Annotated in this window: 109 protein-coding genes and 4 pseudogenes (2 of these 113 cut by a window edge); 77 read left to right on the top strand and 36 right to left on the bottom strand. The window is 66.2% G+C overall.

Features of this window, described 5'->3' with window-relative positions; genetic code table 11:
* A protein-coding gene (locus APZ15_RS37050; RefSeq protein WP_027792438.1) for an NAD(P)/FAD-dependent oxidoreductase crosses the window boundary here: on the bottom strand, positions 1-17 show its start. It extends 1,213 nt beyond the left edge of the window; only the first 17 of its 1,230 coding nucleotides appear in the window; its start codon is at positions 15-17; its stop codon lies beyond the left edge, outside the window.
* Positions 18-248: 231 nt separating this feature from the next.
* Between APZ15_RS37050 and APZ15_RS37045 the strand changes: the two genes are divergently transcribed.
* Complete coding sequence (locus APZ15_RS37045; RefSeq protein WP_027792439.1) at positions 249-1,661, top strand: aminotransferase-like domain-containing protein; 1,413 nt, start codon at positions 249-251, stop codon at positions 1,659-1,661.
* 10 nt (positions 1,662-1,671) lie between these two features.
* Here APZ15_RS37045 and APZ15_RS37040 read toward each other — a convergent pair whose 3' ends face one another.
* Positions 1,672-3,849 (bottom strand): DUF4132 domain-containing protein, encoded by a 2,178-nt coding sequence (locus tag APZ15_RS37040; protein WP_027792440.1) that lies wholly within the window; start codon positions 3,847-3,849, stop codon positions 1,672-1,674.
* A 553-nt stretch (positions 3,850-4,402) separates the two neighbouring features.
* Here APZ15_RS37040 and APZ15_RS37035 point away from each other — a divergent pair.
* Together APZ15_RS37035 and APZ15_RS37030 are read left to right on the top strand one after the other, a co-directional pair.
* A complete protein-coding gene (locus APZ15_RS37035; protein ID WP_027792441.1) occupies positions 4,403-5,827 on the top strand; it encodes an aminotransferase-like domain-containing protein in 1,425 nt (474 codons plus the stop codon).
* Positions 5,828-6,113: 286 nt separating this feature from the next.
* Positions 6,114-7,373 carry an IS256 family transposase gene (locus tag APZ15_RS37030; RefSeq protein WP_027787261.1) on the top strand — a complete coding sequence of 420 codons (1,260 nt, stop codon included), beginning with the start codon at positions 6,114-6,116 and terminating at the stop codon, positions 7,371-7,373.
* A gap of 110 nt (positions 7,374-7,483) precedes the next feature.
* Here APZ15_RS37030 and APZ15_RS37025 read toward each other — a convergent pair whose 3' ends face one another.
* From APZ15_RS37025 to APZ15_RS36995, 7 genes are all read right to left on the bottom strand, one after another.
* Positions 7,484-8,452: a quinone oxidoreductase family protein gene (locus APZ15_RS37025; RefSeq protein WP_027792442.1), complete on the bottom strand. Its 969-nt coding sequence runs from the start codon at positions 8,450-8,452 to the stop codon at positions 7,484-7,486.
* Between the two features lie 49 nt (positions 8,453-8,501).
* Positions 8,502-9,068 (bottom strand): TetR/AcrR family transcriptional regulator, encoded by a 567-nt coding sequence (locus APZ15_RS37020; RefSeq protein ID WP_027792443.1) that lies wholly within the window; start codon positions 9,066-9,068, stop codon positions 8,502-8,504.
* 535 nt (positions 9,069-9,603) lie between these two features.
* On the bottom strand, positions 9,604-11,109 hold the full coding sequence (locus APZ15_RS37015) for a cytochrome c (RefSeq protein ID WP_080982167.1): 1,506 nt from the start codon (positions 11,107-11,109) through the stop codon (positions 9,604-9,606).
* Positions 11,110-11,113: 4 nt separating this feature from the next.
* Entirely contained in the window at positions 11,114-12,766 is a 1,653-nt protein-coding gene (locus APZ15_RS37010; RefSeq protein WP_027792444.1) for a GMC family oxidoreductase, read from the bottom strand.
* 5 nt (positions 12,767-12,771) lie between these two features.
* A complete protein-coding gene (locus tag APZ15_RS37005) occupies positions 12,772-13,398 on the bottom strand; it encodes a sugar dehydrogenase complex small subunit (RefSeq protein WP_226153372.1) in 627 nt (208 codons plus the stop codon).
* 444 nt (positions 13,399-13,842) lie between these two features.
* The gene (locus tag APZ15_RS37000) at positions 13,843-14,355 is read right to left on the bottom strand and encodes a GlcG/HbpS family heme-binding protein (protein WP_027792446.1); all 513 of its coding nucleotides are present in this window, start codon (positions 14,353-14,355) and stop codon (positions 13,843-13,845) included.
* Between the two features lie 325 nt (positions 14,356-14,680).
* Positions 14,681-17,488, bottom strand: coding sequence for a TonB-dependent receptor domain-containing protein (locus APZ15_RS36995; protein ID WP_049098456.1), 2,808 nt, complete (start codon positions 17,486-17,488; stop codon positions 14,681-14,683).
* 1,090 nt (positions 17,489-18,578) lie between these two features.
* On the opposite strand from APZ15_RS36995, the gene APZ15_RS36990 reads away from it, so the two are divergent.
* The 10 genes and pseudogenes from APZ15_RS36990 (at position 18,579) to APZ15_RS36945 (ending at position 30,821) form a co-directional block, all read left to right on the top strand.
* Complete coding sequence (locus APZ15_RS36990) at positions 18,579-19,283, top strand: energy transducer TonB (protein WP_027792447.1); 705 nt, start codon at positions 18,579-18,581, stop codon at positions 19,281-19,283.
* Positions 19,284-19,354: 71 nt separating this feature from the next.
* Positions 19,355-20,248 (top strand): MotA/TolQ/ExbB proton channel family protein, encoded by an 894-nt coding sequence (locus APZ15_RS36985; protein WP_027792448.1) that lies wholly within the window; start codon positions 19,355-19,357, stop codon positions 20,246-20,248.
* 18 nt (positions 20,249-20,266) lie between these two features.
* Positions 20,267-20,689: an ExbD/TolR family protein gene (locus APZ15_RS36980; protein WP_027792449.1), complete on the top strand. Its 423-nt coding sequence runs from the start codon at positions 20,267-20,269 to the stop codon at positions 20,687-20,689.
* Between the two features lie 9 nt (positions 20,690-20,698).
* On the top strand, positions 20,699-21,124 hold the full coding sequence (locus APZ15_RS36975) for an ExbD/TolR family protein (RefSeq protein ID WP_027792450.1): 426 nt from the start codon (positions 20,699-20,701) through the stop codon (positions 21,122-21,124).
* Positions 21,125-21,394: 270 nt separating this feature from the next.
* The gene (locus APZ15_RS36970; RefSeq protein ID WP_027792451.1) at positions 21,395-21,970 is read left to right on the top strand and encodes a helix-turn-helix domain-containing protein; all 576 of its coding nucleotides are present in this window, start codon (positions 21,395-21,397) and stop codon (positions 21,968-21,970) included.
* A gap of 272 nt (positions 21,971-22,242) precedes the next feature.
* Positions 22,243-25,018 (top strand): annotated as a pseudogene (locus tag APZ15_RS36965) (TonB-dependent receptor).
* A gap of 114 nt (positions 25,019-25,132) precedes the next feature.
* Positions 25,133-27,019, top strand: coding sequence for an extracellular solute-binding protein (locus APZ15_RS36960; RefSeq protein ID WP_051363327.1), 1,887 nt, complete (start codon positions 25,133-25,135; stop codon positions 27,017-27,019).
* 19 nt (positions 27,020-27,038) lie between these two features.
* On the top strand, positions 27,039-28,091 hold the full coding sequence (locus APZ15_RS36955; RefSeq protein ID WP_027792453.1) for a microcin C ABC transporter permease YejB: 1,053 nt from the start codon (positions 27,039-27,041) through the stop codon (positions 28,089-28,091).
* Entirely contained in the window at positions 28,045-29,151 is a 1,107-nt protein-coding gene (locus APZ15_RS36950) for an ABC transporter permease (protein ID WP_027792454.1), read from the top strand. Before APZ15_RS36955 ends, APZ15_RS36950 begins: the two co-directional genes overlap by 47 nt.
* Positions 29,151-30,821, top strand: a complete 1,671-nt coding sequence (locus tag APZ15_RS36945; RefSeq protein WP_226153373.1) for an ABC transporter ATP-binding protein — start codon at positions 29,151-29,153, stop codon at positions 30,819-30,821. Before APZ15_RS36950 ends, APZ15_RS36945 begins: the two co-directional genes overlap by 1 nt.
* Positions 30,822-30,926: 105 nt before the next feature.
* Here APZ15_RS36945 and APZ15_RS36940 read toward each other — a convergent pair whose 3' ends face one another.
* Positions 30,927-31,850 carry a recombination-associated protein RdgC gene (locus APZ15_RS36940; protein ID WP_027792455.1) on the bottom strand — a complete coding sequence of 308 codons (924 nt, stop codon included), beginning with the start codon at positions 31,848-31,850 and terminating at the stop codon, positions 30,927-30,929.
* A 374-nt stretch (positions 31,851-32,224) separates the two neighbouring features.
* Here APZ15_RS36940 and APZ15_RS36935 point away from each other — a divergent pair, with 374 nt between their 5' ends.
* Complete coding sequence (locus APZ15_RS36935) at positions 32,225-32,626, top strand: hypothetical protein (RefSeq protein ID WP_021157904.1); 402 nt, start codon at positions 32,225-32,227, stop codon at positions 32,624-32,626.
* Between the two features lie 90 nt (positions 32,627-32,716).
* Here APZ15_RS36935 and APZ15_RS42465 read toward each other — a convergent pair whose 3' ends face one another.
* Positions 32,717-32,947, bottom strand: a complete 231-nt coding sequence (locus tag APZ15_RS42465; RefSeq protein WP_027792456.1) for a DUF2147 domain-containing protein — start codon at positions 32,945-32,947, stop codon at positions 32,717-32,719.
* Positions 32,948-33,099: 152 nt separating this feature from the next.
* Between APZ15_RS42465 and APZ15_RS36925 the strand changes: the two genes are divergently transcribed.
* Together APZ15_RS36925 and APZ15_RS36920 are read left to right on the top strand one after the other, a co-directional pair.
* Positions 33,100-33,930 (top strand): oxidoreductase, encoded by an 831-nt coding sequence (locus APZ15_RS36925; protein ID WP_027792457.1) that lies wholly within the window; start codon positions 33,100-33,102, stop codon positions 33,928-33,930.
* A gap of 79 nt (positions 33,931-34,009) precedes the next feature.
* Entirely contained in the window at positions 34,010-35,026 is a 1,017-nt protein-coding gene (locus APZ15_RS36920; protein WP_226153374.1) for an AraC family transcriptional regulator, read from the top strand.
* A 308-nt stretch (positions 35,027-35,334) separates the two neighbouring features.
* On the opposite strand, the gene APZ15_RS36915 is transcribed toward APZ15_RS36920, so the two are convergent.
* A complete protein-coding gene (locus APZ15_RS36915; RefSeq protein WP_027792459.1) occupies positions 35,335-36,354 on the bottom strand; it encodes an AraC family transcriptional regulator in 1,020 nt (339 codons plus the stop codon).
* A 15-nt stretch (positions 36,355-36,369) separates the two neighbouring features.
* The gene (locus APZ15_RS36910) at positions 36,370-36,822 is read right to left on the bottom strand and encodes a GNAT family N-acetyltransferase (RefSeq protein WP_027792460.1); all 453 of its coding nucleotides are present in this window, start codon (positions 36,820-36,822) and stop codon (positions 36,370-36,372) included.
* A 638-nt stretch (positions 36,823-37,460) separates the two neighbouring features.
* On the opposite strand from APZ15_RS36910, the gene APZ15_RS36905 reads away from it, so the two are divergent.
* The 5 genes from APZ15_RS36905 (at position 37,461) to APZ15_RS41560 (ending at position 41,527) form a co-directional block, all read left to right on the top strand.
* Positions 37,461-38,330 (top strand): ABC transporter permease, encoded by an 870-nt coding sequence (locus APZ15_RS36905; protein WP_049097966.1) that lies wholly within the window; start codon positions 37,461-37,463, stop codon positions 38,328-38,330.
* The gene (locus APZ15_RS36900; RefSeq protein ID WP_027792462.1) at positions 38,317-39,168 is read left to right on the top strand and encodes an ABC transporter permease; all 852 of its coding nucleotides are present in this window, start codon (positions 38,317-38,319) and stop codon (positions 39,166-39,168) included. The genes APZ15_RS36905 and APZ15_RS36900 overlap by 14 nt, the downstream gene beginning before the upstream one ends.
* Positions 39,165-40,196, top strand: a complete 1,032-nt coding sequence (locus APZ15_RS36895; RefSeq protein ID WP_027792463.1) for an extracellular solute-binding protein — start codon at positions 39,165-39,167, stop codon at positions 40,194-40,196. Before APZ15_RS36900 ends, APZ15_RS36895 begins: the two co-directional genes overlap by 4 nt.
* Before the next feature lie 375 nt (positions 40,197-40,571).
* Positions 40,572-40,922: an H-NS histone family protein gene (locus APZ15_RS40460; RefSeq protein ID WP_049097964.1), complete on the top strand. Its 351-nt coding sequence runs from the start codon at positions 40,572-40,574 to the stop codon at positions 40,920-40,922.
* Positions 40,923-41,017: 95 nt separating this feature from the next.
* The gene (locus tag APZ15_RS41560; protein ID WP_138143361.1) at positions 41,018-41,527 is read left to right on the top strand and encodes a hypothetical protein; all 510 of its coding nucleotides are present in this window, start codon (positions 41,018-41,020) and stop codon (positions 41,525-41,527) included.
* A 469-nt stretch (positions 41,528-41,996) separates the two neighbouring features.
* Here the strand turns inward: APZ15_RS41560 and APZ15_RS36890 are convergent, their stop codons facing one another.
* Positions 41,997-42,407 (bottom strand): fatty acid desaturase, encoded by a 411-nt coding sequence (locus tag APZ15_RS36890; protein WP_027792464.1) that lies wholly within the window; start codon positions 42,405-42,407, stop codon positions 41,997-41,999.
* On the opposite strand from APZ15_RS36890, the gene APZ15_RS36885 reads away from it, so the two are divergent.
* Positions 42,406-42,753, top strand: a complete 348-nt coding sequence (locus APZ15_RS36885) for a helix-turn-helix transcriptional regulator (RefSeq protein ID WP_236849600.1) — start codon at positions 42,406-42,408, stop codon at positions 42,751-42,753. The genes APZ15_RS36890 and APZ15_RS36885 overlap by 2 nt on opposite strands.
* Before the next feature lie 187 nt (positions 42,754-42,940).
* Here the strand turns inward: APZ15_RS36885 and moaD are convergent, their stop codons facing one another.
* From moaD to fdhD, 5 genes are all read right to left on the bottom strand, one after another.
* The gene (gene moaD / locus APZ15_RS36880) at positions 42,941-43,198 is read right to left on the bottom strand and encodes a molybdopterin converting factor subunit 1 (protein ID WP_027792466.1); all 258 of its coding nucleotides are present in this window, start codon (positions 43,196-43,198) and stop codon (positions 42,941-42,943) included.
* 52 nt (positions 43,199-43,250) lie between these two features.
* Positions 43,251-43,823, bottom strand: coding sequence for a molybdenum cofactor biosynthesis protein MoaE (locus APZ15_RS36875; protein ID WP_027792467.1), 573 nt, complete (start codon positions 43,821-43,823; stop codon positions 43,251-43,253).
* A 46-nt stretch (positions 43,824-43,869) separates the two neighbouring features.
* The gene (gene moaA / locus APZ15_RS36870; RefSeq protein ID WP_027792468.1) at positions 43,870-44,994 is read right to left on the bottom strand and encodes a GTP 3',8-cyclase MoaA; all 1,125 of its coding nucleotides are present in this window, start codon (positions 44,992-44,994) and stop codon (positions 43,870-43,872) included.
* Positions 44,995-45,199: 205 nt separating this feature from the next.
* The gene (locus tag APZ15_RS36865; protein ID WP_057056496.1) at positions 45,200-46,414 is read right to left on the bottom strand and encodes a molybdopterin molybdotransferase MoeA; all 1,215 of its coding nucleotides are present in this window, start codon (positions 46,412-46,414) and stop codon (positions 45,200-45,202) included.
* Positions 46,414-47,283 (bottom strand): formate dehydrogenase accessory sulfurtransferase FdhD, encoded by an 870-nt coding sequence (gene fdhD / locus APZ15_RS36860; RefSeq protein WP_027792470.1) that lies wholly within the window; start codon positions 47,281-47,283, stop codon positions 46,414-46,416. Before fdhD ends, APZ15_RS36865 begins: the two co-directional genes overlap by 1 nt.
* A 425-nt stretch (positions 47,284-47,708) precedes the next feature.
* Between fdhD and APZ15_RS36855 the strand changes: the two genes are divergently transcribed.
* The 7 genes and pseudogenes from APZ15_RS36855 to APZ15_RS40440 form a co-directional block, all read left to right on the top strand.
* Positions 47,709-49,109, top strand: a complete 1,401-nt coding sequence (locus APZ15_RS36855) for a cytochrome ubiquinol oxidase subunit I (RefSeq protein ID WP_027792471.1) — start codon at positions 47,709-47,711, stop codon at positions 49,107-49,109.
* Between the two features lie 3 nt (positions 49,110-49,112).
* Positions 49,113-50,120, top strand: a complete 1,008-nt coding sequence (gene cydB, locus APZ15_RS36850; protein ID WP_027792472.1) for a cytochrome d ubiquinol oxidase subunit II — start codon at positions 49,113-49,115, stop codon at positions 50,118-50,120.
* 163 nt (positions 50,121-50,283) lie between these two features.
* Entirely contained in the window at positions 50,284-51,204 is a 921-nt protein-coding gene (locus tag APZ15_RS36845) for a bestrophin family protein (RefSeq protein WP_027792473.1), read from the top strand.
* 71 nt (positions 51,205-51,275) lie between these two features.
* Positions 51,276-51,869 carry an SMI1/KNR4 family protein gene (locus APZ15_RS36840; RefSeq protein WP_027792474.1) on the top strand — a complete coding sequence of 198 codons (594 nt, stop codon included), beginning with the start codon at positions 51,276-51,278 and terminating at the stop codon, positions 51,867-51,869.
* A 35-nt stretch (positions 51,870-51,904) separates the two neighbouring features.
* Positions 51,905-52,090: pseudogene (locus APZ15_RS42460) on the top strand (VOC family protein); the annotation flags it as partial.
* 121 nt (positions 52,091-52,211) lie between these two features.
* Positions 52,212-53,471, top strand: a complete 1,260-nt coding sequence (locus tag APZ15_RS36835; RefSeq protein ID WP_027787261.1) for an IS256 family transposase — start codon at positions 52,212-52,214, stop codon at positions 53,469-53,471.
* Between the two features lie 28 nt (positions 53,472-53,499).
* Positions 53,500-53,655 (top strand): annotated as a pseudogene (locus tag APZ15_RS40440) (VOC family protein); the annotation flags it as partial.
* Between the two features lie 22 nt (positions 53,656-53,677).
* On the opposite strand, the gene APZ15_RS36830 reads toward APZ15_RS40440, so the two are convergent.
* A complete protein-coding gene (locus APZ15_RS36830; protein WP_027792475.1) occupies positions 53,678-54,010 on the bottom strand; it encodes a hypothetical protein in 333 nt (110 codons plus the stop codon).
* A 491-nt stretch (positions 54,011-54,501) separates the two neighbouring features.
* On the opposite strand from APZ15_RS36830, the gene APZ15_RS36825 reads away from it, so the two are divergent.
* Entirely contained in the window at positions 54,502-54,912 is a 411-nt protein-coding gene (locus APZ15_RS36825) for a VOC family protein (protein ID WP_021157925.1), read from the top strand.
* A 113-nt stretch (positions 54,913-55,025) separates the two neighbouring features.
* Here APZ15_RS36825 and trpS read toward each other — a convergent pair whose 3' ends face one another.
* Positions 55,026-56,039, bottom strand: a complete 1,014-nt coding sequence (gene trpS, locus APZ15_RS36820) for a tryptophan--tRNA ligase (RefSeq protein ID WP_027792476.1) — start codon at positions 56,037-56,039, stop codon at positions 55,026-55,028.
* 209 nt (positions 56,040-56,248) lie between these two features.
* Positions 56,249-56,404, bottom strand: a complete 156-nt coding sequence (locus tag APZ15_RS41970; RefSeq protein WP_021157927.1) for a hypothetical protein — start codon at positions 56,402-56,404, stop codon at positions 56,249-56,251.
* Between the two features lie 931 nt (positions 56,405-57,335).
* On the opposite strand from APZ15_RS41970, the gene APZ15_RS36815 reads away from it, so the two are divergent.
* From APZ15_RS36815 to APZ15_RS36785, 7 genes are all read left to right on the top strand, one after another.
* The gene (locus APZ15_RS36815) at positions 57,336-58,964 is read left to right on the top strand and encodes a tyrosinase family protein (RefSeq protein WP_027792477.1); all 1,629 of its coding nucleotides are present in this window, start codon (positions 57,336-57,338) and stop codon (positions 58,962-58,964) included.
* An 87-nt stretch (positions 58,965-59,051) separates the two neighbouring features.
* Positions 59,052-59,483: a hypothetical protein gene (locus APZ15_RS36810; RefSeq protein ID WP_027792478.1), complete on the top strand. Its 432-nt coding sequence runs from the start codon at positions 59,052-59,054 to the stop codon at positions 59,481-59,483.
* 6 nt (positions 59,484-59,489) lie between these two features.
* A complete protein-coding gene (locus APZ15_RS36805; RefSeq protein ID WP_138143360.1) occupies positions 59,490-60,254 on the top strand; it encodes a hypothetical protein in 765 nt (254 codons plus the stop codon).
* Positions 60,255-60,639: 385 nt separating this feature from the next.
* Entirely contained in the window at positions 60,640-61,287 is a 648-nt protein-coding gene (locus APZ15_RS36800; protein WP_027792480.1) for a hypothetical protein, read from the top strand.
* A 108-nt stretch (positions 61,288-61,395) separates the two neighbouring features.
* On the top strand, positions 61,396-61,728 hold the full coding sequence (locus APZ15_RS36795; protein ID WP_021157934.1) for a RebB family R body protein: 333 nt from the start codon (positions 61,396-61,398) through the stop codon (positions 61,726-61,728).
* Positions 61,729-61,918: 190 nt separating this feature from the next.
* Positions 61,919-62,293 carry a RebB family R body protein gene (locus APZ15_RS36790; RefSeq protein ID WP_034196216.1) on the top strand — a complete coding sequence of 125 codons (375 nt, stop codon included), beginning with the start codon at positions 61,919-61,921 and terminating at the stop codon, positions 62,291-62,293.
* 196 nt (positions 62,294-62,489) lie between these two features.
* Positions 62,490-62,813, top strand: a complete 324-nt coding sequence (locus APZ15_RS36785) for a RebB family R body protein (protein ID WP_027792482.1) — start codon at positions 62,490-62,492, stop codon at positions 62,811-62,813.
* A 76-nt stretch (positions 62,814-62,889) separates the two neighbouring features.
* Here APZ15_RS36785 and APZ15_RS36780 read toward each other — a convergent pair whose 3' ends face one another.
* Positions 62,890-63,720 (bottom strand): Crp/Fnr family transcriptional regulator, encoded by an 831-nt coding sequence (locus tag APZ15_RS36780; protein ID WP_226129033.1) that lies wholly within the window; start codon positions 63,718-63,720, stop codon positions 62,890-62,892.
* Between the two features lie 250 nt (positions 63,721-63,970).
* Here APZ15_RS36780 and APZ15_RS36775 point away from each other — a divergent pair, with 250 nt between their 5' ends.
* From APZ15_RS36775 to argE, 8 genes are all read left to right on the top strand, one after another.
* Positions 63,971-64,528 (top strand): RNA polymerase sigma factor, encoded by a 558-nt coding sequence (locus APZ15_RS36775; RefSeq protein WP_027792484.1) that lies wholly within the window; start codon positions 63,971-63,973, stop codon positions 64,526-64,528.
* Between the two features lie 105 nt (positions 64,529-64,633).
* Positions 64,634-64,927: a RebB family R body protein gene (locus APZ15_RS36770; RefSeq protein WP_027792485.1), complete on the top strand. Its 294-nt coding sequence runs from the start codon at positions 64,634-64,636 to the stop codon at positions 64,925-64,927.
* A gap of 29 nt (positions 64,928-64,956) precedes the next feature.
* The gene (locus APZ15_RS36765; protein WP_226153342.1) at positions 64,957-65,580 is read left to right on the top strand and encodes a hypothetical protein; all 624 of its coding nucleotides are present in this window, start codon (positions 64,957-64,959) and stop codon (positions 65,578-65,580) included.
* Positions 65,581-65,737: 157 nt separating this feature from the next.
* Positions 65,738-66,184: a hypothetical protein gene (locus tag APZ15_RS36760; protein ID WP_027792487.1), complete on the top strand. Its 447-nt coding sequence runs from the start codon at positions 65,738-65,740 to the stop codon at positions 66,182-66,184.
* 227 nt (positions 66,185-66,411) lie between these two features.
* Positions 66,412-67,752 carry a flavin-containing monooxygenase gene (locus APZ15_RS36755; protein ID WP_027792488.1) on the top strand — a complete coding sequence of 447 codons (1,341 nt, stop codon included), beginning with the start codon at positions 66,412-66,414 and terminating at the stop codon, positions 67,750-67,752.
* 85 nt (positions 67,753-67,837) lie between these two features.
* Positions 67,838-68,287 carry a RidA family protein gene (locus tag APZ15_RS36750; protein ID WP_027792489.1) on the top strand — a complete coding sequence of 150 codons (450 nt, stop codon included), beginning with the start codon at positions 67,838-67,840 and terminating at the stop codon, positions 68,285-68,287.
* Entirely contained in the window at positions 68,284-68,961 is a 678-nt protein-coding gene (locus APZ15_RS36745) for a DUF1028 domain-containing protein (RefSeq protein ID WP_027792490.1), read from the top strand. The genes APZ15_RS36750 and APZ15_RS36745 overlap by 4 nt, the downstream gene beginning before the upstream one ends.
* On the top strand, positions 68,954-70,117 hold the full coding sequence (gene argE / locus APZ15_RS36740) for an acetylornithine deacetylase (protein WP_027792491.1): 1,164 nt from the start codon (positions 68,954-68,956) through the stop codon (positions 70,115-70,117). The genes APZ15_RS36745 and argE overlap by 8 nt, the downstream gene beginning before the upstream one ends.
* Before the next feature lie 57 nt (positions 70,118-70,174).
* On the opposite strand, the gene APZ15_RS36735 is transcribed toward argE, so the two are convergent.
* Positions 70,175-71,098, bottom strand: a complete 924-nt coding sequence (locus APZ15_RS36735; RefSeq protein WP_027792492.1) for a LysR substrate-binding domain-containing protein — start codon at positions 71,096-71,098, stop codon at positions 70,175-70,177.
* A gap of 388 nt (positions 71,099-71,486) precedes the next feature.
* Here APZ15_RS36735 and APZ15_RS36730 point away from each other — a divergent pair, with 388 nt between their 5' ends.
* Positions 71,487-72,908 carry a purine-cytosine permease family protein gene (locus tag APZ15_RS36730; RefSeq protein ID WP_027792493.1) on the top strand — a complete coding sequence of 474 codons (1,422 nt, stop codon included), beginning with the start codon at positions 71,487-71,489 and terminating at the stop codon, positions 72,906-72,908.
* A gap of 132 nt (positions 72,909-73,040) precedes the next feature.
* On the opposite strand, the gene APZ15_RS36725 is transcribed toward APZ15_RS36730, so the two are convergent.
* From APZ15_RS36725 to APZ15_RS36710, 4 genes are all read right to left on the bottom strand, one after another.
* Positions 73,041-75,320, bottom strand: a complete 2,280-nt coding sequence (locus APZ15_RS36725; RefSeq protein ID WP_027792494.1) for an FdhF/YdeP family oxidoreductase — start codon at positions 75,318-75,320, stop codon at positions 73,041-73,043.
* A gap of 124 nt (positions 75,321-75,444) precedes the next feature.
* Positions 75,445-78,270, bottom strand: coding sequence for an ATP-dependent Clp protease ATP-binding subunit (locus tag APZ15_RS36720; RefSeq protein ID WP_027792495.1), 2,826 nt, complete (start codon positions 78,268-78,270; stop codon positions 75,445-75,447).
* 628 nt (positions 78,271-78,898) lie between these two features.
* Complete coding sequence (locus APZ15_RS36715) at positions 78,899-79,168, bottom strand: hypothetical protein (RefSeq protein WP_027792496.1); 270 nt, start codon at positions 79,166-79,168, stop codon at positions 78,899-78,901.
* A gap of 102 nt (positions 79,169-79,270) precedes the next feature.
* A complete protein-coding gene (locus tag APZ15_RS36710; RefSeq protein WP_021157952.1) occupies positions 79,271-80,086 on the bottom strand; it encodes a family 1 encapsulin nanocompartment shell protein in 816 nt (271 codons plus the stop codon).
* A gap of 439 nt (positions 80,087-80,525) precedes the next feature.
* Here APZ15_RS36710 and APZ15_RS36705 point away from each other — a divergent pair, with 439 nt between their 5' ends.
* Complete coding sequence (locus APZ15_RS36705; protein ID WP_021157953.1) at positions 80,526-80,915, top strand: GIY-YIG nuclease family protein; 390 nt, start codon at positions 80,526-80,528, stop codon at positions 80,913-80,915.
* Positions 80,916-81,091: 176 nt separating this feature from the next.
* On the opposite strand, the gene APZ15_RS36700 is transcribed toward APZ15_RS36705, so the two are convergent.
* Positions 81,092-82,153: a Dyp-type peroxidase gene (locus tag APZ15_RS36700; RefSeq protein WP_027792497.1), complete on the bottom strand. Its 1,062-nt coding sequence runs from the start codon at positions 82,151-82,153 to the stop codon at positions 81,092-81,094.
* A 368-nt stretch (positions 82,154-82,521) separates the two neighbouring features.
* Between APZ15_RS36700 and APZ15_RS36695 the strand changes: the two genes are divergently transcribed.
* From APZ15_RS36695 to APZ15_RS36675, 5 genes and pseudogenes are all read left to right on the top strand, one after another.
* Complete coding sequence (locus tag APZ15_RS36695; RefSeq protein ID WP_034196217.1) at positions 82,522-82,923, top strand: LysR family transcriptional regulator; 402 nt, start codon at positions 82,522-82,524, stop codon at positions 82,921-82,923.
* Positions 82,920-83,369 (top strand): phosphate-starvation-inducible protein PsiE, encoded by a 450-nt coding sequence (locus tag APZ15_RS36690; RefSeq protein ID WP_027792498.1) that lies wholly within the window; start codon positions 82,920-82,922, stop codon positions 83,367-83,369. The genes APZ15_RS36695 and APZ15_RS36690 overlap by 4 nt, the downstream gene beginning before the upstream one ends.
* Positions 83,370-83,449: 80 nt before the next feature.
* Positions 83,450-83,905 carry a DUF1269 domain-containing protein gene (locus APZ15_RS36685; protein WP_027792499.1) on the top strand — a complete coding sequence of 152 codons (456 nt, stop codon included), beginning with the start codon at positions 83,450-83,452 and terminating at the stop codon, positions 83,903-83,905.
* A gap of 34 nt (positions 83,906-83,939) precedes the next feature.
* Positions 83,940-84,194, top strand: a complete 255-nt coding sequence (locus APZ15_RS36680) for a hypothetical protein (RefSeq protein ID WP_027792500.1) — start codon at positions 83,940-83,942, stop codon at positions 84,192-84,194.
* Between the two features lie 381 nt (positions 84,195-84,575).
* A pseudogene (locus APZ15_RS36675) lies at positions 84,576-86,000 on the top strand (aminotransferase-like domain-containing protein).
* 34 nt (positions 86,001-86,034) lie between these two features.
* Here the strand turns inward: APZ15_RS36675 and APZ15_RS36670 are convergent.
* The gene (locus APZ15_RS36670) at positions 86,035-87,195 is read right to left on the bottom strand and encodes an NAD-dependent formate dehydrogenase (RefSeq protein WP_027792501.1); all 1,161 of its coding nucleotides are present in this window, start codon (positions 87,193-87,195) and stop codon (positions 86,035-86,037) included.
* A gap of 235 nt (positions 87,196-87,430) precedes the next feature.
* On the opposite strand from APZ15_RS36670, the gene APZ15_RS36665 reads away from it, so the two are divergent.
* Both APZ15_RS36665 and APZ15_RS36660 read left to right on the top strand, forming a co-directional pair.
* Positions 87,431-89,011: an FAD-dependent oxidoreductase gene (locus APZ15_RS36665; RefSeq protein WP_049096615.1), complete on the top strand. Its 1,581-nt coding sequence runs from the start codon at positions 87,431-87,433 to the stop codon at positions 89,009-89,011.
* The gene (locus APZ15_RS36660) at positions 89,001-89,378 is read left to right on the top strand and encodes a DUF5594 family protein (RefSeq protein ID WP_027792502.1); all 378 of its coding nucleotides are present in this window, start codon (positions 89,001-89,003) and stop codon (positions 89,376-89,378) included. The genes APZ15_RS36665 and APZ15_RS36660 overlap by 11 nt, the downstream gene beginning before the upstream one ends.
* A gap of 49 nt (positions 89,379-89,427) precedes the next feature.
* Here the strand turns inward: APZ15_RS36660 and APZ15_RS36655 are convergent, their stop codons facing one another.
* Entirely contained in the window at positions 89,428-89,646 is a 219-nt protein-coding gene (locus APZ15_RS36655; RefSeq protein WP_027792503.1) for a DUF6566 family protein, read from the bottom strand.
* A 131-nt stretch (positions 89,647-89,777) separates the two neighbouring features.
* Between APZ15_RS36655 and APZ15_RS36650 the strand changes: the two genes are divergently transcribed.
* Positions 89,778-90,416 carry a MarC family protein gene (locus tag APZ15_RS36650; protein ID WP_027792504.1) on the top strand — a complete coding sequence of 213 codons (639 nt, stop codon included), beginning with the start codon at positions 89,778-89,780 and terminating at the stop codon, positions 90,414-90,416.
* Positions 90,417-90,464: 48 nt separating this feature from the next.
* On the opposite strand, the gene APZ15_RS36645 is transcribed toward APZ15_RS36650, so the two are convergent.
* Positions 90,465-92,054 (bottom strand): PAS domain-containing hybrid sensor histidine kinase/response regulator, encoded by a 1,590-nt coding sequence (locus APZ15_RS36645; RefSeq protein WP_027792505.1) that lies wholly within the window; start codon positions 92,052-92,054, stop codon positions 90,465-90,467.
* Positions 92,055-92,274: 220 nt separating this feature from the next.
* Between APZ15_RS36645 and APZ15_RS41965 the strand changes: the two genes are divergently transcribed.
* Complete coding sequence (locus APZ15_RS41965) at positions 92,275-92,652, top strand: hypothetical protein (protein ID WP_027792506.1); 378 nt, start codon at positions 92,275-92,277, stop codon at positions 92,650-92,652.
* 192 nt (positions 92,653-92,844) lie between these two features.
* A complete protein-coding gene (locus APZ15_RS36635; RefSeq protein WP_027792507.1) occupies positions 92,845-93,648 on the top strand; it encodes a BON domain-containing protein in 804 nt (267 codons plus the stop codon).
* A gap of 150 nt (positions 93,649-93,798) precedes the next feature.
* Here the strand turns inward: APZ15_RS36635 and APZ15_RS36630 are convergent, their stop codons facing one another.
* On the bottom strand, positions 93,799-94,857 hold the full coding sequence (locus APZ15_RS36630) for a sigma-54 interaction domain-containing protein (RefSeq protein WP_027792508.1): 1,059 nt from the start codon (positions 94,855-94,857) through the stop codon (positions 93,799-93,801).
* A gap of 350 nt (positions 94,858-95,207) precedes the next feature.
* On the opposite strand from APZ15_RS36630, the gene APZ15_RS36625 reads away from it, so the two are divergent.
* The 8 genes from APZ15_RS36625 to APZ15_RS36590 all read left to right on the top strand — a co-directional run bounded on the left by APZ15_RS36625 (position 95,208) and on the right by APZ15_RS36590 (position 103,493).
* Entirely contained in the window at positions 95,208-96,575 is a 1,368-nt protein-coding gene (locus APZ15_RS36625) for a sigma-54-dependent transcriptional regulator (protein WP_027792509.1), read from the top strand.
* Positions 96,576-96,800: 225 nt separating this feature from the next.
* Positions 96,801-99,110 (top strand): hybrid sensor histidine kinase/response regulator, encoded by a 2,310-nt coding sequence (locus APZ15_RS36620; protein WP_027792510.1) that lies wholly within the window; start codon positions 96,801-96,803, stop codon positions 99,108-99,110.
* A 535-nt stretch (positions 99,111-99,645) separates the two neighbouring features.
* Positions 99,646-100,065: a BON domain-containing protein gene (locus APZ15_RS36615; RefSeq protein WP_027792511.1), complete on the top strand. Its 420-nt coding sequence runs from the start codon at positions 99,646-99,648 to the stop codon at positions 100,063-100,065.
* Between the two features lie 24 nt (positions 100,066-100,089).
* Entirely contained in the window at positions 100,090-101,118 is a 1,029-nt protein-coding gene (locus APZ15_RS36610) for an SDR family oxidoreductase (RefSeq protein ID WP_027792512.1), read from the top strand.
* Between the two features lie 34 nt (positions 101,119-101,152).
* A complete protein-coding gene (locus APZ15_RS36605; protein ID WP_027792513.1) occupies positions 101,153-101,452 on the top strand; it encodes a DUF2795 domain-containing protein in 300 nt (99 codons plus the stop codon).
* A gap of 61 nt (positions 101,453-101,513) precedes the next feature.
* Complete coding sequence (locus APZ15_RS36600) at positions 101,514-102,080, top strand: hypothetical protein (protein WP_027792514.1); 567 nt, start codon at positions 101,514-101,516, stop codon at positions 102,078-102,080.
* A gap of 136 nt (positions 102,081-102,216) precedes the next feature.
* Complete coding sequence (locus APZ15_RS36595; RefSeq protein ID WP_027792515.1) at positions 102,217-102,828, top strand: DUF4142 domain-containing protein; 612 nt, start codon at positions 102,217-102,219, stop codon at positions 102,826-102,828.
* Positions 102,829-102,884: 56 nt separating this feature from the next.
* Positions 102,885-103,493 carry a DUF892 family protein gene (locus APZ15_RS36590; protein WP_027792516.1) on the top strand — a complete coding sequence of 203 codons (609 nt, stop codon included), beginning with the start codon at positions 102,885-102,887 and terminating at the stop codon, positions 103,491-103,493.
* A 320-nt stretch (positions 103,494-103,813) separates the two neighbouring features.
* On the opposite strand, the gene APZ15_RS36585 is transcribed toward APZ15_RS36590, so the two are convergent.
* The 3 genes from APZ15_RS36585 to APZ15_RS36575 all read right to left on the bottom strand — a co-directional run bounded on the left by APZ15_RS36585 (position 103,814) and on the right by APZ15_RS36575 (position 105,162).
* Positions 103,814-104,296, bottom strand: a complete 483-nt coding sequence (locus APZ15_RS36585; protein WP_027792517.1) for a PRC-barrel domain-containing protein — start codon at positions 104,294-104,296, stop codon at positions 103,814-103,816.
* A gap of 88 nt (positions 104,297-104,384) precedes the next feature.
* On the bottom strand, positions 104,385-104,816 hold the full coding sequence (locus APZ15_RS36580) for a CBS domain-containing protein (protein ID WP_027792518.1): 432 nt from the start codon (positions 104,814-104,816) through the stop codon (positions 104,385-104,387).
* Positions 104,817-104,904: 88 nt separating this feature from the next.
* A complete protein-coding gene (locus APZ15_RS36575; protein ID WP_027792519.1) occupies positions 104,905-105,162 on the bottom strand; it encodes a hypothetical protein in 258 nt (85 codons plus the stop codon).
* A 149-nt stretch (positions 105,163-105,311) separates the two neighbouring features.
* Between APZ15_RS36575 and APZ15_RS36570 the strand changes: the two genes are divergently transcribed.
* The 12 genes from APZ15_RS36570 to ligD form a co-directional block, all read left to right on the top strand.
* Positions 105,312-105,617 carry a hypothetical protein gene (locus APZ15_RS36570; RefSeq protein ID WP_027792520.1) on the top strand — a complete coding sequence of 102 codons (306 nt, stop codon included), beginning with the start codon at positions 105,312-105,314 and terminating at the stop codon, positions 105,615-105,617.
* 189 nt (positions 105,618-105,806) lie between these two features.
* Positions 105,807-106,049, top strand: coding sequence for a hypothetical protein (locus tag APZ15_RS36565; RefSeq protein WP_034196272.1), 243 nt, complete (start codon positions 105,807-105,809; stop codon positions 106,047-106,049).
* Positions 106,046-106,357, top strand: coding sequence for a hypothetical protein (locus tag APZ15_RS36560; RefSeq protein WP_027792521.1), 312 nt, complete (start codon positions 106,046-106,048; stop codon positions 106,355-106,357). Before APZ15_RS36565 ends, APZ15_RS36560 begins: the two co-directional genes overlap by 4 nt.
* Positions 106,358-106,382: 25 nt before the next feature.
* On the top strand, positions 106,383-106,697 hold the full coding sequence (locus APZ15_RS36555) for a hypothetical protein (RefSeq protein ID WP_027792522.1): 315 nt from the start codon (positions 106,383-106,385) through the stop codon (positions 106,695-106,697).
* A gap of 250 nt (positions 106,698-106,947) precedes the next feature.
* On the top strand, positions 106,948-108,381 hold the full coding sequence (gene rpoN, locus APZ15_RS36550; protein WP_027792523.1) for an RNA polymerase factor sigma-54: 1,434 nt from the start codon (positions 106,948-106,950) through the stop codon (positions 108,379-108,381).
* A 92-nt stretch (positions 108,382-108,473) separates the two neighbouring features.
* Positions 108,474-108,662, top strand: a complete 189-nt coding sequence (locus APZ15_RS36545; protein WP_027792524.1) for a DUF3008 family protein — start codon at positions 108,474-108,476, stop codon at positions 108,660-108,662.
* Positions 108,663-108,708: 46 nt separating this feature from the next.
* Complete coding sequence (locus tag APZ15_RS40430) at positions 108,709-108,870, top strand: DUF1328 family protein (RefSeq protein WP_027792525.1); 162 nt, start codon at positions 108,709-108,711, stop codon at positions 108,868-108,870.
* Complete coding sequence (locus APZ15_RS36540) at positions 108,867-109,253, top strand: DUF3022 domain-containing protein (RefSeq protein ID WP_027792526.1); 387 nt, start codon at positions 108,867-108,869, stop codon at positions 109,251-109,253. Before APZ15_RS40430 ends, APZ15_RS36540 begins: the two co-directional genes overlap by 4 nt.
* Positions 109,254-109,390: 137 nt before the next feature.
* Positions 109,391-109,597, top strand: a complete 207-nt coding sequence (locus APZ15_RS36535) for a hypothetical protein (RefSeq protein ID WP_057056495.1) — start codon at positions 109,391-109,393, stop codon at positions 109,595-109,597.
* Between the two features lie 12 nt (positions 109,598-109,609).
* Positions 109,610-110,113, top strand: a complete 504-nt coding sequence (locus APZ15_RS36530) for a DUF421 domain-containing protein (protein ID WP_027792528.1) — start codon at positions 109,610-109,612, stop codon at positions 110,111-110,113.
* Positions 110,114-110,150: 37 nt separating this feature from the next.
* Complete coding sequence (gene ku, locus APZ15_RS36525; RefSeq protein ID WP_027792529.1) at positions 110,151-111,197, top strand: non-homologous end joining protein Ku; 1,047 nt, start codon at positions 110,151-110,153, stop codon at positions 111,195-111,197.
* Between the two features lie 24 nt (positions 111,198-111,221).
* Positions 111,222-112,475, top strand: the start of a protein-coding gene (ligD, locus tag APZ15_RS36520; RefSeq protein ID WP_027792530.1) for a DNA ligase D. The gene runs 1,527 nt beyond the window's last position; the window shows 1,254 of its 2,781 coding nt (coding positions 1-1,254); its start codon is at positions 111,222-111,224; its stop codon lies off the right edge, out of view.

Raw genomic sequence — 112,475 nt, 5'->3', positions numbered from 1 at the left:
ATGGCGACATTCGCCATGACGCGTTCCCTCCGGTCCACATGATTCACACAAAGTTGCGATCAAGAATCACACAGTAATTTTTTGTGTGCAATCAAAATGAGATTGTGTGGCGCTAGTGTTTGCCCGATTCCAACTGACTGATTCGACAGACTTTTCAACTGACGTTTGACGGGAAGGGGATGTCGGATACAATCGCTGGGTAGGTCAAAATGGCAGACAAACGCTTTTTGTGTGGTCACGGGCGATAAATGGCATCAGACAAACTTTCCGGCGAGCGCGACGGCGGCGCGCCGGCGCAGGCGAAGCGGCCGACCTATGTCGAGGTATCGAGCTCGATCGAGGAGGAAATCCGCAGCGGCATGTATCCGCCGGGCAGCCGCCTGCCGCCGCAGCGCCAGCTCGCGACCGAGCTCGGCATCAACGTATCGACCGTGTCCCGGGCGTACAAGGAATTGCAGCTGCGCGGCCTCGTGATCGGCAGCAAACGGCGCGGCTCGCTCGTCACCGGCGGTGCGATGCCGAGCATCGAGCCGGCCCGCGCGTCGCTCGCGGCGGGCAACGGCGTGATCGACCTGACGGTGAACCGCCCGGCCACCGGCGAGTTTCTCGCGAGCCTCGCGCAGACGTTCGGCACGCTGCCGAACGACCCGCGTTTCGCCGCCCTCCAGGAATACCAGCCACCGCAGGGCCCCGACTGGGCGCGTGCCGCCGGCGCGCAGTGGCTCGCCGCGCCGGGCTTCGCGCCGTCGCGCGACCAGGTGGTCGTCACGAGCGGCGCGCAGCACGGGCTGTACGCGGTGCTGAACAGCCTGATCGGCACCGACGGCGTGATCGTGGCCGACCGCCTCACGTATTACGGGCTCAAGGCGCTAGCGCCGGTGTTCCAGTTCGAGATCGTCAGCGCGCCCGCCGACGACGACGGCCTGCTGCCCGACGAGATCGAGCGGATCTGCCAGCGCATGCCGGTCAAGGCGATCTTCGTCGTGCCGAACCTGCAGAACCCGACCGTCACGACGATGAGCCTCGCGCGCCGGATGGCGCTCGTCGACATCGCGCGCCGCCATCACGTGACGATCATCGAGGACGACGTGTACGGCCCGCTCGTGCGCGACCGGCTGCCGGCGATCGCGGGGCTGTGCCCCGAGCTGACGTTTCATATCGGCGCGACGTCGAAGATCCTCGCGCCGGGGCTGCGCCTCGGTTACCTGAGCTGCCCGCGCGACAGCGTCGCACTGTGCGCGGAGGCGGTGCGCACGACCGCATGGATGCCGGCCCCCACGTCGATGCTGATCGCGACCGTGTGGATCGAGGACGGCACCGCCGAGCGGATCATGGACGCGCAACTCGCGGAGATCCGCGCGCGCGTCGATCTCGCGCGGGAGCTGCTGCCGGCCGGGCAGCTGAAATCCGACCCGGCGTGCATGTTCGTGTGGCTGCGCCTGCCGCAGCCGTGGCGCGCCGACGACTTCGCCGCGAACGCGAAGGCGCGCGGCGTGATCGTGATGCCGTCGTCGACGTTCGCGGTCGATCGCGCGGAGATCGAGCACGGCGTGCGCATCAACCTCGCGTGCCCGGCCTCGCGCGACGAACTCGTCAACGGGCTGCGGATTCTCGCCGGCACGTTGAAGGACCGGCCGCGCGCGCTGTTCGGTTCGATCTGACGGCGGCCGCTCAATCGAGCAACCCCGCGACGACGTCGACGATCCGCTGCAGCAGCGCTTCGTCGTAAGGCAGCCACGGCACCGCGCGCAGCGGCGACGGCGGCGGCTCGATCGCGGCATCGACGGGTTCGCCGTCGCGCATCACACGCCCGGTCGCGCAATGCACCGACCACGCGCCGACGCGCACATGCCGTTCATCGATCGTCATCTTCCCTTGCGCCACCGGCCCGGCGAACACGAGCGACAGCACGTGCCGGCGATGCCGCGCCATCGTGCCCAGCGGCACGTCCGACAACCGGTTCAGGCGCTGCCAGCGTTGTGCTTCGCGCTCGCGTTGGCGCACCGGATCGACCGTGAGCGCGGCCGTCGCCGCGCGTGTTGTGTCGTCGTCGAGCGCGAACGCGGCGACACTGACGAGCAGATCGACCGCGCGCGCCACCTCCGAGAACACCACACGATCGATTTCGCCGATCGGCAGCGGTATCCAGTGCCGGTCGTGCCGGCGTTCGAAGTGCAGCCGGCGCGACGTGCCGTGGCTTTCCGAGCCCGGATAGAGCCGCGCATCGACGAAGAAGGTCGCGCGCACGTCGCCGAATTCGCGGACGAGCCCGTCGTCGTACGCGCGGATCGACCAGCCTTCGCGACGCGCGACGCCGACCAGCTGCCGGCTCGACAGCACGTGGCCTTCGAACATTGCGGAATCGCTGGCGGACGCGTCGCCGTCGGCCGGTACGTAGTATTCGCGGAAGGCCTGCCTGACCGGCTGCCGCAGCGTGCGGCCGACGATCGCGCGTTGCCACGCGAGCCGCTCGTCCGCATCGGCCAGCAGCGGATGCCATAACCGGATGTCGCTGTCGCCGGCGATGTCGATCGCGTGCCCGGCCGCGTCGCGCAGCACGACCTTGCCCTTTGCGATCTCGGGCATGAACGACTGCGTCGACCCATCGCGGCCGCGCGCGTGCCAGATCGTGCGTGCCGCGAACGCGGCGCCGGCCGGCGCATCGACGAGGCGCTCGCGCCATTCGGCGTGGCCGAGCGTCATCGACTGCCAGAAGCCGGCTTCCATGCAGGTCGCGAGCATCGCGAGCTGCTTCTTGTCGGGCTTTGCGTCGAGCGTCATGCGCAGCGCGGTGTGCGGCCGCTCGCCGAGCGCGCGTTCGGCCGGCTTCAGGTTGCGTGCCAGCTTCTTCTGCACGCCGGCGTGACGCACGGCGGCGAGTGCGTCGCGCAACGCGCGCACGCCCTCGGGGGTCGGGATCGTCTCGACCGCGTGGCCGAGCGCGATCGCGAGCGACTGGGACGGCGCGGTCTTCGCGGCCGTCGGCGCGACGCACACGCCGGTCAGCAGCGGCCCGATCAGCGGGCGCAGCCACGCTTCGTCGCGATAGGCGGCCACGCGGGCGGCGCGGGCGACGACCTGCGCGTCGTCGGTCGTGAATGCACGATCGGCCTCGTACGGGACGGCGCCCGCATGGAGCGCCGCCACGTGTTGCGCGGCTTCCGTCAGCGCATCGCGCGCGAACGCGACATACGCGGCGTCTTCCGCGAGCGTGACGGCCGGATCGCTCAAGTCGAGCCACAACCGCCTCGGCGCGAAATAACCGTTGTTCGTCGCGGCCAGCGCGAGCAGCCCGGCCAGCCCGAGTTCGGGCAGCACGTCGAGTTCGCGCACGCGAAACGGCGAATCCGCCAGCGCCCGCGCATACGCGTCGCGTCGCGCCGAGAAGTCGCGGCGGCCGGCGAACCGGTCGAGCGTATACACGCCATACGTGCTGGACTCGGTGCGCACGTCGCCTTCCTCCGGCTCGCCCGCGATGCGCGCGAGTTCGGCCTGCAGCGCGGGCGACGGCGGCGCGTCGAGGCAGGGCAATTCCTCCAGCGCGCGTTTCCAGCCGCCGGCCGGGATGTCGCGGAACAGTTCGAGCGCGGCATCGGCGTCGACGAGCGGCACGAGTCCGAGCGCATCGATCTGCCGGTGCAGCCAGCGCGCGAAATCGGCGCGCGGATCCTCGAATGCCTGGTCGCGCACCATGATCTCGTACTCGACACGGCGCAGGGCCGGCCAGACCGCGCCGAGCGCGTGCGCGTCGAGCGTCGACAGGTCGATCGGCGCGCCGGTGAAGTGCGGATGGTCGGTGCGGCTGGTCAACCGCGCGACGAGCTGGTCGACGAGGGCGCGATCAGTCATCCGTGGGCCTCGGTGCCGGCCGCGTCGTTCCTGCGCCATTTCTGTACGTTCCGGGCGGTGCGGATCACGCCGCCGAGGTCGGATGCCTGTTCGATCGTGTACTGCATGGTCTGACTCCGGGAATGAAAACCGAGCGGACGCACAGTATTGCACCCCAATTGATGCGGTCGGGCGGAAGGCCGTGCGGCGGGCGTTCCGGGCCGATCCGGCCACGCTGTGTGCCGCTTCCGGCGGCCCGGCCATTTCATAAGACGTACAGTTCTCCCGCGATGCGCGATTCGCGCCGAACTGTACTCTTGTTCGCGTGGACGATGTGTGTACTCGTCGCCAACTGTTCTGCTCTTAAGATTCCACCATCAAGGGCACAGTGCCGCAGATCCAGTCGTACCGGAACCCTGTTGGCGCATCTTCAAGAGCGAGCCAGTGCGATGGAAAAGGCAAAACCGGAGGGAAAGATCAGGAACCACGATGGCCCGGTCGACGGGCGGAACACGTGCGTATCGGATGTGCGCAGCGGGGCGGGGCGGCTGCGCAGGCCGGCGGGAGGCACGCGATGAAACTCTATGAAAAGCTCGCGGACGACATCGAGCGCCTGATCCGCCAGGGCGTGTACCGGCACGGCGACCGGATTCCGTCGGTGCGGCAGGCAAGCCAGCAGCACCGGATCAGCATCACGACCGTGCTGCACGCGTATCTGCTGCTGGAAAGCCGCGGGCTGCTCGAAAGCCGCCCGCAGTCCGGCTATTTCGTGAACCTGCGGCGCGACGACGGCCATGCGCCGGTGCGCGAGCTGCGGCCGTCGAAGCCGATCGCGATCTCGTCGTCGGTCGACGTGAGCCGGCTCGTGCTGTCGACGCTGCGCTCGATCGGCACCGACGACGCAGTGCCGCTCGGCTCGCCGTACCCGGACCCGAGCCTGTTCCCGTTCGAGAAGCTGAACCGCTATGCGTACGCGGCCGGCCGCGACAAGTCGTTGTGGGGCGTGACGGACGGATTGCCGCCCGGGCATCCGCGGCTGATCCGTCAGATCGCTCGGCGCTACCTGGAAAACGGGATGTCGGTGGACCCGAACGAGATCATCGTGACGGTCGGTGCGACGGAGGCGATCAACCTGTGCCTGCAGGCGGTGGCGAAGCCGGGCGACACGATCGCGGTGGAGTCGCCGACGTTCTACGCGATGCTGCACGCGATCGAGCGGATGGGGATGAAGGCGATCGAGGTGGCGACGCATCCGGAATACGGGATCGACATCGCCGCGCTGGCCGCGATCGCGAAGTCGCAGCCGATCGCCGCGTGCATGGTGATGCCGAACTTCCAGAACCCGCTCGGCTTCCAGATGCCCGACGAGCGCAAGCGCGAACTGGTCGAGTTCGCGACGAAGGCCGGGATGCCGCTGATCGAGAACGGTGTGTATAACGAACTGTATTTCGGCGATGCACATCCGAGTTCGTTGAAGTCGTATGACCGCAACGGGATCGTGCTGCATTGCTCGTCGTTCTCGAAGAGCCTGACGGCCGCGTACCGGATCGGCTGGGCGCTGCCGGGCCGTTATCGCGATCAGGTCGAGAAGCTGAAATTCCTGAACACGCTCGCGACGCCGTCGTTGCCGCAGCTCGCGATCGCGGAGTTTCTCGAACGCGACGGTTACGAGCATCACCTGCGGCGCTTGCGCAAGGCGTATGCGCAGCAGGCGAATCTGATGCGGGCGATGGTGTCGCGGTTTTTCCCGGAGGGCACGCGCATCTCGAGCCCGGCGGGGGGGTATGTGCTGTGGGTCGAATTGCCCGCGCAGGTCGATGCGATGCGGCTGTACCAGCTCGCGCTGGAGCAGGGCATCACGATCGGGCCCGGCTACATGTTCTCGATCACGGACAACTACCGGAACTTCATCCGGCTGAACTACAGCAGCCCGTGGTCGCCGGAGATCGAGCAGGCGGTGATTGCCGTGGGGAAGCTCGCTTCGGCTTGCATGAAGTGACGGGGCGTGTTGTCGCTCGAGGGGGGCATGACGAAGCCGGCTTGGGGCCGGCTTTGTTTTTGGTTTGGCTGGGGGGAGTGCGATGAGCTTTGCCGCGTTGGCGTTGGCAGGACAACGCCACACTGTTGAAGCTGCCATGCAGGCGTCGCTGCGCGGATTTGGGGTAATACCGGTGAAGCCTCGAGTGTCAGATACCGTTGCGAGTGAACGAGTTGTACGTTTTGCATAAGAGCCTATCCGAAACTTTGTGTGCGAGGCATAAACTGGCGACCAAGGAGCCACTTTTATGCCACGCAAACGCAAGGAAGAAGTGACGATCGAACCGGGCAAGGGCTTGAACCTGGACCCGGAACTGATCAAGCAACTGGTGCCCGGAACGCTGGACCGGGCGACGATCAACGAGCAGCTTGCCGCACTCAAGAAGGCGATCTTCGAGCGGGCGCTGGGCGGCGAACTGACCCACCATCTCGGCTACGAGAAGGGCGAGGCCAAGCCGTCGGACAGCACGAACCACCGCAACGGCACCAGTCGCAAGCGCATCACGACCGACGACGACCTGCTCGACGTCGAGATTCCGCGTGACCGCGAAGGGACGTTCGATCCGGTGCTCATTGCCAAGGGCGAGCGACGTTTTACCGGCTTCGACGACAAGATCATCGCGATGTACGCGCGCGGCATGAGCGTGCGGGAGATTCAGGGGTTCCTGCTGGAGATGTACGGCATCGAGGTATCGCCGGACTTCATCAGTACAGTGACCGATGCGGTGATCGACGAAGTGCGTGAATGGCAGCAGCGGCCGCTCGAGCCGATGTATCCGGTCGTGTTCTTTGACGCCTTGCGCGTCAAGATTCGCGACGAAGGCGTGGTCCGCAACAAGGCGATCTACTTGGCGCTCGGCGTGCGCCGCGACGGCACACGTGACGTGCTCGGCCTCTGGATCGAGCAGACCGAGGGCGCTAAGTTCTGGCTGCGGGTCGTCAACGACCTGAAACTGCGTGGCGTGCAGGACATCCTGATCGCCGTGGTTGACGGCCTGAAGGGCTTCCCGGAAGCGATCAACACCGTGTTCCCGGAAACGACGGTTCAGACATGCATCGTGCATCTGATCCGTAACTCGCTGGACTTTGCGAGCTGGAAAGATCGCAAGTCGGCTGCCGCCGCGCTCAAGGAGATCTACCGAGCACCGACGGCCGAGGCGGCCGCCGTGGCGCTGGACGCGTTCGACGCTGGACCGTGGGGCACGAAATACCCGCCAATTGCCGCACTCTGGCGGCGAGCCTGGGAGCAGGTGATTCCCTTCTACGCGTTCGCGCCGGACATACGGAAGATCATTTACACCACGAACGCCATTGAGTCGCTGCACATGCAGCTTCGCAAGATCATCAAGGCACGCGGCCACTTCCCGTCGGACGAGGCCGCGCTGAAGCTGATCTGGCTGGCACTGCGCAACGTCGTTGCCAAGTGGACCGGCTCCCGGCACGATTGGAAGAGCGCGATGACCCAGTTCGCGCTGCTTTACCCAGAGCGCTTTAGTATCGGAATCTGAGTTTTAACCTGCCTCACACACGAAATTCCGGATACCTCCGTTGCATAACGAAACAGCAAATTCAGACCCCGGTCAGTATGCTCGCTGCTCGGTGTCTCCTGCCGGTCAAATCATGGAATAAGCAGCAACTTGCCAGACGTCTTACGGCTCCACATATCGGCTTGAGCTTTCGCCGCATCTGCCAACGCGTATACGCCGCCATTGTGTACCTTGAGAACCCCTTCACGCACCCAACTGAACAGCTGCGCTGCATGCGAGCGCAGCAACTCCGGGGTCCGAATATGGTTCGCGAAAGAGGCATAACCGATCTTGATGCTCCTGGGTAGCCGGAACAGCTCTATCGTCGCATCTGCTCCTAGAACCGGTCCGTACCAGCAAAAGGTACCTGAATAACGCAACACATCAAGCGACGCCTGGAATGTCGTCGGTCCCGAGCCGTCGTACACCACATGCACGCCGTCTCCTCCCGTCATGTCCATCACGGCATCAACGAAATTGCCCTCGCGATCCACAATTACATGATCCGCACCGGCTGCTTTAGCTAACGCAGCCTTAGATTCCGACGAAACACGGCCAATGACTGTACCGCCACGCAACTTGATGATTTGAGCCAATAACGAACCTACGCCCCCGGCGGCGGCATGCACCAGTGCGATATCGCCCTGCTGGATCGGATAGAAGTCGGTGGCGAAATGACTGGCAGTGAAGCCATTCATCATGAGCGACGCCGCGACACGGTCGTCAATGTCGTCTGGCACCTGCGCTAGCGCAGCCGCCGGCAGCACGACCTTTTCCGCATAGCTGCCTGGCGCATATGCCCAAGCCACACGCTGACCGACCTCAAGATCGGACACGCCCTCACCCAGTGCCAGCACACGTCCCGCACCCTCCACGCCAATTATTTTAGGATTGGGCATGTTGGTCCAGGCCATTCCTTGGCGAACTCCAATATCCATGAAATTCACGCCAGCCACAGCGATGCCGACCAGCACTTCATCCGGACCAGGAACCGGATCATTTCGCTCGACATACTCAAGCATGTCTACATCGCCAACGCCGTTCATCACCACTGCTCTCATCACACCCTCCAATACTGGAATGATTGTTCCATTAAAAGGCAAAAAATTTTCACATCAAGACTCGCATCGCCAACCGGCCTAGGGATGCCAATTCCGGATCGCTGGCACCTCCGCGTGCCGACAACCGAATAGCAGCAATATTTGCAACCAGAAAGCTTGCAGCCTGTTCGGCGTCAACTTCCCGTGAAACGTCACCTTGTGCCTGGGCCTCCTGCACCCTTTTTGTCAGCGCCTTGAGCAAGAATTTACCGATCCCTTCGCGCAATTTCGTCAGTTCCGGCTCCGAGTCTCCGAACTCGCTGATTGAACCCACACCCAAACAGGGCCGACGGGCCTCATGCACGACGCGATTCATCATCGCGCGCAAACCGTCGATGGCCTTGTGACCTTGATTCAGCGCGTCAAGGTGCGCCTGACGTTCGGTGTCACCGTATCGCTTTACTGCTGCGCAATAGAGCCCCCACTTGTCGCCAAATGTGTCGTACAAGCTTTGTCGACCGATCCGCATTGCTTCGACCAGCATGCCGGCCGAGGTGCCTGCATAGCCATGCGAGCGAAAGACGTCGATTGCGGCGTCTAGGACCTGGTCAATATCGAACTCTTTGTTTCTAGCCATGAGGCCATTCTATCGATACTGGAACAAACAGTCAAAATAAGGTGATGTTCCGGGCTGGCCATAGATTCAACTACGCAGGTTCGCGAATGTCGGCAATGGGAGGTGCATCTGCTCCACAGTCCCACATCACCGAATGCTGGCTTTGGCCGACGTCCCTCCATCCCGCATCCGGCAGGTTCCGAAGTAAACTGACCATCGGAATGGCGTCTTTCTGTGTTGCGTGAATGGCAACTATTCGCCGAACTGAGTCAGCCGATCTGGCGCCGTCTGTTTGATCTAGTCCATCCTTGTACAAATTCTTCGATCTCGTGCAGGCTCAGTGCGAACCGGACAGACCGCCGAACCGCCAGACTCATAACCGATGAAGGGGACCGATGCAGATACTGCCTGCATGTATTGGATGGCGGCGAGAACGCGAGCGCCGTACTTCGCGCGAGCGCCTCGCCTGCATCCATGTCCGTTGACTGAACGACCAACGTCTCTTCCGAAGGTCAGAAGACCGCCAGTCCGCCAACGGCATGGCTGACATCCTCAATCATCCGACCTCACCGGACGTCATCGCCGAGCGTACCGTACGACGTGCCCGCCGTCGGCGGAGCACGAATGCGAAGACACCGAGCAGCACGACAACCACCGGCGCCACGAGCATCAGCGGCCGGGCCCGCACGAGCAGCGGAACCGGGCCGCCGTTGCGTGCGACGGCCACGTCGTCGGGCGTCACGGTCACGTTCGCGTTGCCATACTGCGCGAGCACGTAGTTCGCGATCGCGGCGACCTGATCGTCCTTCAACGGCTGGACGTAGGAATCCTCACCGAACGACGGCATCAGCACGTGCTGGCCGCCCGCGTCTCGATCGACACCGTACAGGATCGCCGCGATCAGGTTCGACGGATTGCGCGAGCCCGTGGCGGTATTGTTCGACAGCGACGGATAGGCCTGACTCGGGCTGCCCTTGCCGTTGGCCTGGTGACAGCTCGCGCAGTAACCGCTGAACAGCGCTTCACCCGTCGTCAGCGTACCGTTCGCATTCAACGCGGTCGTGCCGCGCAACGTCGCTTCGCTGCTGACCGCGCGGCCGTGCGCGAATGCCGGTTCGGACTCGTGCTCGTCGCGGATCGGCTTCGTGCTGCGCAGATACGTGACGATCGATTTCAGGTCCGCGTCCGACAGATACTGCAGGCTGTTCTGCACGGCCTCCGCCATCGGTCCGGCCGCCTGGTTCTTGCCGGGTGCGCGGCCGGTCTTCAGGTACGACACCAGCTCGTCGTCGGTCCATGCGCCGATGCCGCTCACCGGATCCGACGTGATGTTCGGCGCATACCACGCGCCGAGCTGTGCACCGCCCAGGTTGCGGCTGAAGTCTTCGGCCATCAGCTCATTGCGCGGCGTATGGCACGCACTGCAGTGCGCGAGCACATTGGTCAGGTACGCGCCGCGATTCCACTGCGCGTCGTGCGCCGGATCGGCTTCGAAACGCTTGTCCGACAGGAACAGCATGTTCCAGCCCGTCATCGCGACGCGCATGCCGAACGGGAACGGCAGGTTCGTCGCGGGTGCGGGCTCGTCGACCGGCTTCACGGCGTGCATGAAGTAGCTGTAGAGCGCGTGCACGTCGTTGTCGCTGAGGCCGCTGTACGACGTATACGGCATGGCCGGATACAGGCGCGCGCCGTCCGCGCGCACGCCTCCGCGCAGCGCGCGTGCGAACTGCACCTCGGTGTAGTTGCCGATGCCGGCCGTTTTCGACGGCGTGATGTTGCTCGAATAGATCTGCCCCATCGGCGACGCGATACCGTACCCGCCCGCGAACGGCTTGCCGCCGTCGAGCGCCGTATGGCACGCCATGCAGTCCGCCGCGATCGCGAGTTGATGGCCTTTTTCGATCAGCGCGGCGTCGGCCGACGTCGACGCCGCGCCGGTCGCTTTTTCCTGCGCGAACGCGGGCGTGCTGCCGACGCTGCCGAACAGCGCGAGTGCGATGGCCGCGCGGTAGCCGGCGCCGCGCAGCGTGCGAAGTTGTCGTTGGATCGTATGTGTCATCGAATCAACCCTTCGCGAGGCTCGCGGAAATCGAATCCGCGGCCTTCAGGCCGAGGGCCGCCATCGACAGCGTCGTATTGACGACGGACGCCGACGGCATCGCGCCGCCGCCCGGCAACCACAGGTTCGCGTGATCGTGCGTGCGGCAGTCGCCGTCGACGACCGAGTTCTTCGGATCGGAGCCCATGATGGTGCCGCCCATGATGTGATTGTTCGCGTTCAGCGTCTTCGTGATGTTGAACTCGACCGCGTCGAACAGGCTGCCGATATGCGTGAGCTGCCTGCATGCCGCGTCGTAACCGCGCCGCACATAGTCGCCGACGTCGTAGTGGATGTCGGGGCACGCGAGGCCGAGCGGATCGAAGCGTGTCTTGCTGAGCGTCAGGCGGTTGTTCGGGTCCGGCAGCGGTTCGAGGCTGATCGACAGGTCGACGCCGTAGATCGCGCGGCGCCGGATTTCCTCGTCGAGCGCCTTGCCGACCAGGCCGAGCTTCAGCGCCTGCTGCGTGGCCGGCCCGACGCGCGAGATGTTGTTCAGGATCATCTTGTTCGCCGAATACTGCCCGCGGAAATCGCCGTCGCGCGGGCCGACGATACAGCTGCTCTGCGCGGGGCCACGGCCGAGCCACATCGGCTCGTTCGCGAGGAACGTGCAGTGGAAGCCCGAGTGATCCATCATGTTGCGCCCGACCTGGTCCGAGCCGTTCGCGATGCCGTGCGGATTGCGTTCGTTCGCGGCCAGCAGCAGCAGGCGCGGCGTCTCGATGCCGTTGCACGCGAGCACGAACATCTTGCCGCTGGCCTTGTGCGACTTGTGCGACGCGTCGTACCAGTGCACGGCCGTCACGCGATTGTTCGCATCGGTGTCGATCTTGTAGACGACCGATTCGGCGAGCACTTTCGCACCCTTGTGCTCCGCGCGCTCGATGTGGTGGATACCGCTGTACATCGCGCCGATCGGGCAGATCGGCTGGCAATTGTTGTTGCCGCAGCAGACCGGACGGCCGTGCCAAGGCCGCGTGCTGCGCGCCTGCGGAATCGGGATCGACCGGTAGCCATGCGCATTGACGATTTCGGCGAAGCGCCGGTCGCCATGGCCCCACGGCACCATGTCCATCGGATACGGGCGGCTGCGCTGCGCCGGCGACTGCATCGCCGGATCGCTCGGCCCGGCGACGCCCATTTCCTCTTCCGCGCGGCAATAGTACGGCTCGAGGTCGTCATAGGAGATCGGCCAGTCGCGGCCGACACCGTAAGTCGACTTCATCCGGAAATCGACCGGGAGGTGCCGCCAGCTCGACGCGGCCCAGTGCCACGTCGTGCCGCCGACGGTGCGCAGATAGCCCTGCTGGAAACTCTGGCCATCCCGCCCGCTCAGTCCGACGTAGTTGTTCTTCGGAAAATACAGCGGGGCGGGCGCATTCGGCGCCTGCGGGTAGAGGCCCTGGAAGTCGGAGCCCACGCGATTGTCGAAGGGCATGTTGCGCCAGTTCTCGACCGCCTGACCACGCTCGATGCGCAAGCCGGATTCGATGACCAGCACCGAATGCCCCTGGCTGACCAACTGGTCGGCGATCAGGCCGCCAACCACGCCGGAGCCCACGATCACGACATCGGCCGATACGTCGCCGTTCGATTCAAATACAGGAGTTCTCATGAGGTTCAGGCGTGCGGTTGCGGGTACGGGGTAGTTGCTGACGCAACCGTTTTGCGGGGCGGCGCGACATCGGCCGGTGGCGGTTCGGCGGTCCACCATAGCGGGCCGTTCGAACAATAGGTCGGTGCGCTCATGCCGTCGTGGACGGTGTCGTACATCAGCGCATCGGCATAGGCGACCATCACGGCCTTCTGGCCGTGGCCGACGGTGCCCGTGTACCACGCGGCGACGATCGCGAGCGCCGTGTCGTGCAGGCCTGCGCTGTCGGCATCGGCCAGCAGTTGCGCGGGTGTCTGGCCGGCGCGGACGCGGTGCGCCAGCGCGGCTGCACGCGTGGAAAAGCCGGGGTCCGTGCGACGGAATGCGTCGACGAGGCGAGCAGCCGTCGTCGGGTCGAGATTCGCGTGGCCGGTGAGCGCTTTCGACAGCGCGAGAAAGGTCCGGGCGTCGAACGACGGCTGCTGCGCGAATGCATGTCCGGGTGCGGCGGTGAGCAATCCGACTTGCGTCAGCGCCGCGGCCATCATTTTCAGCACCGCTCTACGGGTCATGCCGGCGCGCGCATAAATGCGCGATTCATTTTTGTGTGGGGCCATGTCGTTTTCGTCTTTTTCGCGAGTCGTTGCTCGCATGTTTTCTTTCTTCCGAATATTCCGCGTCGGGAGCCGCTCCGGGCCGAAACGACCCGAATACGTCCCCCGCGGCGCTGCGTTACCTGTCCGAGCGCATCGGCAAACGACCATTGCCGGCTGGACGAGGAATTGCACGCGCCGCATGCGAAGATTTTTATCTGTTCACGCGAGACAGCGTTCGGGCACGAGATTATGGAACCGGTTCCATTCGTGCGTCCAGTGTCTCGTTCAAATTTCATCGCAACGGCGGAGTGTATCGATATCGGTCGATTCGCGTATTTTCAACACGGTATCGGCCCGCTGCGACCGATTTAGAACGAAATCGAAAGCTTGAAGTAATTAAAACGTCGGGATTCAACTGCTGTATTGCCGAAGTGAGCAGTGCGACGGCAGCGCGAGCGTCGTCGACGATACGGTTTTGCGACAGGCGCGAGGGAGTGCGACTTACTTGATTGCCGCGGCACCGGCTGCCGCGATGACACTATCCTGTACACCCGCGCCACCGCTGGCCCCGATCGCGCCGATCAGGTGCCCGTCGATCACGATCGGGATGCCGCCTTCGCCCGCGAGAATCCCCGGGATGCTGAGATTGGCGGTCGCGCCGTTGTTGATGGCGTTTTGCAGATCCCGGGTCTGTCTGCGGAATCGAGCCGACGCGAGCGCCTTGGCCTCCGCGATTTCAACCGATGCGAGTTGCGTCCCGTCCATTTTGTCGCACGAAACCAGGTTCCCGCCGCTGTCGACCACGGCAATCGCGTATTTCCAGTTTCGGCGTCGCGCCTCTGTTTCGGCGGCGGCCATGGCGGTACGCGCCTGCGTCAGCGTGATGGGCGGGCCGTAAGGGATGTCGTATGGCAGTTGTTCGGGGACGGGCGCGGACGCGGTGGTTTGTGCTGATGCATGGGCCGCGAATATTGCGCTGGCTGCGATGAGAATCGGGAATTTATTCGAAAACATGGAGTGCCGATACGGATGCCCCTGATTACTTCAGGTGCCGGTGAATGAGAAAGAACAGGATGCGATTCCGCGACGATGCATTTCCCGGCTCGATTGCCGGGGCATGTCGCGATCGCGGGGAAAATATATTGCATCCTGGGTTAGCGTGCAGTGAAGCGGGGCGGTGCGTGTCGCCACGAGGTTTCCGGCGGCCAGCAGACGAACCTGCGCGGGTAGGTCCGCCCCGAGATCGATCATCGCCGGCAGGGGCGTTGCGCGCACATGCGGGTAGCAGAACGCTGGCCGGTCCGGCCAGCGATACCGCGGCGGGCATGTGTCGTCCGGATCAACTGAAGTGATGGCTGAACTCGAGCCACAGCGTGCGGCCGTACGGCATGTAGTAGCCCACGGTGTAGTACGGCCAGCCGGAGGAATCGTCGTGCTTGATCGTATTGAACACGTTGTTCATCACGAAGGTCAGTGACGTATCCCGCGAGAACTGGTGCGAGATGCTCAGGTTCGCGAGTGTGGTCGGCGTCAGATACGCGGTCTGGGCGGCGTTCGGTACCTTGCCGTAGCGCTCGAGCTGCACCGTCGACGTCCACTTCGGGATCGACCAGGTCAAGCTCAGCATGAGCTTGTCCGGCCATTCGGGGTTGCCGGTCGGGTTGGCGAGCGAATGCAGGAGATCCTGTACCGGGCCGTTCGTGTACTGCTGATATTTGTGGCTCAGGACCTTGGTGAAGTTGGCGCTCAGCAGGAAGGTGCCGGCGTGGCCGAGGCGAAAGCGCCATTTGCCGCCGAGGTCGAAGCCCGTCGTCTTTTCCATCGCGGCGTTGATCGGGTTCACGAGGATCGTGTTGATCGCGCCGGGGTCGAGCACGGCCGTCAGCGGGTTGCGGATCACGCGGCTCAGCGCGTCCACGCAGTTGGGCGAGCTGGCGCTCAGTTGCCCCGCTCGGCACGCGGCCTCGGTTCTCAGCAGGTTGTCCGGATCGATGGTCGTCACCAGATTGTCGATGCGAATGTTGTAGTAGTCGGCCGACAGGTCGATGTCCGGCGTGGGCGCGAGCACGAAGCCGGCGCCCCATGATTTCCCGTTTTCCGGCTTCAGGTTCGCATTGCCCTTCTGAATGAAGTTCGAGCCCGGCGACACGTTCGCGTATTCGCATGAGGCGAGCGATTTCCCCGACTGATTGCAGCGGAAGTAGTCGGTGGTCGATTCGAAATAGCCCTTCGACTGGCTCATGAAGATGTAATTCATGTCCGGCGCGCGAAAGCTCGTGCCGTAATTGCCGCGCAGCAACAGCTCGCGCAGCGGCCGGTATTCGAGCCCCAGGTCGTAGGTCAGCTTGTTGTTGCGGGTGCCCGCGAACGAGTAGTCGTCATAGCGCGTTGCGACGTTCGCGGTCAGCTGGCTCAGGATCGGGACGCGCAGCTCGACCGCGGCTGCGTAGCGCTTGCGGTTGCCGCTCGCACCGGTCGCGCCGGCGGCGTTGTAGTAGACGCCCTGGTTCAGGGCAGGGTCGATCGAATTGCTGAAGCCTTGCGTGCCGTATTCGATCACGCCGGCGGCGCGCACGGGGCCGGCCGGCAGCGAGAACAGGTTGCCGTTGGCGGCGAGGCTGAAGGTCTGCGTCCACGTGTTGTTCCTGCTGGTCGATTCACCGTACATCGACGCGAACTGGTTCGGTGTGAGCGGGGTCGCGAAGCGTGCGGCGTTGGGCGCGTAGATCGGCGCACCGTCGGCGGCGGTGCCGAGCTGCGGGCCGAGGTAATAGCTGTCGACGTTCGACAGCAGGCGCGGCACGGTCGCGCGGCTCTGATAGCCGGACGCGCTGTACGTGAGCTCGTAGTTCCAGCTGCTGTCGGGCACTTTGCCGCGCAGGCCGGTGATCAGGTTGCCCGCGACGTCGTTCCAGTGCTTGTTCCATACCGATGCGCCGCCGATCTCCTGGGGCGAGATGCGCTTGGTCCACGCCTCGTTCGCGCCGGTTTCCTGGTTGAAGAAATAGCCGGTCGTCGCCGCGGCCGACGTCCAGCTCGGGCCGCGCGTGTTGTTCTCGGTCTGGTTCCAGGCGGTCGACACGGAGCCGAACAGCGTGACGAGATCGCTCAGCCGGTATTCGACGCCGCCGTACAGGTTCTCGCTGACATTGTTCGTTTGTGTCGTCCAGTACGACGGCTGCGCGCCGCCGCTGCCGCAGTACGCGCCATTGCGGGTGCCGACGGTCGAGGTGCCGCCGAATGCGCCGATGCCTGCGAGCGGGCCGCACGCGCCGGCGGCGCCGACGTAGCGGCCCGTGTCGAGGTTCTGGCGCGCCCAGGTCTTGGTCGGCGGTTCGCCTTCGAGCGTCGACGACGCCATGAAGTCGCGCTGCCCCGACCAGATCGGGTTGGTCTTGCTGATCTCGAGACCGAACACCGTGCTCAGCGCGCCGAATTCCTTGCCGCCCGACACCTGCAGCCGCCCGTTGCCGCCGCCGCCGTCCCAGGTGCGGCCGCCCTTGACGTTGACCTCGATGCCGTCGATGTGCTTCTTCATGATGATGTTGACGACGCCTGCAATCGCGTCCGAGCCGTACACGGCGGAGGCCGCGCCGTTCAGGATTTCGATGCGGTCGATCATCGCCGACGGAATGTTGGCCAGGTTCACGAAGTTGACGTTGCCGTCGTACGCGATCGGGTAGTCCGCCACGCGCCGGCCGTCGACGAGCACGAGCGTGTGGTTCGGGCCGAGGCCGCGCAGGCTGAGCGCATTCGCGGCCGGCGTGAACGTGTTGCCGTAGTCGGCGCCTTGCGTGAAGCCGGTATTCTGGGTTTGCGACTGGAGCGCGTCGAAGACGTTTCGGTACCCTTTCGATTCGAGCTCCTGACCGGTAATGACGGTGACGGGCGTCGCCCCTTCCTTCTCGGAGCGCGGAATGCGCGATCCCGTCACGACAAACGCCTTCAGCGATGCAGTGGCCGGTTTTTGCGTGGCAGCCTCGCCACGGGCCGGCGCGGAGGGGCTGGCCGCATTCGGCGGCGCGGCGACGGCGGCGGCTCCCGACGCGGCTTCCTGTGCCGCGACGGGCATCCAGGGTGTCGCGAGGCCGGACAGGCAGAGCGCGATTGCGCCCACGCTCTTGATATGGAGCGACGTGTTTTGCATCTTCAAGTTGTGTTGACGAGCAAGTTCAATGGTTAGCAGTTGCCGGGTATCCATGCCGTTTGCGATGGCATGTCGACTCGCAACCCCCTGTCGTTCGCGCAGTTCCTGTATTCGGATCGAGCACCCGGAATCACGGATGTAATCCGAAATGTGACGGGTGGCTCAATTTTTCAATCGGGTGTCGAATTCGAGATTAATGGTCGGCGCACGTGGCGAGAGACTTTATCGATCGATTTTTGGTCGGGCAAATGATCGATGCTTGTATTGATATGGATAGGGTGGGGTAAATTGAAATCACGCTGGAATTGGATTTGTTTTTTGAAAACGGGGAAAGACATCCGGATTAAGGCGGTGTGCGAGGTTGCGGCTGTTCGTTCGCCGCGGGTTCACTCCGTCGGGGCTGCGTGCCGCAACGGTCGATCGTCGTGCATGGAACCGGCGCGACCACTGGCCTGCGATCCGCCGGAATGTACGGCGTGCGCGGTATTTGGGGCTGCGGATGATGCGTGCCCCGACAGTTCGGCGATGATGCACGGCGCCGGATGCCGATCCCGTTCGAGTCGACTCCTGCTTCGGGAAGCATCGCTTCCGACGAGTAAATTTATGTGGAAGTTTGATGTGGTTAAACTTGTTCGGATTATCGTGCGCACTGAAATGGGGAATGTTTGATGCAATTAAACTCGCGCATTCGTCGTCAATTCTAAAAGTTTGATGTGATCAAACTTTTGTATTTCCATCAAAAAAAGTTTGACGGTCAAAATTTTTTCTTGATATCTTCTGTAATCAACGGGTGGCGTCTTTTGATGGATTAATTCCTTATCGAATATCTTTGCCTTCCATTCGCATGATTGCGTCTGGGTAGCACTCCGTCGGTCTCTGCTCGATCGGACGGGCATCCGTTTCATTCTCCGGAATCTAATCAATTTCGATGAGCAGGTATTTTCCCCGTATCGAGCGATCGACGGGCAGGAATCGTATTTTCGAAAATAAGTAAATCGGGTTTTCCGGGTTTCGAATCAGACACTGCCGCTATCCGGGCCGTGGGGCATCGTGCATCGGCGACATTCGCGTTGGGGGACTGAAGGTGGGTATCAAGATCGAGGATGGCGTGCTCGCGTCCGGAGGCGGACCGGCGAGGCCCGGACGCCAGCGGCAGTTCGGCGGGAAACAGCGGAACCCGGTGCGCCGCTTCGGCGGTATCGCGGCCGTTCTGCTGCTGCATGTGTTGCTGGTCTACGCGCTCCTCAACGGCCTCGCGACCAAGGTCGTGCAGGTTATCCAGCATCCGATCGAAACCCGCATCATCGAACCGGTGAAGCCGCCGCCGCCTCCGCCGCCTTTGCCGGTGGTCAAGCTGCCGCCGCCGAAGGCGACGTTGCCGCCGCCGCCGTTCGTGCCGCCGGCGGAGGTACCGGTGCAGGCGCCTCCGCAGGCAGCGATCACGCATCAGGCCGCTCCCGTGCCGTCCGCGCCGGCCGTGCAGGCACCCGTCGTCACGCCGCCGGCGCCGGCGGCGAAGCCGGTCAGCCATGAAGTCGGCGTGGTCTGCCCGAATTCCGACCAGATGCGTGCATCGATGCAGTATCCGAAGGAAGCGCAGGAAAACAACATCACGGGCGATGTCACGATCGAATTCGTCGTCGATGCGGACGGCAACGTCACCAACGTACGGGTGTTGCAGTCGGCCGATCCAGTCCTGGATCGCGCTGCCTACAACACGGTCAAGCGATTCAAGTGCATGGCGCAGGGACAGCCGGTGCGCGTCCAGGTTCCGTTCTCGTTCAACCTGAACTGACCCGTGCGGGGCCCTGGGGCGGCAGGACGGGAATTTCAATCGATCAGTTAAACGAAATAAGTGGAGTAGGTATGGCAAAGCGTTCATTGGCTGCAATCGCGGCCTGCATGTTGATATCCTCCGTCGCGCTCGAGGCGCTGGTTGTGCCGCAGCCGGCGTTTGCCGAGGCGAGCGCGCCGGTGGCCGTGGCCGCGACGGCGTCCGCGCCGCAGGCGGCTGCGGACGAGCCATTGCCGCCGCCTGCACCGGCGGCGACGCAGGCCGTCGAGAATCCGTACGGGCTCGGCGCGCTGTGGAAGAACGGCGATTTCGTCGCACGATTCGTGCTGATTCTGCTCGTGATCATGTCGATGGGCAGCTGGTACATCATGATCGCGAAGTTCCTCGAGCAATTCCGCGCGAACCGGCGTGCGAAGCTCGCGGACGAGCAGCTCTGGTCCGCGCCGTCGCTGTCGGCCGGCGCGAGCCTGCTCGACGAGGCGTCGCCGTTCCGTTTCATCGCCGAGACCGCGATCGAGGCCGGCGAGCATCACGACGCGGCGTTGCTTGAGGCAGTCGATCGCAACACGTGGATCGACGTCTCGGTCGAGCGCGCGATCACCAACGTGTCGAACCGGCTGCAGGATGGTCTCGCGTTCCTCGCGACAGTCGGATCGACCGCGCCGTTCGTCGGCCTGTTCGGCACGGTGTGGGGCATCTATCACGCGCTGACGGCCATCGGCATCGCCGGGCAGGCGTCGATCGACAAGGTCGCGGGCCCGGTCGGTGAGGCGCTGATCATGACGGCGATCGGGCTCGCTGTCGCGGTGCCGGCCGTGCTCGGCTACAACTTCCTGGTCCGTCGCAACAAGTCGCTGATGGAGCGGGTGCGCAACTTCGGCGCACAGCTGCATACGGTACTGCTCGCGGGCGGCAAGCGCACGGTGCGGGCCGCCGGTACGCCGGCCGCGTCGCTCGTGCATTGACTCAGGCGGGAGTGCGCGATGGCCATGAACGTCGGGCAGGACGACAACGACGACGTGATCGCCAACATCAACACGACGCCGCTCGTCGACGTGATGCTGGTGTTGCTGATCATTTTCCTGATCACGATCCCGGTCGTGACTCACACGATTCCGCTGGAGCTGCCGAAGGAAACGGTGCAGCCATTGGAGACGACGCCGAAAAGCGTCGAAATCGCGGTGAATCGCGACGGGCAATTCTTCTGGGGCGAAACGCACGTGGACGGCCCGACGCTGCTCGCGAAGCTGAAGGGCATCTCGCAGATGTCACCGCAGCCCGACGTGCACGTACGCGGCGACGAGAACACGCGCTACGAATTCATCGGGCGCGTGATCACCGCGTGCGAACGGTCGGGCATCGCCAAGGTTTCTTTCATCACCGAGCCGCCGGCGCGCGGCGGGTAGGAGTCGACGATGGGCATGAACGTATCTTCGGGCGGCGGCGAGCCGGACGTGATGGTCGACATCAACACCACGCCGCTGATCGACGTGATGCTGGTGCTGCTGATCATGTTGATCATCACGATCCCGATCCAGATGCACTCGGTCCGGATGGACCTGCCGGTCGGCAATCCGCCGCCACCGTCGAAGCCGCCGGAGGCCGTGCAGATCGACATCGCCGCCGATGGCGCAACGACCTGGAACGGCGCGCGAGTGCCGGATCGCGCGGCACTCGAGCAGAAGCTCGCGCACGTCGCCGCGGAGCCCGTGCAGGCGGAGATCCGCCTGCGTCCGGACAAGCTCGCGCCGTACCGGGCCGTCGCCGGCGTGCTGGCAAGCGCGCAGCGTGTCGGCGCGACCAAGATCGGCCTCATCGGCAACGAGCAGTACATGCCGTGAAGCTGGCGGCAGGGCCGGAGACCGGCACCTTGCGAGGCCCGACGAACCCTTGACGGAGCTGACGATGCGACATGACCACCGGGAATCCATATCGATCAGTAGTGCAAATGTAGCGATGCGATGTGAAAACCGGGAAAGCCGTAACATCGAATGTCCGCCGCGCGATCACGGTTTCCGTCGGTACGCAGTCGCGCTGAATGCGCACTGCGATCGCGTCGACCGGGGGAGCGTATTCATCAAACAGTTTCGACTATGGGTTCGTGTCTCACTATGGTTTCGTCTTCCGATGAATCGATGCTTGTCGCCACCTCGATGGGAAACAAGATTCGCACGCTGCGCCGGCAGCTCAAGCTCACGCTGGATGTGACCGCCGCTGCGGCCGGCATTTCCAAACCGTTCCTGTCGCAGATCGAACGCGGACGTGCGATGCCGTCGATCGCGACGCTCGTCGGCATCGCGAAGGCGCTGGGCGTGACGATCGACCATTTCGTCGGCGCGTCGCCCGACACGCCGACGGCGTGCCAGTGCGAATCGCTGCAGCACTGCGGCGTCGAGTCGCTCGCCAGTGCGTTCGCACAGCTTTCGCATCTGGCGAGCGGAACGAAGCTGGATGCGAGGCTGTTCCGGATTCCACGCGGCCGGGCCACGCCTGAAGCAGCACCTTACGCCGGCGAGGCATTCGTCTACGTGATGAACGGCGAGCTCGAGCTGACGCTGGACGACCGTACCGTCGTGCTGAAAGCGGGCGATGCCGCGCACTACGAGTCGACTCCGACCCAGGTCTGGAGCAACGCCACAAACGAGGAAGCGGTGATCGTCTGGGTCGGGGCGCCGGCCGGAGCCTGAGAGAACACGAAAACGCATCCGTTTCACCGGGTGCTTACATAAGTATTACTGAATGTTTTTGGATGGAACGTGTGAGGCGTGCGGTCGGGATGGCCGCGCCGAACGAAGGAGCCGGCAACACGGGGCGCAGGTCGCGTTGCCGGCGGGCTCGAGGCAGTGCAGGTGGCAGGTCGGAAATCACGGGGCCGGTGCGCAGGGCCCGGAAACGGGCGGGGATTCACAAGATCCCGGGCAAAACCGGTGGGTTCTTATTGATGAACGAGTGGACCAAGATGAAGCAGAAAGTTTTGGCGTTGGCTATCAAGAGGATGATCTGGGCGGAAATGGCGCTGACGGCCACGCTGGCGGCGCCGGCATTCGCGCAGAGTCAGCCGTCGCCCGGGGGGGGCAGAGATTGCGACGGCGGTCGCGCAGGATGCGCCTGTGCCGACCGGTGAGCCGGGCCCGGGAGCCGGCGTGCCGGCCGGTGGCGCGGCGGCGCAGGGCAAGGTCGCGCAGATCAAGCGCTTCGAGGTGACGGGCTCGCTGATCCGCAGTGCGGACAAGGTCGGCTTCAACCAGGTGCAGACCGTCACGGCCAAGGACATCGAGAACAGCGGCTACACGACGGTATCGGATTTCCTGCGCGGCGTGTCGGCGAACTCGTCAAGCAGCTGGGGCGAAGGATCGGGTGCGCAGGGCAGTTTCGCGCCGGGCGGTGCGGGCATCGCATTGCGCGGCCTCAGCGAAAAGTACACGCTGGTGCTGGTGGACGGGCAGCGCGTGGCACCCTACGCGTTCGCCGTGAACGGCACCGACCAGTTCTTCGACCTGAACACGCTGCCGATCAACATCATCGACCGCATCGAGATCGTCAAGACCGGCGCTGTGTCGCAGTACGGCTCGGATGCCATCGCGGGCGTCGTGAACATCATCACCAAGAAGAACTTCCAGGGGCTCGAGCTTGGCGGCAGCTACGGCGGCGCGACGCAGGGCGGCGGCGGCGCGGGCACGACCCAGTTCAGCATCCTGGGCGGCATCGGCGACCTGAATTCGGATCGCTTCAACGTGACCGCGGCGCTCAGCTACTACAAGTCCAACGGGATTCTGGCGTCCGATCGCGACATGTCGCAGAACCAGAATTTCTCGAATTTCCCCGGCGGCCTGAACAACGAATCGCTGTCGTACTGGCGGCGCAATGGCACCGACGTGCCGCTGTCGCCATGCCCGCGCGGCGGCAAGGCGATTCCGGCCGGCTCGACCGCGCAGGCATTCGGCGAAAGCGGCAGCGTGTGCGGCAACAACACCGCATACGCATCGTCGATCTCGCCGTGGACCGAACGCTTGAGCGCGAAGGTGCATGCCGACTTCAAGATCAACGACGCGATGCAGGCATTCGCCGACCTGTGGGAAAGCAACAATACGACGGTCACGAACACCGGCGTCGAGCGCCTGCGTTCGAATACGCAGACGTACGATCCCGCGACGGGGGGCGTCAAGCTGGTGCCGAACGTCGTGCCGGGCAGCAATCCGTACAATCCGTTCGGCACGCCGACGCAGCTTCGCTACACGTTCGGAGACACGCAGTCTGTTCGCACGAGCGCGAATTTCTGGCGGGCGGCGACGGGCGTCAAGGGGACCTTCTCCACACCCAAGGTGGGCGACTGGGATTGGTCGGTGGCGTACTCGCACTCGCAGAGCGAGGTGTCGAACGACTTCTCGAACCGGATGCGGGCGTCCGCGCTGGAGAACATCGTTCAGAACGGCGGGTTCGACTTCGCGAATCCGGCCGCGACGCCGCATGGCCTCGATGGCGCCTATGGCAGTACCAGCACGCAGGCGATCACGAAACTCGACTCGGTCGATGCGACGATTGCGACGCCGAACCTGTTCACGCTGCCCACCGGCAACGTCGGCCTCGGCCTGGGTACGCAATTCCTGCATGAAACCCAGTACATCGGCACGGGCTCGGGCTGGGCGGACGGCACGCTCATCCGGCCGGCGATGCAATCGGTCAACGGCCAGCGCAATGTCGCGGCGGTCTACTACCAGCTCGACGTACCGATCCTGAAAAACCTCACCTTCAGCCAGTCGGGCCGCTACGATCACTACAGCGATTTCGGCGGGGCGTTTTCGCCGCGCTTCGCGCTGCGTTTCCAGCCGGTGCGCGAGTTCACGACCTACGCGTCGTACACGCGCGGCTTCCGTGCACCGACGCTGATCGAGAATACGGCGTCGCGTACCTTCTCCACGCAAGGCGTGATCGACGCGCACGATCGGAACGCGCCCGGCTCGTACAACCTGACGGAAGAAATCCAGGCGGGCAACCAGAACCTGCAGCCCGAGCGCACGAAGAACTACAACATCGGCTTCCAGCTGTCGCCGACGCGTACGACCGACATCGGCTTCGACTGGTACAAGATCCACGTCGACAACGTGATCGGTACCGACGACGTGCAGAGCGTGGTCGACGCGAACGATCCGTCTCGCGTGATACGCAACCCGAACGGTTCGATCGCGTACGTGGTGATGCCGTACAAGAACCTGTCGCATCTCGACACGGACGGCTTCGAGACGACGTTCCGCCAGTCGGTGAAGACGGCGATCGGCACGTTCACGCTGTCGGGCGACTGGGCGTACGTGTGGCACTTCAAGATGCCGGTGGGCGGCGTCGATACCGACTTCGCGGGCAACAACGGTTCGGTGAACCAGCCGTTCGGCGGCAGCTTCCCGCGCTGGAAGGGCAATACGGACCTGAACTGGAACTACCGGAAGTGGAACACGACGCTGACGTGGATCTACGTGGGCCCGTACAGCCAGGCGATCCTGCCGGCCGGGAACTACCCGAACATGCAGGACAGCGTCGCGTCGTACAGCCAGTTCAACATGACCGTCAGCTATACCGGGTTCAAGCACTGGACGCTGTATGCGGGCATCAACAACATCTTCAACCGCAAGCCGCCGTTCGATCCCGTGTACATGAACGCGGCCTACCAGACCGGCTACGACACGTCGCTGTACACGTACGTCGGCCGCTTTGCGCAGGCCGGTGCGACCTACCGGTTCTGACGGCGCGTGCCCGCGCATGCGGTCGGCCGTTGCGGTCGCCGGCGGCATGCGTTCCCGCATTTCGAATCGACATGGCACCGGCCGCGCGCCGGTGCGATCACACGAAGACCGATGATGACAGTATCGATGTTGCATGCGCGGCGCGCGCAGGCGATCGCGGCCCGGGGCGCGATCGCCGTGTGCGCAGCCGCGCTCGCGTACGGCGTCGCGATCGCGAGCGCGGTGGCTGCGCCGGCGATCGCGCAGTTCGGCGCGCCGAAGTATCCGGCGGGATTCACGCATTTCGCGTATGCGGACCCCGACGCGCCGGACGACGGCACGCTGGCCTTTCAGAACTACAACGAAGCGCAGAGCTACGATTCGCTGAACCCGTTCCTCGTGCGCGGCTCGCCCGCACCGGACATCAAGAACCTGATGTTCGACACGCTGATGCAGCGCAGCTGGGATGAGCTCGCATCCGAGTATGCATTGATCGCCGACGACGTTCAGGTCGCGCCCGACGGACTCTCGGCCACGTTCCACATCGATCCGGCCGCACGTTTCTCCAACGGTGACCCGATCACGGCGGACGACGTCAAATACTCGTTCGACACGCTGTCGGGCCCGCAGGCGTCGCCGCTCTTCAACGCGCAGTTTTCGGTGATCCGGCGCGCAGTGGTCGTCGACGGCCACACGGTGCGCTTCGAGTTCAAGCATGCGGAGCGCGACGCCGCGCTGATCGCGGGCGACCTGCCGGTGTTCTCGCCGAAGTGGGGCATGCGGGCCGACGGCACGCGGCCGCCGTTCGACCAGATCGCAACGGTGCCGCCGATCGCGAGCGGCCCTTACCTGATCGAACAGCGCAAGAACGACAAGCAGATCGTCTATGTGCGCAACCCGCGTTACTGGGCCGCGAACCTGCCGTCGCGACGCGGCATGTACCGCTTCGCGCGCGTGTCGTTCAAGCTGTATCTCGACCAGTACACGATGCTGGAGGCATTCAAGGCCGGCGACATCGATGCGCGCATGGAATACAGCGCGACGCAATGGGCACGCCGTTACGTCGGCCGCAATTTACGCAACGGGATGCTGAAGCAGGGGGAATTCCCGGACGGCCCCGCACAGATGCAGGGCTTTCTGATCAACCTGCGTAAACCGCAGTTCGCCGACGTACGCGTGCGTCATGCATTGACGCTCGCATTCGACTACGACTGGATGAACCGGATGATGTTCTACGGGCAGTACCGCCGCACGGACAGCTTCTGGGCGGCGAGCCCGTTCGGCGCGAAGGGCATGCCGAGCGAGCGCGAGCTGGCGCTGCTCGCGCCGTATCGCGCCGAACTGCCGGCCGAGGTGTTCGGCCCGATGATCCGGCCGCCGTCGACGCTGCCGCCTGGCTCGTTGCGCGCGAACCTGAAGCAGGCGCGCGACCTGCTCGCGCAGGCCGGCTGGCATTTCCGGGACGGTGCGCTGCGCGACGCGAACGGCACGCCGATGACGATCGAGATCATCGACGACCAGCCGGGCATGGACCGGTTGATCCTGCCGTACATCCAGGCGCTCGGCACGCTCGGCATCCGCGCGTCGCTGCACGAGCTCGACAGCGCGCTTTACCAGCGGCGCCTGGACAACTTCCAGTACGACATGACGACCTTCATCTATTCGCCCGTCACGATCCCGGGGGCGGAGCTCGCACGCCGTTTCGGCAGCGCGGCGGCGTCCCAGGTCGGCTCCGAGAACTATCCGGGCGTGAAGTCGAAGGCGGTCGACGCACTGATCCGCGCGGCGCTCGCGGCCGACACGCTCGACGATCTCGAGACGGCCACGCACGCGCTCGACCGCGTGCTGATCAACCTGTACATCCTCGTGCCGCATTACTACCTGCCGAACGCACGGATCGCGTACAAGGCGAGCTACGGACATCCGGCCATCGTTCCGGATTCCTACCAGTACGAGGACTGGATCATCAGCTACTGGTACCGGAAGAAACCGGCGGGCGCCGCGCGGGTTTCCGGTACATGACGGAACGGAGAGCACCACGATGATTGGCTACATATTCCGGCGGCTGCTGCTGATGGTCCCGACGCTGATCGGCGTCGTGACGATCACGTTCGCGGTCACGCAGTTCGTGCCGGGCGGCCCGGTCGAGCAGGTCCTCACGCAGTTGCGCCACGGCAGCGCGCACGGCGGCGAGGCGGGCGGCGGAGGCGGGGGCTACCACGGCAGCCAGGGCGTCGATCCGCAGCAGGTCGAGCAGATCCGCAGGCAGTTCGGCTTCGACAAGCCGCCGCTCGAGCGCTACTGGATGATGCTGAAGGCATACGCGCGATTCGACCTCGGCGACTCGTACTTCGTCCATGCGCGCGTGTGGGACGTGATCCGCTCGAAGCTGCCGGTGTCGATCACGCTCGGGATGTGGACGGTGATCCTCACGTACCTGGTGTCGGTGCCGCTCGGCATCGCGAAGGCGGTGCGCAACGGGTCGCGGTTCGACACCGTGACGAGCGTGCTGGTGCTGGCCGGCTACGCGGTGCCGGGCTTCGTGCTCGGCGTGCTGCTGCTGATGCTGTTCGGCGGCGGCACGTTCTGGCAGGTGTTCCCGATGCGCGGGCTCACGTCCGACAACTTCGACGACCTGACGCTGATCGGAAAGGCGCTCGACTATCTGTGGCACATCGTGATGCCGGTGACGGCGTCGGTCGTCGGCAACTTCGCGATCGTCACGATCCTGACCAAGAACACGTTCCTCGATGAAATCGGCCGGCAGTACGTGCTGACCGCCCGCGCGAAAGGCGTGCCCGAGCGCGACGTGCTGTGGAAGCACGTGCTGCGCAACGCGGCGATCCCGCTGCTGACCGGGCTGCCTGCCGCGTTCGTCGGCGCCTTCCTGAACGGCAACCTGCTGATCGAGACACTGTTCTCGCTCGACGGCATGGGGCAACTGTCATACGACTCGGTGATCCGCCGCGACTATCCGGTCGTGCTCGGCTCGCTGTTCCTGTTCACGCTCATCGGTCTTCTGACCAAACTCATCGCGGATATCTGCTATGTCCTCGTCGACCCCCGTATCCAGTTCAACAGCCTGGACCGCTGAGCGCGACCGCGCCGGCCAATCGCCGTCGCCGTGGCGGCGCACGTGGTTGCGTTTTCGCGCGCAGCCGCTCGGCTACTGGAGTTTCGTGATCTTCGTCGCGCTGTTCGCGATCAGCCTGTTCGCCGACGTGCTGTCGAACGACCGTCCGCTCGTGCTGCGGTATGACGGGCACTACGCGTTCCCGATCGTGAAGGACTATCCGGAAACGCGCTTTGGCGGCGATTTTCCCGCGAAGACGAACTATCTCGACCCTGCCATTCGCGCGAACCTCGACGCGCGCGGCAACTTCGCGATCTTCCCGCCGAACCGATACCGCTACGACACAATCGACTATTTCGCTTCGCGGCCGTATCCGGCGCCACCGTCCTCAAGCAACTGGCTCGGCACCGACCAGTTCGGGCGCGACGTGCTCGCGCGGCTGCTGTACGGGTTCCGGCTGTCGGTGCTGATGGCGTTCGCGTTGACCGCGTCGGGCATGCTGATCGGCGTGCTCGCGGGGGCGGTGCAGGGTTTCTACGGCGGGCGCACCGACCTGATCGGCCAGCGTCTGATCGAGATCTGGAGCGCGCTGCCCGACCTGTACCTGCTGATCATCTTCGCGTCGATCTTCACGCCGTCGCTGTGGCTGCTGTTCGTGCTGCTGTCGATGTTCGGCTGGCTCGTGCTGTCCGACTACGTCCGGGCCGAATTCCTGCGCAACCGAGCGCTCGACTACGTGAAAGCGGCACGCACGATGGGGCTGTCGAACGCACAGATCATCTGGAGGCACGTGCTGCCGAACAGCCTGACGCCGGTGATCACGTTCCTGCCGTTCCGGATGAGCGCGGCGATCCTGTCGCTGACGAGCCTCGACTTCCTGGGGCTCGGCGTGCCGCCGCCGACACCGAGCCTCGGCGAGCTGCTCAAGCAAGGCAAGAACAATCTCGACGCGTGGTGGATTTCTGTATCGGCTTTCGCGGCGCTGGTCGTCACGCTGCTGCTGCTGACCTTCATCGGCGACGCACTGCGCAACGCGCTCGATGCACGCACGCGTGGCTCGGCATTTGGCGGAGGCCGGTGATGACGAACCCGTTGCTGGAAATGGATGGCTTCTCCGCCCGATTCGGCGACCGGACGGTCGTGCGCGAGCTGAGCCTGTCGGTCGAACGCGGTGAGCGGGTCGCGCTCGTCGGTGAGTCGGGCTCGGGCAAGAGCGTGACCGCGCTGTCGATCATGCGGTTGGTGCGGCAGGCAAGCTTGTCGGGGCGCGTGCTGTTCGACGGTGAGGATCTGCTGACGAAGAGCGAGCGGCAGATGCGCGGCATCCGCGGCGCGGACATCGCGATGGTGTTCCAGGAGCCGATGACGGCGCTCAATCCGCTGTATACGATCGGCAAGCAGATCGCCGAGAGCCTGCGGCTGCACGAGGGGCTGAGGCCGGGCGCGGCGCGGACGCGCGGTATTGAGCTGCTGCGGCGCACCGGGATTCCGGAGCCGGAGCGCCGCATCGACAGCTTTCCGCACCAGTTGTCGGGCGGCCAGCGGCAGCGCGCGATGATCGCGATGGCACTCGCGTGCCGGCCGCGGCTGCTGCTCGCGGACGAGCCGACCACCGCGCTCGACGTGACCGTGCGCCAGCAGATCGTCGACCTGTTGCTCGACCTGCAGGAGCAGGAGGCCGCCGCGCGCGGGATGGCCGTGCTGTTGATCACGCACGACCTGAACCTCGTGCGGCGCTTCGCGCAGCGCGTGGCGGTGATGGAGCACGGCGTGCTCGTCGAGGCAAACGAAACCGGGGCGCTGTTCGACGCGCCGCGGCATCCCTATACGCGCCGGCTGCTCGACAGTGCGCCGCGCCGCGCGATCGAGCCGGTCGCGGCCGACGCGCGAACGATCCTTGACGTGCGCGCGCTCGCGGTCGACTACCGGACCACCGCGAAAGGCTGGCGCGCGGTATTCGGGCAGACCGCATTCCGTGCGGTGCACGACGCGCAACTGAGCTTGCGTCGTGGCGAGACGGTCGGGATCGTCGGCGAGTCGGGCTCGGGGAAATCGACGCTCGCGTCGGCGGTGCTCGGCCTGCAGCGGCCTGCGTCGGGCGAGATCGAGATCGACGGGCTGCCGCTTGCGGCGCTGCGCGCGAAAGCGGAGCGCCGCGCGCTATACGGGCGGCTGCAGGTGGTGTTTCAGGATCCGTTCGGTTCGCTGGCGCCGCGCATGACGATCGAGCAGATCGTCGGCGAAGGGCTCGCGCTGCATCGGCCGGAACTGGCGGGGGCCGCGCGCCGCGCGCGCGTCGCGGCGTTGCTGGAGGAAGTCGGGCTGCCGGCCGACACGATGCTGCGTTATCCGCACGAGTTCTCCGGCGGGCAGCGGCAGCGGATCGCAATCGCGCGGGCGCTGGCGGTGGAGCCCGAACTGCTCGTGCTCGACGAGCCGACCAGCGCCCTCGACGTATCGATCCAGAAGCAGGTGCTGGCGTTGCTGACGAGCCTGCAGGCCCGGTATCGGCTCAGCTACCTGTTCATCACGCACGATCTGGCCGTGATGCGCGCGATGGCGCACCGCGTGATCGTGATGCAGGCGGGGCGCATCGTCGAAGAAGGCGACACGCTGCAGGTGCTCAATTCGCCGTCACACCCTTACACGCGCGCGCTGCTGGCGTCGTCGATGCTCGACGACGCTGCCGGGGCGCAGATCGTGCAAGTGTGTGCCGGATCGACGGACCGTTCGGCCCGGCTCATCCCCTGAGCCATCAGCCGGATGCGCGCATGGGGCCGGCAGGCGAATCGGCAGACGAATGCGTGGCGGAGCGATTGCGGCAAAGCAGCCAGGATCCGCGACAACCGACGGTGTTCAGGCGGCTGCCTTTTGAATCGAGTCGTGCTGCTGTTCACCCCCCAGGCTTTCGACGAGATCGGCCAGCATCCGCGCCAATTCACCCGTCATCAGCGTGACGTCCGAATCGAAGCGCTCATCGTCGTTCTGCGCGGTGGGATCCGCCGCCTCCTTGATCACGTCGAGCGGCGACACGCGCTTGATCGTCAGCGACGGCGTCAGCACGAAGGAGATCCGGTCGTTCCAGGTCATCGCGAGGCGCATGCATTGCTTGCCGGCCTCGATGTGTCGGCGCATGTCGTTCGCTTCCAGCGCGTGGCCGACGTATCGCACCGTGGCGCCGCCTTCGCCGCTCGAACGCAACTCGGCGTCCTGGTCCACGGTGAATCCGCCCGGCGCCTCGCCGGACAGCAGCCAGTCCGTCATCGCGGCAACCGGCGAATGCGCCACTTGAACGCCGGCGAGCGGCAACTGGTCGATCGATTTGACGAGCAGGCCGCGAATCTCGTCGGCGAGCGCCTGTGAAGCCGCATCGATGACGAGCCAGCCGTTCACCGTATCGATCCACACGCGAGTATCGCGGCGAATGCTGAACGCGCGCGGCAGCAGTTCGTCGGTGATCTGCTCCTTGAGTTCGCGCAGCTGCTTTCGTCCGACCTTGAAGCCCTGTTGCTCCTCGACCTCGAGCGCCCGGGCCTTGGTCACCTGATTGATGACCGACGCCGGGAGCAGCTTCTTTTCCGAACGAAACACCAGCAGCATCTGCCGGTTGTTCGAATACACAAGCGCGCCGTCGTCACGCGGCGACGCCCATCCGAAGCGCTGCATCTCGATGCTGTTGCACGGCTGAAACGCATAGGGCGCCAGCCAGGCTTCCATCTGGTCGGGAGTAACGGCCCAGGGGGCCGGAAGACGATGAAGCTGAAGATTCTTGAACCACATGGGCGTACGGGCAAAGCGCATCATTCTATATGACGGCGACGTTTGCCGGCCAGGCGGGGCGTCAAACGTCGATACATCGGCTGAATTTGCCGTTGACGCCGGACGTCTACTTCGCGCGAAAGCCCAACGCCCGATGCCCGTCATGGACAGGATCGCACCGACGGACGCGAGCGTCGAATGCCGGCCTCGGTCGAAGCAGCGGCCCTCCGATCGTGGAGTAGTATTCCCCCATGTCCGGGTTATTGTTCTGCCTCTCTGGCCTACGGCCAGCCCGTCCGTGACGGGGGCAGCAAGCTCGCTGAAGGGCGTGGAAACTGCTTCAACGATACGTGTGGCGGCGTTGGCCATGACAACGGCATCGACGGGAATGCATCATGTCAACCGAGTGGAAGCACCGCGTCAGACTGTTTATCCAGCGCTTCTGGCAGCCGACCAGTGCGTGCATGACCTGCATGCCGGGGAGCTGGGGCAACATCATGAGCGTTGCCCACTGGACTATCGCATTTCATACAGGTCTGCTTACCGGACTCCTGGCTGTCCTTTTGACGTTCACGCCCGTGGCGAAACTCTATGCGCATCGATACGGCAATGCGCTGATCGTTGGCTGCCTGACGACGTTGGGCGACGCCTACTCGCACACGAGTCACTACCGCATCCCCTATCTCGAGCACATCGTGACGGGCGCAATTTCAGGTCTCCTGACGCTGGCGGCCTCCTATCTCCTCGAAGACCGCGCGCGACGCCTTCGGGCGGTATGGGCTCGGGTATTCGGATAGCTTGTCCGTTTCATCGGAGCACTCCAGGAAATCCACCGACGAATGCCCACGGCATCGGGGTGTTCTTGGTGCCTTTCGACGTGTATTTCGCTACCCGTTCGCGCGATGAAACACCCTGGTCTGTCCCAGCGCGGAAATGCCGAGGTAGCCGTGTAGAAGCATCTTCCCGTCCTTGATGGTCGCCTTGCAGGTGTACGTGCGCCCCGCGGAGGCGTCGTAGAGAGCGCCGCCGATCCGTCTGCGATAGACAACCGGATCGTAAGGGCCGAGGCTGGATCGGACAGTGACGGATGGCGCCGCTCCCGTTGCGAACGGCGCCATTCCCCGCGGAACAGGGGCCGCGCGGCGGAGCGCTTCCCGGCCGCCGCGCTCGCCATGGCGCGAATTGCGACCAGAGTGGCGCCTTTCGTTAGTGCGTCGGCGCCGTGCGGCGAGTAACGTTCACGCCAGTCAGAACTCGGTGAGAGACCACGATGTTTGATAGAAGCAAGAAGACGGCCCTCGTGACGGGCGCCTCCTCGGGCATGGGCAAGGAAATCGCCCGGCAACTGATCCAGGACGGCTTCCAGGTCTACGTGGCTGCACGGAACCTGGACAAGATGATCGACCTCGAACGCCTCGGCGCGAGGCTGCTGCGCATGGACATTTCCCGCGACGCGGAGATCGTGGCGGCCGTCGAGACGATTCTCAAGGAAACCGGGGGCGTGGATGTGCTCGTCAACAACGCCGGGTTTGGGCTGTACGGGCCGGTGGAGGACATCGGCATCGAGGAGGCGCGATACCAGTTCGAGGTCAACGTGTTCGGCACGGCCCGCCTCACGCAGTTGCTCCTGCCCGCCATGCGCGAGAAGGGCAGCGGCACGATCGTCAACATCACGTCGATGGGCGGCAAGATCTATACGCTGCTCGGTGCGTGGTATCACGCGACGAAGCACGCCCTCGAAGGCTGGTCGGATTGCCTGCGGCTCGAACTCGCGCCGTTCGGCATCCGCGTCGTGATCGTGGAGCCCGGCCTGATCGAGACGGGGTTCGGCGACGTGGTTTCGCGCAGCCTGCTGACCCGCTCCGGCAGCGGCGCCTATGCGAAGCTGATCCAGGCTGTCGCGAAGGCGACGCAGCAAGCCTACGGCAACGGACGCGGCACCGACCCGGATGTCATCGCCAACGTCGTATCGCAGGCAGTGCGCGCGAGGAAACCGCGCACGCGATACGTCGCCGGCAAGTACGCGAAACCGATGATCCTGATCCGCGCCTGGTTGGGCGACCGCGTGTTCGACCGCATCATCATGAGCCAGATGCGCTAGGATGATCCGCGCGCCCGCCACGAGCCGGGCGCGCGAGCGGCAGGGGCTTTTCCACGCAGGGGTAACGATGGGCGCAGTCATGGCAGACAGATGCAAGATACCGCGGGCGTTCTGGCGCTCGATGGCGCACGCCGGCTTGGCGCCGGCCGCGGTACTGCGTCAGGCCCGGTTACCCGCCACGCTGCACCTGAATCCGCAAGCGCTCGTGAGCACCGACCAGTACTTCGCGCTATGGAAAGCGATCGGGCAGCTGGCGCCGGAGCCCGGTCTGGGCATCGCGCTGGTGACCGGGAGCGAAGCCGCAACGCATCCCCCTTTCATCGTGGCTGCGTTCCATGCGCGAGACTATCGCGACGGCCTCGAGCGGGTTGCCCGCTTCAAGCGGCTCTGCACGCCGGAGCAGTTGCATATCGTCGAAGAGGGCGGCGAATGCATCCTTGCCTCGGCGTGGCCGTACGCAACTGAACCGGAACCCGCCGTTGCGACCGACGTCACGTTCGCGATGCTGCTCGAACTCGGCAGGCGCGGCACTGGGCAACACGTGACGCCGCGTCGCGTGGAGTTCGTTCGTACCGGCTCGAGGGACGAGGTCTACCGCGCGTATTTCGGCTGTCCGATTCGCTACGGTGCTTCGCGCAATGCGCTCGTGCTGAAATCGACCGATCTGGGCCGTCCGTTTCCCGGTCACAATCCTGAATTGCTCGACATGCTGACCCCCGCACTGACGGCGGCGCTGGGGGAAATCGACGCGCGCAGCCCGATCCGCGAGCAGGTGAAAGTCGTACTCAAGCGATGCCTCGCAAGCGGCCGGCCGGAACTGTCGGGCGTCGCGCGCGACCTCGGAATGAGCGAGCGGACGCTGCAACGGCGCATTACGGACGAAGGCACGACGTTCCGGGATCTGCTTGCCGAAGCGCGACAGGAGCTCTGGCGCCGGTTGCTTGCGGACCCGGCCGCGGGAATCGATGAGGTGTCCTGCCTGCTGGGTTACCAGGACACGAGCTCGTTCTATCGCGCGTTCCGCGACTGGGAGGGCATCACCCCGAACCGGTGGCGTGAACTGAATTCGCCGGGCGTTGCGACCGAACCGGTCTGACGCGCGGACATACTGCCCCGAACTTCTCTCCGTAGCCGCGACTGGTTGACGGCTACGCAGAAGCAGGCGCCCAAAGCGCGTCGCCCTGTATGACGGTGACGTGCCCCGGACGAAAAATTGCTCAGCGCGCCGAACCAGGTCAGAACGGCGGAACTATCGGCCGGGTTGGCGAGGAAGCGACAGGATTTACCCATATTGCGCGTCGTGTCGGCGTGCACGCCGCCGTGTTCTTTTCCATACAGTCAAAAAGTTGTCAAACTTCTTCTTGCATGTGGAATCGAGGCAGGGGCGGTAATGAAATGTCGCGATCATTCAGGTGAAAATCTTGACCATCGTTTCATTGCCCGACTGAATGCGGAGGAATTCTTATACCCCAATCTGGCAGCTATCTCCTTGATTGTATATTCCTTTTCCGCAAGATATCGCGACGTCAGATCTTGTCGGACAATATCGTACAGGTCGCTAAACGATGTGCCCATTTCCTGAAGCTTCCGCTGCAAACTCCGCATTGACATTCCGAGTTTTCTGGATTGTTCCGCAATATCCTGGCACGTAGGGTCATCATACATAAGACCGAGGAGCCGCCCGATGAGGTCGGACGGAACCCAGTGCGCCAGTTCAAATTCACGCTTGGCGCACGCTTTCCTCGCGACTTCGAATTCGATCGGATGGGCGAGCGGAAGGGCAATCTCCAGCACCGATGAGCTGAATTCGAGGTAATTCTCGTCGGCCTCGAATTCGATGGGGCAGTCAAAATATTCGGCGTAAGAACTCGCGTGTGGCGGCTCGGGAAAAACAAACCCTATTCTGGAAAAATCTGGATTGTGTCCGATCAAATCGCGTATCTGTCGACGTAAGGCGGTAAATACCATATCGGTATTTACGACAAGCAGGTCGGTACGATAGGTATAGCCGCCAACTATAATTCTCGCGGTCTCGCCTATTGTGGTTATCCGGATTCTGAAATAACTGATCCCGAGCAACGGATGCTCGAAGCCCATGCGCAGCGCATCGCCCAACGTCGGGCTCACCAGCATTGCGTGGCCGCGCAGGCCGTACGACGTCACCGGGATCGCATATCCGATATGCAGTCCGATCGCGCTGTTGCCGGTCGCTTCCAGCGCATTCGCAAACAGGACCATTTCCTGTGCATGCGTCACCATTGCACCGGGTCGCTCGATGTCTGCAGGAGAAATGCCGGTGCCTTTCAGCAAGACGTCGACCGGAACACCCATGCGCTTCATCAAATCGAGCGTGATGAAGATGGTGTGCAGTGGCGCTGGACATTGCGCAGCAGTGCGGCGAATCGCGTCGGCTACCGGCTTCATTCGACTCCTTGGATTCTAGTCCACAAGCAACTTTGTAAATACGACCTGACACCCGTACTCGTCCAATTCGCCGCGCTTCCACCCAAGACGCTGGTAAAAGCCATCGGCCCGCGAGCCTGGATCGGTCACAAGGGTGACATGATTCACTCCCTTGTCTTTCAGCCATGTAAGCGCACGGGCAAGCAGCTCGCGGCCGATGCCGACACCATGGAACTGAGGTGCCACAAACAAGGCCGAGATGAACGGCGTCTCGGTGATGACTGGCAGACAGACCCCGGCGACCTCGTCGTCACATTCACAGATCCAGCCGCCTCCCTGCCTGATTTTCTCGATCAGGAGGTTGCGGTTCAGAAGATGAACCTGGTGGGGATGGATTCTATTCTCGCTCACGGAGAATCGCACATCATAAAAAGCGCCGACGTCGCGCTCAGTCATCGGTCGGTATTCTAGCTGCTCAGCAGTGGCCATGTTTTTACCGTCTCTCTTCTCGTTATGTGAAATTTACGTGGCGAAACTCGGATAACTATCTCACGATTTTTGCAAATTCTCCAACGAACGTGATCGCGGGTGTCAGATAGCCGTGGTGGTCAACTGAGCACCATAACGAACATTCGTCAACAGAATTATTGTGAGTGTTATTGATCCGTTTGAAGTGTGTCGCTTGTTGTTCGCGATGGCGCAGTTGGCGCTGCATGGAAACCGTGGTATCCACGTGTTCGCTCCGGAGGCTGGAGTCAAGCGATTCTGCCGGTGACGTCGTCGCACACCCCGCGAATTATCGGTTTGGCGTCGGCGCATGACGCTGTGCACCGTGACAGAACATTTAGACGAAATGTTCGGTTAGCCCCGAAAATTATGGATGGCACCCTCAGTAAGACTCGAGCGCGGAAATTTCTATATATGCAATAATCCGCAATAAAATACATTTCCTCAAATTTATAATGGAAATGGCACACAGAGGTAACACATTGGCGTGATCGGCACACATGCCGACTATAAATGATGCCATCGATTTGGTACGCTTCTTGCCAATCGAACTGAATGATTTGAGGTAGTTGGCAGTGCGCCGAGTCCCAATACTCAATCTGCTGAAATCATGGCGGCCAATGACCAGCCCGACGGCGCTCGTCATGATCGCGGGCGTTGTCCTTCCGATGATCGTTCTGGCAGTGGTCTCGCTCAGTGCACCGCGCGACTTCGGCGGCGTCTCGTGGGGCGACTTCACTGCCGGGGCATACGAGCGGATTCTCTTCGATCGGGACTGGGATGGGGGACGCGTTCTTCAGCAGGGTTATCTCGCCATTTTCATCAGGTCGATGACCATGGCCGTACTGACCACCGCGGGATGTCTGCTGATCGCGTTCCCGACGGCGCTGTTCATGGCGACGCGCTCCCTGAAGTGGAAGGCCACGTTGCTGATCCTGGTCACGATCCCGTTTTGGACCTGCGTCGTCGTCCAGATGTACGGATTGATCATCGTCATTGCGGACGACGGCCTCTTGAATCAGATGTTGTCCCGAGCCGGCCTCATGCATGGCCCGCTCGGATTGCTCTACACCGATCTTGCGACGCTGATCGGTCTCGTTTATGCATTCACCCCGTTCATGGTCCTGCCGATCTTCGCTGCGCTTGATGACTTCGACTGGCGATTGGCCGAAGCGGCCTACGATCTGGGGGCACACAAGCCGGCGGTACTGGTCCATGTCGTCGTACCGTGTTGCCGTCCGGGCATCATGGCAGGAATCGGGCTCGTCTTTGTTCCGGCGCTGGGTTCCTATACGATCCCAGGGCTGCTCGGCGGTAACCACGCTTTCATGATCGGCAATCTGATCGACTTCCAGTTTGCCGGCGGACGGGATTGGCCTTTGGGCGCCGCGATGTCGTTCGCGTTGCTCGCCGCTGTGCTTCTGGCGATGCTCGCGTCTCGACTAGGTTCGCTCTTCCAACGGCAGGAGCGCGTTCATGATTTCGCCTGAACTGCGCCGGTTTCCGCTGACCGCAACGATCGCGTGCGCGGTGCTGGTGTTCCTCTATCTGCCAATGCTGACCGTGATGGCGATGAGCTTCAACGTCGGCCCGTCGGCCCTCATATGGGACGGGTTTGGCATTCGAGGTTACGTCGAGGCCTGGTCCGATCCGACACTGGTCCGCGCCGCGAAGAATTCACTGTTGCTGGCGCTGGCGTCGACGGTGCTCTCCACCACGCTCGCGACGAGCGCGGCGGTCGCCTGGTGGTCGAGAAGTGACCGGCGTGGTTTCGATTCGGTCGGACTCGTCATTGCGCTTCCGCTCGCGATACCTGAAATCGTGCTGGCGATCGCGACCATGATGCTGTTCTCGATGTTCGAGTCAGAGCTTGGATTCGGCGCTGTTCTGTTTGCTCATGTGGTGTTCAGTGTGCCGCTTGCCTATCTGCCGATCAAAGCCAGACTCAAGACGATCGATCGCACGCTGCTCGAGGCGGCCGCGGACCTGTCGGCCACGCCATGGGCTGCATTTCGGCAAATTACCGCGCCTTTGGCTCTACCCGGCATCGTCGCAGGGGCTTTGCTGTCATTCGTCGCGTCGATGAATGATTACGTCACCAGCTACTTTCTCGCCGGCGCCGGCATGACCACATTGCCGATGTATATCTTCGGTGCATTGAAGATCGGAATCACACCCAAGGTCAGCGCCGTGTCAACCGTCGTCATCGGCCTTTCGACAATCCAACTGACGGTAGTCTGGATCATCGGTGCGCGAGGTAAAAGAAGATCCAGGGCCGAGCAGTCCGAGATACACCACGCCAATCTCCACGCAATAGGAACAGCATGAAAAAAACAATCGGAGCGATGTTGCTTCTTGCCGCTGTCACGACCCAGGCCGCCGAGCTACATATCGGAAGCTGGCCGAACATCCTGCCTGTCAATTTGCTCAAGAAGTTCCAGGCTGATACCGGCATCGAGACGACACTCGACACCTATGCGAGCGATGCAGCGCTGACCCAGAAACTGCAGGCAGGAGGAGGGGGGTACGACGTTGTGGTCGCCGGAGACTACTACGTTCCGGTGCTCGTGAAGTCCGGCCTTCTGCTCAAGCTCGACAAGCGCAAGTTGCCGAATGTCGCAAACATCAAGCCTGAGTACCGTCATCCGTCGTTCGATCCCCAGCGGGACTACGCGATGCCCTTCACGGTTGTCCTGACCGGGTTTGCCTACGACAGCGCGCGTGTGCCGGGTGGACGCCTCGACGATAGCTGGAAGTCGTTCTTCGAGCCCCCCGTGGCACTTCGCGGCGAGATCGGCGATCTGGACGTCGAGGAGGAACTGTACATGGCAGCGAGCTGGTATCTGGGACAGGATGAATGCACCGAGCGCCCCGATGATGCGAAACGCGTCCTCGACGTACTGCAGAAGCAGAAACCATTCGTGAAGACCTATAGCAACGACGGAACGGTCGATCGTCTCGCGTCCAGGCAAATCATCGTTCAGCACGTCTGGAATGGTGCCGCTGCGCGAGCACAGGATCGCTTGCCGACTATCCGGTTCGTGTATCCGAAAGAGGGCGTCCGACTGTTCATGGACAGCCTGCTTGTTCCGGCAAAAGCGCGAAATGTCGACTCGGCCTACAAGTTCATCGACTGGATGATGCGACCCGAGAACATCGCGCTGGTGACGAACGCGCTACGGTACAGCAACGAGATTGTCGGATCGGAGCGCTACATTGATCCTGCGCTGCATGACAATCCTGCGATCAAGACGCCGGAGCAGTATAAGGATCGACTCAAGCCTTACAAGATGTGTTCACCTGCAGCGATTCAACTGCGTAACAAGGTCTGGCTGAAGCTGAAGGGAAATCAATGAAGCGCGCTGAACGTCGATGGTGTCCCGGATGACCGGTCCGCTCTGGCAGAAGTGGAGTCGATCGTGAACGAGGCGCGCCGCGCAAGCGCGCCAGCCACTGCCTCTGCCTCTGCCAGATTCACCCAATGCGGTCGTCGTCCCCAACGGGGATCGAACACCAGGGCACGGAGCCGGTAATCTGTCGCCGGCCCTGCCTGTGTTCGGCGACTCGCGAGATCTCAGCGCAGGCGGTTCGCGATCCCCCTCTCGATCGCGCTTTTGATTTCATACGGGTGTGGTGCGTCTGATTCATATAATTCGCATCCCTATATTTAATGATCGCAACATCCGAGAACCAAGGTGAGCGCTTGGCGCTCTTCTCTTCGAGAATACGATATGCAAAGCTACCGTGATTTGAAAGAGCAGATTCAGGAACTTCAAAAGCAGGCTGAGCTTGCCCGCACTCAGGAATTGGCGAGTGCGGTTAAGGAAATACAAAAATTGATCGAAGAATTCGACCTGATGCCAGAGGACCTGTTCTCTGAACGCAAGCTCAAGCTGCGTCGCGGCAAGCGTCGCGGCCCGGCCACGGTAAAGTATCGTGATCCGGAGTCTGGTGCCTTATGGAGTGGGCGGGGACGAGAGCCTCGGTGGATCGCTGGCCGGGCAAGGGAACAGTTCCTGATCCACCGGTCGAATTGGATCGCGGAGCCGGCGGCATCATCGGCAACCGATGCACTGAGTTGACTTGCCATGCCATCGTCCGTCGTCACGCATCATCCCGAATACGGTCGTTGGCCACTGAGTGCCGGTCCGGTTCATGCATAGGCTTATGCCCTGCCATGTCCATATCCTTGTCGCTCGACCGAATTCGCGTTGCGTTGGGACGCATTCGTGCTCGGGTTTCGAGTTGCATTCCCGCGGCGAATCGCAAGCCAATCGGCTTTCAATCGTCGAGCGTTCTTGTCGAGGATCCGAGCGGGGCCGATGTGGTCCTCGCCGCTACCATTTCTGCCGTCAGAGCGGAAGCGAGTGTCTCCGAACTCGAAAGTCTCGAAGTTCGGCACGCGAGGCTGCCGACCGCGCATTTTCCGAGCACTCGCGCTCACGTAGACCTGATCGGCTCACGTGTCCGGAAAGCTCAGTTCCACGCCGCGCGCGCCCGCGCCCACGCCAACGCTGCGGTTTTGATTTTCATGGGTGGAACGGAGCATCACTTGGGTTCGCCGTTGGAAGACCTCAAGCGCCACGCGGAGCAAGCGAAACAGGCGCAAGTACTCGCAAGTGATCTCCTGGAAATTTCGCTTACCTTAGAGCGCAGGGAAAAATCTCGTTCCCTGCGATGCCGATGAAGACACGTTTCAAAGTCCGGCCTCTCGGAGTCAAGGGCGTAAGCGTGTTCTTTTCCGTTACATGAAGCGACCCCGCGAAGGAATGCCTGTGAGCTTGGCCGGGACCGACAACGGTGCTGGCAATATCCGCTGCGCCGCGATGGTCGTGTTCGCGACGATCGTGATGAAGTGGCTGCATTGATGCGCGCCGCGTTGCCGGGCGGTATGGGCAAGGCGTGATTGCCGGAATGATGGGCGACCGCACGTTCCCGCGTACAACACGCTTCGCTTCCCGCAAACATTGAACGACAGAATGTGCCGGCATCGATTTCGACGCCGGCACATTCAGCGTACCGGCCGAAACGCTGCCGCGGGCCGCGGTCGGCATCGCAACGGAGTCGTATCGCGATTCGATGAGAATTTCAACGTGTCGCGTCACCCGCGCGAAACGCAGCGACGCGTTACGCGTCGTGCCCGCGCGAGGCTTGTTTCACGTCGCGGCCACGAACCCCGTCATACCGCTGCGCGCATTGGCGTCGGCCGCGAGGCGTCGTTCCGGTTCCGTCGCATGGATGCGATCCCATGCAAGTACCTTGGGGGGCATCAGCCGGTGCCAAAGCGGCGGAATCATCGCGACGACGATCGTCGTCAGGTAGCCGCCGATTATCATCGGCGCATCGGCAAACGGCTTGAGATCCTGATAGGGCACTTCGCCCTGAGCATGATGATGCGAATGGCGCGTCAGGTTGAACATCGACCGTGAACTGATGCGTCGATTGGTATTCCATGAATGGCGCGGCTGGACCGGCGTGCCTGGATCGCGAACGATACCGTAGTGCTCCATGTAGTTGACGATTTCCAGCAGTGCCTTGCCCCACAACGCGCAGAGCAGGAAGTACATGCCCGTTCGCGGCCCGCCGATGCCCCATGCGCTTGCGCTCAGGGGCCGGCGACTGATGCTCGAGCGGGTGGGCGCGTTTCCGTCGCAACAGTCGACCGCCCAACTGCTGAACATGACGCCGCGCACCTTGCACCGGCGATTGGCCGACGACGGAACGTCGTATCGCGAGATCCTCGAAAGCGTGCACCACGCGCTGGCGGTCGAGAGCGTGAAGTCGGGCAAGCTCAGCCTGCAGGAAATCGCGTTCCTGCTCGGCTACGACAGTCTCGGGAATTTCCGCCGTGCATTCATCCGCTGGGAGGGCATGTCGCCGTCCGAATTTCGTCGGGCCGAAACCCGATCGTGAAGCGTCTCCGGCGACGATCCTGTCCTCGTGAGGGCCGATCGCGGTGGTGCGTGTTGCCTGCCGAACCAGATGGCATGCGCGCGTACGCATCGGGCTGACGGAAACCCGGAATCTGTATCGCGAAGGGCAAGCAGCCGACACGCGCCGGCCCGTATCCGGCCCCGGAGAGATTCCGCCCATCGCGACGTCACCCGCCCGTCACCGGCGGGAAAAACGCGACCTCGCTGTCCTCCCGCACCACGAATTCACCCGTCACCATCTCGAGGTTGACGGCCGCGCGCACGGGCCGGTCCATCCGCAGCGCGTCCGCGCTGCGTGCGTCGCGCGCGGCCAGCGTGCTGCGCAGCGCGTCGACGGTGAGTTCGCGTGCGTCGACCTCGACGGTTTCCTCGTCGCGCTCGAGTTGTTCGCGAACGCTTGCAAAGTATTTGATCGTCAGTTTCATTGCGATGTCTTGAATGGAGTCGGCGGAATCGAAAAGCGCGCGGCGGACCGGCTCAGCCCCAGCGCCGCATCGCCTGGTCGTCGTGCGCCTTCGCCTCGACCCAGCCGGATTCGCCGTCGTGCCGGATCTCCTTCTTCCAGAACGGCGCGTGGGTCTTCAGGAAGTCCATCAGGAATTCGCACGCATCGAACGCACACGCGCGATGCGCGGCGGCCACCACGACCAGCACGACGGTCTGGCCGAGCGGAATGCGCCCGACGCGATGCACGATCTTCACCGCTTCGAGCTGCCAGCGCGCGCTGGCTTCCTCGACGATGCTCCACAGGGCCTGCTCGGTCATCGTCGGGTAGTGCTCGACCTCGAGCGCGACGACATCGTCGACATCACCTTCGTTACGCACGACCCCGAGAAAATTCACGACTGCGCCGACATTCGGATTGCGAACGATCGGCGCAAGCTCTGCGCCTGCGTCGATCGGCGCGTACTGCACGCGCACTTCGAAGCCGGCGGTGATCGCGGGCGGCGGTTCGTGGTGCGGGTCGGCCGCATCGACGGGCGGCGGGTGGCCGCCGGCACGCAACGGATCGTCCGGCAGCCCGGCAGGGGATTCGGTGAAGGTCGTCATGACTGGTTCTCCATTTGGCGGCGCGTGCGGTGTCGCGCGGCGGCGCTCAGCCGCCGACGAGCGACATGCGCACGGTCGGATAGGTCTTGCCCGGCACGCGGGCCGGCCGCGCGGCCCGGCGCTCGGAATAGCGGTCGTCGCGGTGCGTCCAGCGATCGCGCACGGCGGCGGCGAGGTCGGCGCTCGACGCTGCTTCGTCGAGCCACGGCCGCAGGTCGGTGCCTTGCGTCGCGAACAGGCACGTATAGAGTGTGCCGTCGGCCGACACGCGGGCGCGCGAACAGGTGCCGCAGAACGGATGCGACACGCTCGCGATGAAGCCGACCTCGCCTGCACCGTCGATGTGCGCGCAACGGATCGCGGTCGCATCGTGCGCCGGTTCGCCGACGAGCACGAGCGGATAGTGCGCATCGATCAGCGCGCGCATCTGCGCGGCCGGCACGACCTTGTCACCCGACCAGAAGCTCGCGCCGCCGACATCCATGTATTCGATGAAACGCACGGCCACGCCGGTATGCCGGAAGTGCCGCACGAGCGGCAGGATCTGGTCGTCGTTCACCCCGCACTCGATCACCGCGTTGACCTTGACCGGCGCGAGCCCGGCCGCCTGCGCGGCCTCGATGCCGGCCAGCACGCGCGACACGGGCACGTCGGCGTCGCTCATCCGGCGGAACATCGCGTCGTCGAGGGCATCGAGGCTGACGGTCACGCGCGACAGGCCCGCGTCGCGCAGCGAACGCGCTTTCGCGGCCAGCAGCGAGCCGTTGGTCGTCAGCGCGATTTCGACGGGCTTGCCTTCGACGGTCGTCAGCGCGGCGAGGCGTTCGATCAGTGCTTCGAGGTTGCGGCGCAGCAGCGGCTCGCCGCCTGTAATGCGGATCTTTTCGACGCCGAGCGACGTGAACGCGCGGGCGATCTTTTCCAGTTGCGTGAACGACAGCCGTTCGGACGACGGCATGAACGCATAGTCGGCGCCGAAGCTTTCGCGCGGCATGCAGTAGCCGCAGCGGAAATTGCACTGGTCGATGACGGACAGGCGCAGGTCGCGCAGCGGGCGGCCGAGCGTGTCGGTCGGGCGGGGGAAGGCGCCGGGCGATGCGCCGCCGGAAGCTGCGGCGGCGGCCGGCGCGGCGGAAACGATGGCATTCACGATCGGTTCGTCGGCCTGCATGAAGTAAGCGAAGGGGCGGCGCCGGTCGGCCGTGCGCATGCCGAAATGGCGGCGCACGGCGCGTGACGAGCCTCCTCGTGAGGATAGTCCGCCGGGTTTTTCCGGCAGGGACACAATCGCGCCCGAATTGCAGGAATACAGTTCGCGGCGCGGGACGCGCGGCGCATGCGCGGCAGCGGCAGCGGGCGCGTGTCGGGCGTCGCGCTCATGCGAGCCACGGCGCGAATTCGTAATACGGTACCGCGTCGCCGTTCGCGATGCGTCGCCCGGCCGGCAGCCGGGCCAGCCCGCTCGCCTGCACGAGCGACTGCAGCGTGCCGGCGCCTTGCTGGCGCAGCGTATCGAGGACGGGCATGCCGTCGAGGCCGACCGTGCAGTGCACGCGCACGAAGCGCTCGCGCTGCGCGTCCGGTTCGAAGTCGCCGTCGATCGGCAGCGACGGCACGATCGGCAGGCGTGCGGCGCGCCCCTGCAGGCGGCGGATCAGCGGCGCGACGAACAGCGCGAACGCGGTCATCGCCGCGCCGGGGTTGCCGGGCAGCAGTACCACCGGCCGCGTGTCGAGCCGCGCGAGTGCAACCGGCTTGCCGGGCTTCATGCGCACGCCGGCGACGATGAACGATGCGCCGAGCGCGTCCAGCGTGGGGCGCAGCAGATCCTTGTCGCCGACCGACGCGCCGCCGACGCAGATCACCAGGTCGCAGCCCGCGTGCAGATCGCGCAGCGCGCGATCGACGGCGGGTGCGGTGTCGGCGGCATGCAGACTCATCGCGACCTCGGCGCCGGTGCCCGAGACCAGCGCGCCGAGCATCGGCGCATTGCTGTTGTAAATCTGTTGCGGCGCGCGCGGCTGGCCGCACGCGACGAGTTCGTCGCCGGTCGTCAGGATGCCGACGCGCAGCGCCGGACGCACGTCGATACGCGCGAACCCTTGCGCGGCGGCCACGCCGACATGCATCGCGCCCATGCGCACGCCGGCCGGCACGAGCAGGTCGCCGGCGCGCACTTCCTCGCCCCGGCGGCGGATGTGCGAGCCGCTGCGCTGCGGCGCGTCGAACGCGACCCGGCCGTCCTGCTCGTGCGCATGCTCCTGCATCACGACGGTGTCCGCGCCGGGCGGAATCAGGCTGCCGGTGAAGAGGCGCGCGGCCGTGCGCGGGGCCAGCGGCGCCGGCATGTCGCCCGCATAACAGCGTTGCGCGACGTGCAGCGGCTCACCGAGTGCGAGATACGCGTGACGCACGGCGTAGCCGTCCATCGCACTCTGGTCGGCCGGCGGCTGGTCGAGCACGGCGGTGAGCGGCGCGGCCAGCACGTGGCCTGCCGCTTCGGCGACCGGGACGGACAGGGTGGCCCCGAGCGGCGCGAACGCGCTCGCGAAATGCTGCTGAGCGGTATCGAAATCGGTCAGTGGTTTCATCAGGAGAAGTCCGGGTGTGCTTGCGCAAGCGCCGGTTGGTCGGGGTGAACGGCATCGGGCGACACGTACTCGACGAAGCCGTCGTTGCGGCAGAAGCCGAGCAGCCGCACGCCGGCTTCGCGGGCGACGTCGATCGCGAGCGACGTCGGCGCCGAGATCGTCGCGATCATCGGGATGCCGACCCGCGCGGCCTTGCGCACCAGTTCGTAGCTCGCGCGGCTCGACAGGAACACGAAGCCGTCGTGCAGGTCGGCGCGGCGCCGCGCGAGCCGGCCGATCAGCTTGTCGAGCGCGTTGTGGCGGCCGACGTCCTCGAACACGTCGAGCACGGCGCCGTCCCGGTCGCACCAGGCGGCCGCGTGGATGCCGCCGGTCTCGCGCATCAGCGTCTGATGGGCCGGCAGCGTGCGCGCGGCGCGTGCGATCGCGTCGGCGCCGATGCCGGCGGCCGCGCCGGCGGCGGCGATGCGCGGCGGGTGCAGGTCGAGCTGCGCGATGCTTTCGATCCCGCAGACACCGCAGCCCGTGCGGCCGGCCAGCGCGCGTCGGTGCGCCTTCAGCGCCATGAACGCCTGCTGCGACACGGTCAGGCGCACTTCGGCGCTGCCGGGCCGGCATTCGCTCTCGATGTCGAACACGTCCGACGCACGCTCGACGATGCCTTCGCTGAGCACGAAGCCGAGGCCGAACGCGTCGAGGTCGATCGGGGTCGCCATCATGACCGTGTGGGCAATACCGTTGACCACGAGTGCAACCGGCGTTTCGTCGACGACGCGGTCGACGGTATCGCGCACTTCGCCGGCACGGTGACGTGTCACATGACACGCGGTGCTGCCGGTCGGCTCGTCGCGGCGGATGCAGGACTCCATGCGGTTTCTCCAGGCGGATCGGCCGGCGGGCCGGCCGGGTCGGGCGCGTACGCCGGACCAGGGGAATCGGGGCTGCCGGGCGGGCGCGGCCGAGGGGCGCGCCGTGGCCGCGGGCAGGCGTTGCATCGGATGTTAACGGGGATGAACAGTGCGCCCGATGTACAGCGCTGCAGTGCGGAAAGCAGTACAGCTGATCGTCCCGCCGGCGCGAAATGTGTTTTCCGTACACACATCTTCGGCAACGGAAGCAGCACAGTTTCAGCGCACGTTCGAACGATTGCGAGTATCGTTGCAAACGCGATATCGTCATTCACGCTTCGATGCCATGCGAGTGACCGTTTTGTATTCGCATGTGTCGTCGGCAAGCCGTCGCGCGATTTCCTGCTTCGGGCGGACATCCTCACAAACACGAGCAAATTACGGTCATGGAAATCTTCGATGCGTTCCATCTCGCACGATTGCAATTCGCATTCACGGTGTCGTTCCACATCGTGTTTCCCGCGATCAGCATCGGTATGGCGAGCTTCCTGGCGGTGCTGGAATGGCGCTATCTCGTCACCGGCGACGCCGCCTACAAATCCATGTTCCAGTTCTGGTCGAAGATCTTCGCGATCGGCTTCGGGATGGGCGTGGTCTCCGGCGTCGTGATGGCGTACGAATTCGGCACGAACTGGGCCGGCTTCTCGCGCGTCGCGGGCAACATCACGGGCCCGCTGCTCACCTATGAAGTGCTGACGGCGTTCTTCCTCGAAGCCGGCTTCCTCGGCGTGATGCTGTTCGGCTGGCAGCGCGTGAGCCCGCGCGCCCACTTCTTCGCGACGCTGATGGTCGCGGTCGGCACGCTGATCTCGACGTTCTGGATTCTCGCGTCGAACAGCTTCATGCAGACGCCGCAGGGCTACAAGATCGAGAACGGCCTCGTCGTGCCGGTCGACTGGTTCAAGATCGTGTTCAACCCGTCGTTCCCGTACCGTCTCGTGCACATGACGATCGCGGCGTTCATCGTCGCGGGCTTCATCGTCGCCGCGTGCGGCGCGTGGCACCTGCTGAAGGGGCGCCGCGACGAGCCGGTGAAGCGCAGCTTCTCGATGGCGCTGTGGATGCTGCTGGTGCTCGCGCCGATCCAGATCGTCGTCGGCGACGCGCACGGGCTGAACACGCGCGAATACCAGCCGGCGAAGATCGCGGCGATCGAAGGGCTGTGGGAAACCGAGAAGGGCGGCACGGCGCTGAACCTCGTCGGGCTGCCCGACATGCAGGCCGAAACCACGCGCTATGCGATCCAGGTGCCGCACCTCGGCAGCCTGATCCTCACGCACAGCTGGGACGGCGAGATTCGCGGGCTGAAGGAATTCCCGCCGCAGGACCGCCCGTATTCGCCGATCATCTTCTGGACGTTCCGGATCATGGCCGGCCTCGGGATGCTGATGCTGCTCACCGCGCTGCTCGGGCTGCTGCTGAGAAAGGGCGGGCGCCTCTATGAAACGCGCTGGTTCCAGTGGTTCGTGGTCTGCATGGGGCCTTCCGGCATCGTCGCGCTGCTGGCCGGCTGGATTACGACCGAGGTCGGGCGGCAGCCGTGGACCGTGTACGGCGTGCTGCGCACCGTCGATTCCGTCGCGCCGCTCAGCGCGCAGCAGGTCGGCGTGTCGCTCCTGATCTTCGTGGTCGTGTATTTCCTGGTGTTCGGAACGGGTGTCTACTACATGCTGAAACTGATGAAGCGCGGGCCGGCTGCCCAGGCCGGGTATATCGAGCTGCACCGGCATCCGGGGCTGCGCAAGAGCGCGCTGTCCACGCCGCTGAACGTGACCGAAGCGGAGTAAGCCATGCAAATCGATCTTCCTGTCGTGTGGGCCGCGATCATCGGCCTCGGTGTATTCATCTACGTGATGCTGGACGGCTTCGATCTCGGCATCGGCCTGCTGTTTCCGTTCTTCGATGCGAAGGCCGAGCGCCAGGTGATGCTCGACACCGTCGCGCCGGTGTGGGACGGCAACGAGACGTTCCTGGTGCTCGGCGGCGCGGGGCTCTACGGCGCGTTCCCGGTCGTCTATTCGACGCTGCTGCCCGCGAACTACCTGCCGCTGGTGCTGATGCTGGTCGGGCTGATCTTTCGCGGCGCGGCGTTCGAGCTGCGCGCGAAGGCCACCCGCACGCAACACATGTGGGATCTCGCGTTCATCGGCGGCTCCGCGCTCGCGGCGTTCTGCCAGGGGATCGTGCTCGGTTCGCTGCTGCAGGGGATCAAGATCGTGAACAACCAGTTCGCGGGCGGGCCGTTCGACTGGCTGTCGCCGTTCAGCCTGATGTGCGGGATCGGCGTGCTCGTCACGTATGCGACGCTCGGCTGCGGCTGGCTGATCCTGAAGGTCGACGGCGAGCTGCAGCGCAAGATGCGGCTCCTGATGAAGCCGCTCGCGGGCGTCCTGCTCGCCGTGATGGGCGTGGTCAGCCTGTGGACCGTGATCGGGCTGCCGGCCGTCGCGCACCGCTGGTTCGGCAGCGGCAATCTGGGCTGGTTCCTGCCGGTGCCGATCCTCGTCGTCGCGTGCGTGTGGGGCATCTTCCACTCGGTGAAGCGCACGCACGAGGCCACGCCGTTCCTGCTGACGCTCGCGCTCGTGTTCCTCGGCTACACGGGGCTCGTGATCAGCATCTGGCCGAACATCGTGCCGCCGTCGCTGTCGATCTGGGATGCATCGTCAAGCTATTCGAGCCAGAAGTTCGCGCTGATCGGCACCGTGATCGTGCTGCCGATCATCCTCGTGTACAACGCGATGCAGTACCGCGTGTTCCGCGGCAAGGTGCGCGAGGGCGATGTCGGTTATCACTGAGCGCCGCATGATGTGACGGGCGCGGCGCGCGCGGGCGTATCATCTCGCGCAGCACGGCGCCCGGCCCGGCATCCACCCGACAGCGGCCCGCCACGCGCGGGCCGCTGCGCATCGGGCGCCGGCGTGCCGTATCGCGTATTTCCCTGGCAGTCGAGAAAACACCATGATCGTCCGACCACGACAAAACTGGCTCAGGATGCTGTTCGTCTGGAACGGCTCCGTGCTGCAATCGATCATTCCGCAGCTCGTGTTCATGGCGATCGTCAGCACGCTGGCGGTCTTCACGAACGGGCGCATCTTCGGCGAGAAGATCCCCCTCAATACCGCGCCGTTCACGCTGTTCGGGCTGGCGCTCGCGATCTTCCTCGCGTTTCGCAACAACGCGAGCTTCGAGCGGTTCAAGGAGGCGCGGCATCTGTGGGGCAACCTGCTGATCGCGGCGCGCGCGCTGACGTCGCAACTGAATCGCTACCTGCCCGACAGCGTCGACGACGCCGAGCGCAACCGGCTCGCCGACCTGCTGATCGCGTTCACCTATGCGCTGAAGCATCAGCTTCGCCATACCGATCCGACGCAGGACCTGCAGCGGATCCTCGGCGCGGAGCGCACCGCCGCGCTCGCGGGCAAGTGTTTCAAGCCCGTGGCGATCCTCGACGAGCTGCGCGGCAGCATCGTCCGCGCGCTGGGCCGCGCGCCCGGCAGCGACGCGACCTGCTGGATGTTCGAGGCGCAACTCGACGAGCTCGGCAAATCGGTCGGCGGTTGCGAGCGCATCTTGTCGACGCCGATCCCGTTCTCGTACAGCGTGCTGCTGCATCGCACCGTGTATGCGTATTGCGTGCTGCTGCCGTTCGGTCTCGTCGATTCGACGGAGTTCTTCACGCCGCTGATCTGCGTGTTCATCGCGTACACGCTGATCGCACTCGAGGCGATCGCGAACGAGGTGGCCGAGCCGTTCGGCCTCGCGCCGAACGCGCTGGCGCTCGATGCGATGGCGCGCACGATCGAACGGTCGGTGCTCGAACTGGGCGATCGCCCGCTGCCGGAGGAATTCGTGCCGGCGTCGACGTACCAGATCACGTAGGCAGGTGCGCGGAAGGGGCGGGTCGCGTCGGGCGCTAGAATGGCGCTGGCCTGTTCTTCGGATCTGACGCGATGACCCTCGTCGACACCTATCTCGCCGGCCTGCGTGCCGTGCTGCCCGACACCGACAACGCGGCGCTCGCCGCCGCCACGGGCGCGACGCCCGCGCAGCTCGACGCGCTACGCGCTGCGTATCCGCAGTGCCCGGCCAGCCTGCTCGAACTGCTCGGCACGCTCGACGGCACCTACTGGCGCGACTACGGCGGCACGACGGTCAACGTGCTGGTGCTGGGCTCCGACGTCTACGAATACCCGTATTACCTGCTGTCGGCCGCGCAGATGCTCGAGGAAGGGGCGAAGTATCGCGACAGCATCGCCGAGATCTACGGCGACGACGCGAACGACGACGGCGAACTCGTCGATCCACGCATCGACATCGCGCTGCCGATGGGCCGGCGGCTGTGCTTCTCGCATTGCATGAACAACGGCGGCACGTCGCAGCTCTACATCGATTTCGAACCGGCGGCGGGCGGCAAGGTCGGGCAGGTCGTGCGCTTCCTGCACGATCCCGACAGCTACGCGGTGATCGCCGACGACTTCGACGGCTACCTGCGCCAGCTGATCGACGGCGGTTATGCGTTTGTCATCGATTTCGACGAAGAATAGCGGCGGCGACGGCTGCTATTTCAGGAGAGGTTGAAATGCGAATCTACGTGACGAGTATTTTTGTCGACGACCAGGACAAGGCGTTGACGTTCTATACCGACAAGCTCGGTTTCAAGCTGAAGAACAACGTGCCCGTGGGCGAGTACCGCTGGCTGACCGTGGTGTCGAAGGACCAGCCGGACGGCACCGAGCTGCTGCTCGAGCCGAGCAACCATCGCGCGGTCGGGCCTTACAAGCAGGCGCTGTACGAGGACGGCATTCCGGCGGCATCGTTCCAGGTCGACGGAGCCTATCCGAAACTTTGTGTGCGAGGCATAAACTGGCGACCAAGGAGCCACTTTTATGCCACGCAAACGCAAGGAAGAAGTGACGATCGAACCGGGCAAGGGCTTGAACCTGGACCCGGAACTGATCAAGCAACTGGTGCCCGGAACGCTGGACCGGGCGACGATCAACGAGCAGCTTGCCGCACTCAAGAAGGCGATCTTCGAGCGGGCGCTGGGCGGCGAACTGACCCACCATCTCGGCTACGAGAAGGGCGAGGCCAAGCCGTCGGACAGCACGAACCACCGCAACGGCACCAGTCGCAAGCGCATCACGACCGACGACGACCTGCTCGACGTCGAGATTCCGCGTGACCGCGAAGGGACGTTCGATCCGGTGCTCATTGCCAAGGGCGAGCGACGTTTTACCGGCTTCGACGACAAGATCATCGCGATGTACGCGCGCGGCATGAGCGTGCGGGAGATTCAGGGGTTCCTGCTGGAGATGTACGGCATCGAGGTATCGCCGGACTTCATCAGTACAGTGACCGATGCGGTGATCGACGAAGTGCGTGAATGGCAGCAGCGGCCGCTCGAGCCGATGTATCCGGTCGTGTTCTTTGACGCCTTGCGCGTCAAGATTCGCGACGAAGGCGTGGTCCGCAACAAGGCGATCTACTTGGCGCTCGGCGTGCGCCGCGACGGCACACGTGACGTGCTCGGCCTCTGGATCGAGCAGACCGAGGGCGCTAAGTTCTGGCTGCGGGTCGTCAACGACCTGAAACTGCGTGGCGTGCAGGACATCCTGATCGCCGTGGTTGACGGCCTGAAGGGCTTCCCGGAAGCGATCAACACCGTGTTCCCGGAAACGACGGTTCAGACATGCATCGTGCATCTGATCCGTAACTCGCTGGACTTTGCGAGCTGGAAAGATCGCAAGTCGGCTGCCGCCGCGCTCAAGGAGATCTACCGAGCACCGACGGCCGAGGCGGCCGCCGTGGCGCTGGACGCGTTCGACGCTGGACCGTGGGGCACGAAATACCCGCCAATTGCCGCACTCTGGCGGCGAGCCTGGGAGCAGGTGATTCCCTTCTACGCGTTCGCGCCGGACATACGGAAGATCATTTACACCACGAACGCCATTGAGTCGCTGCACATGCAGCTTCGCAAGATCATCAAGGCACGCGGCCACTTCCCGTCGGACGAGGCCGCGCTGAAGCTGATCTGGCTGGCACTGCGCAACGTCGTTGCCAAGTGGACCGGCTCCCGGCACGATTGGAAGAGCGCGATGACCCAGTTCGCGCTGCTTTACCCAGAGCGCTTTAGTATCGGAATCTGAGTTTTAACCTGCCTCACACACGAAATTCCGGATACCTCCGGTCGACGATCTCGATGCGGAATTCGCGCGGCTCAGGGATCTCGACGTCCGCTTCACGCTGGAGCCGATGGACGCGGGGCCCGTGCGCGTCGCGATCGTCGACGATACCTGCGGGAACCTGATTCAACTGATGCAGATGAAGTGACGCCGCGCCTCTCGAGGTTGATCTACACGACGTTGTCCAGTGCTTTGACCTCTGCGATTCGTGGCTCGGTGATCCAGAGCGCATCGATCATCTGAAACACCAACGGGGCCAGCGGCGTACCGATGACCTGCTCCCGGGCAAGCGCGAATTCAAACAAGCCGGAATTATCGACGCCCCGTTCCGCGGCGTTCACGACGGAGACAGGACCGCCTCCCTCGCGCGGAATATAGATCAATGAAACCAGAACGCGGTCGGCAGGCCCGGCGCTTTCCCCCCAGTCGCCCAACACGAGGTCAATGATCGGCGGATGGTCCGGCCTTCCGGTTGCCCATTGGACGAAGTAGACGCCACCCACTGAATCGTCTTGGTGCAGTTCGCCCGTGATTCTCCTCGTCTCGCTACCACAACACGCACAATTGAAAGTGGATGCTTCCCCCGGGTACGCGTGTATCGATTCGTCGGCCGACATTGGGCAGAGTCCCCAAAGTAGTTGCAGGTTGAAGGCGGCGGTTCCTGCGGGAATCCGTGCGGATCGGGTTTCCAGGACCAGGCTCCCGGACAGGAGAGCAGCCGAAATGAAGCCTATCAAGAAACCGGGCCGCCGACCTCGAAGTGCTCCACGCATGTAGTCGGAAGAACGTCGTCCGTGGATCGCATGCGAAACGATAGCGGGTTGCGCGGGCGCGGCATCGGCGGAGTGGACCAAGGGACGGCCCGCTACCGCCATGAACGACATCGCGTGTGACAGTGTCGGGTGTGCAGGTATTGCCCACGAGCGGCAGCGTGGCTTCGGCGCGAATTGTCGCGCTCATGTAGACTCGTGTGCCCTTCAACGGAGTAGATGCAATGCAACTGCTTGATCACGTGTCAATCAGCGTGCCGGATATCGAACTGGCGCGCCCGTTCTACGATGCCATCATGGCCGCGCTGGGCGCGGCCCGGGTCTATGACCGGGGCACCGCACTCGGCTACGGCGAACGCTGCAATGCGAACGACACCGCATCGACCTTTCTCGCGATCTACCTGGATCCCGCCGAAATCGGCGTGAGCAAGCGGCACTGGTGCTTCAAGGCCGCGAGCCGCGCGCAGGTGGATGCGTTTTTCGAGGCCGGCCTCGCGACGGGCGGGCAGTCCGACGGTGAGCCCGGCTTGCGGCCGCATTATCACGGCGACTACTACGGGGCGTTTCTCGTCGACCCGGCCGGCAACCGGGTCGAGGCGGTGTGCCACGCGTCCGTGCCGGCGCACGCATCGTGACGAGAGGCGGTTGCAGCGGCGCACGCACGCGCACCTGATGCGGTGATCGCCGCGCGCCGGCCCGATACTGTCCGGCGCGCGGCGCGCGTTCACGCACGCGCTGCCTGCGCCGCTCAATCGAAGTAGTTCAACCCCATCGCCCCCTTCACCTCCGCGAGCGTCGCGCCGGCCACGTCCCGCGCGTGCATCGTGCCGCGCTTCAGGATCGCCATCACCTCGGCCTTGTCGGCCTCGAATTCGCGGCGGCGCGCGCGGATCGGCTCGATCAGCGCCTGCAGCCGCTCGTTCAGCACGCGCTTGACGACGCTGTCGCCGAGCCCGCCGCGACGGTAGTGCGCCTTCAACTCGTCGACCTTCTGCACGTCGGGCTCGAACGCATCGAGGAACGTGAACACGACGTTGCCCTCGACCTGGCCGGGATCGCTCACGCGCAGGTGGTTCGGGTCCGTGTACATGTCCTTCACGGCCTGCGTGATCTCGTCCGGCGTCGAGCCGAGCGTGATCGCGTTGCCGAGCGACTTGCTCATCTTCGCCTTGCCGTCGATCCCCGGCAGCCGCGTGACCGCCGACAGCACGGCCTCGCATTCGACCAGCACGGGCCGGTCGACCGTCGCGTTGAAGCGGCGCACGAGTTCGTTGGTCTGCTCGATCATCGGCAACTGGTCGTCGCCGACCGGCACGTGCGTCGCCTTGAACGCGGTGATGTCGGCCGCCTGGCTCACCGGGTAGGTCAGGAAGCCGGCCGGGATGTCGCGCTCGAAACCGCGCAGGCGGATCTCTTCCTTGATGGTCGGGTTGCGTTCGAGGCGCGCGACCGTGACGAGGTTGAGCAGGTATTGCGACAGCTCGGCGAGCTCGGGCACCTGCGACTGCACGACGATCGTCGAGATCGCCGGATCGATGCCGACGGCGAGATAGTCGAGCGCGACTTCGATCACGTTCTCGGTGACGCGCTGGCGGCGGCCCATGTTGTCGGTCAGCGCCTGCGTGTCGGCGAGCAGCAGGAACTGCTTCGCTTCGTGCTGCATCTGCACGCGCGCGCGCAGCGAGCCGATGTAGTGGCCGAGGTGCAGCGGGCCGGTCGTGCGGTCGCCGGTGAGGATGGTCGGTCGGGTCGGGTGGGTCATGTTGGTCGTTGCTCCGGGTTATCGAAGCCGCCAGCCATGTCGTCTGCGCAGAAACGCAAATGCCGCCATGGCTGGCGGCATCACGTTTGGGACATGCAAAAGGAAACGGGCCGCCTGGGTCAGGCGCGCCACCAGCAATGCACGTTCGGCGAGGCGGGTTGGGTTTCCATTGCGCGAGTATAGCGTAGAGCGGGGACGGACGTGCCGCGTCAGCGGATGACGGACTCCATCGCAAGGTAGGCGGTTTCGGCCGACGGCCACAGCAGGTACAGCAGGCCGGCCATCAGCAGCAGCGCGCCGGCGCGTACCAGCGGCGTACGGTCTTTCTCGCGCGGGAGGCGGGTGGGCGGCTTCGAGTTCTTCATGCTTGCTGGCGCGCGAGGCGCCACTCCAACGGTTGCTGCAACGGGTCGGGTGAGGCGACGCCGGGGTGTTGCGGGGTTCGACGGGGGCTGGGGTGCGGCCGGGCACCGTGTCGCCCGGGCGGGACGGCGGGGTTGGCCGCTGGCGGGCATAAAAAGGGACGGTTGAACACCCTTTGGCGGCCATCCATGCCGAGGCGACCGGCATCCTACCAGTTCGGCGGCGCGGACACAGTCAAGAATTGTCGGGGACAGGACCGCAGGGGGCGCGTCGAATGGCCGTGACGCTACCGGCTCGGGATAGCGTCGTCCAGATGCCGCGATGCAACCTTGCCCGTTCTCCACGAGCTTTCAGCCGCATACGTGGCAACTGACAACCGTAAGGTTTCTTTCAGTCGATTGCATTCGTCAACACCGTCGCGCTCCCGTGATTATCCCGAGCCTGTTTTTTACTCTCGCGTCGTAAATGGGTGTGATTATTTAAGAAAATTAAACGGGCCAATCATCATTTTCGCCTTCGAATTTTTTTTGAGATTCAAGGTCGCCTTGACCTTGCTAAAACCAATTCCATCTGCTTTATTTACTCATACCAAATCAGGATAAAACGCTATCGGGGTATCACAGTCACTTCGTCAGGTATTGGTGCCTGACGAAGTGGCATCGACTCACCACGGCATCCCTACGATCTGAAGGCGCAGCCCCTTTTCCAGCGGGCGTGCTGCGCCTGTTGCGCGTGTCCGCGCCCATGGAGGCGATCAGGTGACCACGCGGGCCCGCCCATGGCCCGCCGATTAATGCTTTCAAAATGATACGCGATATTTGAATAAAACGAATTCGATTGAGCGCGAGTTTAAATGCTTTATTAACTACCTGCTTACGTTCAAAACCTGGCGGCCAAGCCCTAATGCTACCCACGAAGGAGGCTGGATATATCATGAATAACGCATCTGGAGTCAGAGTTCGTCCGTCGATCGAATCGTTGCAAGTCGAATATCTGAAAGGCAACAAAAAGCCGCTGGAAGACCTGATGCGCGCGTGGAAAGGCATCAAGGCATTGCCGCCCGACGATCCGAACTCGTTCTTCATGATCGGCGGCTTCCACGGCGAGCCGTTCCGCGGCGCCGGCTGGGGCTCGGCGTCTTACTGGGGCGGTTATTGCAACCACGGAAACGTGCTGTTCCCCACCTGGCACCGTGCGTACCTGCTGCGGCTGGAACAGGCGCTGCAGAGCATCCCCGGTTGCGAACAGGTGATGCTGCCGTTCTGGGACGAAACCAGCGAAGAGTCGCTGACGAAAGGCATCCCGTGGGCACTGACCGACCCGGATTTCGAGCTCGACGGCGAAAAGATTCCGAATCCGCTGGCCTCCTTCACGTTCAACCGGGCGATCACCGACAACATCAACGGCGACGATCCGAACTACAGCAAGCCGCTGCCTTACGTCACGGTTCGCTACCCGCTGTCGGGGCTCGTGGGTACCGACAAGGACCGGGCCGCGACCGAGAAGCACAACGCCAAGTTCAAGGATGCCAAGGAGAACGTGGTGTTGCTGAACCGGAACATCGTGGACTGGCTCACGTCCTACATCGTCGTCAAGGGCAAGGTGGTGCCGACCAACGTGAAGCGCAAGTTCGAGCAGTGCCTGGACGCGCCGAACTACACGGTGTTTTCCAACACGACGTCCGCGGCCCAGTGGAACGAGAATCTGCCGGAAGGCGCGATTCCCGTCGTCCCGCTCGAGTCGCCGCACAACAAGATTCACCTGGCGGTCGGCGGGTTCGACGTGCCGCACGGCCCGAACAAGGGCGACCTCTCGCCGATTCCGGGCGCCAACGGCGACATGGGCGAAAACGACACGGCGGGCCTCGACCCGATCTTCTATTTCCATCACTGCTTCATCGATCGCGTGTTCTGGCTGTGGCAGAAGCGGCACGGCTTCACGCAGCACCTCGACGTCATCGCCGAGTATCCGGGCACCAACTCGGTCGACGCGCAGGGGCCGACGCCGGGCACGGTGCCCAACTCGTGGCTCACGCTCTCGTCGCCGCTCGATCCGTTCAAGAAGAGCGAGAACGGCAAGGAGCGCGCCTATACGTCGCTCGACTGCATCAACATCGAGGAGCAGCTCGGCTACACGTACGGCCCCGGTTCGCTGGAAGACCTGCCGAAGCTCTCGCTGGCGGCGACGACCGTGCCGGCCGGCAACAGCAGCAAGGTCGTGCGCGTGTCCGGGCTGAATCGCGCGCCGATCGCGGGGTCGTTCCTGGTCTCCGCGTACGTCAACGTGGACGGCGAGCGGCACCTGCTCGGCACGGAGGCTGTGCTGAGCCGCTGGAGCGTGCAGTACTGCGCGAACTGCCAGACGCACCTCGAAGTGAAGGCGTTCTTTCCGCTGGACCAGTTCTCGGTGAGTGCGGTGGAGGGGGCCCAGTACGACGTCGAGATCCATACGCGCGAAGGCGTACGCCTGCAGACACAACCGGCTTCGCCGCCCGTTTCGCAAGCCGTCGCCGGTGCGGCTCCGCAAGCCGCGCCGAAACTGTTCCGGCTCGAGGTCCGATAACGACGGCGCGTGACGAACCGGCGCCATCGCGTGGCGCCGGTTCACTTCGGTAATTCGACGACATGGACATGAAGGGGAGACGCGCGCATGAGCTACACACCCGAAACCGGCAGCCTGGTGGGCCAGTGGACCTATCGCAGTTTCCTGAATGATCCCGACCCGGCCACCGCATTCAACGACCTGGAATTCGGCCTCGGCACGATCGAGATCGCGCAGGCACCGGCGGGCATCTTCAAGGGGCGCATTTTCGGCCCGGGATGGGAGCTGCAGCTCAACGGCTGGATCAGCTACGGGAATCCCGGCACCGTCCGCTTCCAGGGGCGCGGCGTGGTCAGCGGAGAGGAGTGGGTCTACGACTATGTCGGGTACGTGAGCGCGCCCTGGCCCAACGGCATCAACCAGCGTCCGGCGCTGACCGGTTCGATCGTCCGGACGGTTCCGCATGCGAGCGGCAACGGCGGCGTCGCGCCGGCCGGGGTGGTGTGCTCGTGGTACGCGGTCATGAGAGATCCCGCCTGAACGGCCATGACTGCCCGGAGTGTTCCGCCGGCCGGCCCGGCCGGGCGTCCGGTGACGGTGACGGGCGCGATCCGCGCATGCGTGGCGGCCGGGTCTGCGCGAACGGCCATGCTCCCGATGCCCGAACGCGTGCGCGGCGCGCTGGCGTTCGCGACCCTCGGCTACCTGGCGTGCGACCTGCCGACGCGGCTGCATGGTGCCCCTTCCAGCTGGATATGGAACGGCATCGGTGCGTTTGCCTGCGGCGTGGCGGGGTACGCGACGAGAGGCGGATCGCCGGGCAGGTGCGCGCGCCGGTCGATGCGCTGGTGCATGGCCGCCATCTGCGCGGGATTGACGCTCGATGCGATGCGGGCGCCCCTCGAGGCCATTCTCGACATCTGCGGCGGCACGCTCGATACCGGTGCCATGTGGAACATGCTCGTGCTCCATCTCCAGTGGTTCCCGATGTCGATGCTGGCCATGCTGGCGCTGTTGATTCGGCGCGAGGCCGACCGCAAGGACGGGCATCGACGCGGCCCGGTACGCGTGCTGGTCCGGGCGCCGGTGCGGGTCGCGCTCGAATTCGCGGGGATGTTGCTCGTCATGGCGCTCGGCATGACCGCGATCAGGGCAATGGCGTTCAGCGTGGGGCTGCGCTGGGATACGAGCGGCGTGGCCTTTGCGATGCTCGTCAGCATGCTGGCGTTCTACGCCCTGAGCGATCGAGCCGCCCTCGCAGAGGAATCGTTGAAAGGCCGCTTGCGAAACAAGAACGGCCAGATTACTTAGGATCGCAAAAGCAGGTTGGAGATCGAATTCGGCGGAACATGATCGCGGCGTAGGTCGATTTCAATAAAAGAGACCACGCACCGGGCAGCGGGCGAACGGGGCGCAACGGTATCGGCCGGCATGCGCGGCGGCACTGCTTGCCTGCGCATGGCCCGCCGCCGTAGGCGCGACGCACGGCGACAACCGATTTCACAGACCCGTCGCACGGTTCGTCCCTGCAGCGGTCCCGCCGAAATTTCCGGCGGGGCTGCCGCCTGTCCATTTCCCGGAGAACACCATGCGATATTCATTGCAGTACGCCGGCGCTGGCGCCCCTGCGCCGCGCCCATCCGCACCCGAACCGCACGCACCGGCGCCGCGGGCCGACCTCGAGGAGGTGTGAGCCATGAGCGACGACGCACTCGACCCGTTGCTGCGGCAGTTCGCGGAGAAACGATTGGGACGGCCCCTCGAGCCGGCTGAAGAACGGGCGCTGCTCGAGCGGCTGCCGGGTCGTCACGCGGCCCAGCCGGTCCCGGCGGCCGGCGCGGCCACGCAGGCGAGTGCCGCGTCCCCGCCATTGCCGCGCTTGAAAACCCGGCAGGAGGCGCGCGAGCAGGTCAAGCATTTCCTGCAGCTCAACCAGCAGAAGGCGTACGAGAAGATGCGCGGCATCCTGCAGACGATCGACGCGCAGAACGAGACGACCCTCGGCATGCTGGCGTCGGAACAGCAGAAGGTGTCCGGCGTACTCGACGCGCACGAGCCGCCGGACGACGCACCGGCATCCGGCGCGGCCGACATCCAGGACAGCACACGCGAGGCGCTGGCGGTGATCGGTGAACAGCTGACCGGCCTCATCCGGCAGGAAATCGACGCCTGCTTCCGGCACTACGTCGATTCGCTTGCCGAACGGCTCGTCGTGCGGCTCGACGCGATCGACGAGCGGCTGCAACGCATCGGCGCCCGTCCGGCCGACCTGCACGAACCGGCCGCTGCCGCCACCGCCCCCGCTTCTGTTCACGATACCCCCGGGCCAGCGTCCATGGAGTAGCACACCGGGCATGCGGTTGAAGTCGAGCGGCTGAAGTCCGGCGGCTGGACGCGAAACCGTCCGGCCCCGATGTGCGACCTCTCAACTACGTGAATCAAGGAGCAAAAAATGGGTGATACGTGTCAGGTGTGCCAGGTCAATCCCGCGATTACCGATGCCGTCACGCAGGTCAACGTCAAGGTGGTCGCCGAGGCGCCGGCGATGGCGATGGGCTCGCTGTACCAGGCCCAGAGCCATTCGCTCAGCATCCTGTTCGAGAACGCGGTGCAGCAGCAGTCGCAGGCCGCGATCCAGTCGCAGACGTCGACGAACGTGGGGACGATGCAGCTCTACACGATCGGGCCGGAAAGCGCGGGAGCGGCCGCCACGGAAATCGGCGCGAACGGGATCATTTCCATTCTGGCCGACGTGATCGCGATCGGGAAGGCGATGCGCCCGTAACGCACGGTCGCCACGCCGCGGTCGAGCGGCGGCGCAAGCGGCTCGGGCCGCCGATACCGCCGCCGCACCGCCGAACCGCAGCACGTCCGCCGGCGCCTGAACAGCGGTGCCGCGCGGTGTTCCGGAGCAAACGACAGGACGGGTAGAGCCGATTCGATGCGGCGCCCGTTCGCAAACCAGGAGAAATTCGATGGCAAATGATACAAGCGCCCCGACGGATTCGAAGGATCCGAAAGACCCCTGCAACTGCAAGACGTGCGCGGTCAATGCCGCGATCACCGACGCCGTCACGCAGACCAACGTCAAGGTGGTGGGTGAAGCGCCGGCGATGGCAACGGGCTCGCTGTACCAGGCCCAGAGCCATTCGCTCAGCGTGCTGTTCGAGAACGCCGTGCAGCAGCAGTCGCAGGCCGCGGTACAGCTGCCGACCTCGACGAACGTGGGCACGATGCAGCTCTACACGCTCGGGCCGGCGAGCGCCGGCGCCGCCGCGACGGAAATCGGCTCGAACGGCGTGCTGTCCGTGCTGGCCGATGTGCTCGCGCTCGGCAAGGCGCTGGCCTGACGCGTAACCCGGCGTCGACGCCGGGCGGCGGCCCTGATCTTCGCGGCTGCCGCCCGGCGCCTGTCGTCATCCCGACGCTCGCGACGGCGAGCGCTCGCGCGCACCGATGCAATCGATCGGCGCACGCCGCCGACCGACCCTTTCATGCGTTCGCCGTGACTGCATCGCAGCGGGCGGGCAAACCAGGAGCAACGACATGCCGGAACAGGTTTCCGCCGCGGTGACCGATGCGGTCACGCAAGCCAACGTCAAGGTGGTGGGCGAAGCGCCCGCCGTGGCCTTGGGCACGCTCATGCAGTCGAACAGCCATGCGTCCGCGATCCTGCTTCACAACGCGGTGCAGATGCAGGCGAACCAGGCGATGTCCAACCTCGCCGCCACGACCGTCGGTGTCATGCAGCTCTACGCCGGCTCGCCGGTGGCGGTGGCCGCCGCGGCGCGCTCCGCGAACGACAACTTTGCGTCGCAACTGACCGCCGTCGCGCAGTTGATGAACGCCATCGGCCACTGGCGCGGCTGATCTTCACCGCGCGCCGCGCAACCCGGCGCGCGCGACCTCCTGCCGCCGCGGCGTCGCGGCGTATGCGCCCGGCGCGTCAATTGGCGTTGACGATGGTCCGCAGCTGCTCCGGCTTCTCGATCGTCACGCCGTGCGCGTGAAGCCGGATCAGGCCGTCGCGCTGCATCTTCCGCAGGCTGCTGTTCAGTCGCGGCCGGCTGACGTTGAGCATCGCGGCGAGGATGCTCTGGCTCTCCGGCAACCTCACCTCGAGATCGTTCCCTTGCATGCGGTTCAGCAGATGGCGCGCGAGCCTGGCTTCGAGCCGGTACAGGCACGTCGATTCGACGAAGTCGCTCAGCTGGTGCACGTGCCGGCACAGCTGCTCGTGGATGCGCTCCATGAAATCCGCGTTGGCCAGCAGCGGCGCGAAGTACTGGCGATGCAGCAGCGACACGCGGCAGTCGGGGCTCAACTGCGCGGTGAAGCTGCGCCGGTGGGCGCGAACCAGCGTGTTTTCGCCGATGAGTTCGCCCGGTAACGAGTGGCCGAGAATGAGTTCGCGTCCGCCGGGTTCGTGCAGCGTCTTGTACACGCGGCCGCAGTGCACGAAGGCGACGAAATCGCCCGGATCGCCCTTGAAGAACAACAGGCGATTGCCGTGTTCGGGCCAGGGCGCGAGATGCCGCTCGATGTGAGCGAGCAGGCTTTCCGGAAGATCGGCGAGTATCGGGATATTGCACAGCGTTCGACCGTTGACGAGGGCAGGCATGTTTTCCGTGCAAGGTTGTTTGACGATGCGGCCACCTAGCGAAAAACGCTGCCTTTGGCATTGCGTGAAAAATGAATGATGAAAATAACCAGATAATGGGAAAGCGATCCCGATACGGTTTTGCTTCGGCGCCAGGGACCTTTGGTCGACCGACATCGACAGCAGCGTGCCGGCGTAATCACGTCGCGGCGGCAGTCGCCATTTTTCATCGAAATGCCATTGGTTACGCTCGGCGGCGCGCCCGAAACGACGGATGAGGATATGCCGGGGAATTAAAGTTTCCGTTCACAATAATCAAGAAAATTTACACGAAGCGATTATCTTTAAAACGGTGTTACGCGGGTAACAGCGCCATTCCCGGCGTCGAATCGATTCTGTGTTTTCCATAAAAAAAGGAAGGCACGGGATGACAACCTCGAACCAGCACGCTGTTTCGACGCCTGAGTCACCGGCGCAGCAGCTCGATCACACGTGGCGGGAAATGCAGGGGAAATTGCGGCGCCGCGCGCGCCTGTTGTGCAAGGGCGATATCCACCGTGCCGACGAACTGCTTTCCGATACCGCGCTCAAGGTCCACATCTACCTGCAACGTTCGCCCGAGCGCGTCCGGAACCTGGCCGGCTTTCTCTTTCTGGCGCTGAACCACGCGTTCCTCGACGGCGCGCGCCGCCGTGTGCGCGAAAGCGGCATGCTCGAATTCGACCCGGGCTGGGACGACGATCACACCGTCGAGCTGGCCGGCCACGCGCCGTCGGTGGAGCAGCAACTGCTGCTCCGGCAACAGCTGCTGCGTCTCGAGCAGGTGCTGTCCACGCTCTCCTCGCAGCAGCAGATGCTGTTCACGCTGAAGTTCGAGGAGGACCGGCCCTATCTGCACATCGCGGCGACGCTCGGGATCAACGAGCCGCTGGCCAGGAAGCGTGTCGAGCTGCTGCGCAGGAAATTGCGCGAGGAACTCGCGTGAGCGCGTTCACGAACGCGGGCATGCAGCGTTCCTAACGGCATGCGCGGCGTCGATGGCCCGCCGTTCCTTCAATCGCATGCCGGAGCCGAGATCCGAGGAGGCCTCGTGGCAGACAAAGTCAATGAGCAGGTTACCGACGCGCTGACGCAGACCAATGTCAACGTCGTCGCGGGATCCCCGGCCCAGGCGCTGGGCATGCTTTACCAGATGTTCAGCCAGGCCGTCGGCATCTCGGCGCAGAACATGACGCAGCAGCAGGCGGCGCTGAACCAGATTTCGAACGCCGTCGTGTCGAAGGCGGTGGCCATGATCCTGTCCGTCGAAGCGTCGCCGAAGCCGGCAGCGGGCGGCGCGGCGCAAGCGCCGGCGGCCGGGCCGCAGACGGGTTCCACGCATTAGTCGACTCTCGGGATACCTGAACCATGAACATGAAAGGCCTTTTGGGCGGACGCGGCGACGGTGCGCCGCAGGCGCCGCACGATGGCGCGTCCGCGGCAGCAGGCGCAACGACGCCGGCCGACGCAACGACGCCCGCCGATGTCGCGCCGCCCGTCGCGACGTCGAAAGCAGGCGCGCGCGCATGGCCGGTCAACCGGCTGCGCAGGCTCACCGATGCGCTGAAGGCGCCGAATCAGGTCGCCGATCCGGCCGGGGGCGGCGGTTCGGCGCTGCAGACCGTGCAGGCGATCAACGCGGAGGCGGCGTCCTACGCGACGACGCAGATCGCCGTCGGCCCGAACATGATGATCACGCAGGCGGGCGGGATGGTCGCGCAGGCGGCGGCCAACTACTTCGAGGCGTCGACGTCACTGGCGATCGCGGGCAAGAGCGTGCTGATGAAGGACCTGGCGCAGAAGACCATCGACGAGAACGTGCGCGGGATGGCGATGGATGCGGTGGGCCTGCTGTTGACGGACCTGTTCGTCGCGACGGCGGCGGTCGTCGCGGGTGCCGCGGAGGCGATCGAAGGCGAGGCCGCGAGCATCGCGCTCGACAAGATCGACGAGAGCCTGCAGCGGTATCAGGCGCTGCTGGACAAGAAGGGTGCGTAGCGCGCGACCGCGCGCGGCGACCAGGAATCAATCGACACGACCCGCCGGGCCGTCAGGCCCGCCGCGGGATGTGAGCGGCGGGAACGACGCGTGTCCGCTTTCCCGGACACGCGTCGTTCCCGCCACCGGCAGTCCCATCGAGTCAAGTGAGGAACCCATGCCCTACGACATTCAGAACGTACAAGGTCCCGCGCCGCTGGCGGTTGGCGAGCGCATCTGGGGAGATGCGTCGGAAATCGATTTCGGCGCGATGACGAGCTGCATCGCGCTCGTCGAGCAGACGCCGGGCCAGCCGGCGTCGGTGCGCGCGATCCATCTGTCGATCGTCAGCGACGACGGTACGAAGGTGTACGACCCGTCGGCGAACGTGGCCGGGCAGGTCGAGACGATCATGCAGCAGAGCGGCGACCTGCGTACCTGCCTCGGACGCATCGATCTCTGGCAGGCCAGCGAGTCGCAACAACTGCGGGATTTCTTCGCCGCGCTGATGCTGAGCCTCGACATGCAGAACTGGGTGCAGCTGCCGGACGGCAACCTGCGGGTGCGGATCAACGGTGGCGTGATCCAGTATCGGCAGGGCGCCGGCCCATGGACGAACGCGTAGCCGGCGCGACCGGTTGAAGCCGGCGCCCGCCATCCGGGCGGGCGCCGGTGCAACACGGGCGCGTCGTCCCGTGCCGCTCGACGCCCGCGCGCCCCCCAGCTTTTTGCTCATCAACACCAACAAAAATCATCATTTCGCCGCAAGCGGCGTGTCAGCAGAATGTCTCCATTCCAGCTCGAGCGACAGCACGCGCGTCGCGCCGAGCCGCACTTCAAAAGGAGACAGCCGTGGCAGTCGAAACAACCTCAATCGATACGCTCGTCGTCGGCGCCGGTCAGGCCGGCGTGGCCATGAGCGAGCACCTGGGCAAGCTGGGCGTGCCGCATCTCGTGCTGGAGCGCAGCCGCATCGCCGAACGCTGGCGCACGGGGCGCTGGGATTCGCTGGTCGCGAACGGCCCCGCGTGGCACGACCGCTTCCCGGGGCTCGAATTCGACGGCCTCGACCCCGACGCGTTCGCGTCGAAAGACCAGGTCGCGGACTACTTCGAAGCGTATGCGCGCAAGTTCGACGCGCCGATCCGCACCGGCGTCGAGGTGAAGCGGGTCGTGCGCAATACCGGCAAGCCGGGTTTCGTCGTCGAGACGTCCGACGGCACGATCGAGGCGAACCGCGTGGTCGTCGCGACGGGGCCGTTCCAGCGCCCGGTGATTCCGCCGATCGCGCCGGACGACGCGCGCCTCGTGGAGATCCATTCCGCCGACTACCGCAACCCGGGCCAGCTCCCGGACGGCGCGGTGCTCGTGGTCGGCGCGGGTTCGTCGGGTGTGCAGATCGCCGACGAGCTGCAGCGCGCGGGCCGCCGGGTCTACCTGTCTGTCGGCCCGCACGACCGCCCGCCGCGCGCGTATCGCGGCCGCGACTTCTGCTGGTGGCTCGGCGTGCTCGGCGAATGGGACAAGGAAGTCGCGACGCCCGGCCGCGAACACGTGACGATCGCGGTGAGCGGCGCGCGCGGCGGCCATACGGTCGATTTCCGCAAGCTCGCGAACCAGGGCGTGACGCTCGTCGGGCTGACGAAGTCGTTCAGCGGCGGCGTGGCCACGTTCGAGCGCGATCTCGCGATCAATCTCGCGCGCGGCGACGAGAACTACCTGTCGCTGCTCGACGCGGCCGACGCCTATGCGGCACGCAACGGCCTCGACCTGCCGGCCGAACCCGACGCCCGCCACATCCTGCCGAACCCGGACTGCGTCGCGCACCCGATCCTCGCGCTCGACCTCGCTGGCGCGGGCGTCACGTCGATCGTCTGGGCGACGGGATATGCGGTCGACTACGGCTGGCTGAAGGTCGATGCGTTCGACGCGAACGGCAAGCCGCGGCACCAGCGCGGCGTGTCGAAGGAGCCGGGCATCTATTTCCTCGGGCTGCCGTGGCTGTCGCGGCGCGGCTCCAGCTTCATCTGGGGCGTGTGGCACGACGCGCGGCACATCGCCGATCACATCGCGACGCAGCGCACCTACCTCGAATACCACGACGCATCGCAGCGCCGCTCGGCATCGCGCCCGGAGCCGGGCGGCGCCGCGTCGCACGCCGACGCGCAGCCGCTCGCCGACGCGGTCAACTGACCGACCCCATGCCGCCCGCCTGCCGCACCGCGATCGTGTTCGCGCCCGGTGCGGCGGCGTGCCCCCTGACGACTGAAGGATTTCGATGAGCCAACCGACCCATACCCGTATCCGCATGTTCAACACGAAGGATACCTACCCGAACCAGACGCTCGACAACGACCTATGCCAGGCCGTGCGGGCCGGCAACACCGTCTACGTGCGCGGCCAGGTCGGCACCGACTTCGACGGCAACCTGGTCGGCCTCGGCGACCCGCGCGCGCAGGCCGAGCAGGCGATGAAGAACGTCAGGCAGCTGCTGGAGGAAGCCGGCAGCGACCTCACGCACATCGTGAAGACGACGACCTACCTGATCGACCCGCGTTATCGCGAGCCGGTGTACCAGGAGGTCGGCAAGTGGCTGAAGGGCGTGTATCCGATCTCGACGGGGCTCGTCGTGTCCGCGCTCGGCCAGCCGCAGTGGCTGATGGAAATCGACGTGATCGCCGTGATTCCGGACAACTGGCAGCCGAACGGCGCCCGGGAGGCGACATGACTTTCTCCATCGTCGGGCGCTGCCCGGAGACGGGCCAGCTCGGCATCGCGATCAGCTCGTCGAGCATCGCGGTGGGCGCGCGCTGCCCGTGGGTGCGCGCGGGCGTCGGCGCCGTCGCGACGCAGAACATCACGCTGCCGGCGCTCGGCCCGCAGATCCTCGACCTGATCGAGCACGAACAGCTCGCGCCCGCCGCGGCGCTCGACCGCGCGCTCAGCGCGAACGGCTGGAGCCAGTACCGGCAGGTCACGGTGATCGACGGGCAGGGGCAGACCGCGTGCTTCACCGGCAAGGAAGCGCTCGGCACGCATCACGCGGTGCGCGGCGAACAGTGCGTGGCGGCCGGCAACCTGCTGGCTTCGCCGGACGTGATCGACGCGATGGCGCGCGCCTTCGAGCAGGCGCCCGGCCTGCTCGCCGATCGCCTGCTCGCCGCGATGCACGCGGCGATCGCGGCCGGCGGCGAGGCGGGGCCGGTGCACTCGGCCGCGCTGAAGGTGGCCGGCGACGTGACCTGGCCGATCGTCGACCTGCGCGTCGACTGGGCCGATGCCGATCCGGTCGGGCAGCTCGATGCGCTGTGGCGGGCGTATCGGCCGCAGATGCAGGACTACCAGACGCGCGCGCTGAACCCGACCGCCGCGCCGAGCTACGGAGTGCCGGGCGATGAGTGACACGTCGAGCCGCGCGTTGCTCGAGCGGCTGATCGGTTTCGCGACGGTCAGCCGCGATTCGAATCTCGAGATGATCGGTTTCATCGGCGACTATCTCGCGGGCTTCGGCGTCGAGAGCGAACTGTTCTACAACGCGGAACGGACGAAGGCGAGCCTGTACGCGACGATCGGGCCGCGCGATCGCGGCGGCATCGCGCTGTCGGGCCATACCGACGTGGTGCCGGTCGACGGACAGGCGTGGACGGTCGAGCCGTTCCGGCTGACCGAGCGCGACGGCCGCCTGTACGGGCGCGGCACGGCCGACATGAAGGGCTTCATCGCGTCGGCGCTCGCGGCCGTGCCGGCGTTCGTCGCACGGCCGCTGCGCGTGCCCGTGCATCTCGCGTTCTCGTACGACGAGGAAGTCGGCTGCCTCGGCGTGCGGCCGATGCTCGACGCACTGGCCGCGCGAGCGCACCGGCCGCGCCTGTGCCTGATCGGCGAGCCGACCGAGCTGAAGCCGGTGCTCGGCCACAAGGGCAAGCTCGCGATGCGCTGCCACGTGAAGGGGGCCGCGTGCCATTCGGCGTACGCGCCGTCGGGCGTCAACGCGATCGACTATGCGGCGAAGCTGATCGGCCGGCTCGGCGAGATCGGCGCGGCGCTCGCGCGGCCCGAACGGCACGACGGCCGCTTCGATCCGCCGTTCTCGACCGTGCAGACGGGGCTGATCAAGGGCGGCCGCGCGCTGAACATCGTGCCGGCCGAATGCGAGTTCGACTTCGAGGTGCGTGCGCTGCCGGATTTCGACGCGCACGACGTGCCGCGGAAGCTGCAGGACTATGCGGAATCCGAACTGTTGCCGCGAATGCGTGCGGTGCAGCCCGATACCGACATTCGATTGCAGCCGCTGGGCGCGTATCCGGGGCTGGCCACGGCGCCGGACAGCGAGGCCGCGCGCCTGCTCGCGATGCTGAGCGGTTCCGATGCGTTCGGCACGGTCGCATTCGGCACCGAGGGCGGGCTGTTCGGGCAGGCCGGGATTCCGGCAGTCGTATGCGGGCCCGGCAGCATGGACCAGGGGCACAAGCCCGACGAGTTCGTCACGCTAGACCAGCTGCATGGATGCGACGCGATGCTGAGTCGTCTGGCTGCGTATCTGTCGTCGGCCGCCTGAAACCGTCACTGCAAACACGCACGCACCGCCTCGCGCGGTGCGTGCGTGTTTCGCGTCTTATCTCGCCGTTTCCGCGACGATCTGCGCGAGCCGCTCGCGGCAGAAGTCGACGAACGACTGCGCCTGCTTCGTGAGCTGGCCGCGCTTCAGCCGCGCGCTCACGAGCCCCGACGGGCTCACCGTTTCGCTGAGGCCGATCGTCACGACCCGCTGGCCGTCGTACGTGTATTCGGAATGCGGGCGCGTGACGAGCAGCGAAAAGCCGAACCCCTGGCCGACCATCCCGCGCACCATCTCGATCGACGGCGACCCGAACACGATGTTCGGCGTCAGCCCGAGTTCGTGAAAGAGGCTGACGAAATACGTGCGGCTCGGCTGCACGTCGAGCAGGATCATCGGCTCGACGCAGAGGTCGCGCAGCGACACGTGCGGCTGACCCGCGAACCGGTGGTTCTCCGGCAGCAGCACGTACGGCTGCTGCGGCGGCATCAGCGGCTCGGTTTCGATCGTGCCGTCGAGATCGTGGTCGTACATCAGCGCGAGATCGAACGTGCCGGACGTCAGGCCCTGCACGAGTTCCTGCTGGTCGCCGTCGCGCAGCCGGATGTTGACGCCCGGGTAGCGCTCGCGAAACCCGGCGATGAGCTGAGGAAGATAGAGCGGCGCGACCGTCTCGAAGCAGCCGATGTCGATCTGCCCGGTAATCACGTCGTTGTCGGCGAGCGCGTTCTGTTCGAATTCGTGCGCGATGCGCAGCAGCTCCTGCGCTTTCCGGTAGAAGCGCGTGCCGCTCGGCGTCAGCGACACGCCCTGCGCGTGATGGCGGATGAACAGTTTTACGCCGAAGCTTTCCTCGAGCCCCTTGATCGCGCTGGAGATCGACGGCTGCGCGATGAAGAGCTGGCGCGACGCCTCGGCGACGCTGCCGGATTCCACCGTCGTCACGAAGTATTTCAGTTGCCGCAAAGTGTAGTGAGCCACAAGCACCTCTGATGCCCGGCCCCGGCATGCCGCCGAGGGCGAATTCTGTCCATGGTTTCGCGTAGCACCATACCTGAAGAAGCCCGAAGCCGAAATTTCCGCTACAGAGCTTTTTCGTATGTCCCGGAAATATTTTTAGTATTTCTCCGTCGCTGCATCGGTGGCGCACCATCGTCTCCAATCCGGATCGCAACGAGGCCGCACACGTGCGGGCGGGACATGTCATCCGTCCCCGCATGCCGCGCGTGGTCCGCTTCGGCCGACATCGCCGCGCGTGCACGCGGCGCGTCGTCGCTCGCGTATCCGGACCCGATTGCAGGCGCGCAGCCCAACGCGCGTCGGCTGAAACGGCAAGCGCGCATCGCCGCGCAGGACAGGAGACTTCACCATGACGAACGTGGACCGCAACGCGTCCCCGATGATAGAGAAACACACGATCGGCTACGTGCCGCCCGCGGAGCGCCACGGCAAGGTGCGCGACCTGTTCACGCTCTGGTTCGGCGGCAACATCGCGCCGCTGCCGATCGTGACCGGCGCGCTCGGCGTGCAGCTCTTTCACCTGAACCTGATGTGGGGCATCGTCGCGATCGTCGTCGGCCAGGCGGTCGGCGGCGTGCTGATGGCGCTACATTCCGCGCAGGGGCCGCAAATGGGCATCCCGCAGATGATCCAGAGCCGTGCGCAGTTCGGTTCGTGGGGCGCGCTGCTCGTCACCGTGATCGCGGCCGTGATGTACGTCGGCTTCTTCGCGTCGAACATCGTGCTCGCCGGCAAGTCGGTGCACGGCATCGCGGCGTCGGTGCCGGTGCCCGTCGGCATCGTGATCGGCGCGGTGGGCTCGGGGCTGATCGGCATCGTCGGCTACCGCTTCATCCATATCTTGAACCGCATCGGCACGTGGGTGCTCGGCATCGGGATCATGGTCGGCTTCTGGATGATCCTCACGCACGTGACGACCGACGATTTCCTGACGCGCGGCGGCTTCGACTTCGCGGGCTGGCTCGCGACGGTGTCGCTGTCGGCGTTGTGGCAGATCGCGTTCGCCCCGTACGTATCGGACTATTCGCGTTATCTGCCGGAGGACGTCGGCGTCGCGTCGACGTTCTGGGCGACCTATCTCGGCTGCACGATCGGCTCGACGCTCGCGTTCATCTTCGGCGCGGTCGCGGTGCTCGCGGTGCCGGCCGGCGCGGACACGATGGATGCGGTCAAGCAGGCGACCGGCCCGCTCGGCCCGCTGATGCTCGTGCTGTTCCTGCTGAGCGTGATCAGCCACAACGCGCTGAACCTGTACGGCGCGGTGCTCGCGGTGATCACGTCGGTGCAGACGTTTGCATACAAATGGATTCCGACCGCAAAAACCCGCGCGGCGGTGTCGGTCGTGATCTTCGTTGCGTGCTGCTACGCGGCGATCGGCGCATCGACGAACTTCGTCGGCAACCTCGTCGATCTCGTGCTCGCGCTGCTGGTCGTGCTCGTGCCGTGGACGGCGATCAACCTGATCGACTTCTACGTGATCCACAAGGGCAAGTACGACATCCAGTCGATCTTCATGGCGGACGGTGGCATCTACGGCCGTTTCAATCCGCAGGCGCTGCTCGCGTATGCGATCGGCATCCTCGTGCAGATTCCGTTCATGAACACGCCGATGTATGCGGGCCCGATTCCCGCGTATCTCGGCGGCGCGGACCTGTCGTGGCTCGTGGGGCTGGTGCTGACGTCGCCGCTGTACTACTGGCTCGCGACGCGCGACAGCGCGTACCGGCGCAGGCAGGGCGGTGCGCATCTGCCGCCGACTGCCGCGCAGTAAGCGGGGCGCCTTTCGAAGCGGAGCAGGAAGAGGGGGCCACCGCATCGGTCGAGATGCGGTGGCCCGTGGCAGCGTTTCGACATGACGAAGGCAGGCACGCGGCGGGTGACGCACCGCAAGCCTGCCCTCGCATCAGACGACCGCCGAGCGCGCGACGCGCACCGGCACCGACTTGTACGACGGCGTGCCGCTTTCCTTGTCGATGTAGTCGAGCGGCACGAGCACGTTCGCTTCCGGGTAGTACGCGCCGACCGAACCCGGCGCGATGTCGTACTCGATCGCGGTGATCTTCTCGAGACGCAGCGTGCGGCCCGATGCGGTGATCGTCTCGATGTCGACCAGGTCGCCGTGTTCGAGCCCGTACTTCGCGAGGTCGGCCGGGTTCATGAACAGCACGTCGCGACGCCCGAACACGCCGCGATAACGATCGTCGAGCCCGTAGATCGTCGTGTTGTACTGGTCGTGGCTGCGCAGCGTGATGAGCCGCAGCACCTGCTCGCCGCCGAGCACGTCGGCATCCTCCTTCACGCCCTTGTAGACCGAGAACATCGCCTTGCCGGTCGGCGTCGGCCACACGCGCTCGGTGGGCGGCAGCGGCAGCCGGAAGCCGCCCGGCGTGCGGATGCGCTCGTTGAACGCCTCGAAGCCGTCCACCGTGCGGTCGATCAGGTCGCGGATGCGGTCGTAGTCGGCGATCAGGTCGAGCCATGCGACCTTGCTGTTCGGCAGCGTCGCATGCGCGATCCCCGCGACGATCGCGGGCTCCGAGCGCAGCTGGTCGGACGCCGGCTTGAGCTTGCCGGCCGACGCGTGGACCATCGACATCGAATCCTCGACGGTGATCGACTGGCGGCCGGTGGCCTGCATGTCGAGTTCGGTGCGGCCGAGCACCGGCAGGATGAAGGTTTCCTTCGCGACCAGCAGGTGCGAGCGGTTCAGCTTCGTGCCGAGATGCACGCTCAGGTCGAGCTTCGCCATCGCCGGGAACGACTGTTCCGGATCGGGCAGCGCGACCGCGAAGTTGCCGCCGAGGCACAGCAGCGCCTTCGCGGTGCCGTCGATCATGGCCTGCATCGCCTGCACCGCGTCGTGCCCGTGATGCGCGGGCGGCGTGAAGCCGCACACGTCCTCGATCTTCTTCAGGAACTCGGCCGACGGCTTCTCGGTGATGCCGACCGTGCGGTTGCCCTGCACGTTCGAATGGCCGCGCAGCGGGCACACGCCGGCGCCGGGCTTGCCGATGTTGCCGCGCATCAGCAGCAGGTCGGCGATCAGGCGCACGGTTGCGGTGCCCTTGTTGTGCTGCGTGACGCCCATCCCGTACGTGACGATCGTCGCGTTCGACTTCGCGTACGCGATCGCGACCTGTTCGAGCTGCGCCTGGCTGAGGCCGCTCGCGCGTTCGATGTCGTCCCACGACGTGGCTTCGAGGTCGGCCGAGAACGCGTCGAAGCCGTTGGTGTGCTGCGCGATGAAATCGCGGTCGAGCACGTTGCCTTGCTCGGCTTCGAGCTTCAGCAGCGCCTTCATGATGCCCTTCAGCGCGGCCGCGTCGCCGCCCGCGTCGACCTGGTAGTACGTCGACGCGATCCGCGTCGAGCCGAACGACGCCATCTCGATCATGTCCTGCGGGTCCGCGAAGCGTTCGAGCGCGCGCTCGCGCAGCGGGTTGAACACGATGATCGGCACGTTGCGCCGCGAGCACTCGTGCAGCGTGCCCATCATCCGCGGGTGGTTCGTGCCGGGGTTGTGGCCGATCGAGATGATCAGCTCGCAGTGGTCGAAATCCTCCAGCGACACGGTGCCCTTGCCGATGCCGATCGACTGCGGCAGGCCGACGCTGGTCGGCTCGTGGCACATGTTCGAGCAGTCGGGGAAGTTGTTGGTGCCGAGCTCGCGCGCGAACAGCTGGTACAGGTACGCGGCTTCGTTCGATGCGCGGCCCGACGTGTAGAACTCGACCTGCTCCGGCGGCAGCGCGCGCAGCACTTCGCCGATGCGGGCGAACGCATCGTCCCACGCGATCTCGCGGAACGTGTCGGTCGCGCGATCGTAGACGAGCGGATGCGTGAGCCGGCCCATGTTCTCCAGTTCGTAGTCCGACATGCGCAGCAGCGACGACACGGTGTTCGCCGCGAAGAACTCGGGCGTCACGCGCTTGGTCGTCGCTTCCCACGTGACGGCCTTCGCGCCGTTCTCGCAGAACTGGAACGTCGACTTGTGTTCCTTGTCGGGCCATGCACAGCCGGGGCAGTCGAAGCCGTCGGGCTGGTTGGTCCGCATCAGCACGATCGGCGCCTCGATGGTTTCCATCTGGGTGCGCACCGCGTCGGCTGTCGCGCGAAGCGCGCCCCAACCGCCGGCGGGCCCGTCGTACTTCCTGATGCCTGGCACTTCGCGTCGATTTGTCATGGTGAATCTCCAATAGCCGGGCCCGGTGCGGGTGGCTCGGTTGCGCCGTGTCGCGGCGTGGGGCGGCTCCGTCCGGCGGACGGAGCCGGTCATGCGTGCCCCGGATTGCAGGGCATGCGTTGTTTTAGTGTGCGTCCTTCTTCGCGCCGGACGACTTCTTGCCGGGTTTCGCCGCGGGCGGCGGGGCGTCGGCGGGCGTGTCGTCCGGTTTCGCGTCTGCTGCCGCCCTGGCGGCCCGGCCGTTGGGCTTGGCCTTGCCGTCGGCGTCCTTCGCTTCCTTCGCTTCAGGCGCGGCGAGCTTGTTGAACTTCACTTCGTCGCTGTCCTTGTCGTAGTCGACCTCGCACTTGTCGCCCGACTTCAGCCGGTCGGCGAGGATCTCCTTGGCGAGCCGCGTCTCGATGGTCTGGCGGATCTGGCGCTTCAGTTCGCGCGCGCCGAACTCCGGCTGGTAGCCGGCTTCCGTCAGGTGCTCGACGAGCGAATCGCCCATCACGAGCGTGATGTCCTGCGCGGCGGCCGTGCGGATCACGCGGTCGAGCTGGATCTGCACGATCGAGCGGATGTTCTCCTTCGACAGCGCGTGGAAGACGATCACCTCGTCGATGCGGTTCAGGAACTCGGGGCGGAAATGGCCCTTCAGCACCTGCATCAGTTCCTCGCGGACCGCCTTGTCGGTCTTGCGCGCGGCTTCCGGCTGCGTGAGGTTGTCCATGATGATCGCCGCGCCGAGGTTGCTCGTCGCGATGATGATCGTGTTGCTGAAGTCGACCACGCGGCCCTTGCCGTCGGTCAGGCGGCCGTCGTCGAACACCTGCAGCAGCACGTTGTACACATCCGGGTGCGCCTTCTCGATCTCGTCGAGCAGGATCACGCTGTACGGGCGGCGCCGCACGCGCTCGGTGAGCTGGCCGCCTTCGTCGTAGCCGACGTAGCCGGGCGGCGCGCCGATCAGCCGCGCGACCGCGTGCCGCTCCATGTACTCGGACATGTCGATGCGGATGATCGCCTGCTCGTCGCCGAACACGGTCTCGGCGAGCGCCTTCGCGAGCTCGGTCTTGCCGACGCCCGTCGGCCCGAGGAACAGGAACGTCGCGATCGGCCGGTGCGTCTGGCCGAGCCCCGCGCGCGACAGCCGCACGGCATCGCTGACGGCCACCACCGCGTCGCTCTGGCCGACCACGCGCTCGCGCAGCTGCTCTTCCATCTTCAGCAGCTTCTGGCGTTCTTCCTGCGTGAGTTCGGACACGGGGATGCCGGTCAGGCGCGACACGACCTCGGCCACGGATTCGACCGTCACCTCGAGCGTCTCGGAGCCCGTCTTGCGCTGCCACGCCTCCATCTTCTCGTCGACGGCCTTCTGCTTCGCGTTGATCTGCTCCTCGAACTGCTTCGCTTCGTCGAAGCGCTTGCGCGAGGTCGCGTAGTCCTGCTCGCGCTTCAGTTGCGCGATCTGCGCTTCGCCTTCCTGAATGTCGACCGGGCGCGACGTCGCGCCGATCCGCACGCGTGCGGCGGCCTGGTCGATCAGGTCGATCGCCTTGTCGGGGAGGAAGCGCGACGTGATGTAGCGGTCGGCGAATTCCGCGGCCGCGACGAACGCGTCGTCGGCGAACGTCACCTGGTGATGCGCCTCGAGGCTGTCGCGCAGCCCGCGCAGGATCACGATCGTCTGCTCGACGCTCGGCTCCGGCACGAACACCGGCTGGAAGCGCCGCTCGAGCGCGGCGTCCTTCTCGATGTACTTCTGGTATTCGTTGAGCGTCGTCGCGCCGATCAGGCTCAGCTCGCCGCGCGCGAGCGCGGGCTTCAGCACGTTCGCGATGTCGAGGCCGCCTTCGCCGCCGCCCTGGCCCGCGCCGACGATCGTATGCAGCTCGTCGATGAACAGGATCAGTTCGTCCTGCTTCGCCGTGACTTCGTCGATCAGCTGCTTCGCGCGCTCCTCGAACTCGCCGCGATACTTGGCGCCTGCCACCATCGAGTTGATGTTGACTTCGACGAGCCGCTTGTCGCGCAGCACCTCGGGCACGTCGCCGTTGACGATCCGCTGCGCGAGCCCTTCGACGATCGCCGTCTTGCCGACACCCGGCTCGCCGATCAGCACCGGGTTGTTCTTCTTGCGGCGCGCGAGCACCTCGATCGTGCTCTCGATTTCCTGCGCGCGGCCGAGCACCGGGTCGAGCTTGCCCTGGCGCGCGATCGCGGTGAGGTCGCGGCCGAACTTGTCGAGGTTCGGCGTGCCGGTCGGCGCATCGACGCGGCCGTCCTCGGCACCCTTGCCGACCACCTTCACGACTTTCTGGCGCAACGCCTCGGGCGTCACGCCGTATTTCTTCAGCAGCGTGCCGGCGACGCTGTCCGGCACCGACGCGAGCCCGATCAGCAGGTGCTCGGGGCCGATGTACGAATGGCCGAGATCGCGCGACGCCTGGAACGCGTACTGCACGGCCTTCTTCACGCGCGGCGAGATCGACAGCTTGTCGAGCGGCGCATCGGGGTCGGCCGTGCCGGTGTGCGCGTGCTCGTCGATGTACGACCGGATGTCCTGCGGCGACAGCTTCAGTTCCTTCAGCAGCGCGGCGCACACGTCGGTGTCCGCGAGCGCGTAAAGCAGGTGTTCGGAATCGAGTTCGCTGCGGCGCAGCTCGTGCGCCTTCTCGGCCGCGCGCTGCAGCAGTTCCAGCGTCTGCTCGCTGAACGCGTCGGTCGGGTCGACCGATTCGCGCGGGACTTCGGCGGCGAGCGGCGATTCGTCACCGAGCCCGCCGAACAGCGACGACGAGCCGCCGCCCAGCAGCGAATCGAACGGGTTCAGCATGCTTTGATGCCGCATCAGCTGACGGAAGTGGTAGTCGCAGATCGAGATGGTCTTGCGCTCGCCGTCCTGCATCACGGTTGCGCGCGCGACGGCCGGCCGGGCGTGGCAGATATCGCAAAGTGCGGGCATGGTGGTCTGGCTCCTGTCGGTGAAAGTGGGTCGAAGGGTGAAGTCCCGATGCGGTGCGGCGCTTGCGCGGCCCGACCGCGAACGCACGACATGAAGCAGGGCGGCACGGCGGCGCGCGGGCCGTGCCCGGGCTGTCGCGCAGTGCGCGCCGGCGTCGTGCGCGGTCGCGGTCAGGACGGCAGGCGTGCGTGCCGGGAGGAGCCCACGGCATCGCTTCGACTGCGTTCAAAATAGCGAATCGGCGGAGGCCATCCAAGACACAGTTCCACGCCGGCCCGGCTGCGAATTGCACCCTCGGATGCGGGCGCGCACGGGCGAAGAGGAGCACAGACGGGCGGATGCACGGCGGCTCGGGCGTGCGCGGTACGCGTAACGTGCGGTGACCGGAAAGCGGAGCGGGCGCCACGCGAACGGGGGGCGGTGCGACATGGGCGCGCAGGGCGCCGGTGGCAGGTGGATGGAGGGCGCCGCGGGTGGTCGGGCGCGACGGAAGCGCCGCACGGGGGACGTGCGGCGAGCGGCCGGATGCAACCGTGCGCGCACCGCGGACGATGCGTGCGTGGCGGCCGAAGGAGCAGGCGGGTTGCACGGTCCGGACCGGACAGGGCGCAACCGCGGCGTGCCGCGGTCAGTCCGGGAGGGTCATCGCGAGCCGTTGCCGGGCGATCTGCTTCACGTCCGTTGACAGTGCCGCATCCGGCAGGCCATTGGCCCAGACGGAGAACGAATCCTCGATCAGGTTGCGCGTGTCGGGCGGCAACTCGGCCAGGACCAGCGACAGGACGGTGAACAGCACGGCGGTGTCGCCGGCCTGGCGGCTCGCGTTTGCGTCGACCGCCTTCTTCAACTGGTCGACCGACGCCTGCAGCGCCTGTAATGCCTCATTCGACTCGCTCATCACACACTCCATGCAAAGTGGGTTCGATCGGCGACGAACATGCAGCCGGCGGTGCGGCCGGCCGCGTGCGACGCCCGGCGGGCATCGCGCGGACAGCCGAGGTCAGGCCGTTGGGTTGCCCTGCGGTGCGACGGCCACCGATGCTTCGCTCGTCAGCATCAGGAACGTGAACGTTTCGCGCAGGTACAGGCGGACGACCTTGTCGGTATGGCTCGTGTAGCCGATCGATACGTCTTCCCCGAGATGCAGCTCGTAATCGCCGCCGCGCGTGGACAGCACGCAGCCGCCGCTGATCGCCGGCGCCCAGATGATCTCGCCGCTGACGATCCGTTTGATATGGCCGAGGACCGGATAACCCTGGTCGCGCGCCTCGCTGAGCGCCGTGTACGCATCCGAGCCGAGCACCACCGAATACGGGCCGTCGACGCCGGCCAGGCGGAGCGCCTCGAGCGCATCGCTGATCGCGTCGGGATACGCGCTGACGTCCGCCGGCAGCGTGAGCTTGCGGTTCGACGTGCCTTCGCGGATGCCGACGATGCCGGCGGCCCGGTAGCCGTCGAAGATCGCGTTGTCTTCGGCGAACGCGAGCCGCTGCGCGGCGTCCTTCGCCGGTTGCCAGTCGGCATCGCGCGCGCCGCGCTCGACGCTGTCGATCGCATCGCGGCTCAACTCGAACGGCACCGTCAGCTCGACGATCGTGCGGACTTCGCGCAGCCGCGCGTTCACGTGCTCGCGGGGCGCGTCGACGGCGACCAGGTGCCCGGTGCCGACGGCCGACAGCTCGGGGCCTTCGGGGCCGTCGACATCGACGACGCGGCGGCCGGCCACCGATCGTTTGAACGTGCGTGCCACTTCCTCCTCGATTTGTTCCCAGGCGGAAGACGAGATCGGGGCGAGTTCGCGGTGCAGGTTATTCATGGATTTGGATTGCCTCACGTCAGCGGAAACACTTGATGGCGGGCCGATCGGCTGACGGGCTGTGCGTGATGCCAGCCTGCCGATCGCGGACGAAAATGAATATTAGCAGGCTCGATCGACACCGCTGCAGCACAAATCGAAACGACACCGTGCGGTCGCGCAACTGTGATGCAATTCGTGTGGTGCGGGTGTGGGCGAACGCGGAATGCCGCGACTGGATTGCCGCGATACCCGGGGCGTGCCGGCGGCACCATCACCCGGGCCGCGTTCAACGCTGTGCGGAATCAATTCCGGTCGACGTCCTGTCGCGAGTCGTGCATTCTTACGAACATTCATCCAGCCGGGTTTCTGCCAGCAGGGGTTGGGCGGTCGTCGGAGCCGGGCCCGGATGAATCATAGACGCAGCCTATTGATGCTTCACAACAAGTGGAGGTCGTTCATGGCATTGCAACTCGTTTCGCCCGAAGACAAATACATGCTGAAGACGGGCGTCATCAATCACGAGGATGTCATCGGGCATTTGCGGCAGGTATTGAACGCGTTTGCCGCGAAGCCGGAGTACAGCAAGTTCTATATCGGCATCACCAGCGACCTGTACACCCGGCTGGCGAAACATCGCGCCACCAAGCCTGACTTCAAACTGATGGCCCCGATCTATCTCGAAGCGCACAACCTGGTCGGGAACGCGTTCGACCGTCTGGAGCGCAAGGCCATCGAGACGTTCCGTACCGGCATCACGCACCCTCAATCCGGCGAACGGCTGCTGGCATGCAGCAACGGCCCGGGCGGGGCGTTGCCGAAGAACTGGCTCTATATTCTGGTGGGTTGAGTCGCGTGGGCGGCGTGCCGGGAATGCAAGCCTGCGCGCGTCACTGCCCATAAGCGGTGGCGCGGTGGAGGGGGCTGTTGCGCAGCGCTGCACGCGCGCTCCGGCCGACTGAGCCGCGGCGGCTCCGGACCCGCCCGGCGCGCGGTCGCGCGCCGGACGGCCATCGGCACCCGGCGTTACGACGGGATGCCTTTCAGCGAGCCGATTTTCAGCGAACCGTCGCGATGCGGCGCGGACGGCGACGCTTCCGGCTGCGCGGCGTCGGCGGCCGGCGCCGCGCGATCGGCGAGCGCTTCGAGCAGGTCGGCGGACGGCACGAAGAACAGCGAGCCGGTGACCGCGCGGCTGTAGTCGAGCAGGCGGTCGTAGTTGCCGGGCGGCCGGCCGACGAACATGTTCTCGAGCATCTGCTCGATCGGCGCCGGCGAGCGCGCGTAGCCGATGAAATAGGTGCCGAATTCGCCCGCGCCCGGGCGCCCGAACGGCATGTTGTCGCGCAGGATCTTCACTTCCTGGCCGTTCTCGTCGAGCGTGGTCAGCGAGCTGTGCGAGCACGACGGCTTCACGTCCGGCGCGAGTTCGATATCCGACAATTTGGTGCGGCCGATGATGCGCTCCTGCGTCTCGACCGCGAGCGCGTTCCAGCCGGCCATGTCGTGCAGGTACTTCTGCACGATCACGTAGCTGCCGCCCGCGAATTCCGCGTCTTCGTCGCCGATCACCGTGAAGTCGACCGCCTCGCGGCCTTCCGGGTTCTCGGTGCCGTCGACGAAGCCGATCATCGCGCGCTGGTCGAAATTGCGGAAGCCGTGCACCTCGTCGACCACCGTGACGGCATCGCCGAGCGCGCCGAGCAGCTGCGTCGCGAGTTCGAAGCACAGGTCCATCGCTTCCGCGCGGATGTGCAGCAGGATGTCGCCCGGCGTCGCGACCGCGACGCGCTGCCCCGCGCCGAACTCGCGGAACGGATGCAGCGCGGCGGGGCGTGGGTCGCCGAACAGCGCGTCCCATGCGTCGGCGCCGAAGCCGCATACGCAGGTGAGGTTGCCGCCCGGCACGCGCTTGCCGACCGAGCGCACGAGCGCGGCGATGTCGCCGCACCATGAACGGATCGTGTCGGCGTGATCGGCGCCGGGATTGATCGTCGCCACGAGGAAGATCGCGCTGCGCGTGATCGGGCTGTGAACGGCCTGGGAGAGCGGGGGAGGTGTCTGCATCGTGGGCTGCCGGTCAGTCATGTCGGGACGGGCGGGCCGTGGCGCGCGAAGGCGAACGGTTGAACTGTGTCATGCGACTGTTCTCTTGGTGTCATGCGGATGAAGGACGTCGCGCGTGCCTCGCGCAACGGGCCGCGGCGGTGGCGGCCGGCCGCGCGGCGCGTGACCGGCCCGCACCGCGTAACGTCGTCGAGCAAGCAATCTAGCAGCTTCGGCGGGGCTTTGGAACCCGTATCGCCGAACTGTCATGCGAATGCGTCAAACAGGGCCGGTTTTCGGGCGGCGCGCGCGCAGCTGTACTCCTGGCGTGCGCGGCGCTGTGCTCTTGAGCGTGCGCGGCGCGTGCAGTAGATTAGGTTCCGCTGCGCCCGCCGACGAGGAGCGTCATCATGAACCTGCTGGAAGCGATGCGTGTGTATGTCGCGGTGGTCGAGCGTGGCGGCCTGTCCGGCGCGGCGTCCGAACTGCGGCTCGACGAAGCGCAGGTGAGCGAACGGATCGACTGCCTCGAACGGTATCTCGGCTGTCGCCTGCTGCTGTGCCGCGAGCACGACGACGTGGCCTGCTCCGATGCGGGCGTCGCGTTCCACGTGTGCTGCCGCCGGACGCTGTCCGCGGTCGAGCAGGCGATCGGCGCGGCCGGCCCGCACGCGCCGGCGGTGCAGGATGCGCTCGACGCGGCCGACGCGCCCGACGTGCCCGATAGCGGGGCTGTGCATGCTGCCGCGCGCGACGCGGCGTTCCCGCCACCCGGCGCCGTTCAAGTTTCCTCAACGCCACTGTCACCTTGAATACGACCACCATTCCCAGCTCGCCGGCCGAGCGCATTCGCCGCCGCTTCGGCCATTTCCTTCACGCGGCCGAGCTGGCCGGGCTGATCGTGATCGGGCTCGCGACCGCGTTCGCAATGGCGCAGGAAGCGTGGAAGGTCGTGCTGGCGGGCGAAGTGTCGCTGACCGACCTGCTGCTGATGTTCCTGTACCTGGAAGTGCTCGCGATGGACGTGCGCTACCTGCGGCTCGGCCGGCTGCCCGTGCGGTTTCCGCTGTTCATTGCGATGACGTCACTCGCGCGCGACCTGATCCTGCGCGGGGCGACCGACAGCCCCGAGCGGATGCTGATGACGACGTTCGGAATCGTGCTGCTCGCGGTGGGCGTGCTGATCCTGAGTTTCGGCCAGCATCGCTTTCCGGCGGATGTCGACGATGTCGAGGACGATGTGCATGCGCGCAGGTGAGGAGCGGGCGGCGTGCCGCATGCGGTGCGGCGGCTGTAACCGGCCAAACTGACTAACCAACCAACCGAGCGAGGTATCGAATGACCAGGCAACTGATCGTCGCCGTGTTCGGCAGCGTCGACACGGCCCGTCGGGCCGCGAGCGATTTCGAGGCGCTGTCGGACAAGCATGAGGGATTCCACATCGAGAACGGCGTCGTCGTCGAGAAGGACGCCACCGGCAAGCTCGCGGTGCTCGATGCCGAATCGCGGCCGTTCAAGGGCGGCGTGATCGGCGCGATCGCAGGCGGGTTGCTCGGGCTGCTCGCCGGGCCGCTCGGCGTGGTCACCGGCATGGCGGCCGGCGCGGGGGCCGGCATTCTCGCGGAAGCGGCCGGCAATGCGCTGCTCGACGGCACGTTCGTCGAGACGATTGCGGCGCGGCTCGTGCCCGGCAGCGTCGCGGTCATCCTCGAAGCGAAGGAGGACACGCCGTTCTCGGTCGACAACGTCGTGACGGGATTCGGCGGCAAGGTGTTCCGCCAGACGCTCGATTGAGACGCTTCCTTTCGACCTGCTTCGGGAGAACCGCATGCGCATCGATCAATCGTACCGGCGCTTCGACATCGCGGCGACGTTGACGCCGCTGCCCGGCAGCGGCAAGCGCGCGATCGCGACCGTCGACGTGACGACCGACGATCCGGCCCGCGTCGCCGATCTCGGCACCGGGCAATTCCTGCAGATCCGCAAGTGGGTCGAGTCGAACGACGTCGCGTGGCTGACGGTGGTGTTCGACGAGTGCAAGGTCGCGATCGACCACTACGCGGACAACGTCGACGACGCTTGATCGCACGCGAGGCCCGCGCATGACCGGGCTTCGCGTGATGGCCGCCCGCCGGCCGGCGGCAATACGCGAGCCCATGCTCCTGCAGGGGGCCCGGTGAATGGCCCCGCGCCGGGCCGTGCCGTCGCGTTCGAATCTGTTCACCACGCCGGCCGGATTTGGCGTTTCCTCGCCAAACTGTCACTTACATTCGTCGAAATGACGCAGTAGGATGCCGAACCTTGTCTAGATGAGATTCGCGTTGCTATCCGCCTTCAATTTCGATAACGGACGAGGTTCGAACCGGGACCCCCGCGCCCGGGCACGGCTATCCGGCTTCGTGCACCGGCGCGGCCATGCCGCCCGTGCACCGCAGGCCGGTTCATCGCTGGCGGGGCGAGGCGGATGAAGCTCTACGAGAAATTTGCAAACGACGTAGAGAGACTCATCCGGCAAGGCGTATATCGACACGGCGATCGTGTGCCGTCGGTGCGGCAGGCAAGCCAGCAGCACCGGATCAGCATCACGACCGTGCTGCACGCGTATCTGCTGCTGGAAAGCCGCGGGCTGCTCGAAAGCCGCCCGCAGTCCGGCTATTTCGTGAACCTGCGGCGCGACGATGGCCATGCGCCGGTGCGCGAGCTGCGACCGTCGAAGCCGATCGCGATCTCGTCGTCGGTCGACGTGAGCCGGCTGGTGCTGTCGACGCTGCGCTCGATCGGCACCGACGACGCAGTGCCGCTCGGCTCGCCGTACCCGGACCCGAGCCTGTTTCCGTTCGAGAAGCTGAACCGCTACGCGTACGCGGCCGGCCGCGACAAGTCGCTGTGGGGCGTGACGGACGGATTGCCGCCCGGGCATCCGCGGCTGATCCGTCAGATCGCTCGGCGCTACCTGGAAAACGGGATGTCGGTGGACCCGAACGAGATCATCGTGACGGTCGGTGCGACGGAGGCGATCAACCTGTGCCTGCAGGCGGTGGCGAAGCCGGGCGACACGATCGCGGTGGAATCGCCGACGTTCTACGCGATGCTGCACGCGATCGAGCGGATGGGGATGAAGGCGATCGAGGTCGCGACGCATCCGGAATACGGGATCGACATCGCGGCGCTGGCCGCGATCGCGAAGTCGCAGCCGATCGCCGCGTGCATGGTGATGCCGAACTTCCAGAACCCGCTCGGCTTCCAGATGCCCGACGAACGCAAGCGCGAACTGGTCGAGTTCGCCGCGAAGGCCGATCTGCCTGTCATCGAGAATGGCGTGTAGAACGAACTGTACTTCGGCAACATGCATCCGAGCACGCTGAAGTCGTTCGACCGCCACGACATCGTGCTGCATTGCTCGTCGTTCTCGAAGAGCCTGACGGCGGCGTACCGGATCGGCTGGGCGCTGCCGGGCCGCTATCGCGAGCAGGTCGAGAAACTGAAGTTCCTGAACACGCTCGCGACGCCGTCGCTGCCGCAGCTCGCGATCGCGGAGTTTCTCGAACGCGACGGCTACGAGCATCACCTGCGGCGGATTCGCAAGGCGTATGCGCAGCAGGCGAACCTGATGCGCACGATGGTGTCGCGGTTCTTCCCGGAAGGCACACGCATTTCGAGCCCGGCGGGTGGTTACGTGCTGTGGGTCGAGTTGCCCGTGCAGGTCGACGCGATGCGGCTGTACCAGCTCGCGCTGGAACAGGGCATCACGATCGGGCCCGGCTACATGTTCTCGATCGCGGACAGCTACCGGAATTTCATCCGTCTCAACTACAGCAGCCCGTGGTCGCCGGAGATCGAGCAGGCGGTCGTGACCGTCGGCAAGCTCGCCGCCTACTGCGTCGACTGACCCTACCGCCGCGCGTCGGGCGCGGCGCGTGGCGTCACGTCAGCCGGTACGACTGCGCGCCCGTTCCCGCGAGCGTGCCGCCGTCGACGATCAGGTATTCGTTGCGGATCGGCTTGCCGTCGAACCAGCACTGCAGGATCTCCAGCGTGCCGGCCGCATAGCGTGCCTGCGCGGACAGCGACGTGCCGGAGATGTGCGGGGTCATCCCGTTGAACGGCATCGCGCGCCACGGGTGATCGGCCGGCGCCGGCTGGGGAAACCACACGTCGCCGCCGTAGCCCGCGAGATGCCCGGACGTGACGGCATTCACGACCGCGTCGCGGTCGACCAGCTTCGCGCGGGCGGTGTTGATCAGGTACGCGCCGCGCTTCATGCGCGCGATCATCGCCGCGTCGAACAGGTGCTCCGTCGACGGGTAAAGCGGGATCTGCAGGTTGACGATGTCGACGGCGCTCGCGAGCGACGCGGCATCGGCGTGATACGTGAGCGCGAGTTCCTGCTCGACCGACGCGTCGAGCCGGTGGCGCTGCGTGTAGTGCAGCTGCAGGCCGAACGGCTTCAGCCGCCGCAGCACGGCGAGCCCGATGCGCCCCGCGCCGACCGTGCCGAAATGCATGCCCTCGACGTCGTAGCTGCGCGACACGCAATCCGCGATGTTCCAGCCGCCTTGTTGCGCGATCGCATGCGACGGCAGGTAGTTGCGCACCAGCGCGAGCGTCGTCATCACCACGTGCTCGGCCACGCTGATGCTGTTCGAGCCGGTGACTTCGGCGACGGTGACATGCGCGCGCGCGGCGGCGTCGAGATCGACGTGATCGGAGCCGATGCCAGCCGTCAGCGCGAGCTTCAGCTTCGGCGCGCGGGCAATCCGTTCGGCCGTCAGGTACGCGGGCCAGAACGGCTGCGAGATCACCACGTCTGCTTCCGGCAGCCGGCGCTCGAATTCCGAATCGGGGCCGTCCTTGTCGCTCGTGACGATCAGCGTGTGGCCGTGCGCCTCCAGATAGCCGCGCAACCCGAGCGCGCCGGACACCGAGCCGACGAGTTCGCCGGGCCGGAAGCCGGGCGGGCCGGCGGGCGTCGGCGCGGTTTGCCCGTCCGCGTAGTGCGTGATGACCGGAATCGCGTCGCGCACGTAGCGCGGCGGGTAGCCGTCGACCGGATCGGGGTAGAGCACGCACAGGACGGTGGCCATCGGGTAGCACTCCTGGTGAAGGGGGGGATGTGGCACGCGGATTGCGAGGACGCGCGACGCGCCCTCGCAGGCAACGGGTGTGTTGCGCCGCAACGTTGATGACGTTCTACGCCCGTCATGGCTCGCGTACAAGCTACAGTCGGTGTTTGCGTGCGCTGCGGAGGCGTCTGTACCTGTTCTTTTCAAATGGGATGTCGATAATGGGATCGTTACCTGACTTTCCGGGAGCCACGTCATGACTGGAAGCGACGCTTCGTCGTCACGCCCCGACCTCACGCAGGGCATCGCGCTCGACGATCTCGCCGACGGCGCGATGATCGAGGGCCATGTCGGCGATACCGCGGTGCTGCTCGTGCGCCGCGCCGACGAACTGTTTGCCGTGGGCGCGCAGTGCCCGCACTACGGCGCGCCATTGGCCGACGGCCTGCTGGAGGGCGACACGATCCACTGCCCATGGCATCACGCGGCGTTCTGCCTGCGCACGGGCGCATTGCTGCGCGCACCGGCGCTCGACGGGCTCCCGTGCTGGCGCGTCGAACGCCGCGACGGCCGTGCCGTCGTGCTTGATGCGCGGCCGGCTGCCGCGCCTCCCACGCTGAATGCGGCCGGGCTGCCTGCGTCGGTGGTGATCGTCGGCGGCGGCGCCGCTGCGATCGCGGCCACCGTGACGCTGCGGCAGGCGGGTTATCCGCATCCCGTCACGATGCTTACCGCCGATGCCGATCCGCCGTACGACCGGCCGAACCTGTCGAAAGACTATCTCGCCGGCACGGCCGACGCCGACTGGCTGCCGCTGCGTGCGCCGTCGTTCTATACCGACCACCGGATCGACGTGCGGTGCGGCACGCGTGTCGCGCGGATCGACCCCGCGCGGCAGGCGGTCGAACTGGCCGACGGCAGCCGTGTCGGGTACGGCGCGCTGCTGCTGGCAACGGGCGCCGAGCCGAACCGGCTGAGCGTGCCGGGCGCGGATCTGCCGCACGTGTGCGTGCTGCGCTCGCGCGCCGATTGCGACGCGCTGATCGCCAAGCTGAAAACGGCCCGCCGCTGCGTGGTAGTCGGCGCGAGCTTCATCGGGCTCGAAGCGGCCGCCGCGTTGCGCACGCGCGGGCTCGACGTGCAGGTCGTCGCGCCCGATGCGCATCCGATGGCACGCGTGCTTGGCGAAGCGCTCGGCGACACGATCAAGGCCCTGCACGAATCGCACGGCGTCGTGTTCCATCTCGGCGCGACGCCGGCGCGGATCACGCCGGACAGCGTGACGCTGTCGACCGGCGACGTGCTGCCGGCCGACGTCGTGTTGGTCGGCATCGGCGTGCACCCGAACGTCGCGCTCGCGCAGGAAGCGGGGCTGGCCGTCGAACGCGGCGTGACGGTCGACCGCTTCCTTCAGACGAGTGTGCCCGGCATCTACGCGGCCGGCGACATCGCGCGCTGGCCCGATCCGTTGACGGGCGAGCGCATTCGCGTCGAGCACTGGGTCGTCGCCGAGCGGCAGGGCATCGTCGCGGCGCACAACATGCTTGGCCAGCAGCGCCCGTTCGACGCGGTGCCGTTCTTCTGGAGCCAGCATTACGACCTGACGATCAACTACGTCGGGCATGCGGAGCAATGGGATCGCGTCGAGATCGACGGCGACCTCGGCGCACACGACTGCGCGATCGCGTACTGGCGCGGCGACACGCGGCTTGCGGTCGCGACGATCGGCCGCGATCTCGACAGCCTGAAGGCAGAAGCGGCATTCGAGCGGCAGATTGCAGCCGCACGACGGCCGCGTGACGACATGATTCGAACCCGGAGGCAAGATGAGTCCTGAAATCCGCGCACGTTTCGAAACCGAGTTTGCGCCGCGCATCGCGGCGCGCGTGCTCGGCCTGTATCAGCCTGGTGAAGTGCGCGTGGAAGTCGTGCCGCACGACGGGCAGGGGAGCCCGACCTGTGTGGACGTGATCGGGCTCACGTCGACGGTCGGGCTGCCGAACCGGTTGAACGCGCGGCTCGCGTGGCGCGACGATGCGATCGCTGCGTTGCTGGCCGAGCCCGACCGCAGCCGCTTCGACCGCTATCTCGCGTCGCTGCCGGTCACGATCGAGCGCTGGCAGATGGAATTGCCGGTCGACTTCAGCTCACGGACCCAGCGCGACCGCGAAATCCTGATCGGCGATCTCGATTTCGATGCGTGAAACGCACGGCGCGATGCCCGCCGGCGACGCGGCGACGAACCGCGCGACGTTAACGGTCGCGTGTCTTGATGATCACGCGGCCCTGGTCGATGCCGCCGCGCAGCGCTTCGTCGCACGTGAGCCATTCGGGCGTGACGAGTTCGGGCGCGGGCAGGTCGACCGGCGCGCCGTCGCGGAAGATCCGCACCTGCGCGACCCATGCGCCGTTCGCGTTGCGCGTCGCCTCGACGCGAATCTCGTGATCCATGAAGGTGTCGGTGGCTTGCATCGGTCGGGGCCCTCCGTGCGTGAACGCGGTGCGTCGATCGTAGCAGCATGGCGCGCGCCGTGCACCGGAAACGAAACGGAATTTGCGTGCGATTCGGTCTACGAACCGACGAGTGAGACGGGAGCGAACCTGTGGCCTTCGACCTGACCTTTTCGATCAAGGTGTTCGCGGCGCTGTTCGCGATCATGAACCCGATCGCGAACATCCCGGTGTTCCTGTCGCTGACGGAAGGCGCGGCGGACGGCGTGCGCCGCAAGGTCGCGCTGACGGCCGCGATCGGCGTGACGGTCGGCTGCATCGTGTCGGCCGTCGCGGGCGGCGCGATCCTGCACGTATTCGGCCTGACGATCGACGATTTCCGCCTCGCGGGCGGGCTGCTGGTGCTGCTGATCGCGCTGTCGATGCTGCACGGCGCGCCGAGCCGCCAGCATTCGCCGGGCGAGGACGAGGGCGCCGACCCTGCGGCGGCCGAGAGCGTCGCGATCTATCCGCTGACGATCCCGCTGCTCGTCGGCCCCGGCACGATCGCGACGATGATCGTGCTCGGGCACAGCGCGTTCTCGACCGGACAGGAACTCGCTTTCGCGCTCGGGCTCGCCGCGTTTCTCGTGCTGCTGGCCGTTTCGTTGCTGTCCGCGCCGCTGATCGGGCATTACCTGTCGCCGCGCGTGACGGCGGTGACCCAGCGCCTGATGGGGATGATCCTCGCGGCGATCGCGATGCAGATGATCGTCGCGAGCCTGAAAGCCGCGTTCGGGTTGCCGCATTGAATGCAATGCCGCGCCACGGCGAGCCGTGCGGCAGTTCGAGCACGGGCGTTACGACGGACGCCGAATCCCGCGTGCGACACGCTGCAGCAGTGCGTCGAGCACGTTGATCTCGACGGGTTTCACGAGGTGCGCGTCGAAGCCCTCGCGTTCGGTGCGTGCGAGGTCGGACGCGCGCGCGTGGCCGGACAGCGCGACGCAGGTCGTGTCGCGCAGCGCGTCGATCGCGCGCAGTTCGTGCAGCAGCGTGAAGCCGTCGACGTCGGGCATCGTCAGGTCGAGGATCATCAGTTGCGGCGCGTAGTCGCGGGCGAGCGTCAGCGCATCGCCTGCGTTGTATGCGACGCGCGGCGCATGCCCCTTCACCTTGAGCAGCACGGCGAGCGTGTCGGCCGAGTCGCGGTTGTCGTCGACGATCACGATGCGCAGCGGCGTGGTGTCCGATGGCGCGTGCGCCGCCGGCTCGCGCGCGCCGGCCTGCTCCGCACGTCCCGTCCGTGTGATCGGCAGCCGCACCGTGAACGTCGCGCCGTGCCCGGGCCCGTCGCTTTCCGCGGAAATCCGCCCGCCGTGCAGTTCGACGAACGTCCGGCAGATCGCGAGCCCGAGCCCGAAGCCGCCGGTCGGCGAGCCACCCGACGCGCCTCGCTGCTCGAACAGGTCGAAGATCGTTTCGAGCGCGCCGTGCGCGATGCCGACGCCATGATCGGTGACGCGGATGGCGACCACCGGCCCTTCCACCCGTGCGCCCACGTCGATCCGCCCGCCGTGCGGCGAGAACTTCGACGCGTTGTCGAGCAGGTTGTGCAGCACCTGGACGAGCCGTGCATCGTCGCCGTGCAGCAGCACGGGATCGGCCGGCAGGTCGACGTGGAGGTGCTGCCCGCGCGCGGCCAGCTTCGGCTGGATGCTTTCGACGCCGCGGCACACGATGTCGCGCACGGCGACGGGGCGATCGTTCAACTCGACCTTGCCGGCCGTGATGCGGCCGACGTCGAGCAGATCGTCGACGAGCCGTGTCAGTTGCCCGACCTGGCGATGCACGGCGTCGCGGCATTGCGCGAGCACGGGTGCCGGATCGGGCAGGCTCTGCAGCACGCCGACCGAATGGCGCAGCGGCGAGAGATGGTTGCGCAGCTCGTGCGCGAGCATCGCGATGAACACGCTGAGCCGGTGCGTGGACGCTTCGAGTTCCTCGAGCCGCTTGCGCTCGGTCATGTCCCGCGTGATCTTGATGAAGCCGCACAGCTGGTTCACGTTATCGTGCACGGGGGCGATCGTCACGCTCGCCCAGAACTGCGAGCCGTCCTTGCGCACGCGCCAGCCTTCATCCACGAAGTGGCCCCGCGCGGCCGCCTCGTCGAGCCCGTGCGACGGCCGGCCGGCCGCGATCGCATCGGGCGGATAGAAGCACGAGAAGTGATGGCCGACGATCTCGGCCGCGCGATAGCCCTTGATGCGCTCGGCACCCGCGTTCCACGTCGCGACATTGCCGTGCGGATCGAGCATGAACACCGCGTAGTCGGTAATCGAGCCGACGACCGTCTGAAAACGGAACTCGGCGAAGCGATGCACCAGGTCGCGCGCATCGGGTAAACCGGGCGGCGGATGGGAGCGAGGGGAGTCGTCGTCTTTCTTCATCGTGTGGCAGGTCGAAGACGGGCAGGCAAACGCTGCCCGGCCGCCGCCGGGCGCGCCGGCGGTGGCCACATCAAACGGATTGGCACCCCGGAAAGCATAAGGGAACTCAATTCGGCTGATCAATGGGCGCGCATCGCCCGTGCCTCCCGTCCGCATGCCGTGCCGCGGCCGCCCGGCCACACGTAGCGGCAAGCAGCGGCACGCCAGCAAGGAGGTCGACATGAACAGCACGCTGAACCCCGACAACGAACCGGCCGGCCCGGACGACGAGAACGCCCGTCGCGGCCGCGACGGCCGCGCGCTGGGGCCGAGCGATTCGTCCGACAGCGGCAGCGACACGGCCGGCGCGCGGCGTTATCCGTTCGACATCGATTCGCCGCTCGACGCGCATGCGCTCGAACGCGGCGATGCCTCGCTCGACAGCGATACGGACCGCACGGGCACCGGCGAGCGCGCGTCGGCGGACGGCGATTCGACGCTCGAAGAAGGTGCCGATATCGAGCCGGATCGCACCGAGCGGCTGAGCGGGCCGGATCGCGACGACGCATCCGGGGAGCCGGACGATCCGGACGATCCGGGCGCCGGCGGCGGGCCATGACGCCCGGCACGCAAAAACTGCAATCGCATTGCAGATTCGCGCGCCCGGCAGCGGATCGACGGCGCGGCGCGCATGTGTCGTGCGACGGCAGCGATATCGGCACGCGGCTTGCGTTCGAGCCGGCCGGCATGCGTCGTGTCGCGACCCGGCATGGGGCCGTGCGCGGCGCAGGCGCGAACAAGGAGAGACACGATGCAACGACGATATCCCGGACGGCACGGCGAGCGCGGCATCCCGGACGACCCGGCACGATGGCCGGACGAAGACCCTGAATCGGCGCGCCGTCGCTCGGTGAGCGAGAGCGTCGGCGCGGAAGACTGGGGCAGCGAATGGACCGAGCGCGCCGCGCGGCCGGCGGACCAGCGGCGCGGCATGTCCGACCCGGGCCGGCAGGGCGGTGCGCGCCAGCCCGGATGGGAGGCAGAACGCGGCTACCGCGAACCGGGCCGCCGTGCGGAGGGCAGTGAAGGCCCGTACGGCGGCGACCGTCCGGAATTCCGCGGTCATTACCGGATGGGCCGGTACGGCGGCGAGCACGACCGTGGCGACCCGCAAGACATCTCGCGCTACGGCGGATACGCGCCCGACCGGTCGCGGCATGGCAGCGACGCCGACCGCGACGCGCTGCGCCATCGTCGCGGGCCGAAAGGCTATACGCGTTCGGACGAGCGCATCCGCGAGGACGTGTGCGAGCGGCTCGCGCATGCGCTCGACATCGACGTGAGCGACGTCACCGTTCAGGTACAGGACGGCTGCGTCGTGCTGGACGGCACGGTGCCGTCACGCTGGATGAAGCACGACATCGAGGATCTGGCCGACGGCTGCATGGGCGTGCGCGACGTCGAGAATCGCGTGCGCGTGCACCGCGACGGCGAACACGATACGGGCATGGTGCTGCATCCCGACCAGCGAACCGTCACGCCGACGCTGCCGCCCGCGCGCGATCCCGAGCCCGGCACCGCCGAACGCGACCGCGAGCGCAAGCCGCATCATTGACCGGCCGTGCACGAAACGGCGCGACTGCGGGCTGCGTGTGCATGACGACAGCGCGTGCGGCCCGACGCGGGCGCGTGTTCCGGTATCGATCGGTTCACGCGCGGCCGGGTCGCGCACCGTGCGACGACGTGGCAGCATGACGGGCCGCGTTTACGGGGGCGTCGCGTTCGACGGGCTGGTCGTGTCGGTCGCGACGGTTGTGCCGGTTGCATTCGCGGACCCGGCGGCGTTCGTCGCGGCGCCGCCGTTCACCGCATTGCGTTCATGCTCGGGCAGCAGTGCGAGACGGTTGTACAGCGTCTTCAGGCTGATGCCGAGCGCTTTCGCGGTGCGCGGCTTGTCGCCGTTGAAATGCCGCAGCGACGCGACGATGAAACGCTGCTGCGTATGCGCGAGCGTCGTGCCGAAATGCAGCGTCATCGCGTTGTGGCGCACGTCGTCGCGCGGCAGCAGCCGGCGCGGCAACTGCAGGTCGATCTGCTCGTCGGCGAGGATGAAGGCGCGCTCGAGCGCATTGCGCAGCTCGCGCACGTTGCCGGGCCACGAATACGCGCGCAGCGCCTTCATCGCCTGCATCGACAGCCGCTTGCGCGTGCGGTGCCGCGCATTCAGCCGCTCGACGATCTGCAGCGCGATGTCGTCGACGTCGTCCTCGCGCTGCCTGAGCGCGGGCACGTGCAGCGCGACCGGCGCGATCCGGTAGAACAGGTCCTCGCGCAGCCGGCCGCTGCGCACGGCCTCGACGGGATCGTGATGGGTGGCCGCGACGATGCGCACGTCGAGCGGAATCGGCTCGTGACCGCCGACGCGGACGATCGTGTTCGATTCGAGCGTGCGCAGCAGCTTGACCTGCAGTTCGGCCGGCATCTCGGCGATTTCGTCGAGAAATAGCGTGCCGCCGCGAGCGGCTTCGAACATGCCGACATGCTGGGCGATCGCACCGGTGAAGCTGCCTTTCTCGTGCCCGAACAATTGCGACTCCGCGATATCGGGCGGGATCGCGCCGCAGTTCACGGGGACGAATGGCCCGCGCCGGCGCGGGCTCAAGTCGTGCAACAGCCGCGCGACGATGTCCTTGCCCGCGCCGCTTTCTCCGACGATCAATACGCTGATGCGCGTCGCGGCCACGCGCGACACCTTCATCAACAGGGTCTGGATCGAACGCGAGCGTCCGGACAGACGCTTGCCGTCATCGACGGATTTCGACATGACGTGATATCGAATGGGGAAGATTTGACCGACTATGACCCAGGCACATGAAAAAACGACACGTTATGCGCCGTTATTCATGCGCAAAGCATACGTGTTATGTCGCCGCGGCCGCATTGAATCTCGCAATGCATGCCGCGCGGGCGGATAGATTTATTCGATGAAGGGCCGATGCGCGACGTCGCTCTTCTATACTGCTAAGCGATTCCTTCGTCATGGCAGCATGGCCTGCCAGTTCATTCGCTGCAGCGTGGAATGCATTGCCTCGTGCCTGGCGGCGTGCGATGCGCTGCACATCTGTCGCGATGTCCGGTCGACACTTGCACCGGCTCGCATCACGAGGAGCTTCGATGCCCTACGTCCTGATCGTCGAAGACGATGCCGATACGCGCACGATGCTGGCGACGCTCGCGCGCACGCAGCAACTCGCCTGCGATACCGCCGCGACGCTGGAGGAAGCACGCGCGCTCGTGTCGACGCATACCCCCGATCTCGTGCTGTGCGATCTCGTGCTGCCCGACGGCAACGGGATGGACCTGTTCGATGCGTTGCCCAAGCGCGCGCATTGCGAGATGGTGCTGACCACCGGCCATGCGAGCCTCGAAACCGCGATCGACGCATTGCGGCGCGGCGCGACCGACTATCTGGTGAAGCCGCTGAACATGCAGCGGCTGAACAGCATCTTCGCGCGCGTGCCGCGCACGACCGCGCTGCACGAGGAAATCGCGGAGCTGCGCTCGGAACTGCAGCGCCTCGGCCGTTTCGGCCGCATGCTCGGCAGCTCGCCCGCGATGCAGGCCGTCTACGATGCGATCGGGCGCGTCGCGCGCACCGAGGCGTCGGTGTTGCTCACCGGCGAATCGGGCACCGGCAAGGAGCTTGCCGCGCAGACCGTGCACGACCTGAGCCTGCGCCGCCGCGGCCCGTTCCTCGCGGTGAACTGCGGTGCGATTGCCGCGAACCTCGTCGAGAGCGAGATGTTCGGCCATGACCGCGGCAGCTTTACCGGCGCGGAGCGCCAGCACAAGGGTTTCTTCGAACGCGCGGACGGCGGCACGCTGTTTCTCGACGAGATCACCGAGATGCCGCTCGAATCGCAGGTGAAGCTGCTGCGCGTGCTCGAGACGGGGCGCCTCACGCGGCTCGGCTCGACGCGCGAGATCGACGTCGACGTGCGCATCGTCGCCGCGACGAACCGCGATCCGGAAGCCGCGATGGCCGACGGCAAGCTGCGGCCCGACCTGTTTCACCGGATCAACGTGTTTCCGATTCCGCTGCCGTCGCTGCGCGAGCGCGGCGACGACATCCCGATGCTCGCCGATGCGTTCCTGCAGCACTACAACGAGGAAAGCGGCCGCAACCTGCGCTTTGCGCCGGCCGCGCGCGAGGCGCTGAAGACCTACGAATGGCCCGGCAATGTACGCGAACTGCGCAACTTCGTGCAGCGCGCGAGCATCTTTACCGACGCCGACGTGATCGACACGCTGCCGCCGCCGATCATGGAGGAGCTGTCCAGCATGGTCGATTCGCACGAGGATCGCGTGACGGTGCCGTTCGGCACGCCGCTCGAGGAAGTCGACCGCAAGCTGATCCTCGGCACGATCGCGCAGTGCGGCGGCGTGAAGGCGCAGGCGGCCGAAGTGCTCGACGTCAGCCTGAAAACGATCTACAACCGGCTCGCGCAACTGGAAGACGAAACGGAGAAGCCGGACTCCTGATGCCGTCGCGATCACACTCATGCTCCCGTTTCCGCATCACGCGTGCGCAACCGGCGACGGCATCGCCGGGATGCGGCGAGACGAGCCCGCGCGCCGGCGCGGCCGTCGCGTGAATCATCCCGTGGCGGGCGGCTGCGCGGCCGGTTCCGGCCGGCCGTCGCGCGTCGTGCCGGTCGGCGGTGTCCGGGGTCGCGGCCGTCGGCCGGCCCCGCAGGAGCGTGTCCGATGATCGATCTTCCCCGGCGGCAGGCCGGAAACTACGCGACGGCCGCGATGCTGGTCGCGATCGCGACCGTGCTGCAGGTGCTCGCGATCCGCTTCGGCGGCGTGAACCTGCCGTTCGTGATGTACTACCCGCTGCTCGCAGGCGCCGCGTGGGCGACGTCGTTCCTGTTCGGGATCGTGTCGACCGTCGTCAGCGGGCTGCTCGTGTGGACCCTGTTCCTGTCCGATCCGGCCGCCTATCCGGCGCCGCTGCCCGAGCGGCTCGTGCAGCTCGGCACCTTCATCCTGATCGGTGCGTTCGTTTGCGCGATCGCGTCGATGTTGCGACAGACACGGATCACGAACGATCGCGCGCGCCGACACGAGGCGGCTTTACGCCGGCAGCTCGAAGCCGTGCTGAGTGCGCTGCCGCACGGCGTGATCGCGGTCGACACGAAAGGGCGGCTGACCTATATCAACGCGGCGGCGGCCGAACTCGCCGGCTGCCGGCCGGACGACGCGGCGGGGCGGCCGGTGCGCGACGTGCTGCGGATCGTCGATCGTGACGGCCGCCGCGTGCAGACGACGCCGCTCGATCGCGCGCTCGACGGCGCGGACGCGGTGTCCGACCGGCACTGGCTGCAGCGTGACGGCACCGGCGATCCGGTGCCGATCGTCGAGGTCGCCGCGCCGCTCGGCGATCCGGACGGCAATCTCGACGGCGCGGTGCTGCTGCTGCGCGATGCCGGCGCGGATCGCGCACGCGTCGACGCGTCGCGCTTGCAACGCGCGGTGGTCGACGCATCGCCGGACGCAATCGTCGGCATCGACGCGAACGGCCGCATTGCCAGCTGGAATCCGGCCGCGCAGCGAATCTTCGGTTACGACGAGGCCGACGCGCGCGGCCGCATGTTCGACTCGCTGATCGCCATGCGCTGGTTGCGGCGCAATCCGCTGGCCGAATCCTTCGAAGCGATGCGCGACCCGGTCGGGCCGCTCGAACTGCTGTGCGTGCGGCGCGACGGCCGGCGTTTTCGCGCGACCGTGTCGGCGTGCCCGGTACGCGGCGAGGCACGCGAATGCGTCGCGCTGTCGCTGACGCTGCGCGAAACCGGTGCGCAGCGCCGGCGCGACCTCCGCGCGCAGCGCTCGCTGCGGGGCGCGCGCGACGCACGCGACCAGGCCGATACGTCGAACCGGCTGAAGGACGAGCTGCTGGCGACGGTGTCGCACGAGTTGCGCACACCGCTGAACGTGATCTATGGCTGGGTCGAGGTGCTGCGCAATTCCGGCGACCAGGCGCTGCAGAACCAGGCGATCGATGCCATCGACCGCAGCGCGCGTTCGCTCACGCGGATGGTCGGCGACATTCTCGATGCGTCGTCGCTCGCGACCGGCAAGCTGCGCCTCGACGCGACGCCGGTCGACATCGTGCGGCTGTTCTCCGATTCGGTCGGCGCGTTCCAGACGGCCGCGTCATTGGCCGGCATCGAGCTCGAATTCGATTGCGAGACCTCGTCGTGCATCGTGTCGGGTGACGCCGAGCGATTGCGGCAGATGTTGTCGAACCTCATCTCGAACGCGCTGAAGTTCACGCCGGACGGCGGCAACGTGACGGTCGGGCTCGCGCGCGACAACGCGCGGGTGATCCTGACCGTGACCGATACGGGGCAGGGTGTCGCGCAGGAGTTCCTGCCGTACGTCTTCGACATGTTTCGCCGCGCGGACGATTCGCCTGCGTCGTCGCGACGCGGCCTCGGTCTCGGCCTGTCGATCGTGCGGCATATCGCCGAGCTGCATGGCGGCCGCGTGACCGTCGTGAGTGCGGGCCGCAATCGCGGCACGACCTTCACGGTGACGCTGCCGGCCGGCTGGCAGCCGGTCGGCGCGATGGCGTGGGGGCTCGCGCAGGCGGGCGGGCAGCGCGAGCCGCTCGTGCTCGATGCGCAGCGGATCCTGATCGTCGACGACGATGCGACGACGCGGGCGAGCCTCACGGCCGCGCTGACCACGTTCGGCGCGTCGGTCGCGATCGCGTCGTCGGGCCGCGAGGCGCTCGCGGTGGCCGCCGACTTGCGGCCGACCGTCGTGCTGTCCGATCTCGCGATGCCGGACGGCGACGGCTTCTGGCTGCTCGATGCGTTGCGGCACGGGGCGATGAACGGCGACAGCGGTCCGCCCGACGTTTGCGTGCTCGCGGTCACCGCGCATGCCGGCCTCGCCGACCAGCGCCGTGCGCTGGAGGCCGGGTTCGACGGCTATCTGTGCAAGCCGGTCGACGTGCGCGAACTGGTGCACAAGATCGCGCACGCGACGAAGCGAGACGACTGACGCGCGGGCCGCGGTTGCTTGACGTCGAGGGCGCCGGTAGTCACGACCCTCTCGCACGGATGTGAACCGGGAAAGATGTCGCTGCCGTCGACGAACCCGCGTTTTATCTCGCAGTCTTCCGTTGAGTATTTACGTCGCGTCGCGCGAGTAGGCCACGGCATCGTGGTCGATCTCGCGCTTCGCAGATTGCTTCGCGACGTCCGCAACTTGAATCCTCCGCCCGCCCGCGTCCACACCGCCGGCTCCCCGCAACCGCGATACGTGTTCACTGATCGACGCGCTTCCTCGCCGGGCGATGCCCCCGAGGTCCGGCCCGCGCAAACGGGCCGCCGTGACTGCCTGTCGGCAAGCGGCATACCCGCACCGCTGCCGGGGGGGAACCGCCGGCCGTCATGCCGAAAAAATTACAACGCATTGGATGAAAGCGCGTCCGGCCGGCGATTGCCGCCAGCACCGGGCGGCGCGACCGCGGCACGCGGTTTGCGCCCGTCGTGTCCGCCCGCCGGCCGTGCCGGCTCGACGAAAGGAGGTCACGATGAAGGTATTCCAGCTGCAAGCCCGCTCCCTGCACATCCGCCGCCATCGCGCGAAGCGTGTCGGCATGGCGATCGCGATCGTCGCGGCTAGCGCCTGCGTCACGGCCGTGCCGGACGTGTTCGCCGCCGGCGACGACAGCGCCGCGTCGTCGTCCATGTCGTCGACGTCATCCACGTCGTCGCATTCGACGGCCGGCAGGAAGATCCGCGACGCGACGATCACGACCAAGGTGAAGGCCGAGCTCGTCGGCACGAGCGGCCTGTCGTCCGGCGACATCCACGTGAAGACGCGGCACGGCATCGTGATGCTCACCGGCAGCGTGCCCGACGAACAGCAGCGCACGCAGGCCGTCGGCGTCGTGAAGCAGGTGGACGGCGTGCAGGACGTGCGCGACCAGCTGACCATCCGGGCCAAGTAACGTTGCCGCTACAGGAGTTCCGTCATGAACTGCATGCTCAAACCGGTCGGCGAGCAGACGATCGTGATCACCGGCGCGACGAGCGGCATCGGCCTCGTCACCGCGCGCAAGGCCGCACGGCGCGGCGCGAAGCTCGTGCTGTTCGCGCGCAACGAGGGCGCGCTGAACACGTTGTGCGAGGAAATCAGGCAGCACGGCGGCCTCGCGGTGCCGGTCGCCGGCGACGTCGCGAACCTCGAGGACGTGCAGCGTGCGGCCGCGAAGGCGGCGGACACCTACGGCGGCTTCGACACCTGGGTCAACAACGCGGGCGTGTCGATCTTCGGCACGGCGGCCGCGGTGCCGCTCGAGGACCAGCGTCGCCTGTTCGAGACCAACTACTGGGGCGTCGTGCACGGCTCGCTCGTCGCGGCCGATCACTTCCGCCGCAAGCGCGATTTCCACGGTGGCGCGATCGTCAACATGGGCAGCGAGGCATCCGATGCGCCGGTGCCGCTGCAAAGCGCGTACGTCGCGTCGAAGCACGCGGTGAAGGGTTTCACCGATTCGCTGCGGCTCGAGATGGAATCGGACCACCTGCCGGTGTCGGTCACGCTGATCAAGCCGGCCGCGATCGACACGATGTTCGTGATGCACGCGAAGAACTACATGAACGTCGAGGCGAGGCTGCCGCCGCCGATCTACGACCCCGACCTCGTGGCCGACGCGATCCTGTTCGCGGCCGCCCATCCGCGCCGCACGCTGTTCGTCGGCGGTGCCGCGAAATTCACGTCGGCGAGCGCGTACCACGCGCCGCGCCTGTTCGATCGCGTTGCGGCCACGCTGTTCTCGCGCGGCCAGCGCACGGTGCGGCCCGCGCGCCCGCGCGACGACAACGCGCTGTACGACTCGCGTCATGCGCTGCACGAGCGTGAAGGGATGGACGGCCCCGTGCTGCGCAGCTGTGCCTACAACACGGTGGTGCAGCGGCCGAAGATGGCCGGCGCGGTCGTGCTCGGCGCGGCGGCGCTCGTGTTCGCCGCGCTCGCGCGTGCGCGCCGCGGGCCCGCGTGATGCCGTTTCCTTTCATTCGATCAAGGAGGTTTCGATGACATCCCGACAACACACGGGCCACGAACTCAGCCGTGCCCGCGCGCACGAAGGCGAGCGCGCGCAGCAGGACCACGACAAGGGCGGGCACCAGACCGGCCACGGCAAGCCGCCGGGCCCGGTCGACGTGCAGAAGGCGCTGAAGGGGATGGACTACCCGGCGAGCAAGGCGACCATCGTCGAATGCGCGCAACGCTCGCATGCGGCCCACGACGTGCTCGACATGCTCACGCGCATTCCCGATCGCGAATACGACACGCCGGCATCGGTGTCGAAGGAGCTCGGGCGGCTGATGTGAGCCGTGCCGCCATCGTGCCGTGCGCGCTCGCGCGCGGCGTACCGCGACAAGGAGCACGAGCATGGCGATGATCGTCGCAGGCCGCTTCACGACGTTCGATGAAGCCGAGAGCGGGGCGCGCAGCCTTTACGAGCGCGCGTTCGGCACGGACGACGTGTCGATTTTCTTCCTGAACCCGGGCGGCCAGCACGCGCGCTTTCCGATCGGCGGCGACGTCTACGCCGACACGGCGGCGAAACCCGGCGGGCGCGGCGCGATGGTCGGCGCGATGCGCGGGTTGCTGATCGGCGCCGTTGTCGGGGTGGCCGTCTATGCGGTGGGCGTGCGCTACTGGTTCGTGCCGGCGGCGGGCGCACTGGCCGGCGCGTATCTCGGCGCGCTGGGCGGTGCGCTCGGCCGGATGCGCGGCGAGCAGGACGAAGGCAAGGGCACGCTTGCACGAAGCGAGACGGGCGTGATCCTCGCCGCGCATGTGACGCCTGAGACGGCCGCCACGGCGGAAGACGTGCTGCGCGCGACGGGCGCGAGGTCGATCGAGCGCGTCGACGGCGACTGGCAGGACGGCAAGTGGCGCGATTTCGATCCGGTGCGCCGGCCAGACGAAGCCGCACGACGACGCGGCCGGTGACGTGGGCAGCGGCAGGCTGGCCGGCGAGGCCGCGCCCGTGGCCGACGGCGCGAGCGACATGACGGGGCAGACGCTGCACCCGAACGGCGGCTCGATCGTCGGCGGCCGCTTCCACGCAAGTACAAGGAGAAGGCAGATGAAACATCCGAACTGGACGATCGCGGCGCTTGCCGCAGGCGTGCTCGCCGTATCGGGGCTCGCCGGCGCGCAGGCGCCGAGCGAGCCGCCCGCATCGAATTCGCATGTGCCGGGCGGCGTGATCAATCCATCGTCGGGCGCGGGCGCGGGCGACGCGCGGATCGCGAAGGCGCCGCAAGGCGGTGACGCGGAATTCATCGACAAGGCCGCGATCGCCGGCAAGGCCGAGGTGCAGGCCAGCCAGCTCGCGCTGAAGCAGGCACAGTCGCCCGACGTGCGCGGCTTCGCGAAGCAGATGGTGAACGACCACGGCAAGGCGAACGCGCGGCTCACCGAGCTCGCCGCGCGCAAGGGCATGAAGCCGCAGGTCGAACAGATTTCGGACCCCGACGTCGAGGCGCTGCGCGGCAAGAACGGCCGCGACTTCGACGTCGCGTATGTCGCGGCGGTCGGCCCCGACGCGCATCGCAAGGCCGTCGCGCTGTTCGAAGGCGAGGCGCGCGACGGCAGGGATCCGCAGCTGCGCGAATTCGCGAGCGCCACGCTGCCGACGCTCAGGCATCACCTGAGCATGGCGCAGGCGCTCGAACGCAAGGTGGGCGCGCGATAACGCGTGCCCGTTCAACCCCGGGCCGCGTGCGGCCCGTTTTTTTCGGAGAGGCAGTCATGGCCCATCGGCAACCGAAACACGAAGGCATCCGCGAATTGCTCTGTCAGGCATACGAAACCGAGCTTGGCGGCGCGAAGCTCTACGAGGCCGCGCTGCAGTGCGCGACCGACGGCGATCTGCACAAGGAATGGGAGAAGTACCACCGCGAGACACAGCATCACCAGGAAGTGCTGCGCAAGGTGTTCGAGGCGTTAGGCATGGATCCCGATGCGCAGTCGCCCGGACGCAGCGCGGTCGCGGCCACCGGCAAGTCGCTGGTTCACGTGATCGAGCAGGCACGGAAGCACGCCGATCCGGCAGTCGCGCAGGTCGTCGCGGCGGAGTGCGTGGTGCTCGCCGAGACCAAGGATCACCTGAACTGGGAGCTGATCGGCTACGCGGCCGACCAGTTGTCGGGCGATGCGGCGAAGACATTGAAGGACGCGCACGACGAGGTCGAGGCCGACGAGGATCACCACCTGTATCACACGCGCGGCTGGGCGCGCGAGATGTGGATCGAGTCGATGGGCTTCAAGGCCGTGCTGCCGCCGCCGGAGGAAGTGAAGAAGGTCGAATCGGCGGCGGAGGCGGCGCGTGCCGAGCGCTCGCGCGGCAAGATGATGTGACGGCAACGGGGCGGCAGCCGGGGCGTTGCCGCTCCCGGTTGCGGCGCACGATGATGGCCACCGCGAGCTGCACGGCGATCGGTTCCGGCGACAGGAGAAAGGAGCGGCGCGATGCAACCCGACCCCGGCGCCGATCCGGCCGCCGCCCGGCATCGCGCGTGTTCTCCCTCGCGATCGGCGCGGTGCCGTAGCGCACATCACGCACACAACGCACCTCACCTTCCGCCGTCCCGGCATGCAAAAAAGACGCCCCGCGCGAGCGGGGCGTGTAGAAAGGAAAGCGGATGGCGTCGGCGAACCGGCGCCCCATCGTCGCGCGATCAGTGACGGTCGCGCTCGCGCGGATCGTTCAGTTCCTCGGTCGGGTCGGTCAGCCCGAGTTCGTCGCCGCCGCTCCAGTACGGCGCGCTGCCGTAGAACTCGTGCAGCGGCTCGGCCCATTGCGGATCGGCCATCGCCGGCCAGTGGTCCTTGTCGAACCCCGGCGCGTTGCGGATGCGCTCGGACGACACCGACAGCAGGAAGCATTTGCGTTCGGTGTCGAGCGTGAGCGCGCTCCACGGAATGGCGTGCAGCTTGTCGCCGATGCCGAGGATGCCGCCGCTCGACAGCACCGCGTAGGCGACGCGGCCTGAGCGCACGTCGAGCATGATGTCCTTGATCTTGCCGACGTCGTCGCCGTCGGTCGTATAGACCTTGTCGCCTTCCAGCGTATCGGCCGCCATCACGTCGGGGCCGGGGCCGGCCGCCGTTGCGGCGCCCTTGCCGATGATGCGGGTCTGACCTTGATCGGAAGTGTGCATGGTTTCCTCCAGGCTGCGTGGGGCGCGACGGTGCCCGGGGCGGGCCCTGCGGGTCGCGCGGGTAGCGTGCGGCGCAAGGATCGCGCCGTCACGTCTGCTTCGGTTGCGACACGCCTTCGAGCGTGTTCGCGACGTCGTCGCGCGCCGGGCCGGCCGAGCGCGTCGCGATGTCAGCGAGCGACAGCATGCCGACCAGCCGTTTGTCGTGATCGACGACGGGCAGGCGGCGCAGCTGCGCGTCCGCCATGTAGTGCTGGATCTCGTCGAGCGAATCGTCGTCGAAGCACCATTCGATCGGGCCCGATGCGACTTCGTGGACCCGCGTTTCCGGCGGCTTGCCGGCCGAGATCGCGCGCACCGCGAGATCGCGGTCCGTCACCATCCCGATCAGCCGGTTGTTGTCGCACACGGGCAGCGCGCCGATGTCGTAGCGCTCCATCAGTTGCGCGGCATGACGGATCGAGTCGGTCGGCGCGATGCGCACGACGTCCTGCGACATGATTTCGTTGACGCGATGCATGACTTCCTCCTTGCAGGTGGGGATGGCGATTCGTCGCTGGAGTCCGCAAGCCGCGTGCCTTCCTGCACGCGCGGTTCGCTTGGGTACGTCACGCGCCGTCATCGCGTTCGCGCGGGCTCCGCCACGGCCCTTCGTCGTGCGTGCCGGGCGGCGTGTCCGGCTCGATCCGCGTGACGCCGCCGGTCGCCGGCGGGTCGCTTGCCGGAAACGTGTCCTCGAGCTGCTTGTCGATATGGCGTTCCGAATGGCGCGTGCGCGTGCGGTCCTGGTGCTTCAGCGGCGGCGTCGGGTCGGGATGCCGCTCGTGGGCCGGCGCGTCGTGGCCGGGCCGGGTCGAATCCTTCATCGCGAGGCTCCGTATCGGTGACGAGGAGCCGGGATTGCCGCAACGGCCGTGCCCGGCTCGCGGACGCGGCACACGACTTGCCGTATCGACTGCGATGACGACGCGCGGCCCGACCGGTGCCTGCCGTGCGCATTTCGAGCGGAGGCACGATGACGATTCCGAAACGACGACCAGGCGTGCGTTATGAGATCAACGTATGCGGCGGCGGATTCGATTCGGTGAAGAGCCATTTCAACGAATGGAAACACGAACCGCTGATCTACCGGCCCGAGCGCCGGATGTTCGAAGGCAAGGCCGACGTGCGGCCGTTGGGCGACGAGACGTTCGGTTCGACCGAACCGGCGCGTTTCGCGCTGCAGCGCGCGTGCGAGCCGTCCGATTCGTATGCGCTGGCGGCGTGCGTGAAGGACAACGGCCGCGAGCTGTGGCTCGTGATGGCCGCGTACGACGCATAACGAGGTGCTTGAAAGATTTGCAGCGAACGGTGTAGCGAAGGCACGACGCGTCGCATGGGGCCGCGCGGGTTCGCGCCGGCGCCCGCATGCGGGCGTCGCGACTGAACGGCATGCGCATTGCGGGACCTTCGTATCCAGTCACGACCGCCGCACACGATGCCGATCCGAACCCGCCCCGATGGAATGCCGATGAAACACGATCCCGCGCAATGGCTGCAGCGGCCCATCCCGCCGTTCCCCGACCTCGAGCCGGATCCCGACGACCCCGATCCCGACGACTTGCCGCCCGACGTGCCCGAACCGCACCGGCAACCGGCAGGCGATCCGCCCGGGACCGCGCCGCCCGAGCGCGATCCGCCGTCGCGGCCGCCGCCCGTGCATGCGCCGCCGGTCGGCGGGACAGGGCGACTGCATGCGCAGGCGCGGCGATGAGCGTCCGCGTGAAACCCGGCGTGCTGCGCGAGATCGCCGAGACGCTCGGCCGCCATTTCGAAGCGCGCGCGATGCCGTTCCACATCGAGGAGCGGCCGGCCGGTGCATTGCATATCGGCTTTCGCGTCGACGGCCATCCGGCGTCGCTGTCGGTGTCCTTCGACGCCGACGCATTCGCCGCGCTCGAGCGGGCCGGCATCGAACGGCAGCGCGGCACGCTCGCGCGTGTCGCGGCCGAATTCGACACGATGATGGCGCGCCGCACGCCGACCGCCTATGCCGGCGATTTCCATTTCAACCGGCTCTGAGCCATCGATCCAACGGAGGTATTCGATGAACACGATCCAGACGATACGCGCGGGCGCCCTTGCGTTCGCCGCCGCGTGCGCGCTGGCCGCCTGCACGCAACCGACGAACGGCCCCTACGGTGCGCACGGGGCGCCGCCCGCACCGCCGGATGGCCGCGGCGCGCAGTCGACCACGACGATGCCGGACGCGAATACGCGCTACGACACGCGTCCGTCGCCGGGCAACATGATGCCGCAGGGCGCGGCCGGCGGTGAACCGGCCGACGTGCCGCCGCCGGGGCCGAACGGTGCGCAGGGCGACCGGCCGTTGCCGGGCACGCCGCCGCCGATGCAGTACTGATCGAGCGTTTTCCGCGCATCACGTACGGCAGGTGGCGGCGTTCGGGGGGTACATCCGGATGCCCTTACGGACGAGCGAATGGCGTGCCCCAAAACTTGCCGCGGGCTTGTAAAAAAGCGGCCCCGGCCAGCGTCGAAGCGGGGTGCGAACCCGCGAGAACTGCGAGGCGACGCGCTTCGCCGAATTGGCACGAAAGCTGCGTAAGTCGTGCAGACGACCTAACGCGAACCGAATAATCAGGAGGCTTTCGATGCCCGTCTCGCTTGCGTTGCAGATGCGACAGCATCTGGCACTTACGCCGAGGCTTCAGCAGTCGCTGCGGCTGCTGCAGTTGTCCTCGCTCGAATTTCAACAGGAATTGCGGCAGGCGCTCGACATGAACCCGTTTCTCGAAGACGGCCCGGGCGACGAGGAAGCCGCCGACGGCGCGCCGGAGCAGCCGGCGGAAGCGGCCGCGCCCGAAGCGGCGCCCGAGCCCGAGGATGTCCGGCCGCCCGACGGCGAGGTGCCGCTGACGGCGGCGCCCGCGCCGCGCGGCACGAACCGCCAGGGCGACGATGCGGACGGCCTGTCGCCGGGCGAATGGATCGCCGCCGAACCGTCGCTGCATCAGCAGCTGCACGATGCGCTCAGGCTGTATCCGTTGAACAGGCACGATCGCGAAGCCGCGCGCATCGTGATCGACGCGCTCGACGACGACGGCTACCTGCGCCAGGAGCTGGCCGAGCTGCGGGTCGCGGCCGATCCGGCGCTGCTGCTGTCGGAGCAGGATCTCGCGATCGCGCTGCGGCTCGTGCAGATGCTCGACCGCCCGGGGATCGCGGCGCGTTCGCTGTCCGAATGTCTCGTGCTGCAACTCGACGCGATTCCGGCCGGCACGCCGGCGCTCGCGGAAGCGAAGGCGATCGCGCACGAGCATCTCGAACGGCTCGCCCGCCGCGAGACGGCGGAGATCCAGCGGCGTCTCGGCTGCAACCCGCAGACGATGCACGCCGCCTGCGCGCTGGTGCGCGGGCTCGACCCGCGCCCCGGCAGTCATTACGGCAGCACGCGCGGCGACTACGTGGTGCCCGACGTGATCGTGCGCCAGGTCCGCGACGAATGGATCGTGACGATCAACCCGGCCGTGCTGCCGCGCGCGCGCCTGCACGAGCGCTACGCGACGCTGTTCGCGCAGTCGAGCGGCGAGCGCGATTCGCCGCTCGGCCAGCAGCTTCAGGAAGCGCGCTGGCTGATCCGCAACGTGCAGAAGCGCTTCGACACCATCCAGCGCGTAGGCGAATGCATCGTCGCGCGGCAACGCGATTTCTTTCGTTACGGCGAGATCGCGATGAAGCCGCTCGTGCTGCGCGACATCGCGGAAGAGCTCGACCTGCACGAATCGACCGTGTCGCGCGCGACGGGCAACAAGTACATGGCCACGCCGCACGGCACGTTCGAGTTCAAGCATTTTTTCCCGCGCAAGCTCGAGGCGGCCGGCAAGGGCGTGTGCTCGGCGTCGGCGGCGAAGGTGCTGATCCGCGACATGATCGCGGCCGAGCGGCAAACCGAGCCGCTGTCCGACGTCGCGCTCACGGAGAACCTCGCGGGCCGCGGCATTCTTCTTGCGCGTCGTACGGTGACGAAGTATCGGCAGGCGATGAAGATTCCGGCGGCCGACCTGCGGCGTCGCGATGCCGCGTGACGTGACGGCTTGCCCGCCGAACCGATCTTCGACCGCGCGCGGCGCCGCCCGTCGTGTCGGCCCGCGCATCCATCCACGACAGGAGTGCAACCATGCCAGCAAAATCCCAGGCCCAGCAGCGTGCCGCAGGCGCGGCGCTGTCGGCCAAGCGCGGTGAAACGAAGATGAAGGATCTCAAACCGCCGGCGAAGTCGATGGCCGAGTCGATGAGCGAGAAAGAGCTCGAGAAAATGGCTTCCACGCCCGTGCGCGGCAAACCGAAACACAAGCACGATGCGTGACCGACGACGACGTTTGGTGACGACCGCTGTCATCCAGGAGGGTTCCATGCTTCGATACGCCATCATCTTCTTCATCATCGCGATCGTCGCCGCCGTGTTCGGCTTCGGCGGGATTGCGGCCGGCGCGGCCGAGATCGCGAAGATCCTGTTCTACATCTTCGTCGTGATCTTCCTGGTCACGCTGCTGCTGGGCGTCGTGCGACGATGAGTGCCGCGCCCGACCGGTCGCAGCGCGTGGCCGAACTCGAACATGCGCTCGCGATCGGCTTTCCGTCGCAGTCGACCGTCGTCGTGCACGCGGACGACGCATCCGGCGGCCTGACGATCCAGGTGTCGTGGGTGCGCGTGCCGTCCGACGAGGACGCGCGCGAATGGCGTTGCGCGGTCGACCTGCGGTTCGATCCCGACGTCGTCGATCGCTACGTTTTGCTCGACGCGGCCGACCGGCTGCGCGTGCGCACGCAGTTGTGCGACCGCGCGCGGCGCGCGGTGGACGAGCGCAAGCCGCGCGTCGAGGATGCCGCGATCGAATGCAGCGTGACGCTCGACGTGACGCGCGCCGAATTCGACGCGGCGCTAGCCGCGCCCTGACGCCGCGGCCGGCGTCGCGGGCGCGGTCGAGGCCCGTCGTACCGGTTTCGCTGCCGTCAACACGCGCGCCGCGACGCGGCGGTTTGCGTGGCGGCTGCCCGTCCGGCTGCTCATCCGAATGCCACGAGGATCTGTCGATGACCCGTTCCCCATCCGCCGGCAACACCGCATCCGCGCAGTCGACCGACCACGCGAAGTCGCACCAGCTCGGCGAACACCGCTCGCGGCCCGACCACGAAGCGCCGTGTACCCGCCCGGTCACGCGGATCGCAACGCCCGGCGCGCGCCCGGCGCCCGTCGAACAGATGCGCGACGCGCTTCACGCCGCCGCGCTGCCGGCCTAGCGCCGCGCGATCATGGACATCGTCGTCGCGCTGTTCGGACAGGGCCGGATGCTCGGCCCCGGGCAGATGGCGCTGCGTGCGATCGTCGTATCCCTGGTCGCGCTCGTGCTGATCCGCATCGCCGGGCGGCGCGCGTTCGGCCAGCGTTCGCCGTTCGACTACGTGGTCGGGATCCTGCTCGGCGCGATCCTGAGCCGCGCGATGGTCGGTGCGTCGCCGTTCGTGGCGACCGTCGCGGCGTCGTTCGCGATCGCGCTGCTGCATCGCGCGATCGGCTGGGCCTGCGTGCGCTCGCGCCGGCTCGAGCGGCTGCTGGTGGGCGTCGAGCGCGAGGTGTATCGCAACGGCCGTTTCGACGACGCGCAGATGCGTGCCGCGCTGCTCACGCCCACCGACATCCGCGAAAGCGTGCGGCAGGCGCTCGGCGCGACCGACCTGTCCGACGTCGATGCGGCGATCCTGGAGCGCAACGGCCACGTCAGCATCGTGCGGCGCAGCCGCTGCCGCAGGCCGTGACTTTCGCCGGACCCCACACGCCGCAAGGAGGACATCGATGGCACGGATGATCTGGAAAGGCGCGATCAGCTTCGGGCTCGTTCACGTGCCCGTGCAGCTGTTCCCGGCCACGCGTACGGTGAAGCCGTCGTTCCGCCTGCTCGACAGGCGCTCGATGGACCCGGTCGGCTATCGGCAGATCAACAAGCGCACCGGCCGAGAAGTCACGCGCGAGGACATCGTGCGCGGCTACGAGTACGAGAAGGAGCGCTATGTCGTGCTGACCGACGACGAGATCCGCGCGGCGAACCCCGAATCGACGCAGACGGTCGACATCGTCACGTTCGTCGACGAAGGCGCCGTGTCGTTCCTGTATCTCGACACGCCGTACTACCTCGTGCCGGACCGCAAGGGCGAAAAGGTCTACGCGCTGCTGCGCGATGCGCTGAAGGACAGCGGCAAGATCGGCATCGCGCACGTCGTGATGCGCGACCGTCAGCATCTCGGCGCGCTGATTCCGGTCGGGCCGCTGCTCGCGCTCGATACGCTGCGCTGGCAGGAGGAGCTGCGCCCGCTCGACGAACTGTCGGTGCCGGCCGGCGATGCGAAGCGCGCGGGCGTCAGTGCGCGCGAACTCGCGATGGCGAAGAAGCTGATCGACGACATGTCGGGTTCGTGGACACCCGACGAGTATCACGACACGTTTCGCGACGACATCCTCGACCTGGTCGAACGCAAGGTGCGCGCGGGCCGGATCGAGGAGATCGAGGACAGGCCCGCGCAGACGGGGCGCGCGGCGTCCAACGTGGTCGACCTGACCGAGTTGCTGAAGCACAGCCTGAAGGGCGGCGGTGCGCGGGCAGCCGAAGCGGACGACGAGGCGGATGCCGGGGCGCCGGCATCTTCGCGTGCCGCCGGTGCGCGGCGCAAACCGGTTGCGAAAGCGCCGACGAAAGCGCCGACGAAAGGGGCCGCGAAGGGTGCAGAAAAGGGTGCAGAAAAAGGTGCCGCGAAGGCGCCCGCAAAACGCGCGGCCGCGAAGCACGGCACGGCCGTGGCGCACCCGGCGAAGAAGATCGCCGCGCGCCGCAAGCACGCCGCATGACCGCGCGCGACGGAGGACGACGCAATGGCCGCGAAACTCGACCCCTATCGCCGCAAACGCCGCTTCGACGCGACGCCGGAGCCCGAGGGCGCGCACGGGCGGCGGCGCGCGCCCGCCGACGCGGACGCGCGGCAGTCGCGGAAGGCGGGAACGTCCGCGCGCACGGCCCGGCCGTTGCGCTTCGTGATCCAGGAGCACCACGCGAGGCGGCTGCACTACGACTTCCGTCTCGAACTCGACGGCACGCTGAAATCGTGGGCCGTGCCGAAAGGGCCGAGCGTCGATCCGGCGGTGAAACGGCTGGCCGTGCACGTCGAGGACCATCCGCTCGAATACGCGTCGTTCGAAGGCGAGATTCCGGCCGGACATTACGGTGCGGGCTCGGTCGTCGTGTGGGACGAAGGAACGTGGACGCCCGACGGCGGCGTCGCGCAGGCACGCGCGGGCTACCGTGCCGGCAAGCTGACGTTCCGGCTCGACGGCGCGAAGCTGCACGGCGGCTGGGCGCTGGTGCGCAGCGGGCGGCAGCAGGGGCGCCAGGAGCAATGGCTGCTGATCAAGGAACGCGACGACGACGCGCGCGATGCGGCGGCGTTCGATGTCGTCGCGCAGCGGCCGGGCAGCGTGCATGACGGGCACACGCAGGCCGCGCGCGGGAAGGGGAACGGCGCGGTGCCGCCCCCTGCGCGTGCCGCGCGGCGCGGCCACGGCAACGCGCCGGGCACGCACGACGGCGACGCGGGCAGTCCGTCGACAGACCTGTCTCGCATGGACGGCGCCGTGCGCGCGGCGTTGCCCGAGCGCATCGCGCCGCAACTCGCGACGCTGGTCGATGCGCCGCCTGCGCACGGCGACTGGCGCTACGAAGTGAAATTCGACGGTTACCGGATCCTCGCGCGGATCGCCGGTCGCGGCGCGCGGCGGCACGTCACGCTGATGACGCGCGAAGGCCGCGACTGGACCGCGAAGCTGCGTGCGCAGCGCGATGCGCTCGCCGCGCTCGAGGTCGACAACGCATGGCTCGACGGCGAAGCCGTCGTGCTCCGCGAGAACGGCCTGCCCGATTTCCAGGCGCTGCAGAACGCGCTCGGCGCGGGCCGCTCGGACTCGGTGACGCTGTTCGTGTTCGACCTGCCGTTTCTCGACGGATACGACCTGCGCGACGTGCCGCTCGCCGCCCGTCGCGCGCTGCTCGAGCCGCTGCTCGACGGCTGCGATCCGGCCCGGCTGCGTTTTTCACCCGACCTCGGCGACGACGTCGTGCCGCTGATCGCGCAC

It is taken from the genome of Burkholderia cepacia ATCC 25416 (assembly GCF_001411495.1).
GTDB lineage: Bacteria > Pseudomonadota > Gammaproteobacteria > Burkholderiales > Burkholderiaceae > Burkholderia > Burkholderia cepacia.
This window is presented reverse-complemented; position numbering and strand designations above follow the sequence as displayed.

Excerpts from the sequence above, each read along its gene's own strand:
- APZ15_RS36655 (WP_027792503.1), bottom strand. The coding sequence starts at position 89,646 with ATGCAAGCCACCGACACCTTCATGGATCACGAGATTCGCGTCGAGGCG.
- APZ15_RS36795 (WP_021157934.1), top strand. The coding sequence starts at position 61,396 with ATGGGTGATACGTGTCAGGTGTGCCAGGTCAATCCCGCGATTACCGAT.
- APZ15_RS40460 (WP_049097964.1), top strand. The coding sequence starts at position 40,572 with ATGCAAAGCTACCGTGATTTGAAAGAGCAGATTCAGGAACTTCAAAAG.
- APZ15_RS36615 (WP_027792511.1), top strand. The coding sequence starts at position 99,646 with ATGAAGGTATTCCAGCTGCAAGCCCGCTCCCTGCACATCCGCCGCCAT.
- APZ15_RS36665 (WP_049096615.1), top strand. The coding sequence starts at position 87,431 with ATGACTGGAAGCGACGCTTCGTCGTCACGCCCCGACCTCACGCAGGGC.
- APZ15_RS36855 (WP_027792471.1), top strand. The coding sequence starts at position 47,709 with ATGGAAATCTTCGATGCGTTCCATCTCGCACGATTGCAATTCGCATTC.
- APZ15_RS36775 (WP_027792484.1), top strand. The coding sequence starts at position 63,971 with ATGACAACCTCGAACCAGCACGCTGTTTCGACGCCTGAGTCACCGGCG.
- APZ15_RS36910 (WP_027792460.1), bottom strand. The coding sequence starts at position 36,822 with ATGGCCACTGCTGAGCAGCTAGAATACCGACCGATGACTGAGCGCGAC.
- APZ15_RS36670 (WP_027792501.1), bottom strand. The coding sequence starts at position 87,195 with ATGGCCACCGTCCTGTGCGTGCTCTACCCCGATCCGGTCGACGGCTAC.
- APZ15_RS41560 (WP_138143361.1), top strand. The coding sequence starts at position 41,018 with ATGTCCATATCCTTGTCGCTCGACCGAATTCGCGTTGCGTTGGGACGC.
- APZ15_RS36895 (WP_027792463.1), top strand. The coding sequence starts at position 39,165 with ATGAAAAAAACAATCGGAGCGATGTTGCTTCTTGCCGCTGTCACGACC.
- APZ15_RS36715 (WP_027792496.1), bottom strand. The coding sequence starts at position 79,168 with ATGAGCGAGTCGAATGAGGCATTACAGGCGCTGCAGGCGTCGGTCGAC.
- APZ15_RS36580 (WP_027792518.1), bottom strand. The coding sequence starts at position 104,816 with ATGCATCGCGTCAACGAAATCATGTCGCAGGACGTCGTGCGCATCGCG.
- APZ15_RS36555 (WP_027792522.1), top strand. The coding sequence starts at position 106,383 with ATGAACACGATCCAGACGATACGCGCGGGCGCCCTTGCGTTCGCCGCC.
- APZ15_RS42465 (WP_027792456.1), bottom strand. The coding sequence starts at position 32,947 with ATGGCGCCGTTCGCAACGGGAGCGGCGCCATCCGTCACTGTCCGATCC.
- APZ15_RS37020 (WP_027792443.1), bottom strand. The coding sequence starts at position 9,068 with ATGGCTAGAAACAAAGAGTTCGATATTGACCAGGTCCTAGACGCCGCA.
- APZ15_RS36950 (WP_027792454.1), top strand. The coding sequence starts at position 28,045 with ATGTCCTCGTCGACCCCCGTATCCAGTTCAACAGCCTGGACCGCTGAG.
- APZ15_RS36815 (WP_027792477.1), top strand. The coding sequence starts at position 57,336 with ATGAATAACGCATCTGGAGTCAGAGTTCGTCCGTCGATCGAATCGTTG.
- APZ15_RS41970 (WP_021157927.1), bottom strand. The coding sequence starts at position 56,404 with ATGAAGAACTCGAAGCCGCCCACCCGCCTCCCGCGCGAGAAAGACCGT.
- APZ15_RS37040 (WP_027792440.1), bottom strand. The coding sequence starts at position 3,849 with ATGACTGATCGCGCCCTCGTCGACCAGCTCGTCGCGCGGTTGACCAGC.
- APZ15_RS36750 (WP_027792489.1), top strand. The coding sequence starts at position 67,838 with ATGAGCCAACCGACCCATACCCGTATCCGCATGTTCAACACGAAGGAT.
- APZ15_RS37010 (WP_027792444.1), bottom strand. The coding sequence starts at position 12,766 with ATGAGAACTCCTGTATTTGAATCGAACGGCGACGTATCGGCCGATGTC.
- APZ15_RS36875 (WP_027792467.1), bottom strand. The coding sequence starts at position 43,823 with ATGACGACCTTCACCGAATCCCCTGCCGGGCTGCCGGACGATCCGTTG.
- APZ15_RS36840 (WP_027792474.1), top strand. The coding sequence starts at position 51,276 with ATGACCCTCGTCGACACCTATCTCGCCGGCCTGCGTGCCGTGCTGCCC.
- APZ15_RS36720 (WP_027792495.1), bottom strand. The coding sequence starts at position 78,270 with ATGCCCGCACTTTGCGATATCTGCCACGCCCGGCCGGCCGTCGCGCGC.
- APZ15_RS37015 (WP_080982167.1), bottom strand. The coding sequence starts at position 11,109 with ATGACACATACGATCCAACGACAACTTCGCACGCTGCGCGGCGCCGGC.
- APZ15_RS36595 (WP_027792515.1), top strand. The coding sequence starts at position 102,217 with ATGAAACATCCGAACTGGACGATCGCGGCGCTTGCCGCAGGCGTGCTC.
- APZ15_RS36585 (WP_027792517.1), bottom strand. The coding sequence starts at position 104,296 with ATGCACACTTCCGATCAAGGTCAGACCCGCATCATCGGCAAGGGCGCC.
- APZ15_RS36955 (WP_027792453.1), top strand. The coding sequence starts at position 27,039 with ATGATTGGCTACATATTCCGGCGGCTGCTGCTGATGGTCCCGACGCTG.
- APZ15_RS36700 (WP_027792497.1), bottom strand. The coding sequence starts at position 82,153 with ATGACTGACCGGCAGCCCACGATGCAGACACCTCCCCCGCTCTCCCAG.
- APZ15_RS36610 (WP_027792512.1), top strand. The coding sequence starts at position 100,090 with ATGAACTGCATGCTCAAACCGGTCGGCGAGCAGACGATCGTGATCACC.
- APZ15_RS36570 (WP_027792520.1), top strand. The coding sequence starts at position 105,312 with ATGACGATTCCGAAACGACGACCAGGCGTGCGTTATGAGATCAACGTA.
- APZ15_RS37030 (WP_027787261.1), top strand. The coding sequence starts at position 6,114 with ATGCCACGCAAACGCAAGGAAGAAGTGACGATCGAACCGGGCAAGGGC.
- APZ15_RS36920 (WP_226153374.1), top strand. The coding sequence starts at position 34,010 with ATGGCAGACAGATGCAAGATACCGCGGGCGTTCTGGCGCTCGATGGCG.
- APZ15_RS36560 (WP_027792521.1), top strand. The coding sequence starts at position 106,046 with ATGAGCGTCCGCGTGAAACCCGGCGTGCTGCGCGAGATCGCCGAGACG.
- APZ15_RS36745 (WP_027792490.1), top strand. The coding sequence starts at position 68,284 with ATGACTTTCTCCATCGTCGGGCGCTGCCCGGAGACGGGCCAGCTCGGC.
- APZ15_RS36970 (WP_027792451.1), top strand. The coding sequence starts at position 21,395 with ATGGTTTCGTCTTCCGATGAATCGATGCTTGTCGCCACCTCGATGGGA.
- APZ15_RS36825 (WP_021157925.1), top strand. The coding sequence starts at position 54,502 with ATGCAACTGCTTGATCACGTGTCAATCAGCGTGCCGGATATCGAACTG.
- APZ15_RS36915 (WP_027792459.1), bottom strand. The coding sequence starts at position 36,354 with ATGAAGCCGGTAGCCGACGCGATTCGCCGCACTGCTGCGCAATGTCCA.
- APZ15_RS36800 (WP_027792480.1), top strand. The coding sequence starts at position 60,640 with ATGAGCGACGACGCACTCGACCCGTTGCTGCGGCAGTTCGCGGAGAAA.
- APZ15_RS36935 (WP_021157904.1), top strand. The coding sequence starts at position 32,225 with ATGTCAACCGAGTGGAAGCACCGCGTCAGACTGTTTATCCAGCGCTTC.
- APZ15_RS36545 (WP_027792524.1), top strand. The coding sequence starts at position 108,474 with ATGCCAGCAAAATCCCAGGCCCAGCAGCGTGCCGCAGGCGCGGCGCTG.
- APZ15_RS36845 (WP_027792473.1), top strand. The coding sequence starts at position 50,284 with ATGATCGTCCGACCACGACAAAACTGGCTCAGGATGCTGTTCGTCTGG.
- APZ15_RS36975 (WP_027792450.1), top strand. The coding sequence starts at position 20,699 with ATGGGCATGAACGTATCTTCGGGCGGCGGCGAGCCGGACGTGATGGTC.
- APZ15_RS36760 (WP_027792487.1), top strand. The coding sequence starts at position 65,738 with ATGCCCTACGACATTCAGAACGTACAAGGTCCCGCGCCGCTGGCGGTT.
- APZ15_RS36625 (WP_027792509.1), top strand. The coding sequence starts at position 95,208 with ATGCCCTACGTCCTGATCGTCGAAGACGATGCCGATACGCGCACGATG.
- APZ15_RS41965 (WP_027792506.1), top strand. The coding sequence starts at position 92,275 with ATGAACAGCACGCTGAACCCCGACAACGAACCGGCCGGCCCGGACGAC.
- APZ15_RS40430 (WP_027792525.1), top strand. The coding sequence starts at position 108,709 with ATGCTTCGATACGCCATCATCTTCTTCATCATCGCGATCGTCGCCGCC.
- APZ15_RS36635 (WP_027792507.1), top strand. The coding sequence starts at position 92,845 with ATGCAACGACGATATCCCGGACGGCACGGCGAGCGCGGCATCCCGGAC.
- APZ15_RS36645 (WP_027792505.1), bottom strand. The coding sequence starts at position 92,054 with ATGAAGAAAGACGACGACTCCCCTCGCTCCCATCCGCCGCCCGGTTTA.
- APZ15_RS36945 (WP_226153373.1), top strand. The coding sequence starts at position 29,151 with ATGACGAACCCGTTGCTGGAAATGGATGGCTTCTCCGCCCGATTCGGC.
- APZ15_RS36940 (WP_027792455.1), bottom strand. The coding sequence starts at position 31,850 with ATGTGGTTCAAGAATCTTCAGCTTCATCGTCTTCCGGCCCCCTGGGCC.
- APZ15_RS36660 (WP_027792502.1), top strand. The coding sequence starts at position 89,001 with ATGAGTCCTGAAATCCGCGCACGTTTCGAAACCGAGTTTGCGCCGCGC.
- APZ15_RS36540 (WP_027792526.1), top strand. The coding sequence starts at position 108,867 with ATGAGTGCCGCGCCCGACCGGTCGCAGCGCGTGGCCGAACTCGAACAT.
- APZ15_RS36995 (WP_049098456.1), bottom strand. The coding sequence starts at position 17,488 with ATGCAAAACACGTCGCTCCATATCAAGAGCGTGGGCGCAATCGCGCTC.
- APZ15_RS36705 (WP_021157953.1), top strand. The coding sequence starts at position 80,526 with ATGGCATTGCAACTCGTTTCGCCCGAAGACAAATACATGCTGAAGACG.
- APZ15_RS36620 (WP_027792510.1), top strand. The coding sequence starts at position 96,801 with ATGATCGATCTTCCCCGGCGGCAGGCCGGAAACTACGCGACGGCCGCG.
- APZ15_RS36960 (WP_051363327.1), top strand. The coding sequence starts at position 25,133 with ATGACAGTATCGATGTTGCATGCGCGGCGCGCGCAGGCGATCGCGGCC.
- APZ15_RS36685 (WP_027792499.1), top strand. The coding sequence starts at position 83,450 with ATGACCAGGCAACTGATCGTCGCCGTGTTCGGCAGCGTCGACACGGCC.
- APZ15_RS36565 (WP_034196272.1), top strand. The coding sequence starts at position 105,807 with ATGAAACACGATCCCGCGCAATGGCTGCAGCGGCCCATCCCGCCGTTC.
- APZ15_RS36890 (WP_027792464.1), bottom strand. The coding sequence starts at position 42,407 with ATGTACTTCCTGCTCTGCGCGTTGTGGGGCAAGGCACTGCTGGAAATC.
- APZ15_RS36900 (WP_027792462.1), top strand. The coding sequence starts at position 38,317 with ATGATTTCGCCTGAACTGCGCCGGTTTCCGCTGACCGCAACGATCGCG.
- APZ15_RS36865 (WP_057056496.1), bottom strand. The coding sequence starts at position 46,414 with ATGAAACCACTGACCGATTTCGATACCGCTCAGCAGCATTTCGCGAGC.
- APZ15_RS36780 (WP_226129033.1), bottom strand. The coding sequence starts at position 63,720 with ATGTCGGTCGACCAAAGGTCCCTGGCGCCGAAGCAAAACCGTATCGGG.
- APZ15_RS36695 (WP_034196217.1), top strand. The coding sequence starts at position 82,522 with ATGAACCTGCTGGAAGCGATGCGTGTGTATGTCGCGGTGGTCGAGCGT.
- APZ15_RS36530 (WP_027792528.1), top strand. The coding sequence starts at position 109,610 with ATGGACATCGTCGTCGCGCTGTTCGGACAGGGCCGGATGCTCGGCCCC.
- trpS (WP_027792476.1), bottom strand. The coding sequence starts at position 56,039 with ATGACCCACCCGACCCGACCGACCATCCTCACCGGCGACCGCACGACC.
- APZ15_RS36805 (WP_138143360.1), top strand. The coding sequence starts at position 59,490 with ATGACTGCCCGGAGTGTTCCGCCGGCCGGCCCGGCCGGGCGTCCGGTG.
- APZ15_RS37000 (WP_027792446.1), bottom strand. The coding sequence starts at position 14,355 with ATGTTTTCGAATAAATTCCCGATTCTCATCGCAGCCAGCGCAATATTC.
- APZ15_RS37005 (WP_226153372.1), bottom strand. The coding sequence starts at position 13,398 with ATGCGAGCAACGACTCGCGAAAAAGACGAAAACGACATGGCCCCACAC.
- APZ15_RS36605 (WP_027792513.1), top strand. The coding sequence starts at position 101,153 with ATGACATCCCGACAACACACGGGCCACGAACTCAGCCGTGCCCGCGCG.
- APZ15_RS36710 (WP_021157952.1), bottom strand. The coding sequence starts at position 80,086 with ATGAATAACCTGCACCGCGAACTCGCCCCGATCTCGTCTTCCGCCTGG.
- ku (WP_027792529.1), top strand. The coding sequence starts at position 110,151 with ATGGCACGGATGATCTGGAAAGGCGCGATCAGCTTCGGGCTCGTTCAC.
- APZ15_RS36725 (WP_027792494.1), bottom strand. The coding sequence starts at position 75,320 with ATGACAAATCGACGCGAAGTGCCAGGCATCAGGAAGTACGACGGGCCC.
- APZ15_RS36905 (WP_049097966.1), top strand. The coding sequence starts at position 37,461 with ATGACCAGCCCGACGGCGCTCGTCATGATCGCGGGCGTTGTCCTTCCG.
- APZ15_RS36985 (WP_027792448.1), top strand. The coding sequence starts at position 19,355 with ATGGCAAAGCGTTCATTGGCTGCAATCGCGGCCTGCATGTTGATATCC.
- APZ15_RS36810 (WP_027792478.1), top strand. The coding sequence starts at position 59,052 with ATGAGCTACACACCCGAAACCGGCAGCCTGGTGGGCCAGTGGACCTAT.
- APZ15_RS36765 (WP_226153342.1), top strand. The coding sequence starts at position 64,957 with ATGAAAGGCCTTTTGGGCGGACGCGGCGACGGTGCGCCGCAGGCGCCG.
- APZ15_RS36835 (WP_027787261.1), top strand. The coding sequence starts at position 52,212 with ATGCCACGCAAACGCAAGGAAGAAGTGACGATCGAACCGGGCAAGGGC.
- APZ15_RS37035 (WP_027792441.1), top strand. The coding sequence starts at position 4,403 with ATGAAACTCTATGAAAAGCTCGCGGACGACATCGAGCGCCTGATCCGC.
- APZ15_RS36630 (WP_027792508.1), bottom strand. The coding sequence starts at position 94,857 with ATGTCGAAATCCGTCGATGACGGCAAGCGTCTGTCCGGACGCTCGCGT.
- APZ15_RS36575 (WP_027792519.1), bottom strand. The coding sequence starts at position 105,162 with ATGAAGGATTCGACCCGGCCCGGCCACGACGCGCCGGCCCACGAGCGG.
- APZ15_RS36980 (WP_027792449.1), top strand. The coding sequence starts at position 20,267 with ATGGCCATGAACGTCGGGCAGGACGACAACGACGACGTGATCGCCAAC.
- moaA (WP_027792468.1), bottom strand. The coding sequence starts at position 44,994 with ATGCAGGCCGACGAACCGATCGTGAATGCCATCGTTTCCGCCGCGCCG.
- APZ15_RS37045 (WP_027792439.1), top strand. The coding sequence starts at position 249 with ATGGCATCAGACAAACTTTCCGGCGAGCGCGACGGCGGCGCGCCGGCG.
- APZ15_RS36790 (WP_034196216.1), top strand. The coding sequence starts at position 61,919 with ATGGCAAATGATACAAGCGCCCCGACGGATTCGAAGGATCCGAAAGAC.
- rpoN (WP_027792523.1), top strand. The coding sequence starts at position 106,948 with ATGCCCGTCTCGCTTGCGTTGCAGATGCGACAGCATCTGGCACTTACG.
- fdhD (WP_027792470.1), bottom strand. The coding sequence starts at position 47,283 with ATGGAGTCCTGCATCCGCCGCGACGAGCCGACCGGCAGCACCGCGTGT.
- argE (WP_027792491.1), top strand. The coding sequence starts at position 68,954 with ATGAGTGACACGTCGAGCCGCGCGTTGCTCGAGCGGCTGATCGGTTTC.
- cydB (WP_027792472.1), top strand. The coding sequence starts at position 49,113 with ATGCAAATCGATCTTCCTGTCGTGTGGGCCGCGATCATCGGCCTCGGT.
- APZ15_RS37025 (WP_027792442.1), bottom strand. The coding sequence starts at position 8,452 with ATGAGAGCAGTGGTGATGAACGGCGTTGGCGATGTAGACATGCTTGAG.
- APZ15_RS36600 (WP_027792514.1), top strand. The coding sequence starts at position 101,514 with ATGGCGATGATCGTCGCAGGCCGCTTCACGACGTTCGATGAAGCCGAG.
- APZ15_RS36730 (WP_027792493.1), top strand. The coding sequence starts at position 71,487 with ATGACGAACGTGGACCGCAACGCGTCCCCGATGATAGAGAAACACACG.
- APZ15_RS36785 (WP_027792482.1), top strand. The coding sequence starts at position 62,490 with ATGCCGGAACAGGTTTCCGCCGCGGTGACCGATGCGGTCACGCAAGCC.
- APZ15_RS36535 (WP_057056495.1), top strand. The coding sequence starts at position 109,391 with ATGACCCGTTCCCCATCCGCCGGCAACACCGCATCCGCGCAGTCGACC.
- moaD (WP_027792466.1), bottom strand. The coding sequence starts at position 43,198 with ATGAAACTGACGATCAAATACTTTGCAAGCGTTCGCGAACAACTCGAG.
- APZ15_RS36925 (WP_027792457.1), top strand. The coding sequence starts at position 33,100 with ATGTTTGATAGAAGCAAGAAGACGGCCCTCGTGACGGGCGCCTCCTCG.
- APZ15_RS36590 (WP_027792516.1), top strand. The coding sequence starts at position 102,885 with ATGGCCCATCGGCAACCGAAACACGAAGGCATCCGCGAATTGCTCTGT.
- APZ15_RS36680 (WP_027792500.1), top strand. The coding sequence starts at position 83,940 with ATGCGCATCGATCAATCGTACCGGCGCTTCGACATCGCGGCGACGTTG.
- APZ15_RS36885 (WP_236849600.1), top strand. The coding sequence starts at position 42,406 with ATGCCCGTTCGCGGCCCGCCGATGCCCCATGCGCTTGCGCTCAGGGGC.